Annotated in this window: 72 protein-coding genes, 1 tRNA gene and 6 pseudogenes; 36 read left to right on the forward strand and 43 right to left on the reverse strand. The window is 69.5% G+C overall.

The window, feature by feature from the left end:
• Positions 1–115: 115 nt before the first annotated feature.
• Positions 116–355, reverse strand: a complete 240-nt coding sequence (locus ACFWPS_RS06980; RefSeq protein WP_383701890.1) for a ferredoxin — start codon at positions 353–355, stop codon at positions 116–118.
• A gap of 345 nt (positions 356–700) precedes the next feature.
• Between ACFWPS_RS06980 and ACFWPS_RS06985 the strand changes: the two genes are divergently transcribed.
• The 5 genes from ACFWPS_RS06985 (at position 701) to ACFWPS_RS07005 (ending at position 6,928) form a co-directional block, all read left to right on the forward strand.
• Entirely contained in the window at positions 701–1,663 is a 963-nt protein-coding gene (locus ACFWPS_RS06985) for a cyclase family protein (RefSeq protein WP_383701892.1), read from the forward strand.
• 133 nt (positions 1,664–1,796) lie between these two features.
• Complete coding sequence (locus ACFWPS_RS06990; protein WP_383701894.1) at positions 1,797–3,377, forward strand: GMC oxidoreductase; 1,581 nt, start codon at positions 1,797–1,799, stop codon at positions 3,375–3,377.
• A 230-nt stretch (positions 3,378–3,607) separates the two neighbouring features.
• Entirely contained in the window at positions 3,608–4,402 is a 795-nt protein-coding gene (locus tag ACFWPS_RS06995) for an SDR family oxidoreductase (RefSeq protein ID WP_383702222.1), read from the forward strand.
• A gap of 55 nt (positions 4,403–4,457) precedes the next feature.
• Positions 4,458–5,903 (forward strand): cytochrome ubiquinol oxidase subunit I, encoded by a 1,446-nt coding sequence (locus ACFWPS_RS07000; RefSeq protein ID WP_383701896.1) that lies wholly within the window; start codon positions 4,458–4,460, stop codon positions 5,901–5,903.
• On the forward strand, positions 5,900–6,928 hold the full coding sequence (locus tag ACFWPS_RS07005) for a cytochrome d ubiquinol oxidase subunit II (RefSeq protein ID WP_383701898.1): 1,029 nt from the start codon (positions 5,900–5,902) through the stop codon (positions 6,926–6,928). The genes ACFWPS_RS07000 and ACFWPS_RS07005 overlap by 4 nt, the downstream gene beginning before the upstream one ends.
• Here ACFWPS_RS07005 and ACFWPS_RS07010 read toward each other — a convergent pair.
• Together ACFWPS_RS07010 and ACFWPS_RS07015 are read right to left on the reverse strand one after the other, a co-directional pair.
• A complete protein-coding gene (locus ACFWPS_RS07010) occupies positions 6,925–8,787 on the reverse strand; it encodes a glycoside hydrolase family 15 protein (RefSeq protein ID WP_383701900.1) in 1,863 nt (620 codons plus the stop codon). The two genes, ACFWPS_RS07005 and ACFWPS_RS07010, sit on opposite strands and share 4 nt — an antisense overlap.
• A gap of 145 nt (positions 8,788–8,932) precedes the next feature.
• Positions 8,933–9,505, reverse strand: coding sequence for a gluconokinase (locus ACFWPS_RS07015; protein WP_383701902.1), 573 nt, complete (start codon positions 9,503–9,505; stop codon positions 8,933–8,935).
• Positions 9,506–9,670: 165 nt separating this feature from the next.
• On the opposite strand from ACFWPS_RS07015, the gene ACFWPS_RS07020 reads away from it, so the two are divergent.
• Both ACFWPS_RS07020 and ACFWPS_RS07025 read left to right on the forward strand, forming a co-directional pair.
• Positions 9,671–10,429 (forward strand): RNA polymerase sigma factor, encoded by a 759-nt coding sequence (locus tag ACFWPS_RS07020; RefSeq protein ID WP_383701904.1) that lies wholly within the window; start codon positions 9,671–9,673, stop codon positions 10,427–10,429.
• Positions 10,426–11,370: a CU044_5270 family protein gene (locus ACFWPS_RS07025; protein ID WP_383701906.1), complete on the forward strand. Its 945-nt coding sequence runs from the start codon at positions 10,426–10,428 to the stop codon at positions 11,368–11,370. The genes ACFWPS_RS07020 and ACFWPS_RS07025 overlap by 4 nt, the downstream gene beginning before the upstream one ends.
• Before the next feature lie 258 nt (positions 11,371–11,628).
• Here the strand turns inward: ACFWPS_RS07025 and ACFWPS_RS07030 are convergent, their stop codons facing one another.
• The 8 genes from ACFWPS_RS07030 to ACFWPS_RS07065 form a co-directional block, all read right to left on the reverse strand.
• Positions 11,629–11,916 (reverse strand): SCO5918 family protein, encoded by a 288-nt coding sequence (locus ACFWPS_RS07030; RefSeq protein ID WP_383701908.1) that lies wholly within the window; start codon positions 11,914–11,916, stop codon positions 11,629–11,631.
• 79 nt (positions 11,917–11,995) lie between these two features.
• A complete protein-coding gene (locus ACFWPS_RS07035; protein WP_383702224.1) occupies positions 11,996–12,406 on the reverse strand; it encodes a hypothetical protein in 411 nt (136 codons plus the stop codon).
• 100 nt (positions 12,407–12,506) lie between these two features.
• Positions 12,507–14,042, reverse strand: coding sequence for a DEAD/DEAH box helicase (locus tag ACFWPS_RS07040; protein WP_383701910.1), 1,536 nt, complete (start codon positions 14,040–14,042; stop codon positions 12,507–12,509).
• Positions 14,043–14,348: 306 nt separating this feature from the next.
• Positions 14,349–14,555: a cold-shock protein gene (locus ACFWPS_RS07045; protein WP_181807290.1), complete on the reverse strand. Its 207-nt coding sequence runs from the start codon at positions 14,553–14,555 to the stop codon at positions 14,349–14,351.
• A 230-nt stretch (positions 14,556–14,785) separates the two neighbouring features.
• Entirely contained in the window at positions 14,786–15,124 is a 339-nt protein-coding gene (locus ACFWPS_RS07050) for a MerR family transcriptional regulator (RefSeq protein ID WP_383701912.1), read from the reverse strand.
• A 393-nt stretch (positions 15,125–15,517) separates the two neighbouring features.
• Entirely contained in the window at positions 15,518–15,805 is a 288-nt protein-coding gene (locus tag ACFWPS_RS07055) for a hypothetical protein (RefSeq protein WP_383701914.1), read from the reverse strand.
• 78 nt (positions 15,806–15,883) lie between these two features.
• Positions 15,884–16,144 (reverse strand): hypothetical protein, encoded by a 261-nt coding sequence (locus ACFWPS_RS07060; protein ID WP_383701916.1) that lies wholly within the window; start codon positions 16,142–16,144, stop codon positions 15,884–15,886.
• A gap of 473 nt (positions 16,145–16,617) precedes the next feature.
• Entirely contained in the window at positions 16,618–16,962 is a 345-nt protein-coding gene (locus ACFWPS_RS07065) for a hypothetical protein (RefSeq protein WP_383701918.1), read from the reverse strand.
• A gap of 589 nt (positions 16,963–17,551) precedes the next feature.
• On the opposite strand from ACFWPS_RS07065, the gene ACFWPS_RS07070 reads away from it, so the two are divergent.
• Positions 17,552–17,956: a DUF5994 family protein gene (locus ACFWPS_RS07070; RefSeq protein ID WP_383701920.1), complete on the forward strand. Its 405-nt coding sequence runs from the start codon at positions 17,552–17,554 to the stop codon at positions 17,954–17,956.
• A 218-nt stretch (positions 17,957–18,174) separates the two neighbouring features.
• Positions 18,175–18,867, forward strand: a complete 693-nt coding sequence (locus ACFWPS_RS07075; RefSeq protein ID WP_383701922.1) for a hypothetical protein — start codon at positions 18,175–18,177, stop codon at positions 18,865–18,867.
• Between the two features lie 13 nt (positions 18,868–18,880).
• Here the strand turns inward: ACFWPS_RS07075 and ACFWPS_RS07080 are convergent, their stop codons facing one another.
• Positions 18,881–19,891: an ABC transporter permease gene (locus tag ACFWPS_RS07080; RefSeq protein ID WP_383701924.1), complete on the reverse strand. Its 1,011-nt coding sequence runs from the start codon at positions 19,889–19,891 to the stop codon at positions 18,881–18,883.
• Positions 19,892–19,931: 40 nt separating this feature from the next.
• Positions 19,932–20,972 carry a substrate-binding domain-containing protein gene (locus ACFWPS_RS07085; RefSeq protein ID WP_383701926.1) on the reverse strand — a complete coding sequence of 347 codons (1,041 nt, stop codon included), beginning with the start codon at positions 20,970–20,972 and terminating at the stop codon, positions 19,932–19,934.
• A gap of 224 nt (positions 20,973–21,196) precedes the next feature.
• Between ACFWPS_RS07085 and ACFWPS_RS07090 the strand changes: the two genes are divergently transcribed.
• Entirely contained in the window at positions 21,197–21,964 is a 768-nt protein-coding gene (locus tag ACFWPS_RS07090; RefSeq protein WP_383701928.1) for an ATP-binding cassette domain-containing protein, read from the forward strand.
• Here the strand turns inward: ACFWPS_RS07090 and ACFWPS_RS07095 are convergent.
• Positions 21,959–22,834 (reverse strand): NADP-dependent oxidoreductase, encoded by an 876-nt coding sequence (locus ACFWPS_RS07095; RefSeq protein ID WP_383701930.1) that lies wholly within the window; start codon positions 22,832–22,834, stop codon positions 21,959–21,961. The genes ACFWPS_RS07090 and ACFWPS_RS07095 overlap by 6 nt on opposite strands.
• A gap of 124 nt (positions 22,835–22,958) precedes the next feature.
• On the opposite strand from ACFWPS_RS07095, the gene ACFWPS_RS07100 reads away from it, so the two are divergent.
• Positions 22,959–23,894 carry a LysR family transcriptional regulator gene (locus tag ACFWPS_RS07100; protein WP_383701932.1) on the forward strand — a complete coding sequence of 312 codons (936 nt, stop codon included), beginning with the start codon at positions 22,959–22,961 and terminating at the stop codon, positions 23,892–23,894.
• Between the two features lie 699 nt (positions 23,895–24,593).
• Here the strand turns inward: ACFWPS_RS07100 and ACFWPS_RS07105 are convergent.
• From ACFWPS_RS07105 to ACFWPS_RS07115, 3 genes are all read right to left on the reverse strand, one after another.
• A complete protein-coding gene (locus tag ACFWPS_RS07105) occupies positions 24,594–26,468 on the reverse strand; it encodes a DNA/RNA non-specific endonuclease (protein WP_383701934.1) in 1,875 nt (624 codons plus the stop codon).
• Between the two features lie 464 nt (positions 26,469–26,932).
• Positions 26,933–27,367: a nuclear transport factor 2 family protein gene (locus ACFWPS_RS07110; RefSeq protein WP_383701936.1), complete on the reverse strand. Its 435-nt coding sequence runs from the start codon at positions 27,365–27,367 to the stop codon at positions 26,933–26,935.
• A gap of 67 nt (positions 27,368–27,434) precedes the next feature.
• Positions 27,435–28,355, reverse strand: a complete 921-nt coding sequence (locus ACFWPS_RS07115; protein WP_383701938.1) for a zinc-binding dehydrogenase — start codon at positions 28,353–28,355, stop codon at positions 27,435–27,437.
• A gap of 119 nt (positions 28,356–28,474) precedes the next feature.
• Between ACFWPS_RS07115 and ACFWPS_RS07120 the strand changes: the two genes are divergently transcribed.
• The 10 genes from ACFWPS_RS07120 to ACFWPS_RS07165 all read left to right on the forward strand — a co-directional run bounded on the left by ACFWPS_RS07120 (position 28,475) and on the right by ACFWPS_RS07165 (position 45,649).
• Positions 28,475–29,491 carry a LysR family transcriptional regulator gene (locus ACFWPS_RS07120; RefSeq protein ID WP_383701940.1) on the forward strand — a complete coding sequence of 339 codons (1,017 nt, stop codon included), beginning with the start codon at positions 28,475–28,477 and terminating at the stop codon, positions 29,489–29,491.
• A gap of 553 nt (positions 29,492–30,044) precedes the next feature.
• The gene (locus tag ACFWPS_RS07125; protein WP_383701942.1) at positions 30,045–32,468 is read left to right on the forward strand and encodes an N-acetylmuramoyl-L-alanine amidase; all 2,424 of its coding nucleotides are present in this window, start codon (positions 30,045–30,047) and stop codon (positions 32,466–32,468) included.
• A 503-nt stretch (positions 32,469–32,971) separates the two neighbouring features.
• Positions 32,972–35,227, forward strand: a complete 2,256-nt coding sequence (locus ACFWPS_RS07130; protein ID WP_383701944.1) for a caspase family protein — start codon at positions 32,972–32,974, stop codon at positions 35,225–35,227.
• Positions 35,228–35,596: 369 nt separating this feature from the next.
• Positions 35,597–36,409, forward strand: coding sequence for an alpha/beta hydrolase (locus ACFWPS_RS07135; RefSeq protein ID WP_383701946.1), 813 nt, complete (start codon positions 35,597–35,599; stop codon positions 36,407–36,409).
• Positions 36,406–37,227, forward strand: coding sequence for an SDR family NAD(P)-dependent oxidoreductase (locus ACFWPS_RS07140; protein WP_383701948.1), 822 nt, complete (start codon positions 36,406–36,408; stop codon positions 37,225–37,227). The genes ACFWPS_RS07135 and ACFWPS_RS07140 overlap by 4 nt, the downstream gene beginning before the upstream one ends.
• 52 nt (positions 37,228–37,279) lie before the next feature.
• Complete coding sequence (locus ACFWPS_RS07145; protein ID WP_383701950.1) at positions 37,280–37,762, forward strand: cupin domain-containing protein; 483 nt, start codon at positions 37,280–37,282, stop codon at positions 37,760–37,762.
• Positions 37,763–38,140: 378 nt separating this feature from the next.
• Complete coding sequence (locus ACFWPS_RS07150; protein ID WP_383701952.1) at positions 38,141–40,870, forward strand: AAA family ATPase; 2,730 nt, start codon at positions 38,141–38,143, stop codon at positions 40,868–40,870.
• A gap of 86 nt (positions 40,871–40,956) precedes the next feature.
• A complete protein-coding gene (locus ACFWPS_RS07155) occupies positions 40,957–43,761 on the forward strand; it encodes an AAA family ATPase (RefSeq protein ID WP_383701954.1) in 2,805 nt (934 codons plus the stop codon).
• A gap of 70 nt (positions 43,762–43,831) precedes the next feature.
• A complete protein-coding gene (locus ACFWPS_RS07160) occupies positions 43,832–44,704 on the forward strand; it encodes an alpha/beta fold hydrolase (RefSeq protein WP_383701956.1) in 873 nt (290 codons plus the stop codon).
• A 186-nt stretch (positions 44,705–44,890) separates the two neighbouring features.
• Positions 44,891–45,649, forward strand: a complete 759-nt coding sequence (locus ACFWPS_RS07165) for a GntR family transcriptional regulator (RefSeq protein ID WP_383701958.1) — start codon at positions 44,891–44,893, stop codon at positions 45,647–45,649.
• A 63-nt stretch (positions 45,650–45,712) separates the two neighbouring features.
• Here ACFWPS_RS07165 and ACFWPS_RS07170 read toward each other — a convergent pair whose 3' ends face one another.
• Positions 45,713–46,765, reverse strand: coding sequence for a LacI family DNA-binding transcriptional regulator (locus tag ACFWPS_RS07170; RefSeq protein WP_383701960.1), 1,053 nt, complete (start codon positions 46,763–46,765; stop codon positions 45,713–45,715).
• Between the two features lie 166 nt (positions 46,766–46,931).
• On the opposite strand from ACFWPS_RS07170, the gene iolG reads away from it, so the two are divergent.
• From iolG to ACFWPS_RS07190, 4 genes are read left to right on the forward strand one after another with little or no spacing between them, the layout of a single operon-like run.
• Positions 46,932–47,930, forward strand: coding sequence for an inositol 2-dehydrogenase (gene iolG, locus ACFWPS_RS07175; protein ID WP_383701962.1), 999 nt, complete (start codon positions 46,932–46,934; stop codon positions 47,928–47,930).
• Positions 47,927–48,997 carry a Gfo/Idh/MocA family protein gene (locus tag ACFWPS_RS07180; protein ID WP_383701964.1) on the forward strand — a complete coding sequence of 357 codons (1,071 nt, stop codon included), beginning with the start codon at positions 47,927–47,929 and terminating at the stop codon, positions 48,995–48,997. Before iolG ends, ACFWPS_RS07180 begins: the two co-directional genes overlap by 4 nt.
• A 15-nt stretch (positions 48,998–49,012) precedes the next feature.
• Entirely contained in the window at positions 49,013–50,197 is a 1,185-nt protein-coding gene (locus ACFWPS_RS07185; protein ID WP_383701966.1) for a Gfo/Idh/MocA family protein, read from the forward strand.
• Positions 50,198–50,201: 4 nt separating this feature from the next.
• Positions 50,202–51,128: a sugar phosphate isomerase/epimerase family protein gene (locus tag ACFWPS_RS07190; RefSeq protein WP_383701968.1), complete on the forward strand. Its 927-nt coding sequence runs from the start codon at positions 50,202–50,204 to the stop codon at positions 51,126–51,128.
• Positions 51,129–51,340: 212 nt separating this feature from the next.
• On the opposite strand, the gene ACFWPS_RS07195 is transcribed toward ACFWPS_RS07190, so the two are convergent.
• The 4 genes from ACFWPS_RS07195 to ACFWPS_RS07210 form a co-directional block, all read right to left on the reverse strand.
• Positions 51,341–52,978: a flavin monoamine oxidase family protein gene (locus ACFWPS_RS07195; RefSeq protein WP_383701970.1), complete on the reverse strand. Its 1,638-nt coding sequence runs from the start codon at positions 52,976–52,978 to the stop codon at positions 51,341–51,343.
• A 190-nt stretch (positions 52,979–53,168) separates the two neighbouring features.
• Complete coding sequence (locus tag ACFWPS_RS07200; protein WP_383701971.1) at positions 53,169–54,215, reverse strand: lytic polysaccharide monooxygenase auxiliary activity family 9 protein; 1,047 nt, start codon at positions 54,213–54,215, stop codon at positions 53,169–53,171.
• A 1,533-nt stretch (positions 54,216–55,748) separates the two neighbouring features.
• Positions 55,749–57,269 (reverse strand): protein kinase, encoded by a 1,521-nt coding sequence (locus tag ACFWPS_RS07205; protein WP_383701973.1) that lies wholly within the window; start codon positions 57,267–57,269, stop codon positions 55,749–55,751.
• 484 nt (positions 57,270–57,753) lie between these two features.
• Complete coding sequence (locus tag ACFWPS_RS07210) at positions 57,754–58,632, reverse strand: LysR family transcriptional regulator (protein WP_383701975.1); 879 nt, start codon at positions 58,630–58,632, stop codon at positions 57,754–57,756.
• A 500-nt stretch (positions 58,633–59,132) separates the two neighbouring features.
• On the opposite strand from ACFWPS_RS07210, the gene ACFWPS_RS07215 reads away from it, so the two are divergent.
• Both ACFWPS_RS07215 and ACFWPS_RS07220 read left to right on the forward strand, forming a co-directional pair.
• Complete coding sequence (locus ACFWPS_RS07215; RefSeq protein WP_383701977.1) at positions 59,133–60,404, forward strand: PucR family transcriptional regulator; 1,272 nt, start codon at positions 59,133–59,135, stop codon at positions 60,402–60,404.
• Positions 60,405–60,538: 134 nt separating this feature from the next.
• Positions 60,539–61,198 (forward strand): response regulator transcription factor, encoded by a 660-nt coding sequence (locus tag ACFWPS_RS07220; RefSeq protein WP_383701979.1) that lies wholly within the window; start codon positions 60,539–60,541, stop codon positions 61,196–61,198.
• Positions 61,199–61,425: 227 nt separating this feature from the next.
• On the opposite strand, the gene ACFWPS_RS07225 is transcribed toward ACFWPS_RS07220, so the two are convergent.
• Both ACFWPS_RS07225 and ACFWPS_RS07230 read right to left on the reverse strand, forming a co-directional pair.
• A complete protein-coding gene (locus ACFWPS_RS07225; protein ID WP_383702226.1) occupies positions 61,426–62,172 on the reverse strand; it encodes an alpha/beta hydrolase in 747 nt (248 codons plus the stop codon).
• A gap of 203 nt (positions 62,173–62,375) precedes the next feature.
• Positions 62,376–62,744 carry a VOC family protein gene (locus ACFWPS_RS07230; RefSeq protein WP_168512773.1) on the reverse strand — a complete coding sequence of 123 codons (369 nt, stop codon included), beginning with the start codon at positions 62,742–62,744 and terminating at the stop codon, positions 62,376–62,378.
• Between the two features lie 63 nt (positions 62,745–62,807).
• On the opposite strand from ACFWPS_RS07230, the gene ACFWPS_RS07235 reads away from it, so the two are divergent.
• The gene (locus ACFWPS_RS07235; protein ID WP_383701981.1) at positions 62,808–63,266 is read left to right on the forward strand and encodes a MarR family winged helix-turn-helix transcriptional regulator; all 459 of its coding nucleotides are present in this window, start codon (positions 62,808–62,810) and stop codon (positions 63,264–63,266) included.
• Positions 63,267–63,345: 79 nt separating this feature from the next.
• Here ACFWPS_RS07235 and ACFWPS_RS07240 read toward each other — a convergent pair whose 3' ends face one another.
• The 10 genes from ACFWPS_RS07240 to ACFWPS_RS07285 form a co-directional block, all read right to left on the reverse strand.
• The gene (locus ACFWPS_RS07240) at positions 63,346–64,608 is read right to left on the reverse strand and encodes an MFS transporter (RefSeq protein ID WP_383701983.1); all 1,263 of its coding nucleotides are present in this window, start codon (positions 64,606–64,608) and stop codon (positions 63,346–63,348) included.
• 274 nt (positions 64,609–64,882) lie between these two features.
• Positions 64,883–65,119 carry a cytochrome C oxidase subunit IV family protein gene (locus tag ACFWPS_RS07245; RefSeq protein WP_383701985.1) on the reverse strand — a complete coding sequence of 79 codons (237 nt, stop codon included), beginning with the start codon at positions 65,117–65,119 and terminating at the stop codon, positions 64,883–64,885.
• A gap of 3 nt (positions 65,120–65,122) precedes the next feature.
• On the reverse strand, positions 65,123–65,713 hold the full coding sequence (locus ACFWPS_RS07250; protein ID WP_383701987.1) for a cytochrome c oxidase subunit 3: 591 nt from the start codon (positions 65,711–65,713) through the stop codon (positions 65,123–65,125).
• A complete protein-coding gene (locus tag ACFWPS_RS07255) occupies positions 65,710–66,426 on the reverse strand; it encodes a hypothetical protein (RefSeq protein ID WP_383701989.1) in 717 nt (238 codons plus the stop codon). Before ACFWPS_RS07255 ends, ACFWPS_RS07250 begins: the two co-directional genes overlap by 4 nt.
• A gap of 166 nt (positions 66,427–66,592) precedes the next feature.
• Entirely contained in the window at positions 66,593–67,597 is a 1,005-nt protein-coding gene (locus ACFWPS_RS07260; protein ID WP_383701991.1) for a DUF4331 family protein, read from the reverse strand.
• Between the two features lie 654 nt (positions 67,598–68,251).
• Entirely contained in the window at positions 68,252–69,757 is a 1,506-nt protein-coding gene (locus tag ACFWPS_RS07265; RefSeq protein ID WP_383701993.1) for a GMC family oxidoreductase, read from the reverse strand.
• 274 nt (positions 69,758–70,031) lie between these two features.
• A complete protein-coding gene (locus ACFWPS_RS07270; protein ID WP_383701995.1) occupies positions 70,032–70,904 on the reverse strand; it encodes a LysR family transcriptional regulator in 873 nt (290 codons plus the stop codon).
• 372 nt (positions 70,905–71,276) lie between these two features.
• Complete coding sequence (locus tag ACFWPS_RS07275) at positions 71,277–72,431, reverse strand: D-alanine--D-alanine ligase family protein (protein WP_383701997.1); 1,155 nt, start codon at positions 72,429–72,431, stop codon at positions 71,277–71,279.
• 89 nt (positions 72,432–72,520) lie between these two features.
• The gene (locus ACFWPS_RS07280) at positions 72,521–73,315 is read right to left on the reverse strand and encodes a M15 family metallopeptidase (protein ID WP_383701999.1); all 795 of its coding nucleotides are present in this window, start codon (positions 73,313–73,315) and stop codon (positions 72,521–72,523) included.
• A gap of 20 nt (positions 73,316–73,335) precedes the next feature.
• Positions 73,336–74,583: an MFS transporter gene (locus tag ACFWPS_RS07285; RefSeq protein ID WP_383702001.1), complete on the reverse strand. Its 1,248-nt coding sequence runs from the start codon at positions 74,581–74,583 to the stop codon at positions 73,336–73,338.
• Positions 74,584–75,172: 589 nt separating this feature from the next.
• Between ACFWPS_RS07285 and ACFWPS_RS07290 the strand changes: the two genes are divergently transcribed.
• The gene (locus tag ACFWPS_RS07290; protein ID WP_383702003.1) at positions 75,173–75,922 is read left to right on the forward strand and encodes a hypothetical protein; all 750 of its coding nucleotides are present in this window, start codon (positions 75,173–75,175) and stop codon (positions 75,920–75,922) included.
• 224 nt (positions 75,923–76,146) lie between these two features.
• On the opposite strand, the gene ACFWPS_RS07295 is transcribed toward ACFWPS_RS07290, so the two are convergent.
• Positions 76,147–77,550, reverse strand: a complete 1,404-nt coding sequence (locus tag ACFWPS_RS07295) for a ricin-type beta-trefoil lectin domain protein (protein ID WP_383702005.1) — start codon at positions 77,548–77,550, stop codon at positions 76,147–76,149.
• A 140-nt stretch (positions 77,551–77,690) separates the two neighbouring features.
• The gene (locus tag ACFWPS_RS07300; protein ID WP_383702244.1) at positions 77,691–77,849 is read right to left on the reverse strand and encodes a hypothetical protein; all 159 of its coding nucleotides are present in this window, start codon (positions 77,847–77,849) and stop codon (positions 77,691–77,693) included.
• A 480-nt stretch (positions 77,850–78,329) separates the two neighbouring features.
• On the opposite strand from ACFWPS_RS07300, the gene ACFWPS_RS07305 reads away from it, so the two are divergent.
• The 3 genes and pseudogenes from ACFWPS_RS07305 (at position 78,330) to ACFWPS_RS07315 (ending at position 79,834) form a co-directional block, all read left to right on the forward strand.
• Positions 78,330–79,175 carry an alpha/beta fold hydrolase gene (locus ACFWPS_RS07305; protein ID WP_383702006.1) on the forward strand — a complete coding sequence of 282 codons (846 nt, stop codon included), beginning with the start codon at positions 78,330–78,332 and terminating at the stop codon, positions 79,173–79,175.
• 324 nt (positions 79,176–79,499) lie between these two features.
• Positions 79,500–79,621 (forward strand): annotated as a pseudogene (locus ACFWPS_RS07310) (VCBS repeat-containing protein); the annotation flags it as partial.
• A gap of 144 nt (positions 79,622–79,765) precedes the next feature.
• Positions 79,766–79,834 (forward strand) — tRNA-Ser (locus ACFWPS_RS07315).
• Positions 79,835–80,199: 365 nt separating this feature from the next.
• Here the strand turns inward: ACFWPS_RS07315 and ACFWPS_RS07320 are convergent.
• The gene (locus tag ACFWPS_RS07320; RefSeq protein WP_383702008.1) at positions 80,200–80,415 is read right to left on the reverse strand and encodes a hypothetical protein; all 216 of its coding nucleotides are present in this window, start codon (positions 80,413–80,415) and stop codon (positions 80,200–80,202) included.
• A 538-nt stretch (positions 80,416–80,953) separates the two neighbouring features.
• Between ACFWPS_RS07320 and ACFWPS_RS07325 the strand changes: the two genes are divergently transcribed.
• Positions 80,954–82,957 carry a YncE family protein gene (locus ACFWPS_RS07325; RefSeq protein WP_383702010.1) on the forward strand — a complete coding sequence of 668 codons (2,004 nt, stop codon included), beginning with the start codon at positions 80,954–80,956 and terminating at the stop codon, positions 82,955–82,957.
• A gap of 40 nt (positions 82,958–82,997) precedes the next feature.
• Positions 82,998–83,445, forward strand: a pseudogene (locus tag ACFWPS_RS07330) (tyrosine-type recombinase/integrase); the annotation flags it as partial.
• Between the two features lie 247 nt (positions 83,446–83,692).
• Here the strand turns inward: ACFWPS_RS07330 and ACFWPS_RS07335 are convergent.
• A complete protein-coding gene (locus tag ACFWPS_RS07335; RefSeq protein ID WP_383702012.1) occupies positions 83,693–84,016 on the reverse strand; it encodes a CPCC family cysteine-rich protein in 324 nt (107 codons plus the stop codon).
• A 726-nt stretch (positions 84,017–84,742) separates the two neighbouring features.
• Between ACFWPS_RS07335 and ACFWPS_RS07340 the strand changes: the two genes are divergently transcribed.
• Complete coding sequence (locus ACFWPS_RS07340) at positions 84,743–85,138, forward strand: hypothetical protein (protein ID WP_383702014.1); 396 nt, start codon at positions 84,743–84,745, stop codon at positions 85,136–85,138.
• 258 nt (positions 85,139–85,396) lie between these two features.
• Here the strand turns inward: ACFWPS_RS07340 and ACFWPS_RS07345 are convergent, their stop codons facing one another.
• From ACFWPS_RS07345 to ACFWPS_RS07355, 3 genes and pseudogenes are all read right to left on the reverse strand, one after another.
• On the reverse strand, positions 85,397–86,518 hold the full coding sequence (locus ACFWPS_RS07345; RefSeq protein ID WP_383702016.1) for a hypothetical protein: 1,122 nt from the start codon (positions 86,516–86,518) through the stop codon (positions 85,397–85,399).
• Between the two features lie 1,020 nt (positions 86,519–87,538).
• Positions 87,539–87,933 (reverse strand): annotated as a pseudogene (locus ACFWPS_RS07350) (hypothetical protein).
• Positions 87,933–88,214, reverse strand: a pseudogene (locus tag ACFWPS_RS07355) (ATP-binding protein); the annotation flags it as partial. The pseudogenes ACFWPS_RS07350 and ACFWPS_RS07355, both read right to left, overlap by 1 nt.
• Between ACFWPS_RS07355 and ACFWPS_RS07360 the strand changes: the two are divergent.
• Positions 88,199–88,556, forward strand: a pseudogene (locus ACFWPS_RS07360) (site-specific integrase); the annotation flags it as partial. The pseudogenes ACFWPS_RS07355 and ACFWPS_RS07360 overlap by 16 nt on opposite strands.
• Before the next feature lie 357 nt (positions 88,557–88,913).
• Here ACFWPS_RS07360 and ACFWPS_RS07365 read toward each other — a convergent pair.
• Positions 88,914–89,135, reverse strand: a pseudogene (locus ACFWPS_RS07365) (SpoIIE family protein phosphatase); the annotation flags it as partial.
• Positions 89,136–89,267: 132 nt separating this feature from the next.
• On the reverse strand, positions 89,268–90,389 hold the full coding sequence (locus tag ACFWPS_RS07370) for a Rieske 2Fe-2S domain-containing protein (RefSeq protein WP_383702018.1): 1,122 nt from the start codon (positions 90,387–90,389) through the stop codon (positions 89,268–89,270).
• Positions 90,390–90,746: the final 357 nt, after the last annotated feature.

Genomic DNA, 90,746 nt, shown 5'->3' on the forward strand with positions numbered 1-90,746 from the left:
GATCCGGTGAAACCCTCGTCGCGCAGGGACTCCGCGGCCCGCAGTCCCGCCAGCGACGCCCCGACGATCACGATGCGGCCGTCGCGCCTGAACGCGCGCAGGTTGTCGGCGCTGGTCATGACCTCGCCGCCGTCACCGGTACGTCCCGCTGCGCCGACCGCCCCTCCAGCCGGTCGACCAGAATCGCCTGGACCGGGCAGGCCGCCGCGGCGCGCAGCACCCGCTCGCGCTGGGCGTCGTCGGGGTCCGGGTCGTACATCAGCGCTTCCTCGCCGTGCATCCGGAACGCGTCCGGAGCCAGGAACGCGCACTGCGCATACCCTTCACATCGGGAAAGATCTACGACGACTCGCATCCCGGCCTCCACAGGGGCTACAAGCTGCGGACCCTGTGTCCACCTCTGTGAACCGCTGGGCGGCGCACCCCGCTTGTCGGGTCTCCGCAGTACGAATGGGTGTTCGCGAGAAAGAATCCGTCATCGCGCAAAGGCGAGCGGTGTCGGCAGGACCGCCTGGCGATCCTGGCGTTTCACCCGATCAGCGTATGCCGCGCGCACATCGCCTGCACCCCGAGAGACCGGGCGCGCCAGGCCCGGCCGTGTTCGGCCGATCGGCGCAGTCCGCCCGCGCCCGGCGGGTGGCCCGGCCGTCCCGATGGTTCGGTGTCGGGAGAAGCGCCGGCCGGAGCAGGAGGTTCCCCGATGGCCTCGGAGCAGCCCGTACCCTCCCGTCCCACAGCACCGCGGCCCCTGTCCGAAGCGGCCTTCCGCGACCTGTACCGCAGGCTGCGGAGCCGGGCCCGGGACGGCGGGCCGGGTCGGCGGGGCGCGCTGGACCGGCTGACGCCGGAGCGGGTCGTGGCGGCCGCCGCCGAGGTCAGGGCCGGGCGCACCGTGTCGCTGGCCGCGACCGTCGAGACCCGGTCCGGTCCGGACAACCCGGAGCCCGCGTCCCATCGGATGACGGCTCCCACCCGCGGGGAGACCGGCGCACCCGGGCTCGCGTTCGCCCGCGACCGGTTCGCGATGAACGTGCACGGTGACGTCGACAGCCACCTCGACGCGCTGTGCCACGTGATCTACGACGGCGAGCTGTACGGCGGCGTCCCGGCGAGCACCGTGACACCGGACGGTGCCGAAGCGCTCACGCTCGATCTGGTGCGGGACGGCATCGTCGGCCGGGGTGTCCTGCTGGACGTCCCACGGCTGCGCGGGGTGCGGTGGCTGGAGCCCGGCGACCAGGTGACCGCCGAGGACCTCGCCGCGGCCGAGACCGCCCAGCGGACCACGGTCGGACCGGGTGACCTGCTGTTCGTACGGGTGGGGCACCGCCTGCGGCGCCGGACCCTCGGGCCCTGGGACGTGACCCGGGCCCGCGCGGGCCTGCACCCGACGGCCATGGACTTCCTGGCCGAGCGGGGCGTGTCGGTGCTGGGCTCGGACGGCAACAGCGACGCCGCGCCCAGCGCGGTCCCCGAAGTCGGCTTTCCCGTGCATGTGCTGGCCGTCAACGCCATGGGGCTGCAGCTGCTGGACTGGCTGGACTTCGAGGAGCTGGTACCGGTGTGCGAGCAGCAGGGGCGCTGGCACTTCCTGTGCGTGATCGCCCCGCTGCGGCTCCCGGCGGCGACCGGCTCCCCGGTGAACCCGATCGCCGTGCTCTGACCGCGCCGAAGCGCCGGGCCCGCTGCCGGAGCGCCGGGCCCGCTCCGGGTGCCGCACCCCCGTCCGGCGCGTACGTTCGAAGGAGGGAGACCGGCACCGGCCGCGGACCGCGCGAACAAGGACGGTGGTTGCCATGGACACCCTGCCCCCGTACGACGTCATCGTCATCGGCACCGGTGCCGGCGGCGGCACCCTGGCCCACCGCCTCGCCCCGTCCGGGAAACGGATCCTCATCCTCGAACGCGGCGGCTACCTGCCGCGCGAACGCGACAACTGGGACTCCACGGCCGTGTTCGTGAAGGCCAAGTACCGGGCCCCGGAGTTCTGGCTGGACCGGCACGGCAACGAGTTCCCGCCCGAGGTGAACTACTACGTCGGCGGAAACACCAAGTTCTACGGCGCGGCCCTGTTCCGGCTGCGCCCCGAGGACTTCGGCGAACTCCGCCACCACGACGGCATCTCCCCGGCCTGGCCCATCGGTTACGACGACCTGGAGCCGTACTACACCCAGGCGGAGCACCTCTACCTGGTGCACGGCCGGCACGGCGAGGACCCCTGGGAAGGGCCGTGCAGCGCCCAGTACGCGTACCCGCCGGTCGAACACGAGCCGCGCATCGAGCAGTTGAGCATGGACCTGGAGAAGCAGGGGCTGCACCCCTTCCACCTGCCGATCGGGGTGAACCTCACCCAGGACGAGGACGGCCGGGCCACCCACTCCAGCGTCTGCATCCGCTGCAACCGCGTGGACGGCTTCCCCTGTCTGGTCCGCGCCAAGTCGGACGCCCAGGTGATCTGTGTGGAGCCGGCCCTTGAGCACCCGAACGTGGAGCTGGTCACCGACGCCCGGGTGACCCGGCTGGAGACCGACGCCACCGGGCGCAGTGTCACGAGCGTCGTCGCACAGCTCCCCGGTGAGCGGGAGGCCCGGTTCTCCGCCGATGTGGTGGTCGTGGCCTGCGGGGCCGTCAACTCGGCGGCGCTGCTGCTGGCTTCGGCGAACGACCGGCATCCGCGCGGACTGGCGAACAGCTCCGACGTGGTCGGCCGGCACTACATGCGCCACAACAACCTGGCGCTGATGGCCGTTTCGAGGGAACCCAACGACACCCAGTTCCAGAAGACCCTCGCCCTGCACGACTGGTACCTGGGCGCGGACGACTGGGAGTACCCGCTCGGCGGGATCCAGATGCTCGGCAAGTCGGACGCCGACCAGATCCACGGCGAGGCCCCGCGCTGGGCCGGGGCGGTGGCGCCGGACATGCCGTTCGAGGTCCTGGCCCATCACGCCGTCGACTTCTGGCTGTGCGGGGAGGACCTGCCGCAGCCGGACAACCGGGTGACCCTGGAGGACGACGGCCGGATCCGGCTCACCCTCGACGAGGGCAACAACATCGCCGGCCTCCAGCGCCTGCGGCACAAACTCCAGGACATGCTCGGCCATCTGGGCATGCACGAGCACGGTCTGCTGTCCCGCAGCATCTACCTGCACAAGGGGATGCCGATCGGTGCCACCGCCCACCAGGCCGGCACGGTGCGTTTCGGCACCGACCCGGCGTCCTCGGCCCTGGACGTCAACTGCAAGGCCCACGACCTGGACAACCTCTACGTCGTCGACACGAGCTTCTTCCCGAGCATCGGCGCGGTCAACCCGTCCCTGACCGCCATCGCGAACGCCCTCCGGGTGGGCGACCACCTGCTGGAGCGGCTGGGCTGAGCCTTGGCCGGGCGTCCGGACCCCGACCGGGCGAACATCCTCCGCCGGGCAGCGCAACGCGGTCCGCCGCGGTGTGCCGCCGTCCCTCCCCGGTGCTTGTCTGAGGCCTGGACCTCCGGGCGACGGGCCCGGCAGGAGGCGGGCACGCAGTGGAGGAGCAGGACATCGTGAGTTCCACCGAGGGGACATCCGGAGCACCCGGGACATCCCAGGGCGTGATCCCCGCCCATCTGCTGCGCGGCCAGAAGGCGCTGGTGACCGGCGCGAACTCCGGTATCGGCAGGGCGACGGCCGTCGCCCTCGGCCGGGCCGGGGCCGATGTCGTGGTCAACTACGTGGCGGGCAAGGACGAGGCCGAGCAGGTGGTCGAGGAGATCACCGGACTCGGTGTCCGGGCGGCCGCCTACGAGGCGGACGTCTCCGACGAGCACCAGGTCGTCGCCATGATGGACCGGATGGTCCGGGAGTTCGGCACGATCGACATCCTGGTCGCCAACGCGGGCCTCCAGCGGGACGCCCCGTTCACCGAGATGACCCTCGCCCAGTGGCAGAAGGTCCTCGACGTCAACCTCACCGGGCAGTTCCTGTGCGCCCGCGAGGCGACGAAGGAGTTCCTGCGCCGCGGTGTCGTGCCCGAGGTGTCGCGCGCGGCCGGAAAGATCATCTGCATGAGTTCGGTCCACCAGATCATCCCGTGGGCCGGGCACGTCAACTACGCCTCCTCCAAGGGCGGGGTGCAGATGATGATGGAGACGCTGGCCCAGGAACTCGCCCCGAAGAAGATCCGCGTGAACGCGATCGCCCCCGGGGCCATCAAGACCCCGATCAACCGCAGCGCCTGGGAGACGCCCGAGGCCCGCGAGGACCTGCTGCGGCTGATCCCCTACGACCGCATCGGCGACCCCGAGGACATCGGCTACGCGGCCGTGGGCCTCGCCTCCGACCTCATGGACTACGTCGTGGGCGCCACCCTCTACGTCGACGGCGGGATGACGCTCTTCCCGGGCTTCGCGACCGGCGGCTGACCTCGGCGGCTGACCCGACCCATCCGCGCCGGCCCCGAAGAGACGACACACACCCATGGTCCACACGGTCCTGCTGCTGGCGGACGCACCGGCGCAGACGCTGCCGGCCCGGTCGATGATGGCCTTCACCCTGGCCTCCCACATCATCCTGGTGCCCCTGGGCGTCGCGCTGCCACTGATCACGCTCGTCATGCACGGCTACGGCCTGCGCCGCGGCGACGCCACCGCCCTGCTCCTGGCCCGGCGGTGGTCGGCCGTCATGGCGGTGCAGTTCGCGATCGGCGTGGTCACCGGCACGGTGCTGTCCTTCGAGTTCGGACTGCTGTGGCCGGGCATGATGGGCCGGTGGGGCGACGTCTTCGGCATCGGCTTCGGCGTCGAGGCATGGGCGTTCTTCCTGGAGGCCGTCCTCATCGCCATCTACCTCTACGGCTGGCGAAGACTTCCCTCCCGGACCCACTTCCTGCTCGGACTGCCCCTGCCGCTCGTGGCCCTCCTTGGCGCCTTCGGCATCCTGGCCGCCAACTCGTGGATGAACACCCCGCGCGGCTTCACCCTCGACGCCGCCGGCAACCCGGTCGACGTGAAGATCTGGAAGGCCGTCTTCACCCCCATGTTCGGCCCGGAGTACTGGCACTTCGTCTTCGCGATGTTCGTGACGGCGGGCTATGTCGTGGCCGGCGTCTACGCCGTCGGACGGCTGCGCGGCCGCCGGGACCACTACCACCGGCTCGGCTTCACGATCCCCTTCACACTCGCCGCGGTGTGCACACCCGTGCAGTTCATGCTCGGCGACTCCATCGCCCGGCAGGTCTTCCACAAGCAGCCGGTGAAGTTCGGCGCCATGGAGATCGTCTGGAAGACCGCCACCCATCAGCCGGAGTACCTGTACGGCCGGCTGCACCCGGACGGCACCGTCTCCGGCGGCATCAGGATCCCGCAGCTCGACTCCATCCTGGCCGGCTTCCGCCCGGACACCCGGGTCACCGGACTCACCTCGGTCCCCGCGGACGACCGGCCGACGGCCACCCAGGCCACCATCGCCCACTGGGCCTTCGACACCATGGTCGGGATCGGCTCGCTGCTGCTCCTGCTCGCCCTCTGGTACGGCGTCCTGTGGCTCTGGCGCCGCCGGCTGCCCGCCTCCCCGTGGTTCTTCCGCGGCGCGGCGTGCGCGGGCGTCGCCTCCGTGACCGCCGTCGAGTGCGGCTGGATCACCACCGAGGTGGGCCGCCAGCCCTGGATCGTCTACCAGAACATGCGGGTCGCCGAGGCGGTGACGGCGACCCGCTCCACCAGCCTGTGGATCATGTTCGCGGTGATCGTCGTCGTGTACGTCTTCGTGTTCGGATCGTTCCTCGCGGTGCTGCTCAGGATGCGCTCGCGGTGGCGGCTCGCCGACGAGCAGGGCGGGCCGCGGCCGCCGAAGGAGACCCCGGAGCCCGACACACCCGAGACGGACACGCCGTACGGGCCGCGCTCCGCAGGGAGCCGACTGTGATCGCCGGGGTCATCGCCGTCGTCCTCCTCCTGGCGATCGCCGCCTACGCCTGCGGCGGCGGCACCGACTACGGAGCCGGCTTCTGGGACCTGACCGCGGGCGGAGCCGAGCGCGGCAGACGCCCGCGGCAACTGATCGACCACGCGATGGAGCCCGTCTGGGAGGTCAACAACGTCTGGCTGATCTTCGTACTGGTGATCATGTGGACGGGTTTCCCGGTCCTCTTCCAGCGGGTGTTCACCACCATGTGGCTGCCCCTGGCGCTGGCCGCCGTGGGCATCGTGCTGCGCGGCGCGGGCTTCGCCCTGCGCAGGCCCGCCCGGCGGCTGGCCGGCCGGCGCCTGTACGGGGCGGTCTTCGCCGTCGCCTCGCTGCTGACGCCGTTCTTCCTCGGTGCCGCGGCCGGCGGAGTGGCCTCGGGCCGGGTGACCGCCATGGCGACGGCGTCCACGGACGCCTGGGCCAACCCCACGTCCCTGCTGTTCGGCCTGCTGGCCATCGCCGCCACGGCGATGCTCGGCGCCGTCTTCCTCGCCGCGGACGCCCGCCGCTTCGCCGCACCGGACCTGGACCGCTACTTCCGCCGGCGGGCCCTCGCCGCCCTCGCGGCCGTGGCCGTACTCGCCGTCGTCACCCTCGTCGTCACCCACGGCGACGCGCCCCATGTCTGGCACGGCCTCACCCACGGCGTCGGCCTCGTCTTCGTCGTCGTCGCGGTGCTGGCCACCCTCGCCACCGCATGGCTGCTGACCCGCCCCTCCGCGGCCCGGTCCCGGGTCACGGCGGTCGGCGTGGTCGCCTCGGCCGTCATCGGCTGGGGCATGGCACAGCGCCCCTACCTGGTCCCGACCTCGCTGACCGTCGCCGAGGGCGCGGGCGCCCACACCACACTGCGCTGGCTGGCACTGGTCACCCTCGTCGCCCTCGTCCTCGTCATCCCCGCGGTCGCCTTCCTGTACTGGCTGGACACCCACGGCGAGCTGGAGGGCCTCACCGACGCCGACCTGCGGCGGGACAGCACCTAGGCGCGCTGGGCGAGGCCGGACCTCCGGCTGTCGAGGGCCTCGTTGAGGGTGATGGCCGAGTCGATGAGGGCGAGGTGGGTGAACGCCTGCGGGAAGTTGCCGAGCTGACGGCCCGTCGGGTCGATCTCCTCGGAGTACAGGCCCAGATGGTTGGCGTACCCCATCATCTTCTCGAACACGAGCCGCGCCCGGTCGGTCCGTCCCGCGCGCGCCAGGGCGTCGACGTACATGAACGTGCACAGCGAGAAGGTGCCCTCCGAGCCGCGCAGGCCGTCGGGCGAGGCGTCGGGGTTGTAGCGGTAGACCAGGCTGTCGCTGACCAGTTCGTCCTCCATGGCGTCCAGGGTCGACGCCCACATCGGGTCCCCGGGGGTGAGGAACCCGACCGTCGCCATCCGCAGCAGCGAGGAGTCCAGGACGTCACTGCCGTAGTGCTGGACGAAGGCGTGCCGGTCCTTGCTCCAGCCCTTGGCCATGACCTGCTCGTAGACGGCGTCCCGCTCGGCCTGCCAGCGTCCGGACGCGGACGGCCACCCCTTCGACTCGGCGAGCCGCAGCGCGCGGTCGAACGCCACCCAGGACATCACCCGGCCGTACGTGAAGTCCTGGCGGCCGCCGCGGGTCTCCCAGATGCCCTCCTCCGCCTGGTCCCAGTGGCCGGCCAGCCACTCCAGGTCCGTCCGCAGCGAGGTCCAGCCCCCGTACCCGACCTGGAACCCGTGCTGGTGCGCGAAGTAGATGCTGTCCAACGCCTCGCCGTAGATGTCCAGTTGGAGCTGGGTGGCGGCACCGTTGCCGATCCGGACCGGGGCGGACCCCTCGTAGCCCTCCCAGTGGTCGAGGATCTGCTCGTTCAGGTCGGAGGAGCCGTCGACCTTGTACATGATGTTGAGCGGGCCCGTGTTCCCGTGGCTGCCGGCCCGCTCCTTGACCCGGTCGCTCAGCCAGACGATGAACGCCCTGGCCTCCTCCGTGAAGCCCAGTCCCAGCAGGGCGTACACGGAGAAGGAGGCGTCCCGGATCCAGGTGAAGCGGTAGTCCCAGTTGCGCTCGCCGCCCAGCTGCTCCGGGAGGGCCGCCGTCGGAGCGGCCACCACGGCGCCGCTGGGGGCGAAGGTCATGAGCTTCAGCGTGATCGCGGAACGCTCGACGACCTCCCGCCAGCGCCCGACGTAGCTCGACTGCGCCAGCCAGGAGCGCCAGAACTCGGCCGTCTCCTCGAAGAGCCGTTCGTGTTCCTCGCGGCGGATCTCCCTGGGCGGCCCCTCGGCACCCATCTCCAGGATCAGCCCGCGCTGCTCGCCGGCCTGCAGGGTCAGCGTGACCTGCACGTCGGCGTCCCGATGCGTCAGAATGTCCGCGATCCGCTCGTCCTCCGGCTCCCGGATGGGGTTCACGGTGAGTTCCGTGCCGTCCTCCGCGACGAAGACCGCACCGTGCGGGGTGATGTGCACCTCGTGCTTGCTGCGCCCGTAGTCGAACCGCGGGGCGATCTCCACGGCGAACGTCATGGTGCCGCGCACACAGCGGACCAGGCGCACCAGCCGGTGCCGGCGCGTGGCCCTGGTACCGGTCACGGGCATGAAGTCGATCACCTCACCGGCGCCCGCCTCGGTCATGAAGCGGGTCACCAGGATCGCGGTGTCGGGCAGGTACAACTGCTTGGTCGAATGGGTCGGATGCGCCGGCCGGACCGTGCAGTGGCCGCCCTTGTCCTTGTCCAGAAGCGCCCCGAACACACTCGGCGAGTCGAACCGCGGGGAGCAGAACCAGTCGACCACCCCGTCGGTGGTCACCAGCGCCGCGGTCTGCAGATCGCCGATCAGCCCGTGGTTCTCGATGAGCGGGTATTCGTCCATCGGGGCGCCCCTTCCGGCCTGCGATTCACCCGAATGCACCCCCTCGATCAGCGTATGCCGGAGCTCCTGCTCCGGCTCGTCGGGCGAGGCCCCGGGGGATACGGAAGTGGATCAGTTCCGTCCGGACCTCCCGGGTACGCAGCGATCACCGGTCCGGCGCGGACCCGTCCCGCACCGCCCGCACCGCGGCCGCCAGGACCTCCGCCGTGCTCTCCGAGTCGTTGATGTCGATGGTGACGCCCGGTTCGTCGGCGTGCAGCGGATCCAGCGTGGCGTACTGGGAGTCGAGCAGCGCCGGCGGCATGAAATGGCCCTTCCGCCGTGCCATCCGCTGCTCGGCCACCTCACGGTCGAGGGCCAGATACAGGAACCGGACGTCCGCTCCCGTACGCCGGAACCGGTCGCGATAGGCGCGCCTGAGCGCGGAGCAGGCGACAACACCGCCGTGTCCACCCGACGCGGTGGCCCGGATCCACTCCGTGATCGCCTCCAGCCAGGGCCGCCGGTCGGCGTCGTCCAGCGGGTGTCCGGACGCCATCTTGGCGCGGTTCGCCGCCGAGTGCAGGTCGTCCCCCTCCAGGAACGGCACACCGAGCAGCTGCGCGAGCCCGGCTCCCACGGTGGACTTGCCGGACCCGGAGACACCCATCACGATCACCACACGCGGACCGCCACCGCTACGGCCGACGGTCCTCCCGGACCTGCGGACGGCATGCATGACTCCACTATCACCCGCACTCCCGGACCGGGGCAGCCGACGTTTCCGGTGCCGGGTCGGAAGCCTTTAGCGACAGGAAGCGACTTCACTCAGAGCCCACGAAGGGCACACCACCGTGTGATGGTCGCCACAGGGACGACGGGTGCCGAGCGGACAGGGCTGATTGTGGAACTTTCCCTGCGTGACCGGATACGCGCCGGCGATCCGGAAGCCTTCGCCGAACTGTTCGGCGCGCATGCCCAGGCCGTCTACGGTCATGCCGCCCGCCTGTCGGCAGACCGGGGCACTGCGGAGGACGTGGTGTCCCTGACCTTTCTGGAAGCCTGGCGGCTCAGGGAGAAGCTGAGACCCGAAGCCGCCGCCCTGGACGAAGACGCGGACCTACCCGACGGTGACGGGCTGCGCCCATGGCTGTACGGCATCGCCACCAACGTTCTGCGCAACACGCGCCGTGCCGCCCGCCGGCACAGCGCCGCGCTCGCCCGGCTCCCCGACCGCCCGGCGGATCGTCACACCCTGCCGGACTTCGCCGACGACCTCGTCGGCCGCATGGAGCAGGCCGAGCTGCTTGCTGCCGCACATACCGCGCTCGGCCGGCTGCGCAGAGCCGAACGTGAGGTGTTCGCCCTGTGCGTCTGGTCGGGACTGAGCTATGCGGCCGCGGGCGAGGCCCTCGGCGTGCCGACGAGCACCGTACGGTCGCGCCTCGCCCGGGCGAGGCAGCGTCTACGGACCCTGTCAGAGGCGGAGTTGGCCCGGCGCACGTCCGGCGAGCGGCCTGCCGCATACCCGGGGAAGCCAAGTACCGCCGTGACACCGGATGTTCCCCCTCAGCAGGAAAGGCCGGGACTCGGCCCGCGCACCGGACAGGTACCCGGTGGCCGTCCCGAGACGGCCCGGTCGACACAGGAGAAGCACCGATGAACCCCGAAGAGCGCGAAGAACTGGCCGGGCTGCTGCCGAGCCCGGGCGAGCCGGTCCTGACGAGCCGCCGCCACGACCTGCTGAAGGACCATCTGATGAGAGAGTTCACCGAGCAAGCCCCGGAACTCCTGGACATCAGGACAGCACCCGTCCGGCGACCGCGCGCCCCCCGCCGCCGGTTCGCAGTCATCGCCGTACCCCTCGCCACGGCGGCGGCGATCGTCGCCGCGGTACTCGCCGGCGCCACCGGGTCCAGGACCGCCACGACCGATGCGGACGCGGTCGGCCTCCTCCATCGCATCGCCGAGGTCGCCGCCGCGAAGAAGACCGTGCCCGTCAGGGACGACCAGTACGTCTATGTCCGCACACAGGGCTCCATGAAGTTCTCGGACAACGACATCCGGATCCTGCGCGAGGCGAGTTGGACCGCCGTCGACGGCAAGCGCGCGGGACTGCGCCGGGTCACGGTGCTGGTGGGTCCGCCGTTCCGGCCCCGGGACCCGTTCTCCTCCTACTCCAAGGGAACGCACGACATGCGGCTGAGCCCCGACCCGAACGTGCCCACGTTCCGCGAGCTTCAGACACTGCCCACCGACCCCGATGCGCTGCTGGAGAAGATCTATGCCGGCACGAAGGGGGAGGGGCAGACCAGACAGAGCGCGGCGCTGGAGAAGATCGGCGACATGCTGCCCGACGCCACGCTCCTGCCCGAACTGGACGCCGCGCTCTATCGCGCGGCCGCGAAGATCCCGGGCGTCTCGGTCGTCGCCGACGCCAAGGACTACACCGGCCGCTCCGGCATCGGCCTGAGTTTCGAGGAACGCGACGGCCGCACCGTCTGGGTCTTCGACAAGAAGTCCCTCGACTTCCTGGGCTCGGCGGACGAGGCGCTGCTGGATGTCGGGGTCACGGACAAGGCAGGCGAGACGTCGGCCACCTGAATGCCTGCTCCTGGAGAGCAGTGCCGTCTGGTAATTGAATCTCTCGCGCGCTCAGCCTGGGAAGCGTGGGTGGCCGCTCCTGCGGGCACACCGTGGGCACGGAGCCGTCGGTGGGAGTGGTGCGAGGCCGTACGCGGAGTACGGGGGCACCGCCGGGCCGCACCGGTCTCGTGCGGCTCGCGGCTCCTTGCCGAACCGGCAGACCCTCGGCTTTTCAACGGGCGAACGGCAGACGAATCGCCGTGCCCCCGGAAACCGTCACCAGCCGAGCGCGTCCTCGTCGGCTCGCGCGTCCCGGGGCGGCGCGACCGGGCGCGCGTCGTGGCAGGTGAAGCCGAGCCGGGTCAGGGCGCGGCGCATCTCGAACGACGTGAAGTCCCGGCGGTTCTGTCGGGTGATCACTTCCCCGACCTGCATCACGGGGTAGAGCCGGCCGTCGATGGTGACGGACACGCCGGTGACGGGTTCGGGGGTGATGCCGTCCATCGACTGCTCGACCTCGCTCTTGGTCAGGTCGAAGGGGAAACGGGCGATGACACAGCGCATGGATGCCTCCGCGGGATGGGTGAGAACACCGGGGAACGACTCTGGAGAGGCCGGACGCGCGACGGCGGCCGGACGGCGGTCAGGGGGTGAGCGCGAGGATGCCCAAGGCGTAGCCGTGGTCGTCGACCACGGGGGAGACGTTCAGTATCCGTATCCGCATGGCGGCTTCCGCGTCGCCGAGTGCGGCGGTCGACGCGGTGAACGGTCCGCGGTCGAGCGGGATGTCCCGCAGCCGGGTCCGGTCGCTGAACCACGAGCCGCCGCGGTGCGCGGTGAGCTGGGCCCGGGTGACCAGTCCCGCGCACCGCCCGTCCTCGTCCTGGAGGAGCAGGTGGGGGACGCGGGCTCCGATGAGCACGGAGAGGGCCACGTCGACCGCCATGTGGTCGTCGACCTGCGGCCCGGGGGCGTGCAGCATGGCGTCGCGGGCGGTCAGGCCGGTGCCGTCGGCCTGGCCGGACCGGTGTGCGCGAGGCGGAATCGGCGTCATCGGCGTCAAGGGCTTCTCCTCTTCGTCGGGGCGGGCAGGAGGGCGGCGTCTCGGCGGGGCTGCTGGGAGCGGGGGCGGGAGCGCGTTCCCCGTGCCCGGCCTATGCGGTGGACCCGGGGGCGGAGCGGCGCGCTCGGGCCGCGGCCCGGCCGTCTCCGCGCTGTCCGGCGGCCCGGCCCCGGCGGTCACGGCCGGCGGATCCCTTGCCCTCGCGTTGTCCGGCGACCGGCGCGGGGACGGTGACCGGCACGCCGGACGGGGTCCGGGCGCCGGTGATGGCATGCAGTTCGGCCGCACCGGGGCGGATCCGGGCCGTGCGCGGGGTGATGCCGGCGTCGGCCATCAGACGGTCCACCGCTCGGCGCTGGTGCGGCAGGACGAGGGTGACGACGGTGCCGGACTCGCCGGCGCGGGCGGTGCGGCCGCCGCGGTGCAGGTAGTCCTTGTGGTCGCCGGGAGGGTCGACGTTCACGACCAGGTCGAGGTGGTCGACGTGGATTCCGCGGGCCGCGACGTTGGTGGCCACCAGGGCCGTGACGTGGCCGTCCTTGAACCGGGCGAGCGTCCGGTTGCGCTGCGGCTGGGACTTGCCGCCGTGCAGGGCCGAGGCGCGCACACCGACGGACAGCAGGTGCTCGGTCAGCCGGTCGACCGCGTGCTTGGTGTCCAGGAACATGATCACGCGTCCGTCGCGGGCGGCGATCTCGGTCGCGGTGGTGTCCTTGTCGGCGTCGCGCACGTGCAGCAGATGGTGCGCCATGGTGGTGACGCTGCCCGCCGGCGGGTCGACCGAGTGCACCACGGGGTCGTGGAGGTAGCGGCGCACCAGGAGGTCGATGTCACCGTCCAGCGTGGCCGAGAACAGCAACCGCTGCCCGCCGGAGGGGACTTGGTCGAGCAGTGCGGTCACCTGCGGCATGAAGCCCATGTCGGCCATCTGGTCGGCCTCGTCGAGGACGGTGACGGCGACCCGGTCCAGCCGGCAGTCTCCCCGCTCGATGAGGTCCTTGAGGCGGCCGGGCGTCGCGACGACGACCTCGGCGCCGCCGCGCAGGGCACTCGCCTGACGGCCGATCGACATGCCGCCCACCACGGTGGCGAGCCGCAGCCCCAGGGCACGGGCGTAGGGCGCCAGCGCGTCGGTGACCTGCTGGGCCAGTTCCCGGGTGGGGACGAGGACGAGGGCGAGCGGCTGCCGGGGCTGCGCGCGCTGCCCGTCGAGGCGGGCCAGCACCGGCAGGCCGAAGGCGAGCGTCTTGCCCGAGCCCGTACGACCCCGGCCCAGGACGTCCCGGCCCGCGAGTGCGTTCGGAAGGGTGGCCGCCTGGATCGGGAAGGGCACGGTCACGCCCTCGGCGCGGAGCGCGGCCAGCAGCCGTGCGGGCATGTCCAGTTCGGCGAACGCCTCGACCGGGGGCAGTGGCTCGGTCAGGGTGACGGGCGGAGCGAACTCCTGTCGGCGTGCGGTGGAGTGCGTTCCCTGGCGGCTCTTGCGCCCGGTGCCCGGACGAGGACCCTGGTGGCCCGTCTCCTGGTTACGGAAACGACTTCCGCGCGTGGAGCCTGTCGAGTGCAGGGCACTCCCGTTCACGCGGGAGCGACCGGAGGTGCCGCCGGTGCGACGGGTGCGGTTCAAGGTGGAACCTTCCTCGATACGGCGTATCGAGGAATTCCGTCCGACGGCGGGCGGCCGTACGTGGAATCACAAGAATGAGCCGAAGAAAAAACGGAACGCCGGGCCTCTCGATGCCGAAGCCGGGGCTGTCATCAATCCGGAGATCCCGGAAACCCCGGAGATCCCGGAAACCCCGGGAATCGAACATCCGGGTGTCGGGGTGTACGGGTGTACGGGTAAACGCAATGGCTGGGGCCCGCACCCCAGGAGCGCGGGCCCCAGCCACATGATGCGCGAGCCACTGGCTCGCGACGATGCGCGTCAGTCTCAGGCAGCGACGATGTTCTCGGCCTGCGGACCCTTCTGGCCCTGCGTGACGTCGAAGCTGACCTTCTGGCCTTCACGAAGCTCGCGGAAACCACCGTTGCTGATGATGTTCGAGTAGTGGGCGAACACGTCAGCGCCGCCGCCGTCCTGCTCGATGAAGCCGAAGCCCTTTTCCGCGTTGAACCACTTCACGGTGCCAGATGCCATATTGAATCTCCCTTGGGGGGCAGTGCCGAACCCTGCACTTTGCGGGGCCGAGTCGCCGCGATGATCACCCCTCCGGAAATATCCGGAAAGCTATGCAAAGAAAAAACCTCTGGCAACCAAAACTGCAACGGCTATCACGCTAACACAGCCCGGGAGGAACCGGCCATGCACTTTCGTGTCCGCCGGGCGATTCTCACCCCGCCGGAGTCGTTATTTCTGCACCGGCGGAACTAGATATTCGCGTCGCCCCCGTCCAGCTTCCGGCGTATTTCGCGGTTCAGGCGGAGGGCGTCGTCCAGCTGGTCCTCGAGGGAGATGATGCGGCACGCGGCCTCGATGGGGGTGCCCTGGCCGACCAGCTCGCGAGCGCGGGCGGCGACAAGCAACTGGCGGCGGGAGTACCGGCGGTGACCGCCTTCCGAGCGCAGTGGAGTGATCAGTCCGGCCTCGCCGACTGCCCTCAGGAAGGCGGGGGTGGTGCCGAGCACGTCGGCGGCCCGTCCCATGGTGTAAGCGGGGTAGTCGTCATCGTCGAGGTTGCCGACGACAGGGTCGTTCTCGGAGGGCATGACACCTTCGTTCCGGGAGCGCTGCGGAGGACCCAGGTGTGCGTGGCACCCGTGCTCCGGAGGAATCAGCACCCATCTGCGTCGTGCCACAACCCTATCTCCGGCGGGCACGGACATGTGGCCCCGCCGTGACAGATTTCCTCCGGGTACACCCCGATGTCCGTCCCGCCGGCCTTCGGCACGCCGGTCCGGCGAGCCGCCGCACATCGTCACCGGCCGTCGACGACAGCCCCGACTCGGGCGCGGTACGCCGTCGCCTCGGCCGTTCGTCCCTCCCGGGCGTCCCGTGCGTTCCCCGAGCCGTCAACGGTGCGCGCGGGGAGGGAAGTCGAGGCCGGTCGGCCGTTCCCGCCGGGGCTCCTTCTGCCTCGCCTGTTCCTCTTGCCGCTCCTGCTACTCCTGCACTTCCCGCTCTTCCCGTTCCTCCTCCCGTTCCTCCATCAGGCGGACGCCCTCGTGTGTCAGCGAGACGGCGGCCGGGGTGCGGTGCGAGGTCCATTCCACGTTGATCAGGCCCTCGTCGGCCAGGTAGACGCAGGCGGCGGAGAGATCCTCGTCGGGCAGGCCCAGCTCGGCGCGGAGCGCCGATCCGCTGACCTCGGGGCGGTTGTGCTCCACAGCCCCGTACAGGGATCGCAGGACCGCCTTCCGGTTGTTCTTGCGTTCGCGGAGTTTCGTCATGTCTGTCGTTCTCCGAGGTATTGACGGCCGCGTGGGGACGGCCGGGACAACGGACCCTCCTGGCCGCACGGACCCGGGTCACACCTCATCGGCGTGTGCCGACGCCTCCCCCGTCGACTCGCTGGCCGCGAGCCACGACCGTGCGGGTTCCGCGGTGTGGGCGGTGTCGAGGGTGAGATGGAGCCGGGTGCCTCCGCCTTGTCCGGCGGGGTAGCTGCGCTGCTCGGTCGAGGCGAAGCAGTGCCGGAGGACCTCGGCCACGCGCCGGGCGACCTCCGGGGTCGCGGCGACGATGCGCACCTCTGCATGGCCTCGGGAGGGCAGGGAGTCGTACTCCATAGGGACCTCCTGGCGGGCGACCGGCAGAACGCGGACGCATCGCTGCCCGATACGCCGGGAGACGGTGCGGGGGCGGCTGCGGCGGGTCTCCACGCGGGCCCGTCCGAGTTACCCAGCGACCCCCTTTTCTGAAGGGTATGCCGGGGAGGACCGCCCGTGCGTGCCACGGCCGCACGGTGGTACAGACCGTGGTACGGCCCGTGGTACGGCCCGTCACGGGTTGCCCGCCCCCGGTGACCGAACGGAGCCGGGCCGATCGGCCCGTGCCCGACAGCAGAGGCCGATCCGAAGGCAGCTGTCGCGCCCGGCCGGAAGTACGGTGCGCACACCGGGACGTACCGCGCACCGGGACGTTCGGCGACCGGGACGTACCGCGCACCGATTCGGGCACCGGTGCCACTCTCGGTGATCGCCGGTGCCGGGGAAGGGGCCGCGTGAGCCCCCGCCGTTTTCCGGCGGGAGCCTGCCTCCGCCTACGTGCGCAGCAGCCGTTGGGTGAGCTCCCGGTACTGCCGCAGCGCGCCCCGCAGTTCGGCGGAGTCCGTTTCCGGGTCCCGGTCCTGCCAGCCGGCGCGAAGGCCCCGCCGCATCTCCGCAAGGGCGTTCGCGAGCTGGGCGGCGGCTTCGTCGAAGGCGCCCTCGGCCTCCTCCAGCGCCTCGCGCGGGGTGTCCGCGAAGGTGTTGACGGCGTGTCCGAGGCGGCGCACGATCTCGTCCCGTTCCTCCGGGGGGAGCAGCGGCTCCGGGCCCGTGGTGCGGCGTCCGCCCGGGCCCGGGGTCCGCTCCGGTGGCTGCTGGGCACGTGTCTGGTCGTACATCGTCGTGTGTACCGCTTCCGTTTGCGATGGGGGCACCGCCCGAAGGCGCCCTTCGCCTTCCCGACGGCCTGCTTCAGACTTCCGGAGACCCGGTCGACCCTGCCCTTCATTGCCATCAGCCGTCCCGTCAGTCAACGTCCGGCGACGATACGTGTCAACGCGGCGCAGGCCCGAGTGCATCCGGCCGAAGGCCGCTGATCAGCGGAATCCGGGTATCCCCCGGCCCGGGGAGTACGGTGGGCGGAACGAGGGTGCGTCGTGCCTATCCGACAGGCCGTCACCAGCACACCACCCATCCCCCAGGGGCAGTCCGTGACCCCGGCCGCACCTCCGTCCCAGCGGCCCTCGCCGAGGCCAAGGACCCCTCCATGCGCCCCAGCCCCGTTCACGCCCGCCCCGCTGTGGGCGGGACTTGCCCGCATCGCACTCTTCCACCACGCGGCCCGGAGCGTCGATTCGCCGTGCCACGTGGTCGGTGAGAGCGCCTCCCGCACCCGACGGCACGGCTGAGGGCCATGAAGGGCAGGGGCGCCGCGCGTCGCACCTGACGGCAACCACGCATCCATCTACGGAAGTTGGCAGCAGCCTCATGACCACCGCACTGCAACCACCGCTTCCCTCCCACCCCGTCCTCCGCCTGCGGCTGGCGCCCCGCAGCGAGCTGCCCCGGTCCATCGACGGAGCATGGTGGCCGCGCTCCTACGACCTCCTCGTGGAACTCCCGCGACTGCTGGCCGGGTTGCCGCGCGAGTGGGGCCACATCACCAGTGTCACCGTCAACGGGGCGGTGTGGTCCGCGGCGCCCGGCCGGATACTCGTCTCCAACCAGGTCGTACGACTGCACAGAGCCCTGGCGGCGAACGCCCCGCACACCGTCGTCCTGCTCGCCACCGGCCGAGGGCGCTGGGACCTTGTGGTCGTGCCTCCGGACACCACCGAGGACGCCGCCGAACCGCTCCTGGCGGCCGCGGCGGGCGCCCTCGGGGAGGGCTGACCCTGTCGTCCGTGACATCCCCGCCGGCCTTCCCGCCCTGATCAACCCACCCGCACCGGCCCTGTTCCCGGCGACCGCCGGGCCCGCCGGGGCGGGCCCGGCCGGGAGTACGGTGGAGAGACCGAGGGCATGCCGTGCACCGCCTCCGACACCGGTGCCGTTCTCGGGGATCGACGACGCCGGGGCGGCCTTCGCCCGTGCCCGGGGCAGGGTTGCTCATGCCCGCGCACGCGTTCCTCCCGGTGACCTTGGCCCTCCCCGCGCTCCAACCCGCACGGGGCAGGCCGCGCACTCGCCTGCCGGACCCGGCGAAGGCGGAGCGCCGCTCCTCGCCCGAGGTGGCGGAACGCGTCCGTCCGCTGACCCGTGGTCAGGTCGCGGACCGTCTGCAGGAGCTGGGTGACCTGTACGCGGAGACCTCCGGTGGCGACGCGTGGGCGTGGAACCAGGCGCGTGCCACCTTCCTGCTCCATCTCGCGGCCGACGCCCGGCGACCGGGGTTCTCCCTGCTGATAGCGGAGACCACGGCCCTGGCCGGATACGCCTACGGCTTCCCCACGGCCGGCGCGGGTCCGTGGTGGGCGGGGTTCGGCGGACGCGTCGGGGGGAGCCTGCTCCGGCGCACCACCCCCGGTGAGCTCTTCGTCGTCTCCGGAATCGTGGTGCCGCCACGCGTGCGCCGGGAGTACAAGGACCAGGTCTGGAACCTCGCCCGGCGCCTGCAGCGGCGACTGCTCGCCGACCACGGCGCCGCGCTCGGCGTCACGCTGGTCGACGCCCGGGACGCCAGGACGGTCGAGACCATGCGGTCCTGGGGCTGGCGGTACGCAGGAGACGACACCCTCCGGACCGTGCGACTGGCCGTGCCGCCCGGTCCGTTCCGCATTCTGGTACTGGCTCCGGGGACGTGAGCGTTCGCCGGTGTCAGCGCGTGCCGCCTCTGCGCAGGATCTTGTCCATGCCGACCGCGACGACGACGAGGGTTCCGGTCGCGATGTCCTGATAGAGGCTGTCGATACCCGCCTGGGTGAGACCGGAGCGCAGCACGTTGACGATGAGTGCCCCGATCAGCGTTCCGACGACGCTTCCCCGGCCGCCGAAGAGGCTGGTCCCGCCGATGACGACGGCGGTGATGCTCTCCAGATTCGCCGTCTGGTACGCGTTGGGGTCGGCATTGGGGATGCGGCCGAGGGCCTGCCAGGCGGCGATGCCGTAGAGGAGACCGGCGATGACGTAGACCGACAGGATCGTGCGCGGGACGTTGATGCCGGCCAGCCGGGCGGACTCGGGCGCGTTGCCGACGGCGTAGATGTGCCTGCCCCAGCCCGTCCTGGTGAGCACGTACCAGAAGAACGCGTACAGACCGAGAAGCAGGAACGTTCCCCAGGTGAGGAGTACGCCGCCGAGGTGGACACCCTGTCCCCAGAAGACGAGCAGGTCGCTGGTCACCGGAAAGCTGAGGGAATCGGAATAGAGCCTGCTCGTGGCGTAGACGACGCTCAGTGCGCCGAGGGTGACGATGAAGGGAGGCAGGTCCAGCCGGGCCACGAGCAGGCCGTTGACGCCCCCGAGGAAGGTCGCCACGGCCAGGCCGAGCAGCAGCGCCGCCACGGGGCTGTCCCCCTCGAAGACGAGCTTGGCCATGACGATCGTGCCGAGCACCGCGATGGCCCCGTTCGCCAGGTCGATGCCCGCGGTGAGGATGATCAGGGACTGCCCGAGCGCCAGGGTGCCGATCACGATGGTCTGCTGCAGCACCAGGGAGAGGTTCTCCGGCGTCATGAACGTGTCCGTCGTGAGCGAGAAGACCAGTACGGCGACGGCCAGGGCGGCGAGGGGGCCGACCACCGGCGTGCGCAGGGCGTACCGCAGCGCCTCCCGCAACAGGCCGCCCGGCTGTCTCGCGGCGGTGCTGGTGGTACCGGGAGATCTCATGATCCTTTACTGGTCCCTTCCACCGGTCGGCGCCCGAGGGTCATCCCCAGCAGTGCCGGAGTCCCCAGTCCGTGTTGCGGGACGCCAGTCCCCGCACCGGCTTGTCGGTGATGAGTTGCGTGCCCGTGTCGGTGAAGCCGACCGGTTTCTTCCCGCTCCTGGCGAACTCGGTGACCGCGGCCACTCCGTCGTCGGCCATCCTGACCGGGAACTGCATCACGGTGGCCGCGTACGTGCCGGCTCTGACGGCCCGCACGCCGTGGCATCCGCCGTCGATGGTGCCGATGGTCACCTGCCGGGTGAGGCCGCGTGCGGCGATGGCCGCGGAGGTACCGTCGGCGACCGGTTCGTTGATGGTGTAGGCCGAGTTCACGTGGGTCGTACGCTGCAGCAGGTTCTCCGTCGCGGTCTGCGCCACGTTGCGGTCGCCGTTGGTGTTCGCCCGCCCGCGGATCGCCGGTGAGTCGTTCTCGATCCCGAAGCCCTTGAGGAACCCGTCGTGACGCTGCTGGCTGACCGAGGAGCCCTCCGTACCGTCCAGCATGATCAGCTCGGGGGGCCGGTCGGCGAGTACGGCCCTGACATACGCGCCCTGGAGGCGTCCGGCCTCGGCGTTGTCGGTCGCGTACGTGGCGTCCACGGCGTCCGCCGGGTCCGTGGCGGTGTCCAGCGCGATCACCAGGATGCCCGCCCGCCGGGCTTCCGCGATGACGCCCAGGATCCCCGTCGTGTTCGACGGCGTGATCAGGATCCCCTGCACATGGCGGGCGATGAGGCTCTCCACCGCGGCGACCTGGCCCTCGTTGTCGCCGTCGAACTTCCCGGCCAGGGCGATGAGCTCGGCGCCGTTCTTCTTCGCCGCGGCCGCGGCGGCCTTGCGCATGGTCACGAAGAACGGGTTGGTCTCGGTCTTGGTCACCAGACCGATCGTGACCTTACGGTGCTCGCCGTCACCCGAGGCGCCCTGACTCCCGCCGCAGCCGGCGGCGGCGAGCAGCAACGTGCCCGCCAGGAGGAGCGTGACCCCCTGCCGGGGGCGCCGTGGCCGGCTGCGCCTGCGGAGGGGGTGATGGTGCGCCATCGGTGACACCCTCCTCTGACCGCGGCCGGGGCCGGCGCCTGGAAGCCTCCGCGATCCACATAAGTGTGCCCATATCGTTAATAAATATCGCATTATGCCCTCAGTCCAGTCTCCTCCTCGGCGGCCTGCCGGCTGGCGGTTTGCACCCGCCCCGAGAGGGGCGAAAGATGATGATTTGACGCGAGGAGCGTCACCACGACCGGGGCGAAGAGGGTGAGATTCGCGTGACTGGGCCGCCCCTGCTGTCGCTACGCGGAATCTCCAAGCGATTCGGTGCCGTCCAAGCCCTCCAGGATGTCGATCTGGAGCTCCGCAGAGGCGAGGTTGTCGCCCTCTTGGGCGACAACGGTGCCGGCAAGTCCACCCTCATCAAGGTCATCGCGGGTGTCGACCCCGCCGACAAGGGCGTCATCGAGTGGGAGGGCCAGGTGGTCCACATCAGGACCCCTCGGATCGCTCAGCGCCTGGGCATCGCGACCGTCTACCAGAACCTGGCGCTGTGCAACTACCTCGATGTCGCCGAGAACCTCTTCCTGGGACGGGAACGGCGGTGCCCCGGTGCCCGGGGTCGCCTGTTCCGGTTGATGGACAAGGACGGCATGCGCAGGGAGGCTCTGCAGCAGCTCGACGCACTGGGCATCCGTGTTCCCGACGTGCGTGCTCCGGTCGCTTCGCTGTCTGCGGGCCAGCGGCAGACCGTGGCGATCTCCCGCGCGCTTCTCGGCCGGCCCAAGGTGGTCCTCCTCGATGAGCCCACCGCGGCGCTGGGCGTTTCTCAGGCCGGTCATGTCCTCGATCTCGTCGACGAGCTCCGCGAACAGGACATCGGAGTGATTCTCATCAGCCACAACCTGGGAGACGTCAAGGCTGTGGCGGACGAGGCGGCGGTGCTGCGGCTGGGCCGCAACAACGGCCTCTTCCATGTGCCGACCACACCGCAGGAAAGGATCTTCTCCTCCATCATCGGCGTCACGAGCAACAACCGGTCATGACCGCCTTGCGGCCGAGGCCCTTTCCGTCGGGGCCGACGCGGCCTCCGCGGTGGTCCGGGCGAGGAGGTCCGGCCTGTCCCGCATCATGTAGTTGCTCACGGCGATCCGCTCGGAGGCCGGCGGCTCCGGCGGCGCGGTGAAGGACACGGACACCGCCGTGCCACCGTCGCGCACGAGTCCGGCGTACGAGCCGAAGCGGGCCGTGTCGCGAGTGAGGTCGAGGAAGGCGTCGATCCCGTCGGGACGCGTCCTGCGGACCTGCTGCACGATGTCGCCTGCCGTGCAGTCGGCCGTCTCGGCGGCGCCGAGGCCGCGGATCCACCGGGCGGCGTCGGGCCGGGCGGTCGCGATGACCTCCGCACCGCGGGCGGCCGCCGGCTGGACGGCGAAAACGCCCACCCCGCCGGTGGCTCCGACGATCAGGACCGACTGCCCGGCTCGCACGCCGACGGCCTCGATGACGCCCGGCGCGGTCATGCCCGCGGTCCGCAGTGCCGCCGCGATCTCGGCGGGCATGCCGTCCGGGACCAGCTGGAGCGCCCCGCCCGCCGGCACCTCCGGGACCACCGAGTACTCGGCGATGGTGCCGTGGCCCAACGGCGTGCGGCGGAACTGGCCGTGCACGGTGTCACCGGGCCGGAACCCGCGCACGCCCTCCCCGGTCTCCGTCACCCGGCCCATGCCGTCCACCCCCAGGACGAGCGGCGTCACGTACGGCATGGGCAGTCGGCCCTCGGCGATGCCCATGTCGACCGGGTTCAGCGACGCCGCCGCCAGTTCGACCAGGACCTCCCCCGGTCCCGGGCCGGGGACGGGGAGCTCCGTCAGTTCGGGCGTGTCACCGATCCGGTGCACCCCGACAGCGCGCATGGCTCATCCCCTGTTCCGCGGTCCTGTTCCTCGGCGACCGTGCGGGGCGCCGACGGCCGCCAGTGAACCCGGCACGGTGCTGGACCTGAAGGACCGATTCCGCCGCGGTTGATACCCTGCAGGTATGAATGATCTGGAGACGCGGCAGCTCCGGTATTTCGTCGCGGTCGCCGAAGAACTGCACTTCGGACGCGCGGCCGAGCGGCTCGGCATGGCGCAGCCACCGCTGTCCCGCGCGATCCGGGAGTTGGAACGCCAGCTCGGTGTGGCGCTGCTGAGACGCACCACACGCCGGGTCACGCTCACCCCGGCCGGGGAGGTCATGCTGCAGGACGCCCGGACCGCCCTCGACGCGGTCAGCTCCGCCGGCCGACGCGCCCGGCATGCGGGCGAGCCCACCCCTCGGCTGCGGCTCGCGCTCAAGCCCGACGTCGACGGCGGCCTGCTGCCGCGGATCCTCGACGCGTACGCCGGAGAGGAGGCGGCCCTGCCGGTCCACCTGGTGCTCGGCCGCATCGGCGAGCAGGCGCAGGCGGTGCGGGACGGCCGTGCCGACACCGCGCTGCTGCTCAACCCCTTCGACGACCGTGGCCTGGATTCCGAGCCGCTGATCACCGAACCGTTCCTGCTCGCCCTGGCCGCCGCGGACCCCCTGGCCGCCCGCCCGTCCCTGCGACTGGCCGACCTTGCGGGCCTCAGCCTCCCCGACGGCGGTCCCGCGGACCAGGGCCCCGGTGCCGGCCGGCACGGCCGGACCGGGCCAGGCGGCGACATGGCCACGGCGAGCACCGCGGAGGGCACCTCCGACCTGCCGGAGATCTTCCGGCTCGTCGAACTCGGCAGCGTCGTCTGCTTCTTCCCCGCCTCGCTCACCCGGCGCTATCCACGACCCGAGATCGCCTACCGGCCGGTCGAGGACCTGGAACCGACCACGCTGGCGGTCGCGTGGCCGCACGGCTCCCGTTCCGCGGCCGTCGCAGCCTTCGTCCGCACCGCCACCGCGGTCGCGGCGGCGACCCGACCCCAGGGCCGGGAAACACCTCGGACAGCAACTGCCTGACGCCATCGCGGGTGGCTCCTGCAAGAGCGTCCAACGGCCCTGCCGAACGGGATCTGCGAACTCGATCCAGACACCGGGTCCGTCGATGCGCACGTAGTCACCCTGGCTGCTCAGGCCGCTAGAGGGCGGATCACGCCGCCGTCGACCACGGTTGTCCGCTCTCACGGGCCCGCTTCGGGCACGGACGCCCCCGCCCGGCAGCCGCTGGATATGTGCGTACGACGCCTGCACCGACCGGTCCGCATCGTGTCTTGGGCTGGTCCGGAGTGTCCGTCGCGACCGCTCACGGATCCTCGCCCGCTCCGGCTCGTGCTGTCCTCGAAACACCGTGCGTACCGGGACCCTTGTCGCCTGTTGTCCGCAGCGACGAGCGACGGGGGTTCGCGTGCCTGTCAAAACGACGAGACCAGCCCTGATCGAGCAGGGGCACTGGCTGACGGTATGGGACTGCAAGAGGGTCCTGGTGGTCGTGCACACCGTGGCCTTCGCCCAACTACTGTGCGAGGTCTTTGAGTTGCTGGAGACCGACCTGCGGGTTCAGTCTTTGGGGTCCTCGACGATCAGGGGGCGTACAGGCTGCGGTCGAGCTGGACGCCGATGTGCGGGCGGGATGCCGTCCATGTCGACGTACTGCGGGTGTACCGCGTCCGTGAGACGGACGGGGTACACCCATGCGCACGGGCCGGGGGATCCGGCGGATCAGCCCCAGTGGATGTCGGCCAGTGTGTCCAATGGCATCCGCTCGGCCACGGACTCGGGTACGAGCAGGTGGTCGCCTTTGTGGAGGGTGGCGGGGAAGCGGATGTGGGTGCGCTGTTCGAGCTCGTCGAGGGTGACCTGGAAGACGCGGAACTCGTCGAGGTCGAGGACTTCGAGCTGGTCCAGGTTCTGCGTGAGCAGGAACGCCTTGGCCTTCAGCTCACCCCGCTCGACGAAGCCGATGACCTTCCAGAACTCGCGGGGTATCTTCACCCCGCGGTACACGCGGTCGTCCTCCTGGAAGACCGGTCCGCCGAAGACGCTGACCTTGAGGTCGTCGACGTCGACGTCGGCGAAGACGGCGTCTTCCAGCTCGCCCCACAGGCCGTCCTTGGCGCTCTGGTTGAAGTCGTCCATCTGGGGGGTGATGTTGGTGTAGAAGAACGAGTCGGTGTTCGCCTTGTGCGCCTCGGGCAGGCTGCCCCACAGCAGGTCGGCGCGGCGGGCTATGTGGCCGCGGTCGAGCCGGTTGGTCTCGTACAGTTCGTTGCCGACCTGGGTGTTCGCGGGCAGTCGCGGGTCCTTGGTGAACGGGATCCCGGAGCGGCTGAGTTTCTTCAGGCTGGCGCCGTCGATGTTCCAGCTCACCCATATGGGCAGGCGCCGCTTCTTGCTGAGCGTCAGCGAGAAGTGCGTGTAGTCGATGACCTCGGTCCCGTCGAGCCGTACGGCGTCGCCGCTGAGCTGTGCGGAAAGTCGCGGGACGTCGATCTGCTCGTCGAGGAACTGCGGGTTGTAGCCCAGCAGGGGTTGCACTTCCTCGGGGGTGGGCTGCTGCAGGCTGATGCCGAGCTTCTCGAACACGGAGCTCGACAGGCAGGCCAGTGCGTGGTCGTCCGGGTCGCCGGCGCTTTCGCCGCCGAAGTGGAGTCCGGCGATGACCTTGCCGGGCCGGCCGTTCTGCTTGAACAGCCACGCCGCGCCAGAGTCGCCGCCGCTGCTGATCTGCCGGTCCGCGGCCGGGTGCTCGCTGTCGGGCCCGATCTCGAAGCACCCGATGGTCCGCTCGCCGACGTCGCCCCCATAGTCGATCTTGACCATGGTCCCGATACGGCGCACGATCCCGTGCGTGACGCCCGTCGTACGGCCGCTCTTGATCACCTTGTCGCCCAGCTCCGGCTCGCCCAGCTCCTGGGGTGCCACGCCGAGGTCCAGGATCTTCGGGTCGAACGTGCGTCCGCCGTCGATGGTCGCGACGGCGCAGTCACCGGCCGGACCGAGATGGGAGCGCTTGAGGGCGCCGAGGTGGTTGCGGGAGACGCGGTTGTCGTCGAACCGGCCGGGCTGCACGATCTCCTCGCCCAGCTGACCGTCCGGGCCCTGCAGGACATGCCAGTTGCTGAGCACGTACGGGGTGCCGTCCGTCTTGTCGAACACGATGCAGCCGATGGTGCCGGCCGTCACGGTCACACCTCCGACGCTCGCTCCCGGGATGATCGGGTCGAGGTGCCTCTTGCGCTCCGGCTGCTCCGCCTCGGCCACCACCCGGAAGTGCGGCGTGTAGCTGCGCTGGACGACGTCGGTCGGCACCTGTATGCCGTCCACCGTGACGGTGTCCGGTATCCGGGTCGTGCCCAGTGCCTCCAGCGCCTCCGGCTCGGCCTTGCTGTCGACCGTGAACTGCAGCACGACCTGCTTGCCCCGCACCCCGTTCTTGATCTTCTGGCCGATGCCGACGGACGACACGTTGGGGTCCTTCAGCAGGTCCGGTCCTCGCGTGCGGATGTACTGCTTCAGGGAGTCGATCAGCTTGTCCTGGGCAGAGGCGGATTTCCTCGGCGGCGACGCAGCCTTCTTCTTGCCGTTGACGGTCATGAGTCCCAAACGTCCTTTCGCGGAAGGAGCGGCACGCGCAACGTGCACCGCGAACCGGCCGGAGCCGGCCCGGCGTCCCCTTGGGCGTCCACTGATCGACTGTTCGACATCTCATCGAATCAGCGATATGCGGCATATGCCGTGATTTAGTAACCCAAGAGAGCAGGGGGTGAGTGACGCGGTCCGGCAGAGCAGATGCCTCCGTCCCGCTTCACGGGTCGAGCAGCGCTTGCAACTTCCCGTCCCCCTTCCGCCGGTGGCTTCGGCGACGCCGGTGGCGCCCGCCCGTACGCCGGTGACCCGGAACCGCGGGGAGCCCCTCTTCGCGGGTCAAGGGGCGTCAGCCTTCGAAGCGGGTGCCGGCCCGAAGGGTCGCCGTCGCAGGAGCACGGTTCCGTACCGGCAGGCCGTGGAGGGACCCGCCGGAGCGCAATGATCGACGAGGCCCGCGTCCTCGGGGCGGGTCACTCGGTGCCGGCGGGACGGTGAGCGTCCTCGTCCGGGAAGAGGGTTGCGGCCACGTGCCGGGTGTCGGCGTATTCGACGACCGACGCGATCCTGCCGTCGCGGACCGTGTAGATGCCGAGGCAGCGGTTGTCGTAGGTGTCGCCGCGCACGGTCGTGGCCCTGGCGGTCCATTCGGCCACCACGCGGTCGCCCTCGGCGATGGTGCTGACCAGTTCGATTGCCAGGGTGCCGGGGACGAAGGCAGGTCCCATGCCGCCGAGGAACTCGTTGATGATCGCGTCGCGTCCGTGCCACACCTTGGAGATGGGCAGGTCGCCCGGATAGTGCCAGGTCGCGTCCGCGTGGAAGCTGTCGTGGATGACATCGCCGTCGCCGTCGCGGACGGCCTCGACATAGCGGATGACGACGGCCCGGGGGTCGCTGGTGGTCATGATTCTGCTCCTTCGGCCGGTCTTGCCGCCGGTCGTCTCGGTGAGGTTCAGGACAGGGTGGCGGGGTTCAGGACAGGGTGAGGACGGCCTTGCCGCGGATGCGGCGGTCGCGCAGGGCGGCGAGGACGGTCGCGGTGTCGGCCCAGTCGGTGACACGGCCGATCTCGGGGTGCAGTCGGCCTTCGGCGGTCAGCCGGACGAGCGCCGCCAGATCGTCGTCGAGGCGGCTGTCCGCGTCGAGGTAGTGGAAATGACGGATGGTGGCCGACTCGGGTCCGGTGAAGAAGTCGAAGAAGTCGAGCGTCGCCGGCATGCGGCTGGCCTGCCCGAACCAGATCGCCGTGCCGCGCCTGGCGAGCCGCGCGAGCGCGAGGGAGAGTGCCGGCCCGCCGGTCGACTCCAGCACGATGTCGTAAGGGCCCTGAGCATCGGTGACGTGGTGGACGACATCGGTGGCGCCGAGTTCCGCGAGCCGCGCGCCGCGCTCGGCGTTCCTGGTCACGGCGGTGACCTGGGCCCCGGCGGCGGTCGCGAGCTCGGTGACGAAGTGGCCCACACCCCCGGAAGCACCGGTCAGCAGGATCCGCCGTCCCAGCACAGGTCCGGCGGCGCGCAGCAGCCGCAGCGCGGTGAGCCCGGCAAGCGGCAGCGCCGCGCCCTGGACCGCGGAGACGCTGTCCGGCAGCTCGGCGAGCGCGTCGGTCGGCACGGCCACGTACTCCGCCCAGCCGCCTCCCATGGGATGGCCGACGACCCGGGTGACCCCGGACGGTCCGCTGCCGTCGGCGGCCGACTGCACCACCAGCCCCGCGATGTCCTTGCCCGGCCGGTCGCCGGAGGCGGGCTTCGCCAGCTTGAACGTCTCACCCCGGTTGACGGAGAAGGCTTCGACCTTCACCAGCACTTCGTCGGGGCGAGGCGTCGGCTCCGCGACATCGGCGAGCACGACCGGCTCGGAGGGATCTCCGGTCGGTATGAAGGCTTTCATCGTGATCTTCCCCTCGGTGGCGGTGTCCTCGGGGACCATCCGACCGGGCGGAGCGGGGGCTCGGCCAACAACGAATCAGCCCGGCCGACAACGCCCGGTTGTCGCATAAGGTCAATGGCATGGACCTCGATCTCGCGCTGGTCCGCGCTTTTGTCGCGACAGCCCGGACCCTGCACTTCGGGAGGGCCGCCGATGAGCTGGGCACCAGCCAGCAGGCACTGTCCAAGCGCATAGCGCGGCTGGAGAAGCTGCTGTCCGTGCAGCTGTTCGAGCGCCAGGGTGGGGTCCGGCTGAGCGAGGCCGGGGAGCGGTTTCTGCCGGCCGCACGCGAGGCGCTCGCTGCGGGCGATCGCGCGATCGCGGCGGTGACGGGTGCCGGACCGGTCGTACGGATCGACACCTGGGGACATCTGTACGCACCGATGCGCACGGTCGCCGACGCCGTACAGGCACTCGGCCCGGTGCGGTGGGAGCCGAGCCCGGGACGGGACTGGCCGTCGGTGGCGGAGGCGTTGCTGCGCGGCGACACCGATCTGGGATTCGGCCGGGTGCATCCGCTCCCCGACGGCCGGGACGCGGGCCTCACCCAGCGGCTGGTACGGCTGGAACCCGTCGACGCGGTCGTCGGCCCGTCCCACCCACTGGCCGTCGCCGACGTACTGCGCCCTGCGGACCTGCGCGACAGCGTGCTGTGGTGTCCGGCGGAACTGACCCGCCTCGACTTCCTGCGCCGCTTCGCCGACGAATTCCGGATACCGCGCCGGCACGACGGCCCCAATCTGGGCCTGGACCATCTTGTACGGCACATCCGCACCGAGCCCGACGCCTTCACCCTCTTCCCCGCCGACGCGCCGCTGCCGGACCACGCGGGCCTGCGCTGTATCCCCCTCGCCGACCCGACACCGCTGTACGCGTGGTCGCTTGCCTGGCTCGAGTCCTCCCGCCACCCCGGACTCGACACCTTGCTACGAGGCTTCGCCGAAGCCGGCCGTACTCGGCGCTGGCTGGACTACACACCGCAGCGTGACTGGCTCCCCGACATCGACCACCCGAAACTCACGGTTCACGAGCCACCGGCCGCCGTCGCGGGCGTGCCGAGGCCGGTCCGACTTCCGCCATCGCGGACAAGCCCGTGACGAGCGGCGCAGCCTCGGTGTCGAGCGATGAACAAGCCCCAGGCCACTGGCCTGGGGCTTCAAGAGGAGCGGGTGACGAGAGTCGAACTCGCGCTCTCAGCTTGAGAAGCGAGGGTGCCTGTGTGGCCGTGCAGGCTCTGACCTGACGTCGGATTGCAGATGCAGACTCCTGTAGCAGCGTAGGCGGCCCGAGGACGGTGGGGGCCCGATGGGCGGTCGCGTTCGGCCGAGTGGAGTGACCCGGCCCGGTGCGGAGGCATGAAGATCCTTCTGCGCCGCGATCCTCGAACGCCTCGGTACCAAGGGCCGACCCTCACGCTTTCCGGTGTGCAAGGGCCGCGAAAGCCGCCGTTGGCGTGCGTCCGTCCCTGCCCGGGTCCGGGAAAGGTGACGCTTGATCGTTCGGGTGCGCTGGTATTCCAGGGCACTCCGGTGACGGCTGTGCCCTGCGATGGCTGATGACAACTACAACGGGGCTTCTGGGTGGGGCATGAGAACTGAACATGGTGTTCGGCGCGGTCGGCGTCGAGCTGGTCCGAAGAAGCGGACGTGGGTGGCGTTGGGGGCGGTCGTCGCCGGTGGCGGCGTGGCTGTGGCGACCGTCGCCATGGCCGGCTCACCAGGCCATGGAGCGCCGGCCGCGCAGGGACCGATCAAGACGCATGTCCACTCGCTGTCCCTGACCGGAGCCGGCGCGTCGCTCAAGACGCTGGGGGCCCGGTCCACGGCTCCGTTCAGCATGGTCGGTGTCACCTGGAACGGCGCGCACGCCAAGCTGCACGGCACGGTGGAGGTGCGGACCCGTTCCGCCGCCGACGGTCACTGGACCGAGTGGCTGAAGATGCAGCAGCCGGACGAGCTCCCCGACGCCGCTGAGCTGAACCGTCCCGGTGTGCGCGGCGGGATGTCCCCGATGTGGTCGGGGCCGTCGAACGGAGTCCAGGTCCGCGCGACCGGCGCGGGCAGGACCACCGCGTTGCCCGCCGGGCTGCGGGTGGACCTGGTCGATCCGGGCAAGCCCGCCACCGGCGGGGCACAGCACTCCGGCATGGGTCTGGCGGACTACGCCATGGATGCGACGGCCTCCGACACCGCCTCCCCGACGGCCACCGACACCACCTCGCCGACGGACAGCTCCGCCCCGACCGACACCGCGACGGCCACCACGGGCACCGGCGCCTCGGACACCCCGACCGCGGCGGACTCCGCGTCGCCCACGGACACCTCCACGGCCACGGGCTCCACATCCGCCACCCCGTCCACCGGGACCTCCGCCTCGACCTCGCCGAGCGCGTCCCCGACGGCCTGGCCCAGCCAGCTTCCGACGACGTCCGAGGCGTATCCGTCCTGCACGACCTCCTCGGCCGGCCCGTCCGCGTCGGCGTCGCCGACCCCGCCCGACCCGATGCCGGCCGCGACCGTCTCGACGGTGGCGCCGCCCACTGTGGTGACCCGGGCCGGCTGGGGCGCGGACGAGTGCGCGCGGGAATCGGGTTACCCGTCGTACGGCTCGGCGGCGAAGGTGATGTTCGTCCACCACACGGACACCACCAACAACTACTCCTGTGCCGACTCCCCGGCGATCGTGCGCGGCATCTACGCCGAGCACCTCAACCAGGGCTGGCGCGACCTGGGGTACAACTTCCTCGTCGACAAGTGCGGCACCATCTTCGAGGGCCGCTTCGGCGGGATGGCGCTACCCGTCGTCGGCGCCCAGACCTACGGGTTCAACACCAACAGCATGGGCGTGGCCGCCATCGGCACGTACACCGACCTCAGCGGCGGCGACTCCACGGCCAGCACCTTCACCGGGGCCGCGCCGAGCCAGGCGATGCTGGGCTCCATCGCCCGCATCGCGGCCTGGAAGTTCGGCATGACCGGCGTGAACCCGGGCACCGGTACCGCGTCCCTGCCGGAGGGCGCCTCCGACAGCTACGGCTTCACCCTGGGCAAGAGCTACAGCTTCAACGCGATCTCCGGGCACCGCAACGGCTTCGCCACCGACTGCCCCGGCAACCAGCTCTACAACGCCCTGAGCACGATCCGCTCCTACGCGGCCGGCCCGGTCGGCGCGGTCTCCGTCACCGGGATGTCCGGCGGGGCGGCCGAGTCCGGGACGAGCTACTACACCAAGGGCGCGGCCACGGTGAGCTGGACGACCGCCACGCCGTCCGCGGTGATCTCCGGCTTCGACGTCCTGGTCGACGGCAAGGCCGTGGCCCACACCTCCGGCTCCGCCCGCTCCGCCTCGGTCTCGGTCGCCTCCGGCAGCCACACCGTCCAGGTGCGCGCCACCCACGTCCGAGGGGCGACCACGCTGTCCGGCTCGGTCACTCTGGTCGGCGACACCACCGCGCCCACGTTCCCGACCGCTCCCGGCGTGCGGGTGCGCACCGGCACGGTGAACTCCACCGCTGTCCCGGTCACGGTGACCTGGAAGGCCGCCGACAGCGCGGCGCTCGCCAAAGTCATGGCGACCTCGCCGTCCTCGGCCACCTTCGGCCCGACGGCGACCTCCTGGTCGACCGGGGCCAAGCCCGGCACGTCGGACCTGTTCGCCCTGAAGGCGTACGACGTGGCCGGCAACGCCACCGGCGCCTCCGTCCACCGGACGCCGAACATCATCCAGGAGACCTCCACCACCCGGACCGGCACCTGGACGCACAAGAGCAGCACCAGCTACCTGGGCGGGTACTCCTACGGTGCCTCGTCCGCCGGGGCCTCGATCAGCTGGACCTTCACCGGACGCTCAGTGGCCTGGATCGTCTCGCGGGCCGCCACCTCAGGCCAGGCGTATATCTACGTCGACGGCACCAAGGTCACCACGGTGGACCTGAAGTCCTCCACCACCCTCTACCGCCAGGCGATCTGGACCAAGACCTGGTCGACGTCCGCCAAGCACACCCTGAAGATCGTCGTGGTCGGCACCGCGGGCCGCCCGACCGTCACCACCGACGGCATCGCAACCATCGGCTGAACCGTCGGCCGTACCTCAAGAAGGAGCCCTCTGCCCGCGGGAGATCCGTGGGCAGAGGGCTCTTTCGGGCCCTCCGCCGTCTCTGCCGAGTCCTCAACCGAGCAACAGGCACACGCTCTGGGCGTGCGGCTTGTGACGTCGCAGGAACCTCGTGCCCTGACGGGGGGGCGTCCGGTTCCTGGGACGGGTCCAGGGAAGTGCGAACGAGCTCCAGACACAACAACAAGGCCCGGGTCTTTGACCTGGGCCTCAATCATGGAGCGGGTGACGAGGATCGAACTCGCGCTCTCGGCTTGGGAAGCTGCGATCATTCGGGGCCGGTTCGAGCGCTGAACTGGGTGAACAGCTTGGGTGTAGCCCTGTCGGGCTCGGCTGCTTTCGCCGTGATTCCCCGCTGTTTCCCGTCGTATCTTCGGCATCGCTGCAGCGGATGTTTGCCAAACGTCCCGCCCGGCCTTGTGACGCGCACTAGGGTGGTGTGCTACACGTCACAAGGAGGACCCATGGGACTAGCGCTCGCTTTGGTTGTGGGCATTGATTCCTATAAGGACCGCTGGCCGAAGCTCTCATGCAGTGCCCATGACGCTGATCAAGTAGCAGCCATCCTGGAGATGCCGGAGTACGACTTCAATGTGACGCTTCTCCAGAATGAGCAAGCCACGAAAACAAATATTCTGAGATGGCTGCTTGATGCCAAAAACTCTGGCGCAGACAAGATTCTTTTCTATTTTTCCGGGCATGGCGCGTCGACAGAACTCGGGCACTATATTGTCACATGCGATAATCGCGATTTCGATGAAGGCGTCCCACTCCCTGACATTCTTCGGATCTTGGAACCGAGTGACTCCCAAGACTCGCAAGTACTCATACTTCTTGACTGTTGCCACTCCGGAGGCGCTGTAACCGGCCGCAACGGATCCGTAATGCGCGTCTCAGAATTGCGCAATTCGGAAGTCCTGGAGGTCGTGAGACAAGTCGAGTCCTCTTCAGCTGTAGTGGCTGCATGTTCCGAGAATCAAAGCGCTTGGGAAGTGAATAACCTTGGGCATGGAATTTTCACTTACTACCTTCTTTACTCGCTAACTGGCGCCGCAGCGGATCACACAGGCAGTGTGACCGCTCACAGTATCTACGAGGTGATATCACGCGAGATGTCGAAAGGCAGCTCAGATAAAGAGCAGCTACCAGTTTTTGGAGGGCGAGTTCGTGGACGTCTCTTAATTGGCAGCGGATTCACGCCAGAACTTGGACCCCCGCCTCCGGAATCAGAGTATGAACGCTATGAACAGGAGGCTCAGGAGTTCCTGGACTCCTATAACAGATTCAAGTCCGGATTCGATATCAACGCTTGGCGCAGTAGCGGTCATTACGCTTCATGCCGTAGGCTGGAGAACATTTCGAAGTGGTTTGACGAGAAGGATAGAATTCGAGGACTATCCACGCGACCAAAGTACAAGCAGGCGCGCGACACGCTTACGCGCTACCAGACTGAGCTGGGGCTGATCGAAGTTGACACGAAGACGAGGGAAGGCGTAGTCACCAAGCAAATCGGAGCCGGGGGATTTGGCTCGGTTTTCAAGGTGGAAGACCAAGAAGGTGTCGGATCCGCCTTCGCCTACAAGGTCTACCATCCGCACGAGCTGCGCGATCGCGAAAAAGTGAAGCGGTTCCGCAATGGCTACGAAGCTATGCAGTTGCTGGCTCACCCTCGGATTGTAAGGGTTCACCGCTATAGCGACTGCCCAACAGGCTTCGTAATGGATTATGTCGACGGCAGCAACTTGCGGGAATTGCAGCCGGGCACATTCCTTTCTCCCGTAGAAATCATCTCACTTCTCCTAAAGTCGGCCGAGGCTATCGAACATGCGCACTCGCACGGCGTAATTCACCGCGACATCAAGCCGGAAAACATCGTATGTCGATATTCGGGCGAGGGGGAGTACCTTCCCTACCTCACCGATTTTGATCTGGCCTGGTTCAGTACGCAGACCCAGAGAGCCACTAAGAGCGCTATGGGGGTGGTTTATTACGCCGCCCCTGAGCAGTACATCGCTTTCGACCCGAAAGCGGCTTACAGTAGAGAGCCAACCCTCGACGTGTTCTCCTTTGGACAGCTTCTCGCCTTCTGCTTCATCAACCGCGATCCTGACCCTCTCAACATTACAGGAAACGCGGAGAAGCTGAATGGTGTCGTCAAGAACTCCTGCTCCAATGAAACGACATCAAAGCTCATCAAGCTCTATGAGGAATGCGTGAGCTTTGACCCTCAGCAGCGCATTCAGGAATTTTCTGAAGTGGTAGGGCGCCTTGGGGAAATTCACAATGACCTCCAACACACGGAGCTGGACGCCAAGATTACTACCATCCAATACGCCAAGGAGCTTGCTTTCCAGATTACACGCAAGGCGCAGAGACAAGAAGAAGTTGCTTCTTTCCTCAGTGCGTCAGGATCCTGGGAGGCTTCTATCGAGTGGCGAGAGAAGCTAGCTGGCCGTGAATACCGCCCCCTACTGGTACTGCGCCTGGCGCCGACCAGTCGTGTTTCTCTGGAAAATGTCAAGAACGAGAGAATGAGAAAGATTCTAAATAGGCGAGTTGACCAGGCGATACAGTCTTACAAAGATAAAGCGGTGCGGCATCCCGGGCAACGAGGCATCTATGAGGTTTTCATCGAGTGGTTTCCGAGTCGAATGACACGCGGTGACGCCGCGCAACTTTCCGGGATGCTGCGGGGAGTTTTTTCCGCTCTCGAAAGCTAGGGTCTCAAATCGAATCAGGTCGGTGGAGCGGCTTTGGGGTGGCGCTGCTTTGGCCGAGTGATCATGGCCCCGTCAGCTTCCGGCGCGTCGGGCAGTCTGTGGACCTGCCCGGTAAAGCACGACGTTGGCGCCGACGGACAGACGCCGGCGCCGGGCGTGCGGTCGCCGGGTTCCTGGCCGCCGCCGACGTCTTCACCGTGGACAACGCATAGACCCTGCTGGAGTCGCCGCGGATCGACGCCGGGGTCCTGGGGCCGTTCGGCGTCCGGCCGTGAAGGACTGGGGTGCCACCACGGTTCGAGCGCGCCGGGAACCAGGTTGTGTGAGCCACCGCAGGAACGACACTTCGTCACGCAGGAGGGCCGAGCCATGACCGCCGCCCCGATCCCCGTCTACTTCATCCACGGACTGTGGCTGCACAGCGCCTCCTGGCAGCCGTGGATCGACCTGTTCCGTCAGGAGGGCTACGACCCGTCCGCCCCGGGCTGGCCGGGCGACCCCGACACCGTGGCGGAGGCCCGGGCGAACCCGGAGAGCATCGCCGACCACGGCATCGACGACGTCGTCGAGCACTACGCGGCGCTGATCGCCGAACTGCCCACGCCGCCCGTCCTGATCGGTCACTCGTTCGGCGGCATGATCGCGCAGAAGCTGCTCGGCCAGGACCGCGCCGCCGCGGCCGTCGCGATCGACGCCGCGCAGATCAAGGGCGTCCTGCCGGTGCCGCTGTCGGCGCTCAAAGCCACCCTCCCGGTGTTCAGGAACCCCGCCAACAGGCGCCGCGCGGTGTCCCTGACCGCCGAGCAGTTCCGGTTCGCCTTCGGCAACGCGATCTCCGAGGAGGAGTCCGCGGAGCTGTACGAACACTGGACCATCCCGGCCCCCGGCAAGCCGCTCTACGAGGCCGCCTCGGCGAACTTCAACCCGCACTCCCCGGCGAAGGTCGCCACGGAGAACTCCGGACGGGGCCCGCTGCTGCTGATCTCGGGCGGCAAGGACCACACCGTTCCCGAGACCGTCACCCGCGCCACCCTCAAGCAGTACCGGCACTCCGACGCCGTCACCGACATCATCGGCTTCCCCGACCGCGGGCACTCCCTGACCGTCGACAGCGGCTGGCGCGAGGTCGCCGAGACGGTCCTGGCCTGGCTGGCCCGACAGGATCCGGGGGCCGCGCGATGACGTCCGGCAGCTTCGGGCCCGCCGGCTTCGACCTCGGTCTGGCCGGACAGAACGCCGTGGTCACCGGGGCCGGGCGCGGGATCGGCCTGGCGGTCGTCGAGGCCCTGCTGGGCGCCGGTGCCCGTGTCGTCGCCGGTTCGAGGAGTCGTACCGACGCCCTCGACTCCCTGGTCAAGGGCGGCGCCGAACTCACCGTCGTCGAACTGGACCTGACCGAACCCGACGCCCCGGCCGCCCTGATGGCGGAGGCGGTCGCCGCGTACGGCGGTGTCGACGTGCTGGTGAACAACGTCGGCGCGGTGCGGCCGCGGGTGGACGGCTTCCGGGCCGTTTCCGACGCCGACTGGGACTGGGCCTTCACGATCAACTTCATGACCGCGGTGCGGGCCACCCGGGCCGCGCTGCCCCACCTGATCGCGAGCGGCGGCGGGCGGATCGTCACCGTCTCCTCGGTCAACGGCCGCCTGCCCGATCCGCTGGTCATCGACTACAGCGCCGCCAAAGCGGCGCTGACGAACTTCTGCAAGGCGCTGTCCAAACAGGTCGGGCCGGAGGGCGTCCGCGTCAACACGGTGAGTCCCGGGCCGGTCGAGACCGCGCTGTGGCAGGGCGCGGGCGGCGTCGCCGACACCGTCGGGCGGTCGCTGGGCGTCGATCCGGGCGAGGTGGCCCGCAACGCCGCCGGGGCGGCGGTCACCGGCCGGTTCAGTACCCCTGCCGAGGTCGCCGACCTCGTGCTCTACCTGGCGAGCCGGCGCTCGGGAAACATCACCGGCGCGGACTTCGGGATCGACGGCGGCATGCTCGACGCCCTCTGACGAGCGCCTTCTGGCGAGCCGCTTCTGAACAGCCCTGACCGAAGGAGCTACCTTGACCCGATTCTTCCCCACCTTCGAGCCGACGAAGGAGCGCGAACCGTTCTGGTTCCTCGGGGGCCAGGCCAGGATCCTGCTGCCCGGCAGCGCCACCGACAACAAGCTCAGCCTGATGGAGTTCGCGGACCCCGCCGGGCACGCACCGCCGCACCACGTCCACGAGGACGAGGACGAAGTCTGGTTCGTCCTGGACGGCGAGGTGACCTTCTTCATCGGGGACCAACGCCACGACCTGACACCGGGCCAGGTCGCCTACGGACCCCGCGGTGTCCCGCACAGCTACCTGGTGCGTTCACCCGAGGGCGCACGACTGGCCGTCCTGTTCAGCCCGGCCTTCATAGAGGAGTACTTCAGGGCCAACGGAAGCCCGGTCGTCGCGGAGGCCGGCGACCTGCCGCCGGCCTTCGACCTGGGTGCGGTGATCGCCTCGGCCGAGGCGTTCCACCTGCGGGTGACCGGCCCGCCACCGACGTCGTGAGTACTCCCGCCTGAAGGAGAGGGGCTACGAGAACCGCAGATGACGGAACGCCGCCTCGCAGGATCCGGCACCTGCCGTCTTCCGCCAGGAGTTCACCGAGCTCGGCGGCGCTCACCGCGGCGATCGGCCTGGTCGACGTCGTGGGCGAACTCATGCTCGGCCACGTATGCGTCGCCGAGATGGCCGCGCCGAGGTGGGCGGCCGCCGAGCCGCTGGGCGGCTGCTCCCTGATGCCCGCGCGGAACTGCCGACGGACACCGCCTGTTCCTGGAGTTGAGGCCGAGCGGCAGCTCGTTCCGTCCTTGTTTCCCCCTCAGATCGTCGGCCGCGGCGCAGTACCCTGATCGTCCAGGCGGACCGAGCCCGGGGACCCGGCTGATGGGGGACGACGTGGAGCTCATCGGCCGGGACGATCAGCTGGATCTGTTGCGCCGGCTGCTGACCGAGCCGCGGAGCCACGGGAGCGCGGTGCTGGTCCGCGGGGCGCCCGGCATCGGGAAGACGGCGTTGCTCACCGAGACCGCCGCTCTCGCCGAGGGGCTCGGCTACCGGGTTCTGAGCACCAGCGGTGTCGAGGCCGAGAGCGACATCCCGTATGCCGGTCTGCAGCTCGTTCTCCGCCCGTTGGGCGTGGGAACCGCCGAGCTCGCCGCGCCGCACCGGCAGGCCCTGGACACGGCTCTCGGACACGCCGAGGCCGGTGTCCCCGACGTCTTCCTGGTCGGTCTGGCGGTGCTCAACCTCCTGGCGGACGCGGCCGCGCTCGCGCCGGTGCTGGTCCTCGCCGACGACGTCCAGTGGCTCGACGACGCCACCGCCGGCGTCCTCGCCTTCGTGGCCCGCAGGATCGGCACGGAGCCGGTGGTCATGGTGGGAGCCGCCCGCGACGGCTACCGGTCGCGTCTGAACCCCGACGAACTCACCTCCGTAGCCCTGAACCCGCTCACGGACGGCCAGGCCACGGAACTCCTGGCGGACCGCGCCCCGGACCTGCGTCCCACCGCGCACCGCCGGCTGCTGGCCGAGGCGGCCGGGAACCCCCTGGCCCTGACCGAGCTGTCGCGCACCCTCGGTGCTTCGGCCGACCCGCACGTCTCCCGGCTGCCCCTTACCGAGCGGCTCGAACGGGCCTTCACCGACCGCCTGGAGACCCTGCCCGACATCACCCGCGGTCTGCTGCGGATCGCGGCCCTCGACGACAGCCCGTCGCTCCCCGAGATCTACCGCGCGACCCGGGAGTTCACCGGTGCGACGGCCGGAGCCGCGGAGCTCGACCCGGCCGTGCGCGCCCGGCTCGTCCAGGTCGTCGGCACCGAACTGCGTTTCGGGCATCCGCTGATGCGGTCGGCGATCCAACAGACCATGCCCACCGGCGTCCGTCACGCCGCGCACGCCGCCCTCGCCGCCGTGCTCGACGGGGACCCGGACCGGCAGATACGTCACCAGGCCGCCGCGACCGACAGCCCGAAGGAGACGGTCGCCGCCGCGTTGGAGGACGCCGCTCATCGGGCCGCACGCCGCGGCGGCATCGCGGCGGCCGTCACGGCCCTCGAACAGGCCGCCACGCTCAGCGAGGACGCCGACCGCCGAGCCGAACGGCTGCTGCGCGCGGCGGACTTCGCCGTCGAGCTCGGTCGCCCCGAGACCGTGACCCGGCTGCTGGACCAGGCGCTCACCGGGCCGCTGTCGCGGCGGCAGCACGCCACGGTCGTCTGGCTTCGCGGCAGCTTCGACGAGGGGCTGCGCAGCCACTCGTCCGGCGCCATCTCCCTGACTGCACTCGCCGAGGAGATGGCCGCCGAGGACCAGGCGCTGGCGCTGCGGATCCTGTGGAGCGCGGCACAGTTGTGCTTCTGGTCCGAGCCGGGCCCGGAGAGCCGCCGCAAGATCCTGCTGGCCGTGGAGCGGATGGAGCTGGACGAGCTCGATCCGTGGCGGCTGGCCATCTGCGCCTACGCCGCACCGATCGACCGCGGCGCCTTCGTCCTGGACCGCGCCCGGCATGTCACGCCGGAGGAGGGCGACGACGGCCGTGCCTACCGCATGCTCAGCACCGCCTCGCTCCTCGCCGGCGGCTTCGGCCTGGCCCGGGCGTTCTCAGCGGCCGGCGGTGCGCCGCTGCGTGCCCAGGGACGCCTGGGACTGCTGGCCCGTACGGTCGGTGCGGATGCGTGGAGCGCCCTGGTGGTCGGCGATCTCGGTGCGGCGATCGCCGCGACCGAGGAGTCGCGGAGGCTGGCGCGCGAGACCAGCCAGACGATGATGTACGGGTTGATGACCGCCACCGCGGCCAAGCTGGCCGCGTTGCGCGGTGAGGTGGATTCCGCCCTGCGGCTGGCCGAGGAGGCGGAGGAGATCGGGCTCCCGGTCGGGGCGCGTCCGGTACTGGCCACCGCGTCGATGGCACGCGGGCTGGCCGCGTTGGGTGCGGGACGGTTCGAGGAGGCCTTCGGTCATCTCCGTCGGCTTCACGATCCGGCGGATCCCGCCTTCCAGGTGGCGCTGCGGCTGACGACCGTGGGTGACCTCGTCGACGCGGCGACGCGCTGCGGGCGGCTGGAATCCGTGCTCCCGATCGTGACGGAGCTGGAAGAGGTCGCCACGGTGACCCCCGCGCCGGTGCTCCACGCCGACCTGCGTCTGGTCCGGGCCCTGCTGGCCGCCGACGACGCGGACGCCGAACCGCTCTTCGCGGCCGCGCTGGGCGCCGACCTCAGCGCCTGGCCGCTGACGAGGGCCCGGACCCACCTGGCCTACGGCGAATGGCTCCGGCGCCGGCGGCGCAGCGTCGAGTCCCGCGACCACCTCCGGGCGGCCCGCGACATGTACGACGCGCTCGGCGCGATCCCCTGGGGGGAGAAAGCCCGCCGGGAACTGCGCGCCGCGGGTGAGACCAGCCGCCGCCGGGCCCCGGACGCCCGTGACCGGCTGACCGCCCACGAGTTGCAGATCGTTCAGCTCGCCGCCGAGGGACTGACCAACCGCGAGATAGGACAGCGGCTCTACCTGTCGCACCGCACCGTCAGCTCGCATCTCCACCGGATCTTCCCCAAGCTGGGCGTCGTCTCGCGCGCCGAGCTGCGGACGGTCGTCAGCACACTGCGCTGACCACCGTCACATGACGCTCGATGCCGCCCGCGCGGCGCTCCTAGCGTTCCCTGTGCGGGAGTGTCGACGAGCGGGGGAGCGGTCCCATGGCGTGGAACGGCGACCGGCAGGCATCGCAGGCATCCGGGCGGCCCATGGCCATGGTCGGCCGGCACGCCGAACGGGAAGCCATCGGACGGCTGCTCGACGCGGTGCGCGACGGCCTGAGCGGAGCCCTGGTCCTGACCGGCGAACCCGGAATCGGCAAGACCCGGCTGCTGGAGTACGCCGCGGACCGGGCCGCGGAACTGCGCGTGGTCCGGCTGACCGCGGTCGAGCAGGAGACCGGTCTCGGCTTCGGCGCGCTGCACCGGCTGCTGCGGCCGTACCTGACCCGGGCGGCCCGGCTCCCCGAACCGCAGCGGGCCGCGCTGGACGCCGCCCTGGGCCTGGCGTCGGGGCAGCCCGCGGACCGCTACCTGGTCGGTCTTGCGACGCTGACCCTGCTGTCCGAGGTCGCCGCCGATCAGCCGCTGCTGTTCCTGGTGGACGATGCGCAGTGGCTGGACCGGGAGTCGGCCGAGGCGCTCGCGTTCGCCGCCCGCCGCCTGCACGCCGACTCCCTGGGCCTGATCATCGCCGTCCGTGAAGGGCTCGGGGACAAGGGCCTGTTCGACGCGCTGAGCACGCAACGCGTGCCCGGACTGCCCGAGTCGGAGGCCAGGATCCTGCTCACCTCCGGCACCCGGCGGGTGGACCCGGCCGTGGCCGACCGGATCGTCGTCGGCACCGGCGGCAATCCGCTCGCGCTGCTGGAGCTGACCGACGCCCTGACCGCCGAGCAGCTGTCCGGTATCGCCCCGTTGCCCGATCCGCTGCCGGTGGGCCGTCTGCTGGAGGGCCATTTCCAGCGCTTGGTCAAAGCCCTGCCGTCGGCGACCGGAACCCTGTTGCTGCTGCTCGCGGCGGCCCCCTCGGACGACACGGGGCTGATGTGGCGGGCCGCCGGGAGGCTGGGCCTGTCGGCCCGCGCCGTCGAGCCGGCGGTCGCCGCGGGCATCCTCGGCCGGGGCATGCCGACGGCCTTCCGGCATCCTCTGATCCGCTCGACGGTGTACGCCGGAGCCGAACCCGGCGAGCGCCGCCGGGTCCACGCGGCACTGGCCGCCGCCTGCGACGCCGTACGGGACGCCGACCGCCGCGCCTGGCACCGGGCCGAGGCCGCCGAGGGTGTCGACGGCACGGTCGCCGACGACCTGGAGGCGGCCTCCGAGCGAGCCCGCTCCCGCGGCGGCTACGCCCAGCAGGCCCTGTTCCTGTCACGCGCCGCCGATTTCACGGGCGACCCGGGCAAACGGGCGGACCGGCTGCTCGACGCGGCGCAGGCCCACTTGATGTCGGGGGACGCGTCGGCGGCACGGACCGCGCTGGACCTGGCCGGCAGCGACATCCGTGGCCCGGTGATGCGCACGCGCGAACTGCGGATACGGGCGACCGTACAGATGTTCCAGATCGCCGTCGCGGACGTCCCCGCGATGCTGATGGCCGCCGTGACCAGGCTCGGTCCGCAGGACCCGCGGCTGACCCGGGAGCTGCTCCGTGAGGCGCTGCATGCGGCACTGGTCGCCCACGACTGTACGCAGGGCACGTCGTTGACCGAGGTCGCGGCGGCTGTCACCGCGGTCCGGCACGACCCGGACACCCCCGCGTACGGCCGCGACCTGCTGACGGAGGGGCTGGCCCGGCGTGTGGCCGAGAGCTACGAGCGCGGCGCGCCCGTGCTGCGTACCGCCCTGGAACAGCTGCGGGGCGGCGCCGAGTTCGGGGACGCGAACAGCCCGTTCGCGGTGACGCTGTCCATGGCCTGCGACGATCTGTGGGACGTCCAGGCCGAGCGGGAACTCGCCGGGCGCCTGGCGGCGGCGGACCGCGGCGCCGGCGCACTGTACGCGCTGAGCATGACGCTGCTCGTCGAGGCGCGCTGCGACCTCTGGGACGGACGGTTCACGGAGGCGGAGGTCCGCTACGCCGAGTTCGACGACATCGCGGCCGACACCGGCTTCCCCGGCGGCGGCGACATCAACCGGCTCCACCTGTTCGCCCTGACCGGTCAGGAGCCCGAACTGCGGGCGGCGGTGCGGCGGACCGCCGAGATGAGGGGCATCGGCCACGGCCTGCTCCAGCTGCTGGCACAGCACGCGCTGACCCTGTTCGAGCTGGGCCGGGGCCGCTACCGGCAGGCGACGCAGCACGCGCGGGCGGTTTTCGAGGCCGACCCGCCGGCCTGTGGCAACCTCGTCCTCCCGCTGGTCGTCGAGGCCGGCGTGCGCACGGGCGACCGAGCCGTCGCGGCAACAGCCCTGGCCCGGCTGGAGGCGCGCGCCCCGCTCGCCGGTACGCCCTGGGCACTGGGCGCCCTGGCCCTCGGCCGGGCGCTGACGGCCGACGGTGACGACGCCGAGAAGCTCTACCAGGAGTCGGTCGAGCTGCTGGGGCAGGTTCCGCTGGCCCTGGAGCGCGCCCGGTCGCAGCTGCTGTTCGGCGAGTGGCTGCGCCGCCGCAAGCGGCGTTCCGATGCCAGGAAGCAGTTGCGCGCCGCGTACGAGAGCTTCGACGCCTTCGGTGCGGTGCCGTACGCCGAGCGGGCCCGGATCGAGTTGTCGGCCACCGGTGAGCAGGCCCGCAGGCGGACGGAGGAGACCAGGTTCGATCTCACGCCACGGGAACGGCAGGTGGCCGCCATGGCCGCCTCGGGGCTTACCAACGCGGAGATCGCGACTCGGTTGTTCGTCACCACCTCGACCGTCGAGTTCCATATGAACAAGGTGTTCCGCAAGCTCGGCATCACCTCCCGGAGACAGATACCCCGCGCGATCGGCGAACCGGGGTCCGACCCTGGTGCGAGCCGCTGACGCAGGTGATGGTCTGGGGGCTCCCCCAGATACGGCGGAGGCCGAGATGACCGGTGGCGGAGCGCACGGAATGACCGACCACACGGGTGCCCGGCTGCGCCACGGCCGGCACACCGTGGACGGCGTGGATCTCCACTACGCGCTGGCGGGCTCGGGCGAACCGGTCGTACTCCTGCACGGCGTCCCGAAGACGATGTTCTTCTGGCGCCACGTCATCCCGCTGCTCACCCCCCGTCACACGGTCGTCGCGCTCGACCTCCGCGGCTTCGGAGGCTCCGCGCGACCGCCGTCCGGCTACGACACCCGGACCCTGGCCGGCGACGTCGCGGGGGTGATGACGGCCCTGGGTTTCGAGCGGTTCCGTGTGGTGGGCGAGGACTGGGGCGCCGCCGTGGCGTACGCCGTCGCGGCCTTTCACCGGTCGAGGGTGGTGCAACTCGTCTACCAGGAGACCAGGCTGCCCGGCCTTCCGGTACCGGACCTGGCCGCCCTGCCGCCCGAGGACCCCCGAACCGGCTGGCATCGCACGCTGTACGCCCTGCCGCACTACCCGGAGCTGCTCATCGCGGGCCGTGAACGGGCGTTCTGGACGTACTTCATGCGCCGGATCATGGCGGTTCCCGGCGCCTACACCGATGCCGACGCCGACGAGTACACGCGCGGTCTCGAACTACCCGGAGGGAACCACGCAGTCTTCGAGCTCTACCGGGCCACCGAAACCGACGCGGAACAGAACCGGCCCCAGTTCGCCGACCGGCTGACCTGCCCGGTGCTGGCGGTCGGCGGCCGCGCCTACCTGGGCGCGGAGCCGGGTCACCAGATGGCGCAGGTCGCCAAGGACGTACGCAGCACCGTCATCGAGAACGCCGGACACAACATCCCGCTGGAGGCGCCCGACGAACTCGCCCGCTCCTATCTCGACTTCTTCGCCCGTCGTGAGTAGACGTCGACGCCGGTCAGCCGCACGGTCGGGGCAACCTCCCGCTCTTGGAGCGGCCTCCGGCCGGCGGCTCGGAGCACGCACCCCCGAAATCGGCCCGGACGACAATCAGACCCGATGAGGTCCGGGCTGCCAGGGTGGCGCGGCGCACCACCGCACCCCGCCGTACGCATGCATCAGGACGGCTCCATGTCCGACACACACGCTCCGGAGGCGAGCGCCCTCGGGCTCTGCCTGGACCGCGCGAGCCCCCGGCCGCTCTACCAGCAGCTTGCCGAACAGCTCAGGCATGCCGTCGACGACGGCCGCCTCGCTCCGGGCACCGCGCTGTGCAGCGAGACCAAGCTGGCGCAGCAGACGGGTCTGTCGCGCATCACGGTCCGGCAGGCGGTCCAACGGCTCGCGGACGACGGCGTATTGGTGCGCCGCCGGGGTGTGGCCACCTACGTCGCCGACAGACCGGACGAAGGTGCTGTGGACCTGGCCGGTCTGCATGACGATCTGCGAGCGTCAGGCGACGATGTCCTGCGCAACGAGCACGTCCCGGCCTCGGCCGAGGTGGCGGCCGCCCTGGCCGTCCCGGCGGGCAGCACGGTCGCGCGGCTGGAGCGGCTGCCTCGCGTGGACGGTGTGTGCGTCGCCTGCCTGCGCCACTATCTGCCCGCCGGCCGATTGCGTCTGGACGACGACCGGCTGGCCTCGACGGGCCTGCACGGGGTGCTCCGGGCAGCCGGAATCACCGTACGTACCGTCCAGCAGTCGATCGGAGCGCGTAACGCCGGCGCCCAGGAAGGCGAGTTGCTCGGTGTCGCCGAGGGGAGCGTGCTGGTGACCATGCGGCGTACGCTCTTCGACCGGGCGGGGCGGGCGGTCGAGTACGCCGACCACTGCTATCCGGCAGCACGGCGCAGCTGGGAGTTCCGGCTTCTCGCCCGGCGCGAGGAGTGACGGAGCCTTCCGGCCGGACCATGCGCGCAGGGCTGCCGCAACGCTGTCACCGACCCGCGTGCGTCAGCGAGCCGGGCCGGTCGACCCGCGGACCATCAGGTGGGGGGCGAGGCTGAATTCCCTTGCCTCGCCGTCCGGTTCCTTGTCGAGCCGTTCGACGGCCGCCTGGACGGCGAGTCGCGCGAGCTGCTCGGTGTCCTGGCGCACGGTGGTGAGGTCGATGTGCGCGAGCCGCGCGATCCGGCTGTCGTCGTATCCCACGATCGAGACCTCGCCGGGGACGTCGATCCCGGCGTGCCGCAGTTCGACGAGCAGCCCGATGGCGCACTGGTCGTTGCCCGCGACCACGGCGGTGGGCAGTCGGCCGTGGGCCAGCAGGGTGCGTGCCGCCTCCGAGCCGGACGACTCGGTGTAGTCGCCGGGCACCACGCGCGCCCGGCCCCCCAGTCCGTGGTGGCGCATCGCGTCCAGGTAGCCGGTCCGGCGTTCGGCGGCGCCCGGCTGTTCGCCGCCGTCGACGTGGACGATGTCCTGGTGACCCAGTGAGACGAGGTGGTCGACCGCCAGGCGGGTGCCCTCGTCGTCGGCGGTGTGGACCGCGTCGAACCGGCTCTCACCGGGCGGGCGGCCGATCTCCACCACCGGGACCCGGATGCCGAAGTCGGTGGTGCATGCCTCGCGCGCGCCGATCAGGACCAGCGCTTCACAGCGGGAGGTGATGAGTGCCTCGATGGCACGGCGTTCGCCACGGCTCGGGGCCGTGGCACTGAGCACCACGTCGTAGCCGAGCTCTTCGGTGGCCGCGTAGATGTTCTCGATCAGGTCGGCGTGGAAGGGCTCCTGGGCGTTGAACATCACGCCGATCAGGTGGCTGTTGCGGCGCCGGAGCAGCTGGGCGGCCTGGTCGGGCCGGTAGCCGAGTTCGGCGGCGGCCTGCCGTACCCGCTCCCGGGACTCGGCGCTGGGGCCCGGCGCGTCGCGCATGACCAGCGAGGCCGTCGCCCGGGACACGCCCGCGCGGCGCGCGACGTCCAGCAGGATCGGCCGCCGGCCCGTTCCCGCGTCCGCCGGGTCGTCGTTCGAGCCTGCGGGGCGGGACGCCTTTCGGGTGGACATGCGACCTCCTCGACTGCGGTGAGGCTCCCGGCTGCACCGTCTCTCTAGCATTGTAGATCGATCTAAGTTAACTCTTGACGGCGGGGATCAGGCATCACATCATTCCAGCTACATGGCATTTAGATCGATCCAAGAGAGTCCAAGAAGAATCCAAGAGGAGGTTCCCATGCGCATCGCGCTCATCGGCTGCGGGCGTATCGGCCGGGTGCACGCCGAGTCGATCGCCCTTCATCCGAAGGCCGAGCTCGTCCGGGTCTGCGATCCCATGGAGACCGCCGCGCGGGAGGTCGCCGCGCGGTTCGGCGGTGTCCCCGGCAGCGATGTGGACGCGGTACTCGCCGACCCGGACATCGACGCGGTGGTCATCGCCTCGCCGACCCCCACCCACGTCGACCTCCTGACCCGGGCGGTCGCGGCCGGCAAGGCCGTGATGTGCGAGAAGCCGATCGATCTCGATCTCGCACGGGTCGACGAGTGCCGGGCCCGTATCGGCGACGGCGCGTCCCGCGTGCTGGTCGGGTTCAACCGCCGTTTCGACCCCTCGTTCCGCGCGGTGCGCGAGCGCGTCGCGGCCGGCGAGATCGGCCGGCTGGAGCAGCTGGTCGTCATCAGCCGGGATCCCGCCCCGTCCCCGGCGGAGTATCTGGCGACTTCCGGCGGCCTGTTCCGGGACATGACCATCCACGACTTCGACATGGCGCGCTTCTTCCTCGGCGAGGTCGTCGAGGTCTCGGCGATGGGCAGCAACCTGGTCGCCGACTACATCACCGAACTCGGCGACATCGACGGCGCGGTGGTGACCTTGCGCGGCGCGGACGGCGCGCTGTGCCACATCACCAACAGCCGCCGCTGCACCTTCGGTTACGACCAGCGCCTGGAAGCCTTCGGCTCGCTCGGCATGCTCTCCGTGGACAACCTCCGTCCCGACGGTGTCCGTTCGTACGGCGCACACGGCACCGAAGCCGCCTCGCCCTACCTCGACTTCTTCCTCGACCGCTACACACCCGCCTACCGGGCGGAGCTCGACCACTTCATCGAAGCGATCGGGAACGGGACGGCCCCCCGGCCCGGCTTCGACGACGGCCGGGCCGCTCTGGTGCTGGCCGACGCGGCCGGGGAGAGCCTGCGCACCGGGCGCGTCGTGACCGTCGGGGGCACCCGATGAAGGCGGTCCGCTGGGGAATGCTCTCGACCGCGGGGATCGGCCGGGTGGTGGCCGCCGCCCTGAAGTCCTCGCCGCACGCGGACCTGGTCGCCGTCGGCGGCCGCGACGCCGAACGCGCCCGGCGCTACGCCGAGGACATCGGTGCGGCCGTGAGCTTCGGGTCGTACGACGAACTGCTCGCCTGCGACGACATCGACGCCGTGTACGTCCCCCTGCCCGTCTCGATGCACTCCGAGTGGACGATCAAGGCCCTGCAAGCCGGCAGACACGTGCTGTGCGAGAAGCCGTTCGCCCTCGACGCCGCCGACGCCGCGCGCTGCTTCGACGCCGCCGAGGCCGCCGGGCGGCTGTGCGTCGAGGGTCTGATGTACCGGCACCATCCGCAGACCCGGCTCGTCCGGGGGCTCGTCGCCGACGGCGCGATCGGCCGACTGGCGTATGTCCGGGCCGCGTTGACGGTCTCCGTGCCGCCCGGCGACATCCGTCGTACGACCACGCTCGGCGGCGGCGCCTCGCTGGACCTCGGCTGCTACTGCGTCAGCGCGATCCGGCTGCTCGCCGGGCATCCGCTGCGCGTGCACGCCGCCCGTGTCCTCGACCCGGCCGAGGGAGCCGAGGGCGCGGACCTGCGACTGGCGGCGACGCTGGAGATGCCGGACCACGTACTGGCCCAGCTCGACGTCGCGCTGGACTTCCCCAGGCGCGACGAACTGGAGGTCATCGGCACCGAGGGGAAGATCACCGTCCCGGACCCGTGGCTGTGCCGCCGGGGATACGTCGAGCTGGAGCGCGCGGGCGAGACCCGTCGGCTGCCCGTCGACCCGGACGGGGCGTTCGGCCTGACCTTCGCCGACGATCCGGACAACACCGATGCCTACCGGATCGAGTTCGAGGCCGCCTCGCACGCCATCGCCCACGGCACGACGCCGCTGTTCGGCCGCGCCGACGCGATCGACCAGGCCGCCGTGGTGGACGCGATCCGCCGGTCCGCCGCGCTCGGCCGCCCCGTCGAACCGCCCGCCTCGGTCGCCGCCGAGACATCCGTACGTCCATCCGTACGTCCCTGAGGAGCCGGCCCCACCATGACTGCACCCCTGCGCGTCGGCATCGTCGGCTGCGGCAACGTCGCCCTGAACTTCCACCTCCCCGCCTACCTGGCGCTCCCCGAACGCTTCACGGTCACGGCGCTCGCCGACCCCACCCCCGAACGGCTCGAACTCGGCCGGACGGGCGCGGGCCTGGCGCCCGAGCAGGTCCACGGCGACGCGTTCGCGCTCATCGCCCGCGAGGACGTCGACGTCGTCGACGTGTGCACCCCGCAGCATCTGCACCGTGACCTCGTGGTCGCCGCGGCGGCCGCGGGCAAGCACATCCTGTGCGAGAAGCCGCTGGCCGCCACCCCCGCCGACGCCGCCGCCATGGTCGAGGCCGCGGACGCGGCGGGCGTCGTGCTCGGCGTCGTACACAACTACCTCTTCTTCCCCGAGATCATCGCCGCCCGGAACCTGATCGACGACGGCGCGATCGGAGAGGTCCGCACCGTCGCCGTCGACATGCTCGGCGTCGTCGACTCACCCGGCGCCGCCGGCTACCGCCCCCAGTGGCGCCACGACCCCGCCGCGGCCGGGGGCGGGGTGCTGATGGACATGCTGCACGGCGTCTACCTCGCCGAACACCTCGTCGCCGAACCCGTCGAGCGCGTATCGGCCCACGTCGACACGGCCACCCCGGGCGACGCGGTGGAGGGCCTGGCCCTGTGCCGCCTGGAAACGGCGCACCGCGCCGCCCTCGTCAACATCGGCTGGGGCTTCGGCCCCGGAGGCATCCGGATCAACGGCAGCAAGGGACGCATCGTGCTGCGCTACCGCGACGACGGCACCATCCCCTGGGCTCCGTTCGAGGCGCTGCACGTGACCACCGACGCCGGCACCGAGACCCTCGACCTCCCCGCGGGCCAGGAACTCGCGCCGCTGATCGCGGACGCGCTGCGGGCCACCGTCGCCGACCTCGCCGACGCCGTCACCGCCGGCCGGGCACCCGCGGCCCCCGGCCGGGCCGCCCTGCACACGCTGGAAGCCACCGTCGCCGCCTACACCTCCGCCGCCCTCGGCCGGAGCGTCGACATCCCGCTGCCCGCCGACGGCCCCGTGCACCGGCACGGCGTGACCGGCCTGGCCGAACTCGACGTGCCGGCCGCATCGGGCGTACGCCGACGCGCCCTGTTCGGACTGACCCCCGCCCCCACCTCGACCCCCGCCGGGAGCTGACCCCATGGAACTGTGCCTCTACACCGACTCGGTGCCCGACCTCACCCTCGACGAAGCCCTCGACCTCACCGTCCGCCTCGGCGCCACCGCCGTCGAGATAGCCGCCGGCGGGCAGTCCAGCGCCCCGCACATGGACGTCTTCGCCCTCGTCGACGACGCGGCCGAGCGCGGGAAGTTCACCGACGCGCTCGCCTCCCGGGCCCTGCGCATGGGGGCGGTGAACTGCTCGGCCTGGCCGATGCACCCCCAGAAGGGCGCCCGCCACCTTGAGATCATGGAGGCGGCGGTACGGCTCGCCGAACAGCTCGGCGTCAACAAGATCGTGACGATGACCGGCACCCCGGGCGAGTCCCCCGCCTCCCGGCTGACGAACTGGATCTTCTACCCCTGGCCGCCGGAGAACATCGAGCTCCTCGACCGCCAGTGGGACGAGACCATCGCCTTCTGGCAGAAGTTCGCCCCCTTCGCCGCCGATCACGGCATCGAGCGGATCGCCCTCGAACTGCACCCGCTGCACATGGCCTACAACGTGCCCACACTCCTGCGGCTCCGCGAGGCGGTCGGCCCGATCATCGGCGCCAACGTCGACCCCAGCCACATGTTCTGGCAGCGCATGGACCCGGCCGCGATCGTCCGCGCCCTCGGCCCCGCCGTCCACCACGTCCACCTCAAGGACGTCGAGTACCGCCCGGACCAGCTGGCCCTGGCCGGCGTCCTCGACAACCGTCCCTACGCCACCCCCGCCGAACGAGCCTGGACCTTCCGCACCGTCGGCCACGGGCACGGCACGGAGTTCTGGGCCCCCTTCATCGACGCCCTCGCCGAGGTCGGCTACGACGACGTCCTCAGCATCGAGAACGAGGACCCCGTCCAGGACGCCGTCGAAGGCGTCACCGACGCCGCCCACTTCATCAACGCCCTCCTGCGCTGAGCGGAGGAGGACGAGCCCGAAAACGGCACGCACCGGTGGCCGAGCCGCCACCGACCGCTCGCCGACCCGCAGCGTGGCAGCTGTCTCCCGGTTCTTCTCCCCGCGCTCGAAGCATTCCACGGCCTGCAGCCGGATCCGCTCCCGCGCGGCCCTCCCAGCGTCGGTCGACCGCCGCCCTGCGCCCATCTCGGGCCCAGGGCGCCGTGTCGTGGTCAGAGTCCCTGAGTGAGGAAGGCCGCGTCGGGGACCTGGACGGCCGTGGGGGCGGTGCGTGGGAGGAGGCCGAGCATCTGGGCGACGACGTACTGCGCCGACATCATGGCCCCTTCCTGCCAACCGGGCAGCGGGGATGCCTGGTCGCCGACGACGTAGAAGCGGCCGTCGCCCTCGGGCTGGAGGAGCTGCTTGTAGGCGACCTGGTGGTCAGGGTCGGCCGGGTCCCAGTCGGCCCAGCCGCCGAGTTGGTGGGGCACCTTGTGCCAGGCGATGGTCACCCCCAGGTCCTGGGGCACGGTGGTCTTCTCCAGGAACTCCCGGTGCAGCTGTGTCGCTCCGTCGCGGGCCAGGCGCAGCCGGTCGGCCGGCGTGCGTTTGCCCATGTCCTCGGCGTACTCGCCGAAGTTGTACGCCCCGGTGAGGGTGCCCTTCTCGGAGAAGTAGTCGTTGGACGGGTACCAGAACTGGGTGATGGAGTGGTCGGTCCAGCTGATGCCGCCGTAGATCTGGTTGTGGTCGTCCTCCCAGAACCGCCGGTTGGCCTGCCAGCCGACCTTGCACGTCGGCGCGAAGCCCACCGCTTCCACGGCGTTCCGGAACTCTGTGGAGAAGCCGGTCAGCGTGAGCTGCTTGAGCACCGGCAGCGGGATGTTGCTCACGCAGTAGTCCGCCGTCGTCGTCAGTTCCTCTCCGCCTGAGCGGTAGGTGACGCTGACTGCGTCGCCCGTCAGGCCGATCGATGTGACCTCGGCCTTGAGTTCGACGGTCACGTCGTACTCGGAGGTGATCCGCTCGGTGAGGGCGTGGACGATCGTGTCCATGCCGCCGACCGGCTGGAACATCGTGGCCTGCCACAGGTAGTCCACCGGCTGGTAGAACCTGTGCCTCCAGAACTCCGACCGAACCAGTTCGGCGAGGGGCAGCGGGGGCGCGGGCCGGGGGAATTCATGGACGTCGAGCGGCTCGTCGTAGCCGGAGCGGGTGGAGCCCTGGTACTCGTTTTCCTCGTCCAGGTCGCCGAACTTGCGCAGCAGGTCCCGCAGCAGCCCGGTGAACTCGTCCCTCTCGGTCAGGGTGGCGGACAGGAGCGCGGCAAGGTGGCCGCGGGTGTCGTTCGCGATCCGCCGGTTGCGCCAGGGCCGGCCGGGCGGGGTATGTCCCGCGCGGTGCAGGACGTTCGCCGTGGTTTCCATGATGTACGGCTCCAGCGTCACCCCGAGGTCGGTGCAGTATCGAAGGACTCGGCGGTGGTGGTACGGGATGCGTCCGGGGCCGAGGTTGAGGTACAGGCCCTCGTCGAAGGCGCAGGTGTGGGTCAGCACCGGGCTGTTGCCCTCGCCGTCGAGTTCGTACAGCTTGTCCCCCTGGCGGGCGGTGCGGTTGCGGCCGCCGGTGCGGGGCTGGGGCTCCAGGACCGTGCACCGGTAACCGAGCTTGCCCAGTTCGTAGGCGGCGGTGAGGCCGCCGACCCCCGCGCCGAGGATCAGTACCGAAGGCTCCTCGCCGGCCGCCGCGCGCGGTGCGGCGGCGAAGTCGGGCGCGGTGCCTTCGCCGGAGCTCAGCGGGCCGCCGAGGCCGGACATGGCGTAGTAGAGCGACTGTGCGGAGGGGGTGGCGGACTTGCGTGTACTCATGGCTCACCTCTCGGACGGGACAGGACGGGGCGGGACGGGACAGGACGGGACAGGACGGGGCGGGACGGGACCTTCCCGGGCTGTGGCGGGCGGACGCCGACCGTCCGGGCGAGCATGCGGAACGGGAAGTCGACTGCCGGCCGGCGCACCCCCGCGACCGCCGGCCGGCATCGGGCGGGAGTCGAGGGGGCTACTGGAACTCGACGTCGGAGACGCTGACGAAGAACTCGCCCACGGAGTCGTGTCCGGCGTCGCCGCCACCCCAGATGTTGACGATGGCATGCCGTCCCCGCCGGGACGCCAGTGCCTCGGTCGTGTACTGCAGCTCCTGGTCGGCGTGTGTGCCGCCGCCGTGGTACTCGACCATGAAGGGAGTCGGCTCCAGCACGTCCCAGGAAATGCCCTGCGCCGGGTCCCAGCCCTCTGAGGTGATGAACCACTGGTGTGTCCACTTCGGGCCCATGTGGTTCTGCCTGTAGTTGTAGGTGAAGGTGTGCCGGCCGTCGACGGCCTCCAGCGTGCTGGTCGGCCAGTCTCCCAGGCCGTCCCCGCCGGGCAGGTCCAGGCCCTGGAAGGCGGGATTCGCAGCCGACGCCACGTCGGTGCCCCGGAAGAACTTCCGGTACTCCAAGTACCCGCGGGCCTCGTTCCACGGCGGATTGCCGACCGTGCCGGGAGGCACCACTTCCTGCCAGGTGGTCGAGGTGTTCAGCTCGCGCGCTTTCTGGCAGATCGGCGCATCGTCCTCGTCGCGGATCGCCCGGATCGCCCTGCTGACCGGGAACTCCAGACTCCCGTGCCGCTCCCGGCCGCCCTCCTGGCGTTCCTCGGTGCGCGCGGGGATGAATACGTTGTAGGGCTTGGACGTGGACGTGTCGACGGTGAGCTCGTCCGTGAACGGCCCCCACGCGCCGTCCGTGTGCCGGGCCCGGATCTTCACCCGGTACTCGCGGGCCGGAACCTCACCCAGGCACACCCAGTGCCGGTTCGCCGCCTGCCAGTGCGGATACCAGGTCGCCCAGTACAGGTCCACCGTCTGCGCCAGCCGCCCGTCCAACCACACCTCGTAGTGGTGCGGGTAGTCCGGCCGGCCGTTGTTCCAGTCGGGCGGCTGCGCGAGTCCCTGGTCAGGGGCATTCTGGCCGATCTGCCAGGTGAGGGAGATGCCCTCAAGCTTGACGTGACCGTCGTCGCGGTAGGTCGCCTCCGCACGCAAGTCCTCAGGGTGGGGCTGCATCTGGGTGCTCCTCTCAGTCGCACAGAATGGGTGGCCCATCGCGACAAAGCCGCACGGAACCACCCAAGTGTCACTACTCACTGTATTTAGGCATATGCATACCGCAAGTGCGCGGCGACTCGAAGGTCGAAAAGACATTCGAGGCGTGCGGTCTTCGGGCACTGGAGCGGCACCGTCCGCGCGGCACAGAGGCACCCGTCATGGCGGCCAGGACTCCCAGCACCAGCCAGTGCGGTGCCCGGCGGGCGGGGTTGCAAGCGCACCCCGAACGGCCTCCCGCCACAACTCCCGGACCAGGCCGACGTGCTCCGGAGCGCGGCCCCGGCCCAGCAGTCGGACGTCCGAGCGGGGCACGGCAGGGCAGAGAAGGGGTCAACTACCGGGCCGGTTGGGCGTGTTGGACATCGAGCTGCACCAGGATCACCCGGAAGGGAGCTTGCCAACCCGATCACCGTTGTGACTTTCCGGAGTTGGTCGATAACCTCTTGTAACTGGAGGTCGGTGAACGGTGAATGGGTATGACGATGAGCACTGCCCATCCGGCAACCACAGGTGACGAGGACTCCGCCCCTCCGATCAGCACGGTCGCGGTCGACCGGTGGCACGGCGGAGGATCCATGGCGTACGGGCCGTACGGGGAGTACCGCTCATACCGGCAGCAGGGATGGCGACGATGGCTGCGGTGATCAAGAAGCGGGGGTGGATCCTTCGCGCCTGCGAGACCCGCCTGGCTGCTCTGGTGTTCCTCGCTTTCGCCAAGGGGGACCGAAAGGAGGCGGCGAGCGCAGCCGCCGAAGCCGACAAGGCCGTGGCAGACCTGCTCCAGGTGCGGCCCGGAAGGATCCGTCAGCAGGATGCCGATCGCGTATGGCACCCGGCTTCGGACGCACTGGCCCTTCGCTCATGGATGTGGTTCGTGATCGCAGCCCTGCTCGGGATCGCAGGTCTCCTGCTGATCCCTGGCGGTACCACCCCAGAGCCATACGTGCGGGTTGCGCTCTCGTTCGTCCCAGCAGTGCCCAGCGCGTTGTTCGCATCGCGCCGGCTGAGCCATGTGCCGGCCCAACGCGCCCTGAGAGCCGAGGCGGCCGGACGGAATCTCCTCGACTGGATCAGCCGCTGGCTCAGTGAGGGCGCCGTTCTCATCCTCACCTTGGGAATGTGGGTGCTCTGGGGGACGGTCCTCGTCCTGAACCGGACTGGACAACGAACAAACCCCAGGTCATTGACCTGGGGTTTTCATCATGGAGCGGGTGACGAGAATCGAACTCGTGCTCTGATCGCACCGCTGTTGACCGTGGTTTACCGGTCTGTGGGCACGCTATGGGCACGCCGTCGGCTTGCGGACGTGACGGACGCCGCTGGGCGGCCGGTGAGCGGCCGAGCCATGGAAGCGGGGGTTGACTGGAAGGCCGTCGGTTGCAGAAGCGCACAGAGGACCAGGGGTCAGAGGCGGCCGAGCAACTCGGGGGGGGAGGTGTTTGGAGCAGCCCCCCGCGCGGGCTTCGCCGGGGCATGACGACCGGCACCGGGTCAGTGCTGGGTGCCGGCGGACCAGAGGGTGGTGCCCTGGTAGACCACGCTGACGTCGCCGTCAGTACCGAGGTACAGACAGGCGCCGTCGTGTCCGGAAGTGACGGAACTCCAGACGCCCCAGGTGTCCTTGTCGTAGACGACGAGGTTGCCGTCGGCCTGCATGATGGCGCGGTATCCGGTGCCGGAGGTGCCCGAGGACCAGCGCCGGTGGTGGTCCTCGTCGTAGATGACCAGGTTGCCGTCGGTCTGCATCGTCATGGTCGTCCGGTTGGTCTGCCAGGACTCGCCCGGCATCAACTGCTGGTCATGTCGCACGGTCAACGTCGTCCATGCGGGCGAGGCCGATGCCGTCTCGCTGGGGTCCGGGTCCGCCGCCTTGCCCGTAGGACCCGTCGCCTTCGTCACTTCGGCGCCGAGCCCGGCCGAGGGACTTGATGACCGTGTCGCCGACTGCGTGGGTGAAGCCGTCGAAGCCGCCGCGGCGGGTGCTCGGTGCGGGGACGGTGATTTCGAGGCCGCAGAGGACGCGTAGGGCTCGGCGATCGCTGTGCTGGCGGCCCCCGCACGAGGCTTCGTGTCGACGGCGGAGTCCGCTTCGAAGGCCGCGCGCGTGGCCAACCCCGCGGTCACGAGGACGGCGGTCCCGGCGAGCATGGCCGCCGCTCTCCGTCCGCCGGTGCCCTTGCCGGTTGCGGCGGTTCGGAACAGGCGGTTGCGGATGGTCGTGGCACTGGCGGCTTCGAGTGCGTCCGCGAACTCGGCGGCGTCGGCCCAGCGCCGTTCCCGCTCGGGATCGAGGGCGCGTCGCGTCACGCGCCGGACTGCCGCCGGCACCTGGGGGCGCGGCGGCCCGGGCCAGTCGAGTTGTTCAGTCGAGCCCGGCAGGCTCCCGGTCAGCAGTTCGTAGGTGAGTACGCCCAGACCGTAGACGTCGGCCCGCTCGTCGACATCGACCAAGACGTCCTCCGGGACCTGCTCCGGAGCCATGTAGCCGGGTGATCCCACGCCCTGCGTCAGTCCCGAAGCATGCGCCAGGCTCTTGGCAAGGCCGAGATCGGCCACCAGCAGCCGCTCACGGCCGCCCGATGCCGTCTGGAGCAGAATGTTGGACGGCTTGATGTCACGGTGCACGATGCCGACCGCGTGCAGGTCGGCCACACCTCGTGCGGCCTGCACCGCGAACCGCAGCGCCTGGTCGGCGGCCAGGGGCCCCTGGGCCACCCGGTCGGCCAGGGTTCCCCCGTCGGCGTAGGTCATGACGAAGTACGGCCGCCCGTCCGGCAGTTGACCGATGTCGTACACCTGCACCACGCGATCCGACGCTGCCTGGCGCAGCAGCCGGGCCTCGTCCAGGAAACGCTCCCGAAGGTCGGGCCGGTGAACCCACTTCTCCGCCATGACCTTCACCGCGACCGGGGCTTCGAGCAGGTCGTCGTAGGCGAGCCAGACCATGCCGAAACCTCCGCAGCCCAAAAGGCGCTGCAGGCGGTGACGTCCGACAGTGACGAGTGTTGACATGAGGGCGGAACTCCAGCGCAGTTGCCGTTCGACATTCGACCGGACCAAGAGGTGGCGGATTCGGCGCCTGGCCACCGCGCCACCCTTCAGCGACGTCCGGTGCCGGTCACCTCCTCGCACCGCGGAGACGGTGAGGGCACCTTGCCGGGCGCCCTTCCGGCATACCGGGTCCTGCGACCGCAGATGCCTGCGTGTCAGTGTCGACGCGTGACGCAGCCGCGCACAACGTGCACAGGACCAACGCGATCTCCATTCTTTGGGCACCAGCACAACGACCTGCCGGTAGCGCGAGATCACCGATCACGGGCCCTGCGTGCAGGGGACGCCGCGCATCACAACCGGCTGCCCGTACGGATGTCGGTCAGGCCGGACGGTGTGGCGAGTGTGGCGAGTCCCTTCGCCGTGTCGCCGTTCAGCCCACGCCGTATCCGGGCCTCGGCCTCGTCGTGGACACGGACCAGTGCCCGCTCTCCGCTGCCAGGCGTCAGTCCGGGCCCGGGCCGAGCATGCGACGCGAGAGCTCGGCGAACTGGAGCAGCTCGGGCATGGTCCGGTGCTTGGAGTAGGCCAGGGCGACCATGCGCGGTGCGACGCCCTCCAGCGTCAGGTAGACGACGTCGTCACGGCGGTAGAAGCCGGCCATCCCGGCCGGCATGACATAGCACCCGGACCCGAAGGCGACGGTCTGCAGGCATTCCTCGATCGTCGCCGGGAAGCGTCCGGTGTCCCCCGGCGGCGCCACCGGATCGAGCGGGATGCGTCCGCGCCACTCCGGTACGTCCCGCGGATCCTGCAGCAAGGTCATGTCACGCAGGTCCTCGACGTGCACCGTTTTGAGTTCCGCGAACGGATGATCACTGGACAGCGCCACCACACGGGGCTCCGGGAAGAGCGGGACGACCTCGAACATGCCCTCCGGCAGGGGCAGCCGGACATAGCAGACGTCGACCCGCCCGTCGAGCAGGAAGTCGACCTGGTCGGTGATCGAGGTGTGCACGACATCGATGTCGAGTTGCGGCGCCATCCGCGCGAACTCCCGCACGATGGGGGTGACCACGACTCCCGGCATGAAGCCGATGGTGAACTGGTTCACCTCCCGGTTCGCCGTCCGCACCCGCTGCTGCACGGCCTGTGCCATCGCCAGCATCGGCCGGGCGTCCTCCAGCAACTGGTGCCCCGCCCGCGTGAGTACGGTGCCCTGTCGGTCACGCAGGAAGAGAACCACGTCCAGATCCTCCTCCAGCGCCCGGATCTGACGACTCAGCGCCGGCTGGGTCATGTAGAGACGGCTCGCAGCCCGCACGAAGCTGCACTCCTCGGCCACGGCCACGAAGTAGCGCATCCGGCGTATGTCGAGGTCCATGCGGCTCATCGTAGCCACACCCACCACGGCATATGCCGAAACGGCTTCAGAATCGAACAGATAGGCATTGGCGTGGTCGCCCCCGACCGGTCCACCATGGTCGGACCGAGGAGAAAAGCCACAACACCCGCCGCTGTCACGGCAGTTGTGTACGCCCCCAGCTCGCGAGGACAGCCGGCGAGCGCCGTGAATCGGGGGTACGCACACCGTCAGCTTCATGCCAGACGCATGCCGGACGCATGCCGTTCGCCGGGAAAACGTCGCCGATCGGGAACGGCCACGGGGTCTGCCTACTCGCGGAAACTCGCCCACGCCTTCGGGCAGCGGCCCCACCGCCGGCCTGAGGGCCGGATGTACCCCACGAAAGGAATCACCATGGGATTGCGCCGGCACCGGGGCAAGGCCACGCCGTCCACCGGACACACGCCGAGCGCTGCGGCACACGACGGCACGGCATGGCGCTCGCTCCTCTCCCCGGTTCGCGCCTTTCCGTCTCCGTCATGACCGACAGATCCGAGCGCGCTGCCCTCGTGACAGCGGCTTTGCGCGACATCCTGGAACATCTCGATGCCGATGCCGTGGCCCGGCGCATGGAACCCGCACTTCGCCATACGCCCGAATACGTGCGCCTGGCGCGCGATTGCGGGGCATCGGCTCTTCGTGCCTCGCTGCGTCGGCACGCCGGCCTGCTCCTGCACTGGATGGTGAGGGGCACGCCCCCGGACTCGTACGTCCTGTCCGAGATGTACGAGCGGGCGCGGGAGTGTGCCGCCGCAGGGCAGCCGCTGGACAGCGGCCTGCTCCTCCATCGCCGGGGCGCGCGCGTCTTCTGGGACGCCGTCCTTTCCCTGGCCACCGAGAAGGAGCGCGCACAGCTGGCGGACTGGGCCGATCAGGGGCGGCGTCACCTCGACAGCTACCTCGACATGGTCACGCGGATGTTCACGCAGGCATACGCGGATCAGGCCGACCTGCCGTCCACACAGGGCGACCGCCGGGCGCACACCCTCTTCGACCGTCTCTGCGCCCACCTGCCCATCACAGTGGAGGACCAGGAGCGTGCCGACCGGCTCGGCTTCGATCTGACGCCTCCGTACGTGCCTTTCGTCGTGCTGCTCGACAAGGCCGCCCCTGCCGAGCGCGCCGATCTGGCGGCCCGCCTGCGCACCGCCGGAGCCCTGGCCTTCGTCGAGGACGTCCGCGTCACCGGGCTCACCGGTCCCGCCTTCGACTGGTCCGCGTTCATGGCCGACCGGCGCCTGCTCCTGGCACAGGACCTGCCGACCGGGCGGACCGGCCTGCAGACCGCTGTCGACAACCTGCGTCTGCTGGTCGATGTCGCATCGCGGTCCCACCGGCGTGGACGTGTCCGGGTCGAGGACTTCCTGCCCCAGTTGCTCCTGGCACACTCCCCCGAACTCGCCGACGCGGTGGCCCGCCGGGTCTTCGGCCCGCTGACAGGCGGGGACAACGGCGGACTGACGGCCACTCTCGCCTGCCTGGCCGAGAACCAGTTCGACAACGCCTCCACCACGGCCGCCCTTCCCATGCACCGCAACACCCTGCTGTACCGGATCAAGCAGATCGAGAAGCTCACCGGCCTCGACCTGCAAAGACACAGCGACCGCGCGCTGGTGTGGCTCGCGGTCGTCTGGGCGCAGGTCTCCTCCCGACCGGTCGGATCGCGATCCGCGCGGACCAACTGGTTGTCGGCTGCATCCAACGGCGCCGACCCGACAGGCACGTTCAGTTCAGAAAGCGAGCAGCGATGAGCAGCCATCCGATGGAAGCCCCGGCACGGCTGGTAACGACGCAGCGCCGGATCGAAACGGACCGGCGTCTTCCGATCAGCCCGGCAGCCACCGACTCGCCGCGGGTCAGACGCCCGCAGAATGCGGCCAGACCGGTGCTGCGGCCACACTCCGACGTCATCAGACGGCTGCCCACGGCCTTGGTCTCGGTCTCCGTGGCCGTGGACGCCGCGGACCCGGTGACGCACGCCGGGCTGGCGGCCGGCCTGAGCCGCGGACCGGGAGTGGCGCTCACCACGGTGATGGAGGCGGACGTCGTGGTGGCTGCGATCCAGACCGCCGACAACTCCACGTTGGAAGCCCTGCGGAGGCTGCCCATGCCGCCTCCGGCACGGATCGTGCTCGTCGTCAGCGACGGCTGGTACGCCGACTTGACGGTGGCGGCACAAAGCGGGATACGGGCCGTGCTCTGGCGGGCCGAGGCACAGCCGCAGTCCCTGATCCGCGCCGTGCTGGCGGTCGCCGCCGGCGAAGCGCTGCTGCCGTCCGCGGTACAGGGCGAACTGCTCGACCAGGCAGACCGCCTCCAGCGCAACGTGCTGGTGCCCAAGGGCCTGACGCCGTCCGGCCTGAGTACACGGGAGATCGACGTGCTCCGGCTGGTCGCGCAGGGCCTGGAACTCGCCGAGGTCGCCGACACGATGTGCTACTCCGAACGCAACATCAAAAAGATCCTCTACGGAGTCATCAACCGTCTCGGACTGCGCAACCGCGTCCACGCCGTCTCCTACGCCATCCGCAACAAACTCATATGAGATCAGCAGAGGCCTGACCGGCGTGGGCGCGCCCTTCGGACTTGGGGGAGCACTCGAAGCTCCGCAGATTTCGACCAGCTCATGGCTTCGGGCAGCGCGGGGCCCCTGCCGGGAGGCCGGCAGGGGCCCGTGGTGCAGAGAGCCGAGGAGGGCCGGGACCCGTCCCTGGACGGGCGGCATCACGGCCGACACCGTTTACCGTCTGCTAGTAACCCGACGGTCCGGTGTCACTTCAGGTGCCGGGTGAAGAACCGGGCCGCGTCGTCCCCTGCGAACTGCGGGACGCCGGTGTGCCCGCCCATGTTGGCGTGCAGGGTCTTCTCCTTGGATCCGAAGGCGTCGAACAGGTCCAGGGCGGCCTGCCGGTCGTTCCCTTCGTCGTCCCACTGCAGCAGGACGTGCAGCGGGATGGTGACCTGCCGGGCCTCCTCGAACATGGCGCGAGGCACGAAACTCCCGGCGAACAGACCGGCGGCCGAGATGCGCGGCTCGACCACCGCCAGCCGGATCCCGATGGAGATCACGCCTCCCGAGTACCCGACCGGGCCGCCGACCTCGGGCAGCGAAAGGAGGGCATCCAGGGCGGCCTGCCATTCCGGGACCGCCTTGTCGACCAGCGGGAGGATGAGTGCGTCGATGATTGCGTCGCTGACCGGCTCGCCGGCCTCCATCGCCCGGCGCAGATCGGCGCGGGCCTGCTCGACGGCGGGCCAACGGGGCCGGTCGCCGCTTCCGGGGAGCTCGATGGTGGCCGTGGCGAAGCCCTCCGCCGCGGAGTGCCGGGCCCGGGCCACCAGTCGGGGGTACATCTTGCGCAGCCCCAGGGGAGGGTGGCCGAGCAGGATCAGCGGCGCCGGCGCGGATGTGGGTGTGGGTGTGGGTGTGGGTGTCCACAGGATGCCGGGGATCTCGCCGAGGGTGAACTCGCGCTCGAGGACGCCGTCGTCGAGGCGCTGTTCAGAAGTGAAGTGCATGGCCGTGCCTTTCAGGAGTGCCATGGAACGGCGCTCCCGGACGACCTATCGCCCGACCGCGACCCCGGAGGGGAGCACCCATGTCGATACTGCGTTCACGGGTACCACCTCCTCGTTCTCTCGCACGGCCTCCGGAAACGTAGCAGTGGCCGCCGTGGTTCCGCCAACGGGTTTTCGCGGAGGCTCCAGCGGCGTCTGGTCGATCAGGCGCGGTCGTGGAGCGTGACCTGGTAACCGTCGGGGTCGGCGAAGGTGAAGGTCCGGCCGAAGGGGCCGTCGATCGGTGCGGAGACGATGGTGTGACCGTCGGCGACGAGCGCGTCGTGGATGGCCTGGACGTCGGTGGCGTGGAGCCAGATCGCGGCACCGATTCCGGGCTGGGCGACGGATGCGAGGTCGGTACCGGGAATGACGTCGCGGAGTGCGAACGCGATCGGCTTCGTCTCGAAGACGACGGCGTGCGGAGGTCCGGCCGGCGAGCGGACGAGGCCCAGGTACTGCTCGTAGAACGCCTGCGAAGCGTCGAGGTCGCGCACTTGGAGCGAGATGAAGTCGGGGCCGGTGGCGGGCATGGTGGCGCTCCTTCTTTGCATGTCAGTTTTCTGACACGCAGCAAGCTATGTCAGAATGCTGACATGAGTCAAGAAGGTGTCGGCGTCGACCTGGAGACGTCACTGGGCTACCTGCTCAAAGAAGCGTCGAGCGCCCTCCGCGCGGCCATGGAGGAAGTGCTGCGGCCGCTCGGGATGAGCGTGACGCACTACTCCTGCCTCGAGCTGCTGGCCCAACGGCCGGGCTTGTCGAACTCCGAGCTCGCGCGGGGCGCGTTCGTGACCCGGCAGACGATGAACGTGCTGCTCCAGGCCCTGGAACGAGACGGCTACGTGACCAGGCCCGAGCAGGCACCCGTCGGGAAGGCGCTTCCCACGCGGCTCACGCCTCGCGGCCGACGAAGCCTCGAGAAGGCGAGCGCAGCCGTCCGGTCCGTCGAGGCCAGAATGCTGGCCGGCCTGACCGAGCCCGAGCAGTCGGACGCGTTCCGGATCCTGCAGAGCATGATCCACTCCCTGCGCGGTGACAACGAGGGCGCATAGCTCGTTCCGCGGCACACCTCCGCGAAGGGCGGACTTCCCCGGCATCAACGGTTGACAGCGGACAAAGGGGTCCCCTGCATCATTGCGAGAGCGCGGTGGCACTTTCCGGCTGCTCGGACGGGTCGTCCTGACCGCGGAACGACAGCAGGCGTGAGGGAAGAAGCCAGAGGCAGGCAAGGGTTCCGCCGATGGCGCCGACCCACAGCGCCACGGGGATTCCCGCTGTCGCGGCGATGAGGGCGCCGGCGACCGAGCCCAGCGGCCGGAGGCCGAAGCTCACGGTCTGGTACGCACCCCGGGTCTGTGACCGGAGGTGAGGTGGCACCACCAGCGCGAACACCGAGCCGACCGAGATGTCCTGAACAGATTCGCCGACGCCGCCCAGCAGTGTCGAGGCCAGGACCAGGGCGAAGACGACGCTTCCGGTGTCGCCGACGGCGGGGATCACGAGGAGCGGAGCGTGCGACAGCACGCAACCGACCAGGAGCATCCGGCCCAGACCGATACGGCGGGCGAGCCGGGAAGCCAGGGCCGCGCCGACGAGTCCGCCGATGGCCTGCACGCTGAACACGAACCCGATCTGGGCGCTGGTCAGGGACAGCCTGTGGACGTAGTACCAGACGAGCACCGACAAGAAGAGCATGTTGAAGAAGTTGCCGGTGGCGGTGACCGAGAGGGCCGTTCTGATCAGCGGACTTCGTCGGATGAAGGCCAAGCCCGGGCGACGGTCGCGGCTCTGCGGGGAGCCGGGTTCGTGGCGGCGCCCGACCGGGCGCAGTCGGAGGAGGAACAGGGCGGCCGTGACGGCGGTGGCCGCGTCCACGCCGACCGCTGCCGGTACACCGGCGAGTTGGACGAGGAGTCCGCCGATGGAAGGTCCGGCCAGGATCGCGGCGGTCTGGCCCGTGTAGGAGGCCGCCTGCCCGGCCACGTAGAGCTCGGACGGCAAGGTGGTGGCGAACAGGCCGCTCTCGCTGACATTCGACAGCACCGTGCACAGGCCGATGACGGCCAGGACGACGGCCAGCTGGATGAGCGAGAGCAGGCCGAAGGCTGTTGCGATCGGCACGCTGCTCAGGGCGGCGACCCGCAGGAGACTGGCGCCGGCCAGGAGCCTGCGGTGGTATCCCGTACGGTCGGCGAAGGATCCGGCCGGTATGGCCAGGAACAGGCTCGGGAGCCAGATCACGGCCGACAGGACGGCACTTTGGACGGCGTCGGCGCCCAGGACCTCGATCGCGGCCAGCGGCAGGGCCACCGAGGAGATGGCATCGCCCAGGGCGGCCAGAGTGGTGGCGGACCAGAGCTTTCTGAACGCGGAATGGCGCAGCGGCGCCGGCACCGAAGGACGAGGGGCCCGCAAGGTGATGGATCCTGTTTCTCGCGATGACGGATATTGCGCGGAATGTGCGACCGCTCCGGCCCCGAACAGATCACCGGAGCGGTCGACGAATTCACCAGGAGTGCTGCTTCTTCATCTCTCACCTCCGCCGCTCATGAACTCCCCGCCATTAGGGAGCCGCTGGGAAAATTATTGAGGAAGTCGCCGCATATCGCTAATGCCGATATTGTCGCCCCCCATACCGAATCAGCATTGACGGACCGGTATCGGGAATTCAGAGAAACAGGTAGAGAGTGAGCAGAGTGGCGCCGGTGGCCGCGACGTAGACCTCGAAGGCGCCGCGGAGGGCTGCCGGGGCGTTGCGCAGCTCCATGAAGTGCAGGCCGACCAGGCGTACCTTGACCAGCGCGATCGCCACGACCGCGCAGCCGATCAGGGTCGACGTGCTGCCTTCGATGCCCAGCAGCCAGCTCGACAGCGTGGCCAGGACGAGTGCCGGAAAGACCCACATGTGTCACGCCACCAGGTAGAAGAGCGGGAAGAGGACGAGCCAGAGCAGGTCCACCATGTGCCAGTACGCGGCCGCCCCCTCGGCGACCAGCAGTTGGCCCCGGCTCAGGGCGGGCCGACGGGACAGAACGATGAGGACCGTCAGCGCGCCTGTCCCGATCGCCAGGTGGGCCAGGTGGATGCCGGTGAACACGAAGTAGTACATGAAGAAGTCGTTGCTGCTCGGTGTATGTCCGTCGTGGATCACGAGCGCGTATTCGGAGCCCTTGACGGCGGCGAACCCGAGCGCGCACAGGAGCGCCCATGGCAGTGTCCGTGCGGGTCTGCCGGATCGCAGCTGCCGCAGCCCGCGGGCCACCAGCGCTGACGCGGTCAGCAGGAGCAGTGTGTTCAGCAGTCCCAGGTCTGGATGAAGGGCCCGCTGAGAAGCCCGGAACATCCTCGGATACCGGCCGTGCAGTACCGCGATGAAGCCGAAGAACACCGAGAACATGAGCATGTCACCGAGGAGGAAGACCCAGAGACCGGGCTCGCCGGGGATGTGGCGGTGGCGCTGGGGTGCCGAGTGCTCGGTCCGGGCTGCCGTGGCGGTCATACCGCGGGTTCCAGGACGGCCGGAGCCCGGTCGTCGTCCACCCGGTTCGCGGCCCGCACCATCAGGTACGTCATGACGAGGAACCAGGCGCCGAAGGCGCCGGCCGCGACCCAGAACGAGAGGATGCCGTTCCAGGCGAAGGGGCCGGTCTTGAAGAAGGTCAGCAGGATGCTCGGCAGGAAGAGGAAGGCCATCCAGAAGTTCAGGTACGCGGCCCAGCGGGGCAGGAGCGGCGTGGGGCGCTTGTCGGCCAGGATCGCCACTCCGACCACGGTGGCCTGCCCGATGGCCGGGAAGGCGTTCATGACCAGGGTGATCCAGGCCGTGTCGTTGAGCGCCATCGTGATGTCGGGCGAACGGTCCGGCCGGTAGGCCGTCGCGGTGAAGATCAGGACCGGTACGAAGATCGCGGCCACGTTCGCGGCACCACAGACGAGTTGTGTGGCGGCCAGCGGCGCCAGCCGCGAGTCGATACGCCGGATCAGGCTCGACAGCGCCGCGACGAAAGGTGCGGTCGCCACGGCGCCGACGAGCATGACCACGAGGCCGGCGCGGATCGAGTTGGCGTGGTCCGTGTAGAAGGCCGCCACCCGCTCCGCCGACCAGCTCGGCGCCATCGGCGGTATCCAGTGGGCGATCAGCAGGGCGGCGAAGAACAGTGCGATGAACAGGTAACCGAAGCTCGCGCAGGCGATCAGGATTCGGCGGGACATGAGGGAATCTCCTGGTTCCGGAAGGGACGGGTACGGAGCGGGCTTCGCTGCACGGACCTGAGGACGTAGGGGTGGGACTGCCGGCCCGGCGATCGGCCTCGGGAAGGCCGCCGGGCCGGGTGTTGCCAGGTTCTGGTTCGACGTCTGGCCGATGGTCCTGGCGGCGTCAGGCCGGTGCGCTCAGATACGGGAACACGGCGCGCAGCGTCCCGGTGGCGTGACCGGCGTCCAGGCCCATGGGGACGGGAGCGTTCAGCACGATCTCGAACATCGCCTCGGGAGCGGACTCGGCGAGCCCCCTGCCGTTGCGGGCCTTCGCACCGAAGTCGGCTTCGGTGCCCACCTGGTAGCGCAGGACGTCCGGGAAGATGGTGTCCCGTGTCGCGGCGCCGTAGCCCTGCGGGTCGGAGTGCGTGTCGTTGGCCGACACGAGGCCCGCGACCTGCCGGCGTACGAGGTCTCCGTAGTTGTCGAGGTCGTCCTGTGGGTCAGTGGCGTTGTAGTCGTCGAAGCCGGCCTCGGTGACGTCGAACAACGTGCTGACGAGCGGTGTCGCGCACCGGTTGATCTGCAGCCAGCCGCCGTGGTGGTCGTCCAGCGCGGTGGTGGCCCAGAGGCCGATCGTCCCCGATCCGATGAGCTCGTCAGGAACTTCGAGGACGATGGCGGTGACGTTGGTGCCGGCGAACAGGTTCGAGGCCCGCTGCGGGTCGAACGCGGAGAGGTCCACCGCCGCGCCGGTCCGGAGCGCGGTCACGACCGCCGTGACGACGGTGCCGTCGAGGTAGAACGGGTCTCCGGCCCGGCCGACGAAGACGTTGACGCCGTCCGACGTGGTGACGATCTCCTGCGTCCTGCCGGTTGCCACGAGGGCTCCCGAGGCGTTGCGGTCGGCGGCCTCGGCACCGGCGAGCCGGTCGAGCACCCAACCCTGCCGGCCGTCCGGTTCGGTGGCGAGGAATCTGAACCGGAACGTCAGATCCTGCACCGCGTCGTCGTCGGTGTCGATGTGGAACTCGTACAGTGCCTCGGGGTGGAAGCCCTTGTCGGCCGACACCGGGTTGGTGTTCATGACGAAGACGGTGCCGGTCCGTCCCTTGAACAGGTAGACATCGCTGATGTCCAGGCGGGGGTCCTGTTTCGCGGCAGCTGAATCCTGGTGGTGGGACATTGATCGGCCTTTCGTGAGGGCTGAGCAGGGCAGGGCACGGCGATGCCTTGCCGACTTGGCTGTTGTTGTGTGCACAGCAATCGAGAGGTTCGGTTCTGCGAACCCCGGGAAGCTGCTGCGGTACCGGCCACCTCGATCGGTCGAGCGCGGCTCGTAGCGCGGTGTTCGTTCAGGGCCTGCGCCTGGCCGGTTGCCTGACGATCGCCGCGCTCAGGCGCTCAAGGCCGTCGCCGAGCAGTGTGTTACCGCCGCTGCGCCGGACACCCCGAGGTCGAAGTGGGTCACGTCGAACATCCTGACCCGGGGCGGTCATTCGTCGCCAATGCCTATCCGCTGGGTCTGCATGCCGGTTCGGCATCAGCCCACTTGCGTGCATGTGATGCGGCTGACGAGGTTCGCGAATTCGGGATGGATCACACGGGTCCGTGCCGCTGCTGCTCTTTCAGCCCCGCCGTGCGGGTGTTCGGGGTGGTTGTGTGTTCGCACGCGTGACGTCCGTACGAGGCAGGCTACGGGGCAGCCTGCACGTGAGTGCGTAGATCACCGCACCGACGAGCGTTTCGTCCACCATGCGCCACAAGAACTTCACAGTTGCCGTTCCTTCGTGTTCAGGGGCCGCCGCGCGGCCTTTCTCCGGGCATCCAGCGGGTGCTCTCAGGGCCGTTTCGCATCGCATCGGACGGTGTCGGCAGCCCGTTCGGCGACGGCCAGGACAGTCGCGTTCACTCCGGTGTTGGGGATGGACGGCATCACCGAGGCGTCCGCGACACGCAGGCCGTCGACGCCGTGCACTCTCAGGTCCGGGTCGACGACAGCGAGGTCGTCCATCCCGATCCGGCAGGTGCCGACGGGGTTGTAGAAGGTCGCCGCGTTCCTGCGGATGTAGGTGACGAGGTCGTCTCCCTTTCCCGGAGCGGTCTCCCGAGCACCCCACTGACGCCAGGCGGGCATACGGCCGATCTCCCGCGCGACGCCGAGGGCCGCGAGCATGGCGGACACGTCGGCGCTGTCGGCGAGGTAGTTCGGGTCGATCAACGGCAGCCGGCCCGGGTTGGAGCTCCTGAGCCGGACCGTTCCCCGGCTTGCGGGCGCCGTGTGAGCGAAGGCGATGGTGTGTCCGGACTCGGGCGTCCCGGCGTCCGCGATGTCCGCCGGAGCGTCGAGCAGCATCAGCTGGACGTCCGGAACGGCTGTCGCGCCGCTGTGCACCAGGGCACCGACCGTACTGAAACCATGGCTGGTGGTCAGTTGCCGCCCCGCCTCGAAGACCACAGGGCACTGCAGGTGATCGTGCAGATTGGCGCCGACTCCGGGGAGACCGGCCAGCACCGGAATCCCGACATCGCGCAGATGTGCCGCGGGACCGATACCGGAGAGCAGCAGCAGGTGGGCGGAGCCCACCGTCCCGGCCGCCACTATCACCTCGCCGCGCGCCTCGGCACGTTCCACGGTGCCGAAGGACGTGTATTCCACGCCGGTGCAGCGTCCGTGCTCGATCACCAGGCGGCTGACGTCCGCCTCCGTGGCCAGGTGCAGATTGGGCCGGTCGAGCACCGGGACCAGATAGGCGTCCGCGGCGCTTTGCCTACGGCCCCCCGCCCCCGCCAGGTCGCACCAGAAGGCGCCGTGCTGCCGTTCACCGTTGATGTCGTCGGTGAGATCGTGACCGGCCTCGGTGAGCGCGTCGAGGAAGGTGAACGACCCGTCGTCGAGCTGGGTCGTCGGCGCCGCCCACACCGGCCCTATGACGCCGCGCAGGGCTGGGTTGCGGCCCATCGCCGTCTCCGTCCGGCGAAAGTACGGCAGCAGCTCGGGGTAGCTCCAGCCCTTCGCACCGTTGTCCGCCCATCCGTCGTAAACGGCGCGGTGCCCGCGGACGTGCATCATCGCGTTGATCGAACTCGATCCGCCGAGGACCCTTCCGCCGGGCCAGTGGTGACTGCGCGACAGCGTCCCGCGCTGCGGTGTCGTCCAGCGTGACCAGAGGATCTCCTTGGCCGGGATGAGCGGGAACCCGACCGGAAGGTGCATGGCCGGCGGCCCGAGCGCCGAGCCGGTCTCCACGAGAAGCACCTCCGCCGCCGCGTCTTCGGACAGGCGCGCCGCGAGAACACAGCCGGCCGTTCCGCCACCGACGACCACATAGTCATAGGCAGTCATCTCTGTCCCGCCTACCGGTGCCTGGAAGCGCGACCCGACAGCGTGCGCCCCGAGTGGGTGCTCATCCCCGGGATTGCATGGACAGCTGTCCCGGCAACCTGCACGAGTAAGCCGCGATGACACATCGTCAAAACCTTTTCTGTCAGCTCAGGTTCGTTCTGCCAATGAGCTTTGCGGGCCACGGCTCGTCACGCCAATGCCGATTACCCGAACCGTCATGCCGATCGGACATGGCGACAGGACAGCGCGGTTCTGCTCGCCCATGCGCACGCCTCTATGCCGAACCGAGCGCCGCAATCACGATCTTGGCGAACTGGTCGATGGACGGCATCTTCCGGTTCTTGGCGTACGCCAGCGCCACCATGCGCGGGGCAACCCCCGTGAGCTGGACGTAACGGATGTCAGGGCGACGGTAGAAATCGGCGAGGCCGGCCGGGACGACGATGAACCCGATGCCGGACGCGACGGCTTCCAGGCTCTCCTCGATCGAGGTGGGCCGTTCGGCTTCCGGACGATTGCGCGCCGCCGCCGCGTCGAAGGCGGTGCCGCGCCACTCCGGTACGTCGGCGGAGTCCTGCAGCAAGCGGTACGGCGTCAGCTCCGTGATGTGGACGGTCTGCGCCTGTGCCAGCGGATGTTCGTCGGAGAGAGCCGCAACCCGCGGCTCGGGGAACAGAGGAACGATCTCGAAGGTATCGACCGGCAGCGGCAGCCGGACGAAGCAGACATCGACACGACCGTCGAGCAGATAGTCGACCTGGTCGGTGGGCGCCGTGTGCAGCACCTGCACATTCACCTCCGGTGCCAGCGTCCGGAACTGCCTGACGATCGGGGTGACTATGACCCCTGGCATGAAGCCGATGGTGAAGTGGTGCCCCTCACGGCTGGCGAGCCGGACTCGCCGCTGCAAGGCCAGCGATGCCGCGAGCAGCGGCCGTGCGTCCTCCAGCAGCTGACCGCCGGCCCGAGTGAGCGCCGTACCCAGCGGGCCGCGCTGAAGCAGCGACGCTCCGAGATCGTCCTCAAGGGCACGGATCTGTCGGCTCAGTGCGGGCTGCGTCATCTTCAGCCGTTCGGCACCACGCACAAAACTGAGCTCTTCGGCAACCGTCACGAAATAGCGGAGACGCCGGAGGTCGATATCCATGACGCCATGTTAGCCACGCCGCTTTTCCTGTCGAACTGCGATCCGGAAAAGCGTCTTGGGCTTTGGCGATGCCCAACCGGCATGACTTCTGCGCGAATCGGCATTGGCACCACCAGGCATCCATGACCATGATTGACCGACATAAAGTGGCCCCCATCGGGGCTGGTTGCCCTGCCATGCACGCAGCCCTGCCCGCATTCCCCGCCGCGCACCGACGTGAAATAATTACGCTCCGCCTCGGTGCGGCAACGGTTAAAGACTTCACAGTGTTCAGCACTCGGCAAATCCCCGAGTTTTACAGTCTGGCCGCCACTCCGTGTTGAACCGGCACACAAGCGCGTCCTGCGGCCGGGCGGAGCGATCCGGCTCGGATCACCTGAGCCCGGTGGTCCGTCGCAGCGCCGCCTGAAGCAGGCGATCCACCAGGTCCCCGTACCCGATGCCACTGGCCTGCCACATCTGCGGGTACATCGAGACGGGGGTGAAGCCGGGCATGGTGTTGATCTCGTTGATCACGAACCGTCCCTCCTCGGTGAGGAAGAAGTCCGCACGGACCAGCCCCTCGCAGGAAGCCGCCTCGAACGCCTTGAGGGCCAGCCGGCGCACCTCACCGGTCTGGCTGTCGGTCAGCGCCGCGGGCACCACTCCGGGGGTGGATTCGAGGTACTTCGCCTCGAAGTCGTAGTACGCGCGTGCGTCGGGCGCCGGGATCTCGGCCGGCACGCTGGCACGCGGTCCCTCGGGGAACTCGAGCACGCCGCACTCGATCTCGCGGCCCTGCACCAGGGCCTCCACGATGATCTTCGCGTCATGCCGGTGCGCCTCCGCGATCGCGTCCTCCAGCCCCGGCGGCCCGTCGACCCTGGTGATACCGATCGAAGAGCCGGCGCGTGCGGGTTTCACGAACAGCGGCCAGCCGTACACGTCGGCGAAGCGGCTGATTCTCTCGCGGGCACCCGCCGCGTCGGACTGCCACTCACGCGGTCTGATCACCAGGTACGGCCCGACCGCCAGGCCGAACGAGCTGAACACCCTCTTCATGTACTCCTTGTCCTGGCCGACCGCCGAGGCGAGAACGCCCGCTCCGACGTAGGGGATTCCCGACAGCTCCAGCAGGCCCTGCACGGTGCCGTCCTCGCCGTACGGTCCGTGCAGTACGGGAAAGACCACGTCCACTTCGCCGAGGACCTTGGGCTCCGTGCCGCGTTCGCTGCGGACGACGGTCCGGTCGGCCGGGTCGACGGAGACGATGATGTTGCCCCGGTCCGAGTCCGTGAGCTGCTCGACCATGGGCTGCCGCCGGTCGGCCATCGCCATGCGCTCGGGATCGTCCGCCGTCAGGACCCAGCGCCCGTCCTGGGTGATGCCGACCGGCAGGACGTCGTACTTCGTCCGGTCGATGGCTCGCAGCACGGCCCCCGCGGTCACGACGGAAATGCCGTGCTCCGAGCTCCGGCCGCCGAAGAGGAGCACCACCAGCGGCCTGCGGCCCGATCCGGACGGAGGGGAGGTGGGTTGTTCGGTCATGGTTTCTGCTTCCTTCGCTGTGCGGCGCCGGCCTTCCGGTCGGAGGGCCGGCACCGCGCGCTCGTGGACCGAGGTCCTCGGTTGTCCGGTCAGCTGGTCAGCGAGGACCGGGAGACGGGGAAGTCGAAATAGGTGGACGGGTAGGGCTCGGCGGCGAAGGTGAAGTGCCACCATTCCTCGGCGAGATTCACGAATCCGAGGGACTCGAGCTCGTTCTTGAGCAGCAGTCTGTTGCTGTGCTGGACTCCCACGATGCGCGGGTCGAGCGTGTGCGCGAGCGTGTCGAAGCAGTCGTACCCGGTGCCCATGTCGATCGAGTTGTCCGGGAACCTCTGCGCCGCCGGGGCGTAGCACGGCTCGAGCTCTTCCCCGGGAACGTAGGGACGCGTCGGGTGGACCGGCAGCTTCACGAGCGTGAGGTCGATCGTGCTGCCACGGCTGTGCCCCGACTTCGCCGCGATGTACCCGTCGGCGAAGAGGTCGGCCTTGTCCACCTGCGGGTAGAACTCGCCCTTCATCTTCAGGTCGGTCAGGTCCTGGGCCCAGTCGACGAACTGGTCCACCGCGCGCTGCGGCCGGTAGCAGTCGTACACCTTCAGCGTGTAGCCCTGCGTCAGGAAGTAGCGCTCGGCCTTCGCCAGGGCCTGTGCCGTCGGGGCGGTGACGATGCACAGCGGTTCGACATAGCCGTCTATCGGCGTGCCGATGAAGTTATGAGGCGTGGCGTAGCGGATTTCCTGCAGAATCGCGGGTGCCACATCGTGGAGCGCCACGAAATCGGCGGGTGCTTTGCTTTCCGTGTCGGCGGCCTGGGCGGTGACCGAGGCACTCGTCACCGTGACAAGGACGGCCGCCAGAAGTGCCAGCAGCATGGGGACGCGCATGCGCGCATTGTTGATTATCACTATGCCGTACCTCTACTTGATATATGGGCGGAGAATTTCCCCATACCCGCGAACGGTGTCAGCGAGAGCGCCATGACGAAAATACCGAAGAACAAGGTGCAGTGCAGGAGGCCGTATTGGCCGACGAGTAAACCCGTGACCAGTACCGGGACGCACATCGACGTATAAGTGATGGTGTAGACGGCGGCCATCAGGCCCGCCCGTTCCGTCGCGAGGACGTTCGCCGTCACCAGCCGGACGCCGCCCTGGAACGCGGGGCCGAATCCCGCACCGGCCACCGTGGTCCCCACGTACAGGGCTGTGGAGGAGTCGCGGTGCGCGGCCAGCAGCGTGACGGCCACCCCCGTCGTCAGAAGCAGGGAGCCGCCCAAAGCCGTTCGGCCGGCGTCGGTATGCCGGGTCAGCAGCACTGCGGGGACCGCACTGGCGGTCAGCAGGGACACGATCAGGCCGTCGGCGGTCGACGAGGCCGATCCTGTGATGCCCTGGACCAGATCGGGCCCGAGGGACAGATAGAAACCGCCCAGAGCCCAGACAGCCACGAACACGGGTGCGGTGACGAGGAGGGCTCGGCGACTGGACCGGGGAGCGCGGATCCGTGGTCGCAGTGAAAGCCAGGCTCCCGGCCTCGGCGGCCTCGGCTCCGGAAGGAAGGCCAAACCCAGCATCTGCACGGCCAGCGCGCTGAACAGCAGCGTGTACACGCTGCCGAGGTGAGCCGGGATCAGGTCCATGAGCAGGCTCGTGCCGATCGTCCCCAACGCCATGCCGATGAGCGGAGCGATGCTGACGAACAGGGGGCCCCACCGCCTGGTCACGTCGAGCAGGGCAGCACCCAGTGCACTCGTCGCGGCACCTGTGGCCAGCCCCTGGAGCGTCCGGGCGAGGATCAGCGAGGTCACGCCGCCGGCCTGCAGGAAAAGCAGCATGGACAGTGCTTCGAGGGCGAGAGCGGCGCCGATGACCGGCCGTCGGCCGACATGGTCGGAGAGCGCGCCGACGGTCAGGAGCGCGACCAGGACGCTCAGGCAGTACACGCCGTAGACCACGGTGACCGTGCCGGAGGAGAGGTGCCAACTCGCCTGGTAGACGCGGTAGAGCGGAGTGGGCGCACTGGAGGCGACGAGGAACGTGGTGAGGACGATGGATAAGAAGACAGCCGACCTCCGCCGGACAACCGCGTCGTCGGCCCATCCGCTGGGCGGCCTGGCCCTTGCCTCGGACTTGGCATGAAGCTCTTCGAGCATCGTTGTTCGGCTCTCTGTACGGGAAGGGCGGAGTGGGACACGCGAGCGGCACCCGCAGGGCCTACGTCACTTGGCCTGTCGGCGCATTCCGGAGTCATCGCCCCGGAGTCATCGCCCCGGAGCCGTCTCCCCCGTGACCCGCCACGGTCGCCCGCGGAGCGCGGTACACACCGGCGGAGTCGTGCTCTCCATGACTCCGACGCCGCAGGCGACTCGACGGGCACCAGGGCGGCCTCCCGCCGAGGGGGACCGGGGGAGGCCGACGGGGACCACCGTAGGGCTCCGGATGACGTGCTCACGGCTGCCGTAGCGCATCGGGTACCAACGGGACCTCGGCAGGGGCCGAACGGACACTTCGGCGCGGCAGGTGTGGCGGATGAGGCGTCGGCGAGCTGGTGACATGCCGATCCGGCATCAGAACGGCCCAAGTCGGTATCGGCGGTATCGGCCGGACCTGACCGAGAATCGGCGGGCGGGTCAGGCCTGCCTCTGTCGCCCGGCGACCCGCCGACGTCCGAGAGAGCCCGCCTTCGCCAACGCCTCCAGGCCCAGGTCCGGGCGCTGCAACCCCGGAGGACGAACACCGAACATGACTGACCTCAGCATCGCCCAAGGTCCCGTCGGTCTCGTGGAAGAGGAGGACGTCACCTATCCGGTGAGCATCGTGCTCACGCTTCAGCGCGAGCAGACGGCGTCACTGCTCCGCGCCATGCGCAGTCAGCAGGTGCTGCCCGCCCAGACGCACACCTGGGGCTCCGAGCGGGCTTACGGCGCCCTGCTGCATGAGGTCGGCCCTCGCCTCACCGTCCTGGACGTACCCGGTTCGCAGTGGAGCGACGGTCTCGAGCAACGCGTGCGCGCGCTCAGCAACATCTCGTCCGTGGTCGTGCTCATACCGGATCACACGGATTCCGTACGGCTTCTGCTGGCGGGTGCCGCCAATGTCCTCCCCCGCGACTCGCCGCCCAGGGAACTCGCCAGCAGAATCGCCGCCGAGCGCCGCTGGCTGGACATGCGGCGCTCACCGCGGCAGCGGGCCGCGGATTCCCCACCGTTTCGCGCTGTCCGCCCCCAGCAGCACTCCCAGCAAGTGCTGTTCGACATCCTCAGTTCCGCCTCGCGGCCGTGGTGCTGTCACGATCTGTGCCTACTGCTCGGCACAGCCGGGGAACCGATGAGCCGCCGAGCGCTGCAGGGCAGAATCGTGCGGCTCAACGAGCGGCTCGCGCGTGACGGGCTGTCGGTCGGCTGCACGACCCAATGGGGGCGCACGACGTTCCTGGGCCTCGTCGAGGAGTCCGGGGAAAAGCCTGGGCCATCGGAGCGCGGCAGGCACTAGAAGGGACGACTGAACGGCCCCTCCGGGGACCCGGGTCTCCATCCGACAGCCGGGACTGCCGACTGCCGACTGCCGACTGCCGACTGCCGACTGCCGACTGCCGACCCTATTGGTGACGGCATCCGAGTCAGCGCCGGCCCTCATCGGAGACTTCGGGGGATCCCCCCGCAGGACGGCTTACCGGGTGCCTGAGCACGCCTTCGGCAAGCCGTCCCGGTGAAGTCTCAGGTGGGGATGTTCCACCGCTGGTTGGCAGCGCTGGTGCAGGTGGAGATCTGGAGCTGGGTGAGAGCGGTGGTGTAGTTGGCGGTGCCGTCGAGGCACTTGCCGGACTGCGGGTTGTAGATCGTGCCGTCGGCGCGCGCCTGCCAGTTCTGGCCGCCGGAGCCGTCGCAGTCGTACAGCTCAACGACGGTGCCGTTGGCCGTGCCCCCGTCCTTGACGGCCATGCACTTGCTCTCAACCGTGATCGTGCCGTTGAGGTTCAGCGTCCACTGCTGCGAGTTCGTGTCGTTGCACCAGTACAGCTGGACCGGGTTGCCGTTCGTGGTGTTCCCCAAGCGGTTGTCCACACACATCCCGGCGGAGTTGCTGATGGGGCCCGTCGGGTTCTTCTCATTGGTCAAGGAGAACCCGCTGTTCGGCGTCAGCACCGCGTAGGACAGATCCGAGCAACCGAGGTCGGACGACTTCACAGTGGTCGCCACGCTCGAGTTGGCCTCCGTGGCGGCCGTCCAGCCGCCGCCGTAGGAGGTCTGGTACTTGAGTCCCGTGGTCTGGAACACCGCGCCCTTGGTCTCCACGCAGTACTGGCCCTCGCCGGTCGTGGGGTCGTAGTGCGTGTAGACCTCCATCATGTCCCAGCCGCCGCCGGAATTGCTCAGCTTGCTGGTGTTCGCGCTCTTGAGGAAGGTCTCCCACTCGTGCGTGTCGTAGTTGTAGAGGTACGAAGTCCACTCGTTGGTCGTCGCATTGGTCTGAACGTCCTGGACCGAGTACGACGGCCGGCCGTTCACCTTCTTGGTGTAGGTGTCCAGGAAGGCGGAGTTGACGACCACGTACTTCGCCCAGCCCGGGCTTGCCGCACACCAGTCCCACGCGCCGACCCAGATCGTGCCCCCGGAGTAGATCGTGGTCATCTCGATGCAGGTGGCGTTGCTCGGGTCCAGGGTCGGCGCATAGACGGTGTCGTCGCCGGTGACCGGAGTCGAGAGATTCACGCTGTGAGTGGCCTGCGCGCCGTGCATGGTCCCGCCGGTGGGAAAGACACCCCAGTAGGTGTGGTACTTCCCGGTCCAGGAGGACAAGGCGCTGGTGGTGGAATCCGTCACGGACGGCGCGTCCTTGGCGACACCGCCTGGGCTGACGTGCCCGGAGGCGTTGAGCTCGTAGAACCGCCGGGAGACCTCGGCGGGCAGTTCCCTGCGAAGCGCCGCCCCCGTCATGCCGGGGATCACGCGCTCGCTGTGCCGGGCACCGGGTGCGGGTGAGCCGGAGTCCGTCTGGGCGGAGGCCGCCGCTCCGGAGGGCCGGGCGAGGGCCGCCGCTTCGGAAGCAGGTGTCCCGGTGGTCAGCGCCAGCACGGCGACGACCCCCACCAGGGCAGAGCTCAGCTTGTGTATGCGCACTACTTGTCCTATCTGGATGTACACATGGCGGTGCCCGAGTACGGGCTGTGGCGTGACCGTTGTGTCCGGCGCGGCGTTGGGCGGTCGCCGAAGCCGACGCACCGTCGTCGCGACGTGGGAAGACCCGGGCTGTCGGCGGCTCAGTGCTCGTGCAGGCCGTTCGTGGCCTCGATCCGCGTCCACGACCTGGGCTGAACCGGAAGAGAAGACCTGCTGGCCGTGGCAGGCACCGCCGGCTTGGCCGGCTCGAAGAGCCAGGTGTCGAACAGCGCGCCCGGAGCGATGACTCTGTCGTGCACTTGAGTTCCAAGTCCTGGACGAAAGGCAGGGGTTCTCCCACTGCGGGATCAGATTTCGGCATGCTGACGACTTCTCCGTCTTCACATGGTCGTCGTCCGGTCACGGTGATGACGGCCACCCCCTGGCGACCGTGCCCGTTCGTACCCGTCGCAGTGCCCACACCGCTGCGCTGGTGAGACAGATACCGGCAGTCAAGCGCGCCGGACAGCACGGATGCCGCCCAATTGCCAGCAGCTCTCCCCGCTTCAAGCGTCTGAAATTCGGTGCTGGAAATATCGAAGAGCGGCGGGAGGGTCCACTGGCTCATGCCGGATCGACATGGAAAGAAGCAGGATTGGCATTAGCCTTCCGCCGATGCGGCCGCCATAGTCGATTCTGCGAAGCGCCGCCGGCCGCAACAAATACGGTTTCCATGCCCCTGCGGACCGCGCCGCTTCCTCTGCCGATTAGGCTCGACAACTCGAGAGGAACAACACCACATGAAGTCCACCGCTCGAATCAAAGCGCTGGCGGCTGCCGGGCTTGTGAGTGGCGCGGTCGTGGCCTCGCTGGCCGTGACGAACGCGAGCGCCGTCACGACCCAGGCGAACGACCACGCCGTCGCCTCGCAGACGGCGCACCGCGCGAAGCCGACGGTGGTCCTGGTCCACGGAGCGTTCGCCGATTCCTCCAGCTGGAACAGCGAGATCGGCTACCTGCGACGCCACGGCTACCCGGTCCTCGCGATCGACACCCCGCTGCGCGGCCTGGCCTTCGACAGCGCCTATGTCGAGGCACAGCTCAAGACCGTCAAGGGCCCCGTCGTGCTGGTCGGCCACTCCTACGCGGGCGAGGTCGTCAGCCAGGTCGCCGCAAAGACGTCGAAGGTCAAGGCCCTCGTGTACGTGGCGGCCCTCATCCCCAAGGCGGGAGAAACCGCCGGCTCCCTGATCGGGCAGTTCCCCGGGTCGCAGCTCATTTCGGAGAACTTCCGCACCGTTCCCCTGCCCGGCGGTGACACCGACGTGTACCTCAAGGCCGACAAGTTCGGGACCGTGTACGGCAACGGGCTGTCGAAGTCGGACATCCAGGTCGCCTCGGTGACTCAGGAGCCGGTCGCCCTTTCGGCGTTCACCGACAAGGCCACGGTGGATCCGCCGGCGAAGACGCCGAAGTGGGCGGTCATCTCGACCGAGGACCACGCCGTGCCGACGGCCGCCCAGAAGTTCGAGGCCAACCGAGTGGGCGCCCACATCACCTACACCCGCTCGGGCCACGATGTTCCGTCGATCAGCCCGGGAGCGGTCGACCGTGCCATCGTCGCCGCCGCCAACTCCGTGCACTGATCAACCCCTGTAGCAGGGCGTCCGTTTGATCGACGCGGAGCTTCCGGCGGCCGTGCCATGGGCCTTCCTCGCCGCTGTGCCGGTACTCGCGATGACTCTCTACTGCCGCCCCGGACGGTGCAGGACTCGCAGCCGCAGGCGGTACAACGGACGGCTCCCGCAGGCCCGATGCCTGCGGGAGCTTTCCCGTTCTCTCAGCGGTTACCTCGTCCCCTTTCAGGACCGCGGCGCATGAGCGCCGCGGTCACAAGCGGCTCGTCATGTCCGAGCGCCCGCATTGCAGAATCTTGCGTTCGGGCGGCTGCGGCATGGACGGGCAAGGAGCACCTCCGCTTCCTCGCCGACGTCACCGGTGACGGCCGCGTCGACACCGTCGACACCGTCGGCTTCGGCGGCCCGGGGTGTACGTGGCCCGCAACCTCTACCGCCGCTTCAGGACCCGCTGACTCCCGCCCCGATGTGCGGCCTGGCGTGCCTGCGCCTGCCAGGCCGACGCCCCGCGCCGACACTTCGATCCGCTTGGCCACCGGGCCCGCATGGCCCAAAACCGGATGCCGGGCACCGGCCGGGTCGGCTACCTTCCTCGTCGTGCAGGTGCGCAGGCAGCGGGTACTTCGCCTTCCAAGCGGGTAACGCGGGTTCGAATCCCGCCACCGGCTTCGGCCGGTGTCGTCCAGCGGCCCAGGACGCCTTACGTCTCCGCCGCCGACCCTGATCTCTGCACATCACACACGCACCGCCCGCCCAGGGGTGGGTGGAGCCAGGCGAGTCTTCAGGCGGTGTGCTTGCCGAGGATGGTGAGTACGGTCAGGTCGCGGAGCCGGCGGCGGCCGGTGCCCGGCACGTCTCAGCATTCGAGGCACCTTGGGCTTCAGGCGCCCAGCCCTGCCCATTGTGAGCATCTCGACGGGTGTTCGATCTCCACTTAGGGCACGCAGAGGGCATAGCGGCCCCGAAGTTCCCCGCACGATCTGGCACGCGTCTTGCACGCGTCATTCGTCGTCGCGGCTCTCCAAGGCCAGCCCTACGGAGCCTTGTCGAGCCCGTTGTTCTCCTCCAGGTGGAGGTGAGCGCCGTCCGGCGTGCCGTCCTGAGCGAGAGTAAGGAGGTGGCCGGCCAGAGTCTTGAACCCGGCAGCGTTTGCCGCAATGACGATCTCGCCACCCAGGTTGCGGACCTCGATGCGTGCGCCTTCGTCCGACGTGAAAACTCCGGTGATTCCATCGGTCGCCGCACTCACGCGAGTGTTCATCGACGGGCAGCGCCAGCTTCAGGGGCCATACCCCAAGCAGCGCGTACCCCGGGCCGGCCGCGACGCCGAGACATGAGTGATGACCTCTTCGTCCCGAACCATGGGCGGGACGGTCGTCGAAGTCTGTTCGGCAGATCACGTGGGTGTTTGGAAACATTGCCGGTCGGCTGCGGTCGTGGTGGTTGCTGTACGGCCCTGCTGTACAGCGGTCGGGGCCCGAGGCACTCTCTCCTGCCGTACTGCTGGGCGCTGCTGTAATTCAGCAGCCGTTGAATGCCGTCCCTGGACATCGTCGGCCGCATGCCTGACGAGTGTTTCGGACACCCACGGCCGGCCGCGATCCACGACCCGCTCGACCTCGATCGCAGCGACCCGAGTGCGCGCCTGCCATAAAAGGTGCCCGGCTTCTGGGCGGCATCCAGTGGGACCTGCGGAAACTTGCGCAGGTATGCCGTACAACCCTGAAGGGGCTCCAGGGGTCTTGTGGGCATCCTGTCTTCCTAGTGGGGGTTGCATCACTGTGCGTGTGCGCAGCATTTCGGCCGTAACAGCGCTCGCGGTCACTCTCGGTTCTGTCGCCCTGATCGGGTCGGCGGCGGGCTCCGCTGTCGCCGACAGCAGCGCCGCGCTGCCCATCACGTCCAGCGGCGACATCATCGTGGACGGCGTTCACCAGCGGGTCTTCATCAGTGACCCGTCGGGAGGCAAGGTCGTCGCCACCGACTACAACGGCACCGTCATCGGGACGATCACCTCGCTGCCGCAGGCTGACGGCCTGGAGCTCTCCGCCGACTCGGCAACGGTCTACGTCGCCGTGCCGGGAGCCGATGAGATCGTGGCCATCGACACGGCGACGCTCACCGAGGCCGGGCGGTACGCGACGGGTGACGGCACAGATCCGCAGCACCTGGCACTCGCCGGCGGCAAACTCTGGTTCGGCTATGGCAGCGTCGGCCACGGCAACATCGGCTCTCTCGACCTGTCCGGCGGGCAGCCGCAGGTTTCCCTCGCCCAGGAGGCCGAGGGGACGTGGAAGGACGCTCCCCTGCTGGACTCGGCACCCGGCGCTCCCGACACCCTGGCGGCCGGCTCGCGCCAGTACTACTTCGCCCTCGGCATCTACGACGTGTCGTCCGGCACGGCCGACCGGACCGCGTTCCTCGGCGGGCAGGACGCCGCCATCGCCAACACCGCGGAGGACCTGGCGCTCACCCCGGACGGCACAGAACTCGTGGTGGCCACCGCGGCAGGCGACTTCCAGCCGGTCTTCCGGACCTCGGACCTGTCGCAGACCACCAGGTATCCGAGCGGCTACTCGGCACAACGGTCGGTGGATGTCGCGCCGGACGGCCTCGTCGCGGTGGGCACGGACACCTACGCCAACTTCACCCCCCAGGTGTCCGTCTACGAGCCGGGCGGCACGACCCCGAGGCGGACCGCCGATTTCACCGACGAACAGGGTGGAGTCTCCCAGGAGACCCTGCTCGACCACGGCGACCTCGCCTTCGCACCCGACAGCAGCCGGCTCTTCGCGGTCACACACGGTCTCTCCGGCAAGTACAGCCTGCGCGTCGTCACCGACCCCGGCAAGGCGGTCACCACCGTCACGGTGAACGCCCCGGCGACCGCCGACCGAGCCAAGTCGCTGACCGTCTCCGGCAAGGTCACGAACACGCTCGGGCTGCCCGCGGGGACCACCGTCGCGGTGACCCGGACGGACCTGGAGTCCCCGAACGGCAAGGCGCTGCCTGCCGCGACGGTGAAGGCGGACGGGACCTTCTCCTTCACCGACGCCCCGCCCGCGGGCAGCAAGGTCACGTACAACGTCTCCTATGCCGGCGACGCCGATCGCACGGCCGCCTCCGCCTCCGACACGGTCGAGGTCTCCCGGAACTCCCCGACCCTGACCGTGAACAAGAACGGCGCCGTCTACGACTACGCCAGTAACGTGACGTTCACCGCCCACCTCGGCACGACGTACAAGAACCGGACGCTCTCGCTCTACGCGGACACCGCGGGCGACGGCAAGGGCAAGTACCTGGTCAAGACCGGCACGGTCAACAGCGAGGGCAACCTGTCGGTGACCTTGCCCCTGAAGCGCGACACCACGGTGAGCGCGTCCTTCTCCGGCGACGCGCGGACCGCCCCGAAGACGGCCACGAGCCGGGTGGGCGCGAAGGTCAAGGTGTCGCTGAGCCTGAGCCGCTACTACAAGACGGCCAAGGTCAACGGGTACACCAAGTACTACTTCCGGAAGAAGACCAACCCGCTTCTCACGACCACGATGACGGCCTACCCCGGCCGCGCGCAGAAGCTGGAGTTCCAGATCTACTCCGCCGGCGCCTGGCGGTCGGCGGGGTACGAGTACTTCAAGCTCGGCTCCACGGGCAAGTCGGTGGTGGAACTGCGTGGCACGCACCAGACCGGCTACTCGATGCGCGTACGGTCGTCCTACATCAACAACTCCTCGAACGACACCGTGAACTCGACCACGCACGGCTCCTGGAAGTACTTCACCTTCACCAGCTGAGGCCGCCCCCCAGGCCCGGCGCATCCGATGACGCGCCGGGCCTGGGGATACGTCTTCCTCAGGAGGCGTGATTCTTCCCGCGTTCCTCCGCCGGGAGCTCCGCTGGCATCTGGAAAGCTACGCCGAGCAGGGGCCGGACGGGCTGCTCTTCGTGGGCGAGAAGGGTGCTCCCTTCCGGCGCAGCGCCTTCGGGCGGAGGTGGCGGAAGGCGCGGGAGATCGTCGGCATGCCCGAGGGCATCCGGTTCTACGATCTCCGACACACGAGACACACGCTGTCCACGCGCTCCGGCGCCACGCTCAAGGACACCATGGTCCGGGCCCGGACAGTCCTCCGAGAAGGCGGCGCTGATCTACCAGCACTCCGACGACGAGCGGCAAGAGGAGGTCGCCGCCGGGCTGGACACCACGGTCCGTAAGGCACGGGCCGCTGCCGCACAGAGAGCGCCTGACGAGCCTTCTGGCACGGATCCGGCACACGACGACTGATCACGATGGACAGCAAAAAGGCCCGGGTCTCTGACCTGGGCCTTCTCCATGGAGCGGGTGACGAGAATCGAACTCGCGCTCTCAGCTTGGGAAGCTGCGGGCATTTGCGGCTGGTTGGGGCGCTGACCTGGGTGAACGGCCGGGTGGCGACCGCGTCGGGCTCTGTTGCTTTCACCGTGGTTCCCCGCTGTTACCCGCTCGATCTGGTGCGGTTGTGGTGCGGAGGCAGACTGCGCGCCTGGGTCTGTCAGGGGCGGGCGTGGATGGTCCCCGTTCCGTAGGATGTGCCGCTGTCGGGGTGTTCGTGGGGGAGCGGGGCCCGCACGAACTGGGTGCGGCGCTTGTTGGACGCGCCGATCCCCTGGTAGTTGCGGCGGGCCTCTCGGAGGCTCAGACCGTGGTTGGGGCCTCCTCGGGCCTCTTCCGCGTCGTGCTCGTCCTGGCCGTCGTCCTCCCAGAAACAGACCTGGCAGATCTCGTACGCTCCGCGCTCGGCGAGGGTGATGAAGCCGCAGCAAGGGCAGCGGTACGGTCCGTCCTCGGCGCTTCCTCGGACATTTATATAGGTCACGGCTGCATCCTTGTCCACCAACACCGCAAGGGCCCACGACTTTTGGCGGGGACTTGCCAGGCAGAGTCCGCCTCGCACCGATCGCTGATCAAGCAGCCCACCCCACATCATGCGTTGGGGTGCACGCTTTCCAACTGGGGTGGCGGGGTGTGTACGGGGGTGTTCACCTGCGTTCATGGGCGGCTGCCCCTCGGCGCGGGGACGACTCCGGGTCTTGCCTGCCCGGCCGTGAACGGGCCTGAATGAGACGGCCGTCCGTTCTCCAACCTCGTTCTCGCCGCCCTGGTAGGTCCGAGGGAGATCGCGGAAGCCGTGTTGGCCAAATAGGCCTACTTGTTCGGTTTCTTGGCCCGTCCTCACACTTCCGGCATGGTCTATCGCTGCCGCGCGCAGACCGACGACGGGACGTTATGCCGGAATCGTGTGACCGGCCCAGACGTGCGATGCCATCACCATCGCGATCGCCCAGCGGGACGCGTCTCTACGCCCCGAAAACGACCAGCGAAGCGTGCCCAAGCCCCGCGTCGAGCACCGCGGCAGTCAGCCACGCCCAGGGCCGCCGCTCGGCCCCAACAGCGCCCTCGGCCCCCAACACAAGCTACCCGGGAGCGCCAGAGAGCGGAGGAGGTCGCACAGCTATGCCTGGATGTCATCGACCGCGGCGGCACCGCCGTCATCGCTGAGCGCGCGTCCGCTTACGTCTCGGACGAGACGTGGAAGAAGCTCGTGAAGCGCCATCGCCGGAGGGGCTGCGATGATCTCGCCGAGTTGGCGCGCAGCATCCTCAAAGGCAAAGATCGGCTGCATGAGGCCGTTGGCCGCGCCGCCGGCGGCCTCTTCGGTTTGCTGGGGCGTCCCAGGATCGAGCGGGTCTTTGCGCAGGAGCTGGCCCGGAGGATTCCGCTGCCGGTTGACGCGAAGCTCTCGGCAGCCGCGCGGGGCTTGCAGATCGCGGGTATCTACGTCTGCATCGTCGGCAACAGGGACCTGGCCGAGTGCGCCTGCCTGCGAGATGTACTCAGGGTTGAGGGCCAGGAACGCCTACAGCGACTGATGCAGGGCGCTATGGAGGACTGGCAGTGGCTTCCCCGCCGAATGCGTAATGGCTTAACCGAGGCATGAGAGTCCAGCTGCGGCAGGTTCGTGCGTCCTGGAGCTGACTCTTAGCTTGGGAAGCTCCTGTGCTCTGGCCTTGGCTGCCTCGACGCAAGGCGCGCTAGCGCGCGGTTGACCGCCGACTGGATACCGGTGTTCCCCGTGGTTCCCCCGCTCAACCTGGCACGCGGCTAGCACGTCCGTCGCGGATGCCAGCCGCTGGTGCAAGACCAAATCTCGCAAGATGTTCCCTGTGCGACGTCCTGCAGCGTTCAATCTGTTGAGTCAGATATAGTTGACCGAGAACACAATATCGGCTGAGAAGCTCAGCAGTTCACCGTTCGAGGTGGCGTGACTGTCGAGCGTCAACAACTGATTTGTGACTTGTTCATTTGCCGGTCCGACAGGAAATACGAGTGGGGTTCCGCTATCCAGACCGGCGGTGGCGGTATCGTTGCTGTCTGGAGGGAAGCTGCCGCTATCGTCCTCTGTCCCTTCAACGCGCACGGTCACCTTCCCAGCAGCATCCGGTGGGTTCACAATGATGTCGGTCGTGCCCGCGCTTATGGTCTTGCGAGCCCCCGAGGCCATTGGATCCCACGTGATGGTCTTGGATTGCGGGCTAGCGCCGCCCTTGACGACGAACTTGAATGCCGCTTCACCATCGGACAGATCATCACTGTCGTTGAAGCAGAATAGCTGCGCAATTCGGGTGTTGACGATGCGTCGCTTCGTCGTAAAGGACTCCGGAACGGTTGCCGGAGCAGCACCCTTTGAACTCCAGACGAAATCCCAGTGCCCAAGGGAGTCCCATGCCAGCACAATGAAGAACAACTTGTCGCCGCTTCGAAGCGGGGCATGGCCGCTGGTTTCCGGCTGGGTAAGTTCGTCCAGCAAGGTCAACTTGTGCATGACCTTGGGTGCGGCAGAGACCGCGCTGGCAACCACCTCTTCCGGATTGAAGAAGGGCATCCCGCTGTCGAGCTGGGGAGGTTGATTTCCGAGTTGAATGCGAACCTTCGTGGGGACGCTTGATGCGACGGACACGGAAACGAACGTTCCGCCCGTCGTGATTTCAAGCTGAGGCCGCCCTTCAGTGCAGCGAGTGAGAAAGTCGGCACGGACTTCGTTCAAGGACGGGATGTCCACCTTGCCGATCAGATCCCCGTTGGGACCCTCGTTCTCACGGAAGAGATGCGCCTGGACAAGCTTTCCTGTAGCCGCACCCCGTGTCAATGTAGTGGTTGATGAGTAGACACCGTTCTTGCTGAAGCTTGGCGCGGTGGAACTGAATGGAACTTCCCGATCCCAAACTTCCAGCCTGGGTGTTGGCCCTGTTGGATCGACCTCGTATTCCGCTGTGCCGAAGCATAGTTCCCTAGGGTCTATTGGAAATAGGCTTCCCATCGTGTCCTCCTCGCGGCGCGCACACTGAACGAAAATTTCAACATCGTGTCTGCACATCGCACTCCGAGAAGTCGCGCATCCATCGGAGGGAAAGAAGCTGCACCCGAGTATCCGATCAGGGCGGAGAGGGGCGCCGGGCAGATGTACAGCTCAACGTTCAAGGCCGCATGCAGCATTCACATATATGCTAAGTCTCTTCGAGCGGTGCAACCACTGGGAGGCTCCCGGCGGGTGTGCCTAATCCGCGGAGCCGACCGCCCCAGCCACGACGCACCTCTGCTCTGGCATCAGGTGGCTGACTGCTGTGCGCGCGGCACGGGCGCCGGCCGGGCTGGAGCGGGGCGGAGACATGAGCGCAGACCCGGCCGGCGCCCGTGCCGCGCATGCCGCGCTCGCGCGGCGCCTTGAACCAGTAGAGAAAGTTGTAACTCACGCTGGCGGGTGGGGCTGTCCTACTTCGCTTGATGCTTGACACTGCGGCTTCACTTGAAGCTAACGCCGCATGCCTCGGCCTGGTTGCTGCAAGGCGCTGGGCGGCCTGACAGTGGGTGCGACGGCGGGAGGTAGAGAGTGTCGGGGGGTTCGTTTGGGCGCCGAGGTCAGCTACGGGACCCACCCTGAGGTAATCGCGGAGCTTCTGGGCGGGCTCGGGGAAGCCGCCATGGTTCTGTCGTACGACGAGGACCGGACCCTTGCTGCGCTGAGTGGGCCGGCTCGGCTCTTTGGGATCCACGCGGCTGGACTGGCGTGGTACTGAAGTGCTCCAGAGCTGCCCGGCGTTCGACGCCGGAGAGCTGCGGAAGCTGGTGAGTGGATGGCCAGCCCCGATGATCTGGCAGTTGTGTTCTGGGGCAATCTCGGTGTGCCTTCAATCGCCCTGGAGGTCGGCCTATTGACGGCGCATGCCGATGCGGTGGTCGCATGTTGCTTCGAGTGCTGGGTCTACCTCGTTGACGCTGGGGTGTTGATCGAGTTCCAGGACGGTGAGGGGTTCACAGTGGGGCGAGTGCCGTCTTGATGTCATGTAGCGGACTCGTCCGACCTCGATAGACGCTTGTAGTCGTGTCTGCATGCTGGGAGTTCAGTGGCTTGGCGGTGAGCTAGTGCACGAAGAGCACGGGTCGGATCGTCCATGTGATGCGAGTGTTGGCCTGGGTGACTGACACCGTGCAGGGTTCTAAGCGCAGCAGGGCTCGTCGGGTTTCGGCGCGGCCGTCGTGGAGCCAGGCCCATACCTCGTCCGAGGCGTCCGGGTCGAGTGCCGGTGAGATGGTGCGGAGCGCGATGGCGACCCATCTGTCTGCCTGGGGTGCGGAGTAGGCGTCGAAGGACGCCCGGAGTGCCGGCCACTGCATCCCGTCGGTCAGGTTCTCGGTCCAGCACTCGCACCAGAAGCCCCGTCGGGGCTTGTCCATCAGCACGGGTGCTCTCCCCTCCGAGGTTGCACGAAGGCCTCCGCGGTGACCGTGTAGCCGCCGTCGGCGCCTTGGACGACGACCCTGTGTGCGAGGGCGCTGACCATGCCCAGGCCCCGACCGCGCTCGGCGTCCTAGTCCTGGTGCTCGACCTTCGGAGACCCGTCCCCTCCTCCGTCGTCCGTGACCGATAGTGCGATCACCTGTGGCGCCACCGCTAGGGCCAGGTGGAAGCTTCCGCGTTCCCCGCCGCTGCTCGTGTATAGGGCCCGATGGGCTGCTCTTCGTGGGCGAGAAGGGTGCTCCCTTCCGGCGCAGCGCCTTCGGGCGGAGGTAGCGGAAGGCGCGGGAGATCGTCGGCATACCCGAGGGCATCCGGTTCTACGATCTCCGACACACGGGACACACGCTGTCCACCCGCTCCGGCGCCACGCTCAAGGACACCATGGTCCGGGCCCGGACAGTCCTCCGAGAAGGCGGCACTGATCTACCAGCACTCCGACGACGAGCGGCAGGAGGAGGTCGCCGCCGGACTGGACACCACGGTCCGCAAGGCTCGGGCCGCTGCCGCGCAGAGGGCGCCCGACAAGCCTTCTGGCACGGATCTGGCACGCGGCAACTGATCACCACACACAGCAAAAAGGCCCGGGTCTCTGACCTGGGCCTTCTCCATGGAGCGGGTGACGAGAATCGAACTCGCGCTCTCAGCTTGGGAAGCGACGGAGCTTGACTGACCCCTACGGCTCTGACCTGTGCGTATACGCTCCTCCGGTGGTGATCGTGAGGGCTGTGAGACACCTCTGTTGACCGTGGTTTCCCGCTCTTATGGGCACGCGGAGGGCACGGAACACGGGGACTCTGAAGATCCGTGCCATCAGAAGGCCATCTACGCGGGGCCGCTCTGCGTACGGGGCAGCACTCTCGGGGGCCGTTGCGACCGCACATGGGGTGCCGTGTCCGACGACCTCGCGCGCGGCAGGCCCCGAGTCCGGCCCCAAGGGCGGCGAGACAGGCGCGTCGGGGAACGAGACGGTGCCGTCCGGCAGGACGAGGGTGGGACCGGGATGGCCGGCCCGGGCCGCGGCGGCCTGTCCGGCGACCGGATCGTAGATGGCATACAGGCAGGTCGCTCCGGTGACGCCCACGCCTGCCTCCTCGCTCGTCTCGTCGCCGTCGATACGGCTCACCAGTTCGTCCAGGTGCAGCAGTTGCAGCACGAACACCTGACCCGTGAGGCTGCGCACGCTCAGCGGGGAGAGACGACGTCGGCCAGGGGCAGGTGAGGGGGCCCAGGCGCCGGCGTGATCCGCCCGCGCCCCGAATAAGGCAAATCGCTACTTGATTTCGATCGCCCCGTTGCCTTGTGCGGGCGTCCTGCGGGCCTGGAGAAATACCTGGTCGCTCTCTGTCGGGCCGCTGCTCCGGGTCCCGGCGGGCGAGGTGAGGTCGCACGACTGCGTGAGGGGAAGGCCGGACGGGTAGAACTGCGCGTACCAGCGGCGCAATGCCTTGATGCCCTTTTCGTGCGGCAGCAGGATCGGGTGCGGTCGGTGGATCTTGTGATCCCAGATCCGGAGCTCCTCGCGCACCTCGCCCAGGGCTTGCGTTCGGAAGACGACCTTGAGCGCGGGCGTCAGGAAGGGGAACCGGGCCGGTTTGCGGATGTAGTAGAGCATCCGCATCTCGCTCGTGCGGTCGTCGACGGGGGTGGTCAGGGCGACGGCGGTCAGCGACAGGACGGGGCCGTGGGTGCGGACCACCATGACGCCCGGTCCGTACATGAAGGCGTCGAAGGTGTTGTCGATGTCCCGGCCGAGGACGCGCCGGCGGATCCGGCCGCGGGCCTCGGCGAAGGGGCCGTTCGACCGCCAGTCCTGGACAAGTGGTTCGCTCTGGCCGTGAATGAAGTGGAAGTGGGACTCGTCGACGATGTTCTCGCGCATCTCCTGGACGTGGATGCGCGCGCGGCAGGTGTCGTCGATCGGCTTGGCGAACCGCCTTGACGCCGCCTCCGGGATCTCCGGCACCTCCCATGACGGATCGTCCGGCCCGGCGTGGACGAAGACGAGCCCACTGTGCTCGCGGACCGGAAAGCCGCCGAGGGACACCTTCGGGACCCGGCGCGCGAACGGGGCCTTCACGCACCGCCCGTCCGGGCCGAACCGCCAACCGTGGAACGGACACTCGACGGTGCCGTCCACGACCTTGCCGCCCGCGCCGAGGTGCGCACCGTAGTGGGGGCAGTGTGCGTCCCGTACGGCCGCTCGGCCATCAGCTCCGCGGAAGGCGATGAGCGCCCGTCCGAAGTAGTGGAGGCTGACGACCTCGCCCGGACGGAGCTCGGCGCTGCGGAGCACGGCGTACCACCCGTACGGAACGGCTGGCATCGGGTAGTCGTCGGCTCGCGGGTCGCGCGGCAGGGCGGCAAGCTTGTCATGGCGCCGACGAAGAGGCATGAGGGGATGCTAGCGAGAGCCCTGCTCCCGCACCGCCGAAAGCGGCGCCGCGACACGGGCACGTCCGGACACTTCCAGCCGTAGGGCGAGTTGGCGGCACTCCAGGTGGGGGGCTCCTGGAGCGGTGTCGACCACAGTGTCACGCCGGTCTCATCGACGACCGCCGCCCAGTGGTGCCCTTTGCCTGCATCGACGCCAACTGGACGCACATCGTCCAGGGGCGGACGCGTGGTGGAATGCAGGGGGTGGTGGGCCCCGGGGCCCCGGGGGCCCCCCCCCCCCGCCCGGCCCTGGACCGGGCCGGCGGGGGCCCCCCGGGGAGCCCGGGGAAGGGGGGTCGAGCACCCCCACACACCC

The sequence above is a fragment of the Streptomyces sp. NPDC058457 genome (assembly GCF_042720695.1).
GTDB lineage: Bacteria > Actinomycetota > Actinomycetes > Streptomycetales > Streptomycetaceae > Streptomyces.

Excerpts from the sequence above, each read along its gene's own strand:
- ACFWPS_RS07305 (WP_383702006.1), top strand. The coding sequence starts at position 78,330 with ATGAAGTCCACCGCTCGAATCAAAGCGCTGGCGGCTGCCGGGCTTGTG.
- ACFWPS_RS07215 (WP_383701977.1), top strand. The coding sequence starts at position 59,133 with ATGACCGACAGATCCGAGCGCGCTGCCCTCGTGACAGCGGCTTTGCGC.
- ACFWPS_RS07275 (WP_383701997.1), bottom strand. The coding sequence starts at position 72,431 with ATGACCGAACAACCCACCTCCCCTCCGTCCGGATCGGGCCGCAGGCCG.
- ACFWPS_RS07130 (WP_383701944.1), top strand. The coding sequence starts at position 32,972 with ATGGGACTAGCGCTCGCTTTGGTTGTGGGCATTGATTCCTATAAGGAC.
- ACFWPS_RS07000 (WP_383701896.1), top strand. The coding sequence starts at position 4,458 with ATGGTCCACACGGTCCTGCTGCTGGCGGACGCACCGGCGCAGACGCTG.
- ACFWPS_RS07165 (WP_383701958.1), top strand. The coding sequence starts at position 44,891 with ATGTCCGACACACACGCTCCGGAGGCGAGCGCCCTCGGGCTCTGCCTG.
- ACFWPS_RS07205 (WP_383701973.1), bottom strand. The coding sequence starts at position 57,269 with ATGTCAACACTCGTCACTGTCGGACGTCACCGCCTGCAGCGCCTTTTG.
- ACFWPS_RS07100 (WP_383701932.1), top strand. The coding sequence starts at position 22,959 with ATGAATGATCTGGAGACGCGGCAGCTCCGGTATTTCGTCGCGGTCGCC.
- ACFWPS_RS07245 (WP_383701985.1), bottom strand. The coding sequence starts at position 65,119 with ATGTGGGTCTTTCCGGCACTCGTCCTGGCCACGCTGTCGAGCTGGCTG.
- ACFWPS_RS07015 (WP_383701902.1), bottom strand. The coding sequence starts at position 9,505 with ATGCATGCCGTCCGCAGGTCCGGGAGGACCGTCGGCCGTAGCGGTGGC.
- ACFWPS_RS07260 (WP_383701991.1), bottom strand. The coding sequence starts at position 67,597 with ATGTCCCACCACCAGGATTCAGCTGCCGCGAAACAGGACCCCCGCCTG.
- ACFWPS_RS07180 (WP_383701964.1), top strand. The coding sequence starts at position 47,927 with ATGAAGGCGGTCCGCTGGGGAATGCTCTCGACCGCGGGGATCGGCCGG.
- ACFWPS_RS07010 (WP_383701900.1), bottom strand. The coding sequence starts at position 8,787 with ATGGACGAATACCCGCTCATCGAGAACCACGGGCTGATCGGCGATCTG.
- ACFWPS_RS07035 (WP_383702224.1), bottom strand. The coding sequence starts at position 12,406 with ATGACGCCGATTCCGCCTCGCGCACACCGGTCCGGCCAGGCCGACGGC.
- ACFWPS_RS07050 (WP_383701912.1), bottom strand. The coding sequence starts at position 15,124 with ATGCCCTCCGAGAACGACCCTGTCGTCGGCAACCTCGACGATGACGAC.
- ACFWPS_RS07080 (WP_383701924.1), bottom strand. The coding sequence starts at position 19,891 with ATGAGATCTCCCGGTACCACCAGCACCGCCGCGAGACAGCCGGGCGGC.
- ACFWPS_RS07185 (WP_383701966.1), top strand. The coding sequence starts at position 49,013 with ATGACTGCACCCCTGCGCGTCGGCATCGTCGGCTGCGGCAACGTCGCC.
- ACFWPS_RS07265 (WP_383701993.1), bottom strand. The coding sequence starts at position 69,757 with ATGACTGCCTATGACTATGTGGTCGTCGGTGGCGGAACGGCCGGCTGT.
- ACFWPS_RS07110 (WP_383701936.1), bottom strand. The coding sequence starts at position 27,367 with ATGACCACCAGCGACCCCCGGGCCGTCGTCATCCGCTATGTCGAGGCC.
- ACFWPS_RS07135 (WP_383701946.1), top strand. The coding sequence starts at position 35,597 with ATGACCGCCGCCCCGATCCCCGTCTACTTCATCCACGGACTGTGGCTG.
- ACFWPS_RS07290 (WP_383702003.1), top strand. The coding sequence starts at position 75,173 with ATGACTGACCTCAGCATCGCCCAAGGTCCCGTCGGTCTCGTGGAAGAG.
- ACFWPS_RS07105 (WP_383701934.1), bottom strand. The coding sequence starts at position 26,468 with ATGACCGTCAACGGCAAGAAGAAGGCTGCGTCGCCGCCGAGGAAATCC.
- ACFWPS_RS07170 (WP_383701960.1), bottom strand. The coding sequence starts at position 46,765 with ATGTCCACCCGAAAGGCGTCCCGCCCCGCAGGCTCGAACGACGACCCG.
- ACFWPS_RS07160 (WP_383701956.1), top strand. The coding sequence starts at position 43,832 with ATGACCGACCACACGGGTGCCCGGCTGCGCCACGGCCGGCACACCGTG.
- ACFWPS_RS07225 (WP_383702226.1), bottom strand. The coding sequence starts at position 62,172 with ATGCACTTCACTTCTGAACAGCGCCTCGACGACGGCGTCCTCGAGCGC.
- ACFWPS_RS06990 (WP_383701894.1), top strand. The coding sequence starts at position 1,797 with ATGGACACCCTGCCCCCGTACGACGTCATCGTCATCGGCACCGGTGCC.
- ACFWPS_RS07140 (WP_383701948.1), top strand. The coding sequence starts at position 36,406 with ATGACGTCCGGCAGCTTCGGGCCCGCCGGCTTCGACCTCGGTCTGGCC.
- ACFWPS_RS07230 (WP_168512773.1), bottom strand. The coding sequence starts at position 62,744 with ATGCCCGCCACCGGCCCCGACTTCATCTCGCTCCAAGTGCGCGACCTC.
- ACFWPS_RS07150 (WP_383701952.1), top strand. The coding sequence starts at position 38,141 with ATGGGGGACGACGTGGAGCTCATCGGCCGGGACGATCAGCTGGATCTG.
- ACFWPS_RS07155 (WP_383701954.1), top strand. The coding sequence starts at position 40,957 with ATGGCGTGGAACGGCGACCGGCAGGCATCGCAGGCATCCGGGCGGCCC.
- ACFWPS_RS07370 (WP_383702018.1), bottom strand. The coding sequence starts at position 90,389 with ATGCCTCTTCGTCGGCGCCATGACAAGCTTGCCGCCCTGCCGCGCGAC.
- iolG (WP_383701962.1), top strand. The coding sequence starts at position 46,932 with ATGCGCATCGCGCTCATCGGCTGCGGGCGTATCGGCCGGGTGCACGCC.
- ACFWPS_RS06985 (WP_383701892.1), top strand. The coding sequence starts at position 701 with ATGGCCTCGGAGCAGCCCGTACCCTCCCGTCCCACAGCACCGCGGCCC.
- ACFWPS_RS07055 (WP_383701914.1), bottom strand. The coding sequence starts at position 15,805 with ATGACGAAACTCCGCGAACGCAAGAACAACCGGAAGGCGGTCCTGCGA.
- ACFWPS_RS07280 (WP_383701999.1), bottom strand. The coding sequence starts at position 73,315 with ATGCGCGTCCCCATGCTGCTGGCACTTCTGGCGGCCGTCCTTGTCACG.
- ACFWPS_RS07200 (WP_383701971.1), bottom strand. The coding sequence starts at position 54,215 with ATGCAGCCCCACCCTGAGGACTTGCGTGCGGAGGCGACCTACCGCGAC.
- ACFWPS_RS07255 (WP_383701989.1), bottom strand. The coding sequence starts at position 66,426 with ATGTCCCGCCGAATCCTGATCGCCTGCGCGAGCTTCGGTTACCTGTTC.
- ACFWPS_RS07065 (WP_383701918.1), bottom strand. The coding sequence starts at position 16,962 with ATGTACGACCAGACACGTGCCCAGCAGCCACCGGAGCGGACCCCGGGC.
- ACFWPS_RS07270 (WP_383701995.1), bottom strand. The coding sequence starts at position 70,904 with ATGGATATCGACCTCCGGCGTCTCCGCTATTTCGTGACGGTTGCCGAA.
- ACFWPS_RS07250 (WP_383701987.1), bottom strand. The coding sequence starts at position 65,713 with ATGACCGCCACGGCAGCCCGGACCGAGCACTCGGCACCCCAGCGCCAC.
- ACFWPS_RS07070 (WP_383701920.1), top strand. The coding sequence starts at position 17,552 with ATGACCACCGCACTGCAACCACCGCTTCCCTCCCACCCCGTCCTCCGC.
- ACFWPS_RS07345 (WP_383702016.1), bottom strand. The coding sequence starts at position 86,518 with ATGGGAAGCCTATTTCCAATAGACCCTAGGGAACTATGCTTCGGCACA.
- ACFWPS_RS06980 (WP_383701890.1), bottom strand. The coding sequence starts at position 355 with ATGCGAGTCGTCGTAGATCTTTCCCGATGTGAAGGGTATGCGCAGTGC.
- ACFWPS_RS07190 (WP_383701968.1), top strand. The coding sequence starts at position 50,202 with ATGGAACTGTGCCTCTACACCGACTCGGTGCCCGACCTCACCCTCGAC.
- ACFWPS_RS07115 (WP_383701938.1), bottom strand. The coding sequence starts at position 28,355 with ATGAAAGCCTTCATACCGACCGGAGATCCCTCCGAGCCGGTCGTGCTC.
- ACFWPS_RS07075 (WP_383701922.1), top strand. The coding sequence starts at position 18,175 with ATGCCCGCGCACGCGTTCCTCCCGGTGACCTTGGCCCTCCCCGCGCTC.
- ACFWPS_RS07210 (WP_383701975.1), bottom strand. The coding sequence starts at position 58,632 with ATGGACCTCGACATACGCCGGATGCGCTACTTCGTGGCCGTGGCCGAG.
- ACFWPS_RS07085 (WP_383701926.1), bottom strand. The coding sequence starts at position 20,972 with ATGGCGCACCATCACCCCCTCCGCAGGCGCAGCCGGCCACGGCGCCCC.
- ACFWPS_RS07095 (WP_383701930.1), bottom strand. The coding sequence starts at position 22,834 with ATGCGCGCTGTCGGGGTGCACCGGATCGGTGACACGCCCGAACTGACG.
- ACFWPS_RS07120 (WP_383701940.1), top strand. The coding sequence starts at position 28,475 with ATGGACCTCGATCTCGCGCTGGTCCGCGCTTTTGTCGCGACAGCCCGG.
- ACFWPS_RS07195 (WP_383701970.1), bottom strand. The coding sequence starts at position 52,978 with ATGAGTACACGCAAGTCCGCCACCCCCTCCGCACAGTCGCTCTACTAC.
- ACFWPS_RS07025 (WP_383701906.1), top strand. The coding sequence starts at position 10,426 with ATGAACCCCGAAGAGCGCGAAGAACTGGCCGGGCTGCTGCCGAGCCCG.
- ACFWPS_RS07060 (WP_383701916.1), bottom strand. The coding sequence starts at position 16,144 with ATGGAGTACGACTCCCTGCCCTCCCGAGGCCATGCAGAGGTGCGCATC.
- ACFWPS_RS07045 (WP_181807290.1), bottom strand. The coding sequence starts at position 14,555 with ATGGCATCTGGCACCGTGAAGTGGTTCAACGCGGAAAAGGGCTTCGGC.
- ACFWPS_RS07235 (WP_383701981.1), top strand. The coding sequence starts at position 62,808 with ATGAGTCAAGAAGGTGTCGGCGTCGACCTGGAGACGTCACTGGGCTAC.
- ACFWPS_RS07030 (WP_383701908.1), bottom strand. The coding sequence starts at position 11,916 with ATGCGCTGTGTCATCGCCCGTTTCCCCTTCGACCTGACCAAGAGCGAG.
- ACFWPS_RS07285 (WP_383702001.1), bottom strand. The coding sequence starts at position 74,583 with ATGCTCGAAGAGCTTCATGCCAAGTCCGAGGCAAGGGCCAGGCCGCCC.